105 protein-coding genes (1 of these 105 only partly in view) are annotated in these 114,623 nt (G+C 64.6%); 56 read left to right on the top strand and 49 right to left on the bottom strand.

Annotated features, from left to right (window positions below; genetic code table 11):
• Positions 1–9: 9 nt before the first annotated feature.
• The 6 genes from secG to L0U81_RS04915 all read right to left on the bottom strand — a co-directional run bounded on the left by secG (position 10) and on the right by L0U81_RS04915 (position 6,859).
• Complete coding sequence (secG, locus tag L0U81_RS04940; protein ID WP_233800457.1) at positions 10–396, bottom strand: preprotein translocase subunit SecG; 387 nt, start codon at positions 394–396, stop codon at positions 10–12.
• 82 nt (positions 397–478) lie between these two features.
• Positions 479–1,255, bottom strand: a complete 777-nt coding sequence (gene tpiA / locus L0U81_RS04935) for a triose-phosphate isomerase (protein ID WP_233800455.1) — start codon at positions 1,253–1,255, stop codon at positions 479–481.
• 168 nt (positions 1,256–1,423) lie between these two features.
• Positions 1,424–2,440 (bottom strand): NAD(P)H-quinone oxidoreductase, encoded by a 1,017-nt coding sequence (locus tag L0U81_RS04930; RefSeq protein WP_233800453.1) that lies wholly within the window; start codon positions 2,438–2,440, stop codon positions 1,424–1,426.
• A 149-nt stretch (positions 2,441–2,589) separates the two neighbouring features.
• Positions 2,590–4,725, bottom strand: coding sequence for a polyribonucleotide nucleotidyltransferase (gene pnp / locus L0U81_RS04925; RefSeq protein WP_233800451.1), 2,136 nt, complete (start codon positions 4,723–4,725; stop codon positions 2,590–2,592).
• A 346-nt stretch (positions 4,726–5,071) separates the two neighbouring features.
• Positions 5,072–5,344 (bottom strand): 30S ribosomal protein S15, encoded by a 273-nt coding sequence (gene rpsO, locus L0U81_RS04920; protein WP_008920609.1) that lies wholly within the window; start codon positions 5,342–5,344, stop codon positions 5,072–5,074.
• Between the two features lie 204 nt (positions 5,345–5,548).
• The gene (locus tag L0U81_RS04915; protein ID WP_233800449.1) at positions 5,549–6,859 is read right to left on the bottom strand and encodes a branched-chain amino acid ABC transporter substrate-binding protein; all 1,311 of its coding nucleotides are present in this window, start codon (positions 6,857–6,859) and stop codon (positions 5,549–5,551) included.
• Between the two features lie 187 nt (positions 6,860–7,046).
• On the opposite strand from L0U81_RS04915, the gene L0U81_RS04910 reads away from it, so the two are divergent.
• The 3 genes from L0U81_RS04910 to L0U81_RS04900 all read left to right on the top strand — a co-directional run bounded on the left by L0U81_RS04910 (position 7,047) and on the right by L0U81_RS04900 (position 10,070).
• Entirely contained in the window at positions 7,047–7,598 is a 552-nt protein-coding gene (locus tag L0U81_RS04910) for a hypothetical protein (protein WP_233800448.1), read from the top strand.
• A gap of 230 nt (positions 7,599–7,828) precedes the next feature.
• Positions 7,829–8,464, top strand: a complete 636-nt coding sequence (locus L0U81_RS04905) for a carbonic anhydrase (protein ID WP_233800447.1) — start codon at positions 7,829–7,831, stop codon at positions 8,462–8,464.
• A gap of 43 nt (positions 8,465–8,507) precedes the next feature.
• Entirely contained in the window at positions 8,508–10,070 is a 1,563-nt protein-coding gene (locus tag L0U81_RS04900) for a SulP family inorganic anion transporter (protein ID WP_233800446.1), read from the top strand.
• 126 nt (positions 10,071–10,196) lie between these two features.
• Here L0U81_RS04900 and L0U81_RS04895 read toward each other — a convergent pair whose 3' ends face one another.
• From L0U81_RS04895 to L0U81_RS04870, 6 genes are all read right to left on the bottom strand, one after another.
• The gene (locus L0U81_RS04895; protein ID WP_233800445.1) at positions 10,197–11,744 is read right to left on the bottom strand and encodes a 2-isopropylmalate synthase; all 1,548 of its coding nucleotides are present in this window, start codon (positions 11,742–11,744) and stop codon (positions 10,197–10,199) included.
• Between the two features lie 368 nt (positions 11,745–12,112).
• The gene (gene pssA / locus L0U81_RS04890; protein WP_233800444.1) at positions 12,113–12,982 is read right to left on the bottom strand and encodes a CDP-diacylglycerol--serine O-phosphatidyltransferase; all 870 of its coding nucleotides are present in this window, start codon (positions 12,980–12,982) and stop codon (positions 12,113–12,115) included.
• A 24-nt stretch (positions 12,983–13,006) separates the two neighbouring features.
• Positions 13,007–13,645 (bottom strand): phosphatidylserine decarboxylase, encoded by a 639-nt coding sequence (locus L0U81_RS04885; RefSeq protein WP_233800443.1) that lies wholly within the window; start codon positions 13,643–13,645, stop codon positions 13,007–13,009.
• Positions 13,646–13,777: 132 nt separating this feature from the next.
• Complete coding sequence (gene ilvC, locus L0U81_RS04880) at positions 13,778–14,794, bottom strand: ketol-acid reductoisomerase (RefSeq protein ID WP_008920617.1); 1,017 nt, start codon at positions 14,792–14,794, stop codon at positions 13,778–13,780.
• Positions 14,795–14,899: 105 nt separating this feature from the next.
• On the bottom strand, positions 14,900–15,391 hold the full coding sequence (gene ilvN / locus L0U81_RS04875) for an acetolactate synthase small subunit (protein ID WP_008920618.1): 492 nt from the start codon (positions 15,389–15,391) through the stop codon (positions 14,900–14,902).
• A gap of 124 nt (positions 15,392–15,515) precedes the next feature.
• Positions 15,516–17,279 carry an acetolactate synthase 3 catalytic subunit gene (locus L0U81_RS04870; RefSeq protein ID WP_233800442.1) on the bottom strand — a complete coding sequence of 588 codons (1,764 nt, stop codon included), beginning with the start codon at positions 17,277–17,279 and terminating at the stop codon, positions 15,516–15,518.
• Positions 17,280–17,636: 357 nt separating this feature from the next.
• Between L0U81_RS04870 and L0U81_RS04865 the strand changes: the two genes are divergently transcribed.
• The 11 genes from L0U81_RS04865 (at position 17,637) to L0U81_RS04815 (ending at position 27,980) form a co-directional block, all read left to right on the top strand.
• Positions 17,637–18,200 carry an RNA polymerase sigma factor gene (locus tag L0U81_RS04865; RefSeq protein WP_233800441.1) on the top strand — a complete coding sequence of 188 codons (564 nt, stop codon included), beginning with the start codon at positions 17,637–17,639 and terminating at the stop codon, positions 18,198–18,200.
• Positions 18,197–18,628, top strand: a complete 432-nt coding sequence (locus L0U81_RS04860; protein WP_233800440.1) for a DUF3619 family protein — start codon at positions 18,197–18,199, stop codon at positions 18,626–18,628. Before L0U81_RS04865 ends, L0U81_RS04860 begins: the two co-directional genes overlap by 4 nt.
• A 16-nt stretch (positions 18,629–18,644) precedes the next feature.
• Positions 18,645–19,418: a DUF3106 domain-containing protein gene (locus L0U81_RS04855; RefSeq protein WP_233800439.1), complete on the top strand. Its 774-nt coding sequence runs from the start codon at positions 18,645–18,647 to the stop codon at positions 19,416–19,418.
• 21 nt (positions 19,419–19,439) lie between these two features.
• The gene (locus L0U81_RS04850; RefSeq protein ID WP_233800438.1) at positions 19,440–19,961 is read left to right on the top strand and encodes an RDD family protein; all 522 of its coding nucleotides are present in this window, start codon (positions 19,440–19,442) and stop codon (positions 19,959–19,961) included.
• Positions 19,962–20,625: 664 nt separating this feature from the next.
• The gene (locus L0U81_RS04845) at positions 20,626–21,567 is read left to right on the top strand and encodes a UDP-2,3-diacylglucosamine diphosphatase (RefSeq protein WP_233800437.1); all 942 of its coding nucleotides are present in this window, start codon (positions 20,626–20,628) and stop codon (positions 21,565–21,567) included.
• A gap of 48 nt (positions 21,568–21,615) precedes the next feature.
• On the top strand, positions 21,616–22,647 hold the full coding sequence (locus tag L0U81_RS04840; RefSeq protein WP_233804216.1) for a glycosyltransferase family 4 protein: 1,032 nt from the start codon (positions 21,616–21,618) through the stop codon (positions 22,645–22,647).
• A 22-nt stretch (positions 22,648–22,669) separates the two neighbouring features.
• On the top strand, positions 22,670–23,341 hold the full coding sequence (locus L0U81_RS04835; protein ID WP_233800436.1) for a diacylglycerol kinase: 672 nt from the start codon (positions 22,670–22,672) through the stop codon (positions 23,339–23,341).
• A gap of 292 nt (positions 23,342–23,633) precedes the next feature.
• A complete protein-coding gene (locus L0U81_RS04830; protein WP_233800435.1) occupies positions 23,634–24,359 on the top strand; it encodes a TetR/AcrR family transcriptional regulator in 726 nt (241 codons plus the stop codon).
• 2 nt (positions 24,360–24,361) lie between these two features.
• Complete coding sequence (locus L0U81_RS04825) at positions 24,362–24,949, top strand: TIGR00730 family Rossman fold protein (RefSeq protein ID WP_233800434.1); 588 nt, start codon at positions 24,362–24,364, stop codon at positions 24,947–24,949.
• A 59-nt stretch (positions 24,950–25,008) separates the two neighbouring features.
• Positions 25,009–25,755 carry an SDR family oxidoreductase gene (locus tag L0U81_RS04820; RefSeq protein ID WP_233800433.1) on the top strand — a complete coding sequence of 249 codons (747 nt, stop codon included), beginning with the start codon at positions 25,009–25,011 and terminating at the stop codon, positions 25,753–25,755.
• A gap of 275 nt (positions 25,756–26,030) precedes the next feature.
• Positions 26,031–27,980, top strand: coding sequence for an ArnT family glycosyltransferase (locus L0U81_RS04815; protein ID WP_233800432.1), 1,950 nt, complete (start codon positions 26,031–26,033; stop codon positions 27,978–27,980).
• A gap of 54 nt (positions 27,981–28,034) precedes the next feature.
• On the opposite strand, the gene L0U81_RS04810 is transcribed toward L0U81_RS04815, so the two are convergent.
• The 15 genes from L0U81_RS04810 to L0U81_RS04740 form a co-directional block, all read right to left on the bottom strand.
• Positions 28,035–28,679, bottom strand: a complete 645-nt coding sequence (locus L0U81_RS04810) for a DUF924 family protein (protein ID WP_233800431.1) — start codon at positions 28,677–28,679, stop codon at positions 28,035–28,037.
• A complete protein-coding gene (locus L0U81_RS04805; protein ID WP_233800430.1) occupies positions 28,672–29,085 on the bottom strand; it encodes a group II truncated hemoglobin in 414 nt (137 codons plus the stop codon). Before L0U81_RS04805 ends, L0U81_RS04810 begins: the two co-directional genes overlap by 8 nt.
• 36 nt (positions 29,086–29,121) lie before the next feature.
• Complete coding sequence (locus tag L0U81_RS04800) at positions 29,122–31,611, bottom strand: ABC transporter permease (protein WP_233804215.1); 2,490 nt, start codon at positions 31,609–31,611, stop codon at positions 29,122–29,124.
• 101 nt (positions 31,612–31,712) lie between these two features.
• Complete coding sequence (locus L0U81_RS04795) at positions 31,713–32,324, bottom strand: DUF4126 domain-containing protein (protein WP_233800429.1); 612 nt, start codon at positions 32,322–32,324, stop codon at positions 31,713–31,715.
• Between the two features lie 231 nt (positions 32,325–32,555).
• Positions 32,556–32,876 (bottom strand): quaternary ammonium compound efflux SMR transporter SugE, encoded by a 321-nt coding sequence (gene sugE, locus L0U81_RS04790; RefSeq protein ID WP_233800428.1) that lies wholly within the window; start codon positions 32,874–32,876, stop codon positions 32,556–32,558.
• A gap of 102 nt (positions 32,877–32,978) precedes the next feature.
• Entirely contained in the window at positions 32,979–33,677 is a 699-nt protein-coding gene (gene kdpE / locus L0U81_RS04785) for a two-component system response regulator KdpE (protein WP_233800427.1), read from the bottom strand.
• Positions 33,670–36,537, bottom strand: coding sequence for a DUF4118 domain-containing protein (locus tag L0U81_RS04780; protein WP_233800426.1), 2,868 nt, complete (start codon positions 36,535–36,537; stop codon positions 33,670–33,672). Before L0U81_RS04780 ends, kdpE begins: the two co-directional genes overlap by 8 nt.
• Positions 36,538–36,709: 172 nt before the next feature.
• Entirely contained in the window at positions 36,710–37,288 is a 579-nt protein-coding gene (gene kdpC, locus L0U81_RS04775; protein ID WP_233800425.1) for a potassium-transporting ATPase subunit KdpC, read from the bottom strand.
• Positions 37,289–37,343: 55 nt separating this feature from the next.
• Positions 37,344–39,455 carry a potassium-transporting ATPase subunit KdpB gene (gene kdpB / locus L0U81_RS04770; RefSeq protein WP_233800424.1) on the bottom strand — a complete coding sequence of 704 codons (2,112 nt, stop codon included), beginning with the start codon at positions 39,453–39,455 and terminating at the stop codon, positions 37,344–37,346.
• A gap of 79 nt (positions 39,456–39,534) precedes the next feature.
• Complete coding sequence (gene kdpA, locus L0U81_RS04765) at positions 39,535–41,340, bottom strand: potassium-transporting ATPase subunit KdpA (RefSeq protein WP_233800423.1); 1,806 nt, start codon at positions 41,338–41,340, stop codon at positions 39,535–39,537.
• Positions 41,337–41,429: a K(+)-transporting ATPase subunit F gene (gene kdpF, locus L0U81_RS04760; protein WP_008919673.1), complete on the bottom strand. Its 93-nt coding sequence runs from the start codon at positions 41,427–41,429 to the stop codon at positions 41,337–41,339. Before kdpF ends, kdpA begins: the two co-directional genes overlap by 4 nt.
• Complete coding sequence (locus L0U81_RS04755) at positions 41,426–41,539, bottom strand: hypothetical protein (RefSeq protein WP_008919674.1); 114 nt, start codon at positions 41,537–41,539, stop codon at positions 41,426–41,428. The genes kdpF and L0U81_RS04755 overlap by 4 nt, the downstream gene beginning before the upstream one ends.
• A 178-nt stretch (positions 41,540–41,717) precedes the next feature.
• A complete protein-coding gene (locus L0U81_RS04750) occupies positions 41,718–42,692 on the bottom strand; it encodes a quinone oxidoreductase family protein (RefSeq protein WP_233804213.1) in 975 nt (324 codons plus the stop codon).
• Positions 42,693–42,762: 70 nt separating this feature from the next.
• A complete protein-coding gene (locus L0U81_RS04745; RefSeq protein ID WP_233800422.1) occupies positions 42,763–43,152 on the bottom strand; it encodes a methylglyoxal synthase in 390 nt (129 codons plus the stop codon).
• 70 nt (positions 43,153–43,222) lie between these two features.
• The gene (locus L0U81_RS04740) at positions 43,223–44,002 is read right to left on the bottom strand and encodes an SDR family oxidoreductase (RefSeq protein WP_233800421.1); all 780 of its coding nucleotides are present in this window, start codon (positions 44,000–44,002) and stop codon (positions 43,223–43,225) included.
• Positions 44,003–44,218: 216 nt separating this feature from the next.
• Between L0U81_RS04740 and upp the strand changes: the two genes are divergently transcribed.
• The 11 genes from upp to L0U81_RS04685 all read left to right on the top strand — a co-directional run bounded on the left by upp (position 44,219) and on the right by L0U81_RS04685 (position 54,894).
• Positions 44,219–44,869, top strand: a complete 651-nt coding sequence (gene upp, locus L0U81_RS04735; protein WP_233800420.1) for a uracil phosphoribosyltransferase — start codon at positions 44,219–44,221, stop codon at positions 44,867–44,869.
• Between the two features lie 565 nt (positions 44,870–45,434).
• The gene (locus tag L0U81_RS04730) at positions 45,435–46,163 is read left to right on the top strand and encodes a YebC/PmpR family DNA-binding transcriptional regulator (RefSeq protein WP_233800419.1); all 729 of its coding nucleotides are present in this window, start codon (positions 45,435–45,437) and stop codon (positions 46,161–46,163) included.
• A 98-nt stretch (positions 46,164–46,261) separates the two neighbouring features.
• The gene (purD, locus tag L0U81_RS04725) at positions 46,262–47,545 is read left to right on the top strand and encodes a phosphoribosylamine--glycine ligase (RefSeq protein ID WP_233800418.1); all 1,284 of its coding nucleotides are present in this window, start codon (positions 46,262–46,264) and stop codon (positions 47,543–47,545) included.
• A gap of 304 nt (positions 47,546–47,849) precedes the next feature.
• Positions 47,850–48,773: an oxygen-dependent coproporphyrinogen oxidase gene (gene hemF, locus L0U81_RS04720; RefSeq protein ID WP_233800417.1), complete on the top strand. Its 924-nt coding sequence runs from the start codon at positions 47,850–47,852 to the stop codon at positions 48,771–48,773.
• A 43-nt stretch (positions 48,774–48,816) separates the two neighbouring features.
• Positions 48,817–49,539 (top strand): nicotinate-nucleotide adenylyltransferase, encoded by a 723-nt coding sequence (locus tag L0U81_RS04715; protein WP_233804212.1) that lies wholly within the window; start codon positions 48,817–48,819, stop codon positions 49,537–49,539.
• Between the two features lie 4 nt (positions 49,540–49,543).
• Positions 49,544–49,993, top strand: coding sequence for a ribosome silencing factor (gene rsfS / locus L0U81_RS04710; protein ID WP_233800416.1), 450 nt, complete (start codon positions 49,544–49,546; stop codon positions 49,991–49,993).
• Between the two features lie 36 nt (positions 49,994–50,029).
• Positions 50,030–50,500, top strand: coding sequence for a 23S rRNA (pseudouridine(1915)-N(3))-methyltransferase RlmH (gene rlmH, locus L0U81_RS04705; protein ID WP_233800415.1), 471 nt, complete (start codon positions 50,030–50,032; stop codon positions 50,498–50,500).
• A 187-nt stretch (positions 50,501–50,687) separates the two neighbouring features.
• Positions 50,688–51,317 (top strand): Maf family protein, encoded by a 630-nt coding sequence (locus tag L0U81_RS04700; protein WP_233800414.1) that lies wholly within the window; start codon positions 50,688–50,690, stop codon positions 51,315–51,317.
• Positions 51,318–51,326: 9 nt separating this feature from the next.
• The gene (gene rng, locus L0U81_RS04695) at positions 51,327–52,796 is read left to right on the top strand and encodes a ribonuclease G (protein ID WP_233800413.1); all 1,470 of its coding nucleotides are present in this window, start codon (positions 51,327–51,329) and stop codon (positions 52,794–52,796) included.
• A gap of 464 nt (positions 52,797–53,260) precedes the next feature.
• Positions 53,261–54,262, top strand: coding sequence for a DUF2515 family protein (locus L0U81_RS04690; RefSeq protein ID WP_233800412.1), 1,002 nt, complete (start codon positions 53,261–53,263; stop codon positions 54,260–54,262).
• Between the two features lie 89 nt (positions 54,263–54,351).
• Positions 54,352–54,894 (top strand): flagellar biosynthesis sigma factor, encoded by a 543-nt coding sequence (locus tag L0U81_RS04685; protein ID WP_233804211.1) that lies wholly within the window; start codon positions 54,352–54,354, stop codon positions 54,892–54,894.
• Positions 54,895–55,255: 361 nt separating this feature from the next.
• On the opposite strand, the gene L0U81_RS04680 is transcribed toward L0U81_RS04685, so the two are convergent.
• Together L0U81_RS04680 and L0U81_RS04675 are read right to left on the bottom strand one after the other, a co-directional pair.
• Positions 55,256–55,756, bottom strand: a complete 501-nt coding sequence (locus L0U81_RS04680; protein WP_233800411.1) for a GAF domain-containing protein — start codon at positions 55,754–55,756, stop codon at positions 55,256–55,258.
• 103 nt (positions 55,757–55,859) lie between these two features.
• Positions 55,860–56,285 (bottom strand): TOBE domain-containing protein, encoded by a 426-nt coding sequence (locus L0U81_RS04675; RefSeq protein WP_233800410.1) that lies wholly within the window; start codon positions 56,283–56,285, stop codon positions 55,860–55,862.
• Between the two features lie 159 nt (positions 56,286–56,444).
• Between L0U81_RS04675 and L0U81_RS04670 the strand changes: the two genes are divergently transcribed.
• The 5 genes from L0U81_RS04670 (at position 56,445) to L0U81_RS04650 (ending at position 61,767) form a co-directional block, all read left to right on the top strand.
• Complete coding sequence (locus tag L0U81_RS04670) at positions 56,445–57,995, top strand: SH3 domain-containing C40 family peptidase (protein ID WP_233800409.1); 1,551 nt, start codon at positions 56,445–56,447, stop codon at positions 57,993–57,995.
• A 159-nt stretch (positions 57,996–58,154) separates the two neighbouring features.
• Complete coding sequence (locus L0U81_RS04665; RefSeq protein WP_233800408.1) at positions 58,155–58,640, top strand: VOC family protein; 486 nt, start codon at positions 58,155–58,157, stop codon at positions 58,638–58,640.
• 67 nt (positions 58,641–58,707) lie between these two features.
• Entirely contained in the window at positions 58,708–59,184 is a 477-nt protein-coding gene (locus L0U81_RS04660) for a VOC family protein (protein WP_233800407.1), read from the top strand.
• An 86-nt stretch (positions 59,185–59,270) separates the two neighbouring features.
• Entirely contained in the window at positions 59,271–60,479 is a 1,209-nt protein-coding gene (locus tag L0U81_RS04655; RefSeq protein ID WP_233800406.1) for an MFS transporter, read from the top strand.
• A 523-nt stretch (positions 60,480–61,002) separates the two neighbouring features.
• Positions 61,003–61,767 carry a FecR family protein gene (locus L0U81_RS04650; protein ID WP_233800405.1) on the top strand — a complete coding sequence of 255 codons (765 nt, stop codon included), beginning with the start codon at positions 61,003–61,005 and terminating at the stop codon, positions 61,765–61,767.
• Between the two features lie 3 nt (positions 61,768–61,770).
• On the opposite strand, the gene L0U81_RS04645 is transcribed toward L0U81_RS04650, so the two are convergent.
• Positions 61,771–62,703, bottom strand: coding sequence for a recombination-associated protein RdgC (locus L0U81_RS04645; protein ID WP_233800404.1), 933 nt, complete (start codon positions 62,701–62,703; stop codon positions 61,771–61,773).
• Between the two features lie 108 nt (positions 62,704–62,811).
• Between L0U81_RS04645 and L0U81_RS04640 the strand changes: the two genes are divergently transcribed.
• Positions 62,812–63,138 (top strand): hypothetical protein, encoded by a 327-nt coding sequence (locus L0U81_RS04640; protein WP_233800403.1) that lies wholly within the window; start codon positions 62,812–62,814, stop codon positions 63,136–63,138.
• Between the two features lie 28 nt (positions 63,139–63,166).
• Here L0U81_RS04640 and L0U81_RS04635 read toward each other — a convergent pair whose 3' ends face one another.
• Positions 63,167–64,012: a glycosyltransferase family 2 protein gene (locus L0U81_RS04635; protein ID WP_233800402.1), complete on the bottom strand. Its 846-nt coding sequence runs from the start codon at positions 64,010–64,012 to the stop codon at positions 63,167–63,169.
• Positions 64,013–64,298: 286 nt separating this feature from the next.
• Between L0U81_RS04635 and L0U81_RS04630 the strand changes: the two genes are divergently transcribed.
• Entirely contained in the window at positions 64,299–65,594 is a 1,296-nt protein-coding gene (locus tag L0U81_RS04630) for an O-antigen ligase family protein (RefSeq protein ID WP_233800401.1), read from the top strand.
• 42 nt (positions 65,595–65,636) lie between these two features.
• Here the strand turns inward: L0U81_RS04630 and L0U81_RS04625 are convergent, their stop codons facing one another.
• Positions 65,637–66,731 (bottom strand): glycosyltransferase family 4 protein, encoded by a 1,095-nt coding sequence (locus tag L0U81_RS04625; RefSeq protein ID WP_233800400.1) that lies wholly within the window; start codon positions 66,729–66,731, stop codon positions 65,637–65,639.
• A gap of 181 nt (positions 66,732–66,912) precedes the next feature.
• Here L0U81_RS04625 and L0U81_RS04620 point away from each other — a divergent pair, with 181 nt between their 5' ends.
• Entirely contained in the window at positions 66,913–67,938 is a 1,026-nt protein-coding gene (locus L0U81_RS04620; protein WP_233800399.1) for a glycosyltransferase family 2 protein, read from the top strand.
• 131 nt (positions 67,939–68,069) lie between these two features.
• Here the strand turns inward: L0U81_RS04620 and msbA are convergent, their stop codons facing one another.
• Positions 68,070–69,866 carry a lipid A export permease/ATP-binding protein MsbA gene (gene msbA, locus L0U81_RS04615; protein ID WP_233800398.1) on the bottom strand — a complete coding sequence of 599 codons (1,797 nt, stop codon included), beginning with the start codon at positions 69,864–69,866 and terminating at the stop codon, positions 68,070–68,072.
• A 222-nt stretch (positions 69,867–70,088) separates the two neighbouring features.
• On the opposite strand from msbA, the gene L0U81_RS04610 reads away from it, so the two are divergent.
• Positions 70,089–70,850 (top strand): glycosyltransferase family 2 protein, encoded by a 762-nt coding sequence (locus L0U81_RS04610; protein ID WP_233800397.1) that lies wholly within the window; start codon positions 70,089–70,091, stop codon positions 70,848–70,850.
• Positions 70,851–70,902: 52 nt separating this feature from the next.
• Here the strand turns inward: L0U81_RS04610 and dnaE are convergent, their stop codons facing one another.
• Positions 70,903–74,469, bottom strand: coding sequence for a DNA polymerase III subunit alpha (gene dnaE / locus L0U81_RS04605; RefSeq protein ID WP_233800396.1), 3,567 nt, complete (start codon positions 74,467–74,469; stop codon positions 70,903–70,905).
• Positions 74,470–74,710: 241 nt separating this feature from the next.
• Between dnaE and L0U81_RS04600 the strand changes: the two genes are divergently transcribed.
• Positions 74,711–75,574 carry a sulfurtransferase gene (locus L0U81_RS04600; protein ID WP_233800395.1) on the top strand — a complete coding sequence of 288 codons (864 nt, stop codon included), beginning with the start codon at positions 74,711–74,713 and terminating at the stop codon, positions 75,572–75,574.
• A gap of 52 nt (positions 75,575–75,626) precedes the next feature.
• On the top strand, positions 75,627–76,514 hold the full coding sequence (gluQRS, locus tag L0U81_RS04595) for a tRNA glutamyl-Q(34) synthetase GluQRS (RefSeq protein ID WP_233800394.1): 888 nt from the start codon (positions 75,627–75,629) through the stop codon (positions 76,512–76,514).
• Positions 76,515–76,563: 49 nt separating this feature from the next.
• Here gluQRS and L0U81_RS04590 read toward each other — a convergent pair whose 3' ends face one another.
• The 5 genes from L0U81_RS04590 to purT form a co-directional block, all read right to left on the bottom strand.
• The gene (locus L0U81_RS04590; protein WP_233800393.1) at positions 76,564–78,033 is read right to left on the bottom strand and encodes a DEAD/DEAH box helicase; all 1,470 of its coding nucleotides are present in this window, start codon (positions 78,031–78,033) and stop codon (positions 76,564–76,566) included.
• 257 nt (positions 78,034–78,290) lie between these two features.
• Positions 78,291–79,727: an aldehyde dehydrogenase family protein gene (locus L0U81_RS04585; protein ID WP_233800392.1), complete on the bottom strand. Its 1,437-nt coding sequence runs from the start codon at positions 79,725–79,727 to the stop codon at positions 78,291–78,293.
• Positions 79,728–79,759: 32 nt separating this feature from the next.
• Positions 79,760–81,412: an acetolactate synthase large subunit gene (locus L0U81_RS04580; protein ID WP_233800391.1), complete on the bottom strand. Its 1,653-nt coding sequence runs from the start codon at positions 81,410–81,412 to the stop codon at positions 79,760–79,762.
• 177 nt (positions 81,413–81,589) lie between these two features.
• Positions 81,590–81,973, bottom strand: coding sequence for an MliC family protein (locus L0U81_RS04575; RefSeq protein WP_233800390.1), 384 nt, complete (start codon positions 81,971–81,973; stop codon positions 81,590–81,592).
• A 146-nt stretch (positions 81,974–82,119) separates the two neighbouring features.
• A complete protein-coding gene (purT, locus tag L0U81_RS04570) occupies positions 82,120–83,334 on the bottom strand; it encodes a formate-dependent phosphoribosylglycinamide formyltransferase (RefSeq protein WP_233800389.1) in 1,215 nt (404 codons plus the stop codon).
• A 181-nt stretch (positions 83,335–83,515) separates the two neighbouring features.
• Here purT and L0U81_RS04565 point away from each other — a divergent pair, with 181 nt between their 5' ends.
• Both L0U81_RS04565 and L0U81_RS04560 read left to right on the top strand, forming a co-directional pair.
• On the top strand, positions 83,516–84,052 hold the full coding sequence (locus L0U81_RS04565) for an META domain-containing protein (RefSeq protein WP_233800388.1): 537 nt from the start codon (positions 83,516–83,518) through the stop codon (positions 84,050–84,052).
• Positions 84,053–84,165: 113 nt separating this feature from the next.
• On the top strand, positions 84,166–87,948 hold the full coding sequence (locus tag L0U81_RS04560; protein WP_233800387.1) for a DNA translocase FtsK: 3,783 nt from the start codon (positions 84,166–84,168) through the stop codon (positions 87,946–87,948).
• A gap of 86 nt (positions 87,949–88,034) precedes the next feature.
• Here L0U81_RS04560 and L0U81_RS04555 read toward each other — a convergent pair whose 3' ends face one another.
• Positions 88,035–89,276: a lactonase family protein gene (locus L0U81_RS04555; RefSeq protein ID WP_233800386.1), complete on the bottom strand. Its 1,242-nt coding sequence runs from the start codon at positions 89,274–89,276 to the stop codon at positions 88,035–88,037.
• A 256-nt stretch (positions 89,277–89,532) separates the two neighbouring features.
• On the opposite strand from L0U81_RS04555, the gene L0U81_RS04550 reads away from it, so the two are divergent.
• Positions 89,533–89,685: a DUF3096 domain-containing protein gene (locus L0U81_RS04550; RefSeq protein WP_233800385.1), complete on the top strand. Its 153-nt coding sequence runs from the start codon at positions 89,533–89,535 to the stop codon at positions 89,683–89,685.
• Between the two features lie 142 nt (positions 89,686–89,827).
• Here L0U81_RS04550 and L0U81_RS04545 read toward each other — a convergent pair whose 3' ends face one another.
• Positions 89,828–90,073: a hypothetical protein gene (locus L0U81_RS04545; RefSeq protein ID WP_233800384.1), complete on the bottom strand. Its 246-nt coding sequence runs from the start codon at positions 90,071–90,073 to the stop codon at positions 89,828–89,830.
• A gap of 35 nt (positions 90,074–90,108) precedes the next feature.
• On the opposite strand from L0U81_RS04545, the gene L0U81_RS04540 reads away from it, so the two are divergent.
• The 3 genes from L0U81_RS04540 to L0U81_RS04530 all read left to right on the top strand — a co-directional run bounded on the left by L0U81_RS04540 (position 90,109) and on the right by L0U81_RS04530 (position 93,665).
• The gene (locus L0U81_RS04540; protein ID WP_233800383.1) at positions 90,109–90,249 is read left to right on the top strand and encodes a hypothetical protein; all 141 of its coding nucleotides are present in this window, start codon (positions 90,109–90,111) and stop codon (positions 90,247–90,249) included.
• A gap of 69 nt (positions 90,250–90,318) precedes the next feature.
• Positions 90,319–92,208: a glycoside hydrolase family 15 protein gene (locus L0U81_RS04535; RefSeq protein WP_233800382.1), complete on the top strand. Its 1,890-nt coding sequence runs from the start codon at positions 90,319–90,321 to the stop codon at positions 92,206–92,208.
• A 179-nt stretch (positions 92,209–92,387) separates the two neighbouring features.
• Positions 92,388–93,665 (top strand): polyhydroxyalkanoate depolymerase, encoded by a 1,278-nt coding sequence (locus L0U81_RS04530; RefSeq protein WP_233800381.1) that lies wholly within the window; start codon positions 92,388–92,390, stop codon positions 93,663–93,665.
• Positions 93,666–93,789: 124 nt separating this feature from the next.
• On the opposite strand, the gene L0U81_RS04525 is transcribed toward L0U81_RS04530, so the two are convergent.
• Positions 93,790–94,422, bottom strand: coding sequence for a TetR/AcrR family transcriptional regulator (locus L0U81_RS04525; RefSeq protein ID WP_233800380.1), 633 nt, complete (start codon positions 94,420–94,422; stop codon positions 93,790–93,792).
• Between the two features lie 232 nt (positions 94,423–94,654).
• Here L0U81_RS04525 and rsxB point away from each other — a divergent pair, with 232 nt between their 5' ends.
• The 3 genes from rsxB (at position 94,655) to L0U81_RS04510 (ending at position 96,791) form a co-directional block, all read left to right on the top strand.
• Complete coding sequence (rsxB, locus tag L0U81_RS04520; RefSeq protein WP_233804209.1) at positions 94,655–95,551, top strand: electron transport complex subunit RsxB; 897 nt, start codon at positions 94,655–94,657, stop codon at positions 95,549–95,551.
• Between the two features lie 43 nt (positions 95,552–95,594).
• Positions 95,595–96,239, top strand: a complete 645-nt coding sequence (gene nth / locus L0U81_RS04515) for an endonuclease III (RefSeq protein ID WP_233800379.1) — start codon at positions 95,595–95,597, stop codon at positions 96,237–96,239.
• A gap of 117 nt (positions 96,240–96,356) precedes the next feature.
• Entirely contained in the window at positions 96,357–96,791 is a 435-nt protein-coding gene (locus tag L0U81_RS04510; protein WP_233800378.1) for a DUF1841 family protein, read from the top strand.
• Between the two features lie 127 nt (positions 96,792–96,918).
• Here L0U81_RS04510 and L0U81_RS04505 read toward each other — a convergent pair whose 3' ends face one another.
• Positions 96,919–97,299, bottom strand: a complete 381-nt coding sequence (locus tag L0U81_RS04505; RefSeq protein WP_233800377.1) for a c-type cytochrome — start codon at positions 97,297–97,299, stop codon at positions 96,919–96,921.
• Positions 97,300–97,345: 46 nt separating this feature from the next.
• Positions 97,346–97,714 (bottom strand): c-type cytochrome, encoded by a 369-nt coding sequence (locus L0U81_RS04500; protein ID WP_233800376.1) that lies wholly within the window; start codon positions 97,712–97,714, stop codon positions 97,346–97,348.
• A gap of 314 nt (positions 97,715–98,028) precedes the next feature.
• Between L0U81_RS04500 and L0U81_RS04495 the strand changes: the two genes are divergently transcribed.
• The 5 genes from L0U81_RS04495 to L0U81_RS04475 all read left to right on the top strand — a co-directional run bounded on the left by L0U81_RS04495 (position 98,029) and on the right by L0U81_RS04475 (position 103,028).
• A complete protein-coding gene (locus L0U81_RS04495; protein WP_233800375.1) occupies positions 98,029–98,871 on the top strand; it encodes an AAA family ATPase in 843 nt (280 codons plus the stop codon).
• 28 nt (positions 98,872–98,899) lie between these two features.
• Entirely contained in the window at positions 98,900–100,075 is a 1,176-nt protein-coding gene (locus tag L0U81_RS04490) for a vWA domain-containing protein (RefSeq protein ID WP_233800374.1), read from the top strand.
• A 60-nt stretch (positions 100,076–100,135) separates the two neighbouring features.
• The gene (locus L0U81_RS04485; protein WP_233800373.1) at positions 100,136–101,356 is read left to right on the top strand and encodes a benzoate/H(+) symporter BenE family transporter; all 1,221 of its coding nucleotides are present in this window, start codon (positions 100,136–100,138) and stop codon (positions 101,354–101,356) included.
• A gap of 223 nt (positions 101,357–101,579) precedes the next feature.
• Positions 101,580–102,533 carry a transaldolase gene (gene tal, locus L0U81_RS04480; RefSeq protein ID WP_233800372.1) on the top strand — a complete coding sequence of 318 codons (954 nt, stop codon included), beginning with the start codon at positions 101,580–101,582 and terminating at the stop codon, positions 102,531–102,533.
• 75 nt (positions 102,534–102,608) lie between these two features.
• The gene (locus L0U81_RS04475; protein WP_233800371.1) at positions 102,609–103,028 is read left to right on the top strand and encodes a VOC family protein; all 420 of its coding nucleotides are present in this window, start codon (positions 102,609–102,611) and stop codon (positions 103,026–103,028) included.
• Between the two features lie 13 nt (positions 103,029–103,041).
• On the opposite strand, the gene L0U81_RS04470 is transcribed toward L0U81_RS04475, so the two are convergent.
• The 4 genes from L0U81_RS04470 to L0U81_RS04455 all read right to left on the bottom strand — a co-directional run bounded on the left by L0U81_RS04470 (position 103,042) and on the right by L0U81_RS04455 (position 107,314).
• Positions 103,042–104,166 carry an FUSC family protein gene (locus tag L0U81_RS04470; protein ID WP_233800370.1) on the bottom strand — a complete coding sequence of 375 codons (1,125 nt, stop codon included), beginning with the start codon at positions 104,164–104,166 and terminating at the stop codon, positions 103,042–103,044.
• A gap of 127 nt (positions 104,167–104,293) precedes the next feature.
• Entirely contained in the window at positions 104,294–105,844 is a 1,551-nt protein-coding gene (mctP, locus tag L0U81_RS04465) for a monocarboxylate uptake permease MctP (protein WP_233800369.1), read from the bottom strand.
• Entirely contained in the window at positions 105,841–106,083 is a 243-nt protein-coding gene (locus L0U81_RS04460) for a DUF3311 domain-containing protein (protein WP_233800368.1), read from the bottom strand. Before L0U81_RS04460 ends, mctP begins: the two co-directional genes overlap by 4 nt.
• 295 nt (positions 106,084–106,378) lie before the next feature.
• Positions 106,379–107,314, bottom strand: coding sequence for a spermidine synthase (locus tag L0U81_RS04455; protein WP_233800367.1), 936 nt, complete (start codon positions 107,312–107,314; stop codon positions 106,379–106,381).
• Positions 107,315–107,716: 402 nt separating this feature from the next.
• Here L0U81_RS04455 and L0U81_RS04450 point away from each other — a divergent pair, with 402 nt between their 5' ends.
• From L0U81_RS04450 to L0U81_RS04440, 3 genes are read left to right on the top strand one after another with little or no spacing between them, the layout of a single operon-like run.
• Positions 107,717–108,931 (top strand): cyclic nucleotide-binding domain-containing protein, encoded by a 1,215-nt coding sequence (locus tag L0U81_RS04450; protein WP_233800366.1) that lies wholly within the window; start codon positions 107,717–107,719, stop codon positions 108,929–108,931.
• A gap of 24 nt (positions 108,932–108,955) precedes the next feature.
• Positions 108,956–109,720, top strand: a complete 765-nt coding sequence (locus tag L0U81_RS04445) for a flagellar motor protein (RefSeq protein WP_233800365.1) — start codon at positions 108,956–108,958, stop codon at positions 109,718–109,720.
• Between the two features lie 44 nt (positions 109,721–109,764).
• The gene (locus tag L0U81_RS04440; protein ID WP_233800364.1) at positions 109,765–110,451 is read left to right on the top strand and encodes an OmpA family protein; all 687 of its coding nucleotides are present in this window, start codon (positions 109,765–109,767) and stop codon (positions 110,449–110,451) included.
• An 85-nt stretch (positions 110,452–110,536) separates the two neighbouring features.
• Here the strand turns inward: L0U81_RS04440 and L0U81_RS04435 are convergent, their stop codons facing one another.
• Entirely contained in the window at positions 110,537–112,777 is a 2,241-nt protein-coding gene (locus L0U81_RS04435) for an NADP-dependent isocitrate dehydrogenase (protein ID WP_233800363.1), read from the bottom strand.
• Between the two features lie 325 nt (positions 112,778–113,102).
• On the opposite strand from L0U81_RS04435, the gene L0U81_RS04430 reads away from it, so the two are divergent.
• The 3 genes from L0U81_RS04430 to L0U81_RS04420 form a co-directional block, all read left to right on the top strand.
• Positions 113,103–113,930, top strand: a complete 828-nt coding sequence (locus L0U81_RS04430) for an AraC family transcriptional regulator (RefSeq protein WP_233800362.1) — start codon at positions 113,103–113,105, stop codon at positions 113,928–113,930.
• 81 nt (positions 113,931–114,011) lie between these two features.
• Positions 114,012–114,413: a cupin domain-containing protein gene (locus tag L0U81_RS04425; protein ID WP_233800361.1), complete on the top strand. Its 402-nt coding sequence runs from the start codon at positions 114,012–114,014 to the stop codon at positions 114,411–114,413.
• A protein-coding gene (locus L0U81_RS04420) for a GNAT family N-acetyltransferase (RefSeq protein WP_233800360.1) crosses the window boundary here: on the top strand, positions 114,404–114,623 show its start. 275 nt of this gene lie beyond the right edge of the window; 220 of the gene's 495 nt are visible here — the first part of the coding sequence; the start codon lies at positions 114,404–114,406; its stop codon lies off the right edge, out of view. Before L0U81_RS04425 ends, L0U81_RS04420 begins: the two co-directional genes overlap by 10 nt.

Raw genomic sequence — 114,623 nt, 5'->3', positions numbered from 1 at the left:
GCCGAAAATTTATTTCGGCACACCCGTCGCCGGAACCGACGCAGGCGAAGCCGGCGCTGCAGCCGATGGCGCCGCCGGAGCCGAGCCCGGAGCCGGAGCCGAAGCAGCGACCGGCGCGGTGACTGCCGCGCCCAGCACGCCTGCCGAAGGCTTCACGTGATACGCACCAAGGTAGGTGAGCGCCAGCGTCGTCACAAAAAACAGCGCCGCGAGCACCGCCGTCGTACGCGACAGGAAGTTCGCCGAACCCGTCGCGCCGAACAGGCTGCCCGACGCTCCGCTGCCGAAAGCCGCGCCCATGTCGGCGCCCTTGCCGTGCTGCAACAACACGAGTCCAATGACCCCGAGCGCCGACAACAACTGAACGACGATAATCAACGTTTTCAAATACAGCATCACACTCACCTGAGTCTTTATTTAACCGCGCCGCACACTGCGTGTTGCGCGAAATGGAGTCATCCTCGCCGAGACGCCCTGCTTAACCGGCCAAGCTAGTTGCAGCCGCCGCCTTGCAGATCGCCAGGAAATCCTGATCTTTCAACGACGCGCCGCCAATCAGGCCACCGTCGATATCGAGCTGACGAAACAGCTCTTCCGCGTTGTCCGGCTTCACGCTGCCGCCGTACAGCAACAGCACCTCCGCCGCACCTTTTGCCGCGAGACGCGCGCGCAGGAACGCGTGCACGGCCTGCGCCTGCTCCGCCGACGCACTCCTGCCGGTGCCAATTGCCCACACCGGCTCATAGGCAACGACGAGACGAGCCGCTTCTTGAGCCGACAGCTTCGCGAGCACTTCGTCGAGTTGCGCGCCGACTACCCGCTCGGTCGAACCGGCTTCGCGTTCCTCGAGCGTTTCGCCGACGCAGACGATAGGCGTCAAACCCGCTTCGAGCGCACGCTGCGTTTTGACCGCCACCAACTCGGCGCTTTCGCGGTGATACGCGCGACGCTCCGAGTGCCCGACGATTGCAAATGTCGCGCCGAAGTCCGTCACCATCGGCGCGGCCACTTCGCCGGTATAGGCGCCGTGCGTGAACGCGGACACGTCCTGCACACCCCACACGACCGGGCTGCCTTCGAGCAGCGACTGCGTCTGCGCGAGATAGAGGCTCGGTACGCACACACCGACGCGCACGTCGGCCGGCAATTCATCGGAGCCCTGCGCCACCGCCTGCAACAACGCGGTGTTCGCGGCGAGCCGCCCATGCATCTTCCAGTTACCGACTACCAGTTTGCCTCGTTGTTGTTTCGACATCGTCTCGTGTTGTCCTGTCTTGCCAGTCCTACCTGCTCTGCCGGCGGACTCCGCTAGCGCCTCGCTGCAGGTTGTTCCCTGCGCTCGCGGTCCGCCAGTTGGATTTATCCGGCGCGCGCAAAACGCGCAATTTTACTTCGTGGGGTGGATCGGGTCAAACCGATGCCGTCAAGCGTCCTGACCCCAAGCCAGCACGATCTTGCCAACGTGCGTGCTGCTTTCCATCAGCGCATGCGCGTCGGCAGCCTGGGCGGCCGGAAACACGCGATGCACAACCGGTTTGATGCGCCCGGCTTCGAGATGCGGCCACACGCGCTCCTTCAGTTGCGCGGCGATCTGCGCCTTGAATTCGATCGGCCGCGGCCGCAGCGTCGAACCGGTGACCGTTAGACGCCGGCGCAACACTTCGTTCAGGTTCAGCTCCGCCTTCGCGCCGCCGAGCAGTGCGATCAGGACGATGCGGCCGCCGTCGGCGAGCGCTGACAGCTCGCGCGGCACGTAGCCGCCCGCCACCATGTCGAGGATCACATCGACGCCGCGATCGTTGGTCAGCGACTTGATGACCTCGACGAAATCTTCAGTCTTGTAGTTGATCGCCCGTTCAGCGCCGAGCGCTTCGCACGCGCGACACTTCTCGTCCGAGCCTGCGGTGGCGAACACACGAAAGCCGAGCGCATGCGCAATCTGGATCGCCGTCACGCCGATGCCGCTCGACCCACCCTGCACGAGCAGCGTTTCGTTCGGACCGCCTTCGCCCTGGCCGAGCTGCGCGCGATTGAACACATTGCTCCACACCGTGAAGAATGTCTCGGGCAGTGAAGCCGCTTCGATATCCGACAACCCCGCGGGCACCGGCAGGCATTGCAGGAGCGGCGCGGCCGCATACTCCGCGTAGCCGCCGCCCGCGAGCAGCGCACACACGCGATCGCCGACTTTCAGGCCAAACGGGTTGTTCTTCTCGTCGATTGCGCCACCGACGATCTCGCCCGCCACCTCCAGCCCCGGCAGATCCGACGCCCCCGGTGGCGGCGCATAGCCACCCTTGCGCTGAAACACATCCGGGCGATTGATGCCGGATGCCGCCACCTTGATCAGCACCTCGCCCGCCTTGAGCTGCGGCGTCGGACGCTCCGCCAGCTTGAGGACGTCCGGCGCACCGAATTCGGTGATTTCGATCGCTTTCATCTGCGTCAACTCCAAGATTGGATTGCGTTGCCTACCCGTTGCTGCTGCCCGCCTTAGCGCCGCGTCGCCATCAAATCCGCAACGCAATCCATCCTGCATGAAAAACGGCCGGCGCGCATAGCGCAGCCGGCCGTTTTTTCGCTACCGCATTATTGCGGAGTCGGTTCGCCTTGCGGCGCGTCGTTCAGCAGCGCCTTCGCCGACAGACGCACACGACCCTTTTCGTCCGTCTGGATGACCTTGACCTTCACTTGCTGGCCGTCCTTCAGGTAGTCGTTGATGTCCTTGATACGCTCGTTGGCGATTTCGGAGATATGCAGCAGACCGTCCTTGCCCGGCAGGATGTTCACGATCGCACCGAAATCGAGCAGCTTGAGCACGGTGCCTTCGTACACCTGGCCCACTTCGACTTCCATCGTGATCGCTTCGATACGACGCTTCGCTTCGGCCATGCCTTCGCTGTTCGTGCTCGCGATCGTAACGACGCCGTCGTCCGAAATGTCGATCGTCGTGCCGGTTTCTTCGGTCAGCGCGCGGATCACCGAGCCGCCCTTGCCGATCACGTCGCGGATCTTTTCCGGGTTGATCTTGATCGTGATCATGCGCGGTGCGAACTCCGACAGCTGAGTGTTCGCACCTGCCACGGCAGAGGTCATCTTGCCGAGGATGTGCATGCGGCCTTCCTTCGCCTGCGCGAGCGCGACCTGCATGATTTCCTTCGTGATGCCCTGGATCTTGATGTCCATCTGCAGCGCGGTCACGCCTTGCTCGGTACCCGCGACCTTGAAGTCCATGTCGCCGAGGTGATCTTCGTCGCCAAGAATGTCGGTCAGCACGGCGAAGCGGTTGCCTTCGAGAATCAGGCCCATCGCGATACCAGCGACGTGCGCCTTCATCGGCACGCCGGCGTCCATCAGCGCGAGGCAGCCGCCGCACACCGAAGCCATCGACGACGAACCGTTGGACTCGGTGATTTCCGACACGACGCGGATCGAGTAGCCGAATTCGTCAGCGCTCGGCAGGCACGCGACGAGCGCGCGCTTCGCGAGACGGCCGTGACCGATTTCACGGCGCTTCGGCGAACCGACGCGGCCCGTTTCGCCGGTCGCGAACGGAGGCATGTTGTAGTGGAGCATGAAGCGTTCGCGGTACTCGCCTTCGAGCGCGTCGATGTTTTGCTCGTCGCCCTTCGTGCCGAGCGTCGCGACCACCAGCGCCTGCGTCTCGCCGCGCGTGAACAGCGCCGAGCCGTGGGTACGCGGCAGCACGCCGGTGCGGATTTCGATCGGGCGCACAGTGCGCGTGTCGCGGCCGTCGATACGCGGCTCGCCGTTCAGGATCTGCGTACGGACGATCTTCGCTTCGATGTCGAACAGCACGTTGCCGACCGACGCCTTGTCGGCCGCCACAGTGCCCGCAGCCGCCGCTTCTTCCTCGAGCTTCGCCGAGGTCGCCGCGTAGACTTCCTTCAGCTTGGTCGAGCGAGCCTGCTTGTCACGGATCTGGTAAGCGGCGAGCAGATCGGCTTGCGCGAGTTCGGTCACGCGCGTGATCAGCGCTTCGTTCTTCGCTGCCGGCTGCCAGTCCCACTCCGGCTTGCCGCCTTCGCGGACCAGTTCGTGGATCGCGTCGATCGCGGTCTGCATCTGGTCATGACCGAACACGACGGCGCCGAGCATGACTTCTTCGCTCAGCTGCTGCGCTTCCGATTCGACCATCAGGACCGCACGCTCCGTCCCGGCGACGACGAGGTCGAGCGCCGATTCCTTCATCTGCGCACGCGTCGGGTTCAGCACGTATTCGTTGTTGATGTAGGCCACGCGCGCCGCGCCGACCGGGCCATTGAACGGCAGACCGGACACGGCGAGCGCCGCCGAGGCGCCGATCAGCGCAGGGATGTCGGCGGGGATTTCCGGATTCAGCGACAGCACGTGAATCACGACCTGCACTTCGTTGTAGAAGCCTTCCGGGAAGAGCGGGCGCAGCGGGCGGTCGATCAGGCGCGAGATCAGCGTCTCGCCTTCCGACGGACGGCCTTCGCGGCGGAAGAAGCCACCCGGAATCTTGCCGGCAGCGTAGGTCTTTTCGAGGTAGTCGACGGTCAGGGGGAAGAAGTCCTGGCCCGGCTTTGCGGTCTTCGCGCCGACCACGGTGGCGAGCACCACGGTGTCTTCGACGTCGACGATCACCGCGCCGCTCGCCTGGCGAGCGATTTCACCGGTTTCGAGGCGAACGTTGTGCTGCCCCCACTTAAACTCTTTGACGATCTTGTTGAACATAGTCATTGCATTTCCTCATCGTAATGCCGCGCGGACCAGAAGCGGCGCGGCAACGCCGGGACCGGCGCCGCATGGGAAGAGTCGTGCTATGCCATTCCAGAGAGCCACGCGCTGCGAATGCGCGCGAACCGCTGGAATGACACAAAACTCCGCCCCTGAAGCCCGGCCATATTCCTGTTACTGCCCGTTTTACTGCTGTTTTGCCACCGCTACTGCGTTGGCCATCGACACCGCGCGAACCGGCATACGCCGCGGATCACAGGCCGGGCGCGCCACACAAAGCGCGCCGTGCAAAAACAAAATGCCTGTATCAGCGAAACTGACACAGGCATCTTGCTGAACGACTGGCCGATTACTTACGCAGACCCAGCTTCTCGATCAGGCTGCGGTAACGGTCCGCGTCCTTACCCTTCAGGTAGTCGAGCAGCTTGCGACGGCGGCTCACCATGCGCAGCAGACCGCGGCGGCTGTGGTGATCCTTCGTGTGCTCCTTGAAGTGGGAGGTCAGTTCGTTGATACGGGTCGTGAGCAGCGCGACCTGAACTTCGGGGGAGCCGGTGTCGTTGGCTGCTCGTGCGAATTGCGCGACGACTTCGGACTTCTTGCTTGCTTCAACTGCGGACATGTCAATTTCCTTGATAACTGGACAGGCGGTCACGGAAGAAAGGCCGTGCCGTGGGATACCCGTTTCACAATTTACTGAGTCCCGTTCGTGGCCGAATTGACTGAATCAGCACCCAGCCCAACAACGGGACGCGTATTGTAGCACAGCCCGTCCCGGCCGCGAACCCCGGACTGGCAAGGCGAATTCAGCACCGTTCGCGGTCGCTCAAGGCCGCCGCATCCGACAGACCGTCGGCAATGCCGTGCGCTCGGCCGGCAGCACCTGCACCGTGCGGAACCCATAGCCGGAGCCTTCGTTATCGAAACGCACGCCCGGCGTGCCGGCTTTGTCCATTTGCATCACGTAAAGGGGCTGGATCAACTGGTGGTCGTCGGCGCGCATCCACGATGCGTGAAAGCCGTTATCGAAGCGAATGCCTTCGAGCGCTTTCGCGACCGCCGTCGGATCGGCGCTGCCCGCGCGGTTCATCGCGGCGGCAAGCGTTTCGATCATCAGTGGCATGCGCAGGACCGGGTAGTCGTCCTGGGCGGCAGGAAAGCGCGCGCGGAACGCCGCGTACCAAGCGTCGGATGCCCTGCCGCCGACGTTCGGATGCCACTCCGCCACTGCGATGACGTGACCCACGCCCGCGTCGCCGAGCGCGGCCGGCGCGCCGAGGCTGTTGCCGTAGAACGTGTAGAACTTCGTGTCGAGGCCCTGCTCGCGCGCCGCCTTCACAAGCAGCGTCAGGTCGTTGCCCCAGTTGCCGGTGATCACCGCATCGGCGCCGCTCGCGCGGATCTTCGCGATATACGGCGCGAAGTCCTTCACGCGGCCGATCGGGTGAAATTCGTCGCCGACCACCGCGATATCGGGACGCTTGCCCGCAAGCGTCGAACGCGCGAGGCTGCTTACGTCGTGGCCGAAGCTGTAATCCTGGTTCAGCAAATAGACCTTCTTCACGGCCTTGTCGCGCTCGATCACATCGGCGAGCGCGGCCATGCGCATGCCCGCGTGCGCATCGAAGCGGAAGTGCCAGAAGCTGCAGTCCGCGTCGGTGAGCGCGGGGTCGTCGGCGGAGTAGTTGAGGAACAGTTCGCGGTTGTCCGGTTCGCGGCTGTTCTGCTTGTCGATCGCGCCGATCAGCGCAGCGGCGACCGCCGAGCTATTGCCCTGCAGGATGTAGCCGATATGGCGGTCCGCGGCCGCGCGCAATTGCGTCAGCGCTTCTTCGGTGCTGCCCTTGCTGTCCAGCACGACGAGTTCGAACGGATGCGCGCCGTCCGCGAGCTTCACGCCCCCGTGCGCGTTCACCTGTTCGACGCCGAAACGAAGATTGCGCTCGACCGCCGCGCCCGCGTTCGCGAACGGGCCGGACATGCCTTCGATCAGCGCGAGCTGGATTGGCGCGCCGGTGGGCTTGCCGGCCGCCGTCGGGTTTGCCGCCGTCGCTGCGTGCGTCACGCTCGCCGCTGCCATCGCCATCGAAATCGCTGTCAGCGCCAGCGCCGCCGTCCGTTGCCACATCGCCATCATTGCGTCCTGCCTGAATCTCTCGAAGCGCGGATCATAGGACGCCGCATATGAAACAGGCAAGCCGGGGCAACCGTTACCGTTGTAGCGCCGGGCACGGTCCCGCGGTGCGATTCTTTTACTGCGGCACATGTCAAAATGATGCGTCTCGATGCTAAAAATCCTTACTCGAACGCCATCGGAGGAACACATGTTCAACCGCCACCACCACACGGCGGCCTCTGTCGCGACGCCGGCCGGCGCCCGTCTACGCCGCGCCGCGTTCGTCTGCCTCAGCGCACTCGCGCTCGGCGGCTGCTTGCAGCCGTGGCAGCAATATCAGCAGGGCGCGGACGTCTCGACGGTCGTCGCTCGCCTCGGTCCGCCGCGCGAAACCTACGATCTTCCCGACGGCGGCAAGCGTCTGATGTGGCCGACCCAACCGATGGGCGAAACCACCACCGCCGCCGACATCGACGCGGCCGGCAAGATCGTCAACATGCGCCAGGTGCTGCAGCCCAACGAGTTCTATCGCGCCGAAATCGGCAAATGGACGCGCAGCGACGTGCTGGTGAACTTCGGCCGTCCCGTCGAAACGTCTTACTTCCCTATGATGAGGCGCGAAGTCTGGACCTATCGCTATCTCGAAGACAACGTCTGGTACATGCTGTACAACTTCTATTTCGACGACCAGGGCATCTTGCGCCTCACGCAAAAGACCCCCGACCCGCTCCACGAACCCGATCGCCGCAGCATGTTCTGATAGGACTGACCGCCGTCTTCGGACGCAGTACCAAAATCTCAAAAAGCCGCCTCCGATAGGCGGCTTTTTTATTTTTTAAGCATAAAGACAAATTTTATCCTGCCTGCGTCAACCTTTTCTTGACGGAAAGGTTATTGTAAACACCTTTCGGGCACCGGCTCGCGATCAACCGCGCGGCCGCTGTCACAGTCCGGTACCAGATCAACTGTCTCTCTTACGGAGCTGCCACGATGAACCGCCCCAAACATCTGCTGGTTGCCAATGTCGCATGGGCGCATGAAACCGCAACGCGCAATCCGGCATTTTTTCGCGATCTCATGCACGGACAGAATCCGCACGTTCTGTGGATCGGCTGCTCGGACAGCCGCGTGCCCGCCGAAACGATCACGCATTGCGAGCCCGGCGATCTGTTCGTCCATCGCAACATCGCCAACCTGTTTCATCCCGACGACGACAACGCCGCGAGCGTCCTCGAATACGCGGTGCGGGTGCTCAAGGTCGGCCATGTGATCGTCTGCGGCCACTACGGCTGCGGCGGCGTGCGCGCCGCACTACTACCACCAGACCCCGCGCTGCCCCACGTGAGCCGGCGTATCGCGCCGCTCTGCGCACTCGCGAACACGCATCGCGCGGAACTGGACGGCGCCGCGACCGAGTCCGGCCGCGTCAACCGCCTCGCCGAGCTGAACGTCCTCGAACAGGTGCGGCAGCTACGCGCGAGCCCGATCGTCCGCGAGGCTGACCCGGCGCCGCTCGTGCACGGCTGGATCTTTGCGCTCGACGACGGGCGCATCAAGGTGCTCACCTCCGGCTATGCCGCCGACGACGCGATGACCTGCGCGACCGCCGCGCATAGCGCTGCCTAGCGAAGCACTTCGCCCGTCGCCCTACCTCTCGCTCTTCGACACCATGAATATTCAAACCTCTTTCTCCACGCTCCAGCGCGACGTGCTCGCCGGAACGGCCGTTTTTCTGGTGGCCCTGCCGCTTTGCCTCGGCATTGCCCACGCATCGGGCGTCGAGCCGATCGCGGGGCTCCTGTCGGGCATCATCGGCGGGCTCGTGGTGGCCGCGCTGAGCGGCTCGCGTCTGAGCGTCAGCGGCCCGGCCGCGGGGCTCGTCGTGATCGTCGTCGACGGCATCGCGCGGCTTGGCGGCTTCTCCGCTTTTCTGCTGGCCGTACTGCTGTCGGGCGTCATCCAGTTCGGCTTCGGCATGCTCAAGGCCGGCCGGTTCGCCGCCTACGTGCCGTCGCCGGTTATCAAGGGGATGCTCGCGGCCATCGGTGTGCTGCTGATCCTCAAGCAGTTTCCCGTTGCGCTAGGTCTGGTTGGGGCGAATGCCGCCGTCAAGTCGGCAGCAGCAGTCCCAATGCCGCCCGGCGCGATCTCGCTGACTGCCGTTCTGATCACGCTGCTGTCGCTAGCGATCCTCGCCGGCTGGGAAACACGCGCACTGAGGCGCTTCGCTGTCGTGCGCATCATGCCCGCGCCGCTTGCGGTCGTGCTGCTCGGCATCGGCGCAACGCTTGCGCTAGATCTCGTCGCGCCATCGCTGGCACCGCCCGCCGAACGACGGGTCGCATTGCCGTCGCTCGAATCGTTCGCGGCACTGCAGGCCGCGCTCGAGTCGGCCGACTTTGGACCACAGTTCGCCCAGCTCATCAATCCCGACATATGGCGCGTCGCGATCACGATCGCAATCGTCGCGAGTCTCGAAACGCTGCTGAGCCTCGAAGCGGTCGAGCAGATCGATCCGGAACGTCGCCGCGCGCCGCCCGATCGCGAACTCAAGGCGCAAGGCGTGGGCAATCTGATCGCGGGTGCAATCGGCGGCCTGCCGATCACTTCGGTGATCGTGCGCAGCTCCGCGAACGTGCATGCCGGCGGAAAAAGCCGGCTCTCGGCGATCGTTCATGGCGTATTGCTTCTCGTCAGCGTGCTCGCGCTCACGAGCGTGATCAATCTGATCCCGCTCGCCTGCCTTGCCGCGATCCTGATCTTCACGGGGTTCAAACTCGCGAAGCCGTCGTTGTTTACCGGGCTCGCGCGGCAAGGATTCGCGCCATTCGCGCCGTTTGTCGTCACACTCGTCGGTGTGCTCGTCACCGATCTGCTGATCGGCATCGTGCTCGGCATACTGTGCAGCATGCTGTTTGCGCTGTACGCGAACCTGCGAGGCCCGATCGTGCTCGCGCAGCATGGCGATCACTACCTGCTGTCGTTTCGCAAGGACGTGTCGTTTCTCGGCAAGGTGCCGCTCAAGCACTATCTACAGCAGATTCCGGATGGTGCCACCGTCGTCGTCGATGCGACGCGCGCCGATTTCGTCGATCACGACGTGCGCGAGCTGCTGAACGCATTCGTCGCGGATGCGCCTCACCGCGGGATCACCGTCGACGTCAGATATCAGGTCCGCGAGCAGGCGCGCGCAACGCGCGGTTGGTCGCTGCGACGCACGGCGGCGGAGTAGTTCCGGAGAATCGCGTCGCCGGACCAGCGCGATGGCGGCGAAAAAAAGCCCCGTGTGCGGAACATCACGGGGCTTTTCCTTCGATCTGCATACGAGATTGCGCGCTACCGGCGCGGCATGCTGGCGTTACTCCGAACGCTGCGGATTCAACTTGTCCGCATTCGAATAGAGCTTGTTGAGCGCCGAGAAATACGCCTTCGCGGATGCCGCGACGATATCCGGATCGGTGCCCACGCCATTGACGATACGCCCGCTCTTCGACAGCCGCACGGTCACTTCGCCCTGCGCCTGGGTGCCGGTCGTGATCGCGTTGACCGAGTACAGCAGCAGCTCGGAGCCGCTGCCCACTTCCGTTTCGATCGCGTTGAGCGTCGCGTCGACCGGGCCGTTGCCGTTCGCTTCGCCGGTGATCTCCTTCCCCTCGACCGCGAACACGACCTTCGCATGCGGCTGCTCGCCGGTTTCCGAATGCTGCGACATCGACAGGAACTTGTAGTGCTCCTTCTCGTGCGCCTCCGCCGATTCCTCGTTGACGATCGCGATGATGTCTTCGTCGAAAATCTCCGCCTTGCGATCGGCAAGCTCCTTGAAACGCGCGAACGCGGTGTTCAATTCGGATTCGCTATCGAGCGCGATGCCGAGTTCCTGCAAACGCTGCTTGAACGCGTTGCGGCCCGAAAGCTTGCCGAGCACGATCTTGTTCGCGCTCCAACCCACGTCTTCGGCGCGCATGATTTCGTAGGTGTCGCGCGCCTTCAGCACGCCGTCCTGGTGGATGCCCGACGCGTGCGCAAACGCGTTCGCGCCGACCACCGCCTTGTTCGGCTGCACGACGAAGCCGGTGATCTGCGACACGAGCTTCGAGGCTGGCACGATCTGCGTCGTATCGAGGCCGACGTCGAGCCCGTAGTAGTCCTTGCGGGTCTTCACCGCCATCACGATTTCTTCGAGCGACGTATTGCCCGCGCGCTCGCCGAGACCGTTAATCGTGCATTCGACCTGACGCGCGCCGCCAAGCCGCACGCCGGCAAGTGAATTCGCGACCGCCATGCCGAGATCATTGTGGCAATGCACGGAGAACACCGCCTTGTGCGAGTTCGGAATGCGCTCGCGCAATGTCTTGACGAGCTGGCCGTAGAGTTCCGGTACGCCGTAGCCGACCGTGTCCGCGATGTTGATGGTGGTCGCGCCTTCGGCGATCACCGCTTCGAGCACACGGCACAGAAAGTCCATATCCGAGCGGCTGCCGTCTTCGGGCGAAAATTCGACGTCGTCGGTGAACTTGCGCGCGAAACGCACCGCGAGTTTCGCCTGCTCGAACACCTGCTCGGGCGTCATGCGCAGCTTCTTCTCCATGTGCAGCGGCGACGTCGCGATAAACGTGTGGATGCGGAAGTGATCGGCCGGCTTCAGCGCGTCGGCGGCACGCTGAATGTCCTTGTCGTTCGCGCGCGCAAGCGAGCAGATCGTGCTGTCCTTCACGAGGCCTGCAATCGTATGGATCGCGTCAAAGTCGCCGTTCGAGCTGGCCGCGAAGCCCGCTTCGATCACGTCTACTTTCATCCGCTCGAGCTGCTTCGCGATGCGGATCTTCTCGTCCTTCGTCATCGACGCACCGGGCGATTGTTCGCCGTCACGCAGCGTGGTGTCGAAAATGATCAGTTTGTCGGACATGTCGGGCCTCCTCGGGAGTCGTTCAGATGTGGGAATTCGTTTTGGAATGGGACGATGGGCGCCGCCGCTGGCGAGGTAGGGCGATCGCGATGATCGCGACCGGAGCTGACGGAACGCAAAAACGCATGAAGGCGTGAAAAAACGTGATGGCGCGGCGCAGCGAACAGTCTCGCCGACCAGCCATGATCGGCCACGCCAACGCAGTTATCCGACGACTATAGCGGCATTCCAGTTACCGCGCAATGCGCGCACGGGCGGCCTGCAGCATGATCCCAAGCGAAGTAGTAACGGGACAAACCAACGAAAAACGGCAGCCCGTGGGCTGCCGTTTTTTTGTATCTCACCGCGATATAGCGCGGCTTGACGCATCACCGGTCGTGCGACATCGAACGCGCCGGATTGGCCTTGCCGCGCACCGCCTGGTAAGCCCAGAACACGTAGCCGGACAGACCGTAGAGCACGAACAGACCGAACAGCATCAGCGGCGGATCGGACGACACGAGCACAAACGCGACCACCACCAGCAGGATCACGCCGAACGGCACGCGATGGCGCACGTCGAGCGCCTTGCCGCTATAGAACGGCGCGTTCGACACCATCGTCACGCCCGCATAGATGGTCAGCACGAATGCGACCCACGGCAGCCAGACGAGCTTCAGCGGCACGCGGTTGTCGGTGGCGAGCCACACGAAACCGGCGATCAGAGCCGCCGCGGCCGGGCTCGGCATGCCCTGGAAGAAACGCTTGTCGACCACGCCGATGTTGGTATTGAAGCGCGCGAGCCGCAGCGCCGCGCCCGAGCAATAGACGAACGCCGCGAGCCAGCCCCAACGGCCGAGATCCTTCAGGATCCACTCGTACATCACGAGCGCGGGCGCAACACCGAACGACACCATGTCCGACAAACTATCGAACTGCTCGCCGAACGCACTTTGCGTATGCGTCATGCGCGCGACGCGGCCGTCCATGCCATCGAGCACCATCGCGACGAAGATCGCGATCGCCGCGATCTCGAAGCGCACGTTCATCGCCTGCACGACGGCGAAGAAGCCGCAGAACAACGCGGCCGTGGTGAACGCATTCGGCAGCAGATAGATGCCGCGTTTTCTGAGGAACTGCTGACGTTGCGCACGCCGGCTGTCGGCGGCCGGCGACTCCGCGACCACCGGCTTGTTGCGGCGAAACGGACGCGGCAGCGGTCCGCTGGTGCGGGGTCGACGCGGTTTGAATGCGGCCATTCGGACAACCTCCTGTATGCCGCTTTACAGCTCGGCGAGGATCGTGGACGACGCCGATACCTTCTCGCCGATCGACACACGCGGACGGCTGCCCACCGGCAGATACACGTCGACGCGCGAACCGAAGCGGATGAATCCGTAACGCTGGCCGCGGCTCAGCGGCTCGCCTGCACGGACGTAGCAAAGGATGCGCCGCGCGATCAACCCCGCGATCTGCACCGACGTGACCGTCTGGCCACCGGCCATTTCGATCACGACCGCGTTGCGCTCGTTTTCGAGCGACGCTTTATCGACCGCCGCGTTCAGATACGCGCCGGGGAAATACTCGACCTTCGAGATCGCGCCATCGACCGGCGAGCGCTGCGAGTGCACGTTGAACACGTTCATGAAGACGCTGATCTTCAGCGCTTCGCGATTCGCATAAGGATCATGCGCGGTTTCGACCGCGACGATACGACCGTCCGCGGGACACAGCACCGCGTTGGCCTGCGTCGGAATCGGACGCGCCGGGTCGCGGAAAAACTGCACGACGAAGATCAGGATGAGCCAGAAGAGCCACGCAATGCCGAACCCCGCGAAGGCGTGAACCAGTAGTGCAACGACGGCCGCGATGGCGATGAACGGCCAGCCTTCTCGCGCGATGATCGGATGAGGGTAATTCATGGATGGCTTCTGTATTTTTGTAAAACCGTAGGATAGCAAAAGCCGCCCAGGGTTCAGCACCCTTGGACGGCTTTTTGACTGATCCGGCCGCCGCGCCGAAGCGCCGCGCCGGACCTCGTGGCGTCGGGACGTTTAGTTCTTCGACTGGTCGACGAGCTTGTTCTTCGCGATCCACGGCATCATCGCGCGCAGCTTCGAACCGACCTGCTCGATCTGGTGCTCGGCCGTCAGACGGCGACGCGACTGCAGCGTCGGTGCGCCCGCCTTGTTTTCGATGATGAAGCTCTTCGCGTACTCGCCGGTCTGGATGTCGGTCAGCACGGCCTTCATCGCCTTCTTCGTTTCAGCGGTCACGATGCGCGGACCCGTCACGTACTCGCCGTACTCGGCGTTGTTCGAGATCGAGTAGTTCATGTTCGCGATGCCGCCTTCGTAGATCAGGTCGACGATCAGCTTCAGTTCGTGCAGGCACTCGAAGTACGCCATTTCCGGCGCGTAACCCGCTTCGACCAGCGTTTCGAAGCCGGCCTTGATCAGGTCGACGGTACCGCCGCACAGCACAGCCTGCTCACCGAACAGGTCGGTTTCGGTTTCTTCGCGGAAGTTCGTTTCGATGATGCCGGCACGGCCGCCGCCGTTAGCCGCTGCGTACGACAGCGCGATGTCGCGCGCCGCGCCCGACTTGTCCTGCGCAACCGCGATCAGGTGCGGCACGCCGCCACCTTGCGAGTAGGTGCCGCGAACCGTGTGGCCCGGCGCCTTCGGCGCGATCATGATGACGTCGAGGTCGGCACGCGGGATGACCTGGCCGTAGTGAACGTTGAAGCCGTGCGCGAACGCGAGCGCTGCGCCCTGCTTGATGTTCGCGTGGACTTCCTTCGCGTACACGTCGGCGATCTGCTCGTCCGGCAGCAGCATCATGACGACGTCCGCGCCCTTCACCGCCTCCGCGACTTCCTTCACTTGCAGGCCGGCGTTTTCAGCCTTGCTCCACGAAGCGCCGCCCTTGCGCAGACCGACCGTGATGTTCACGCCGCTTTCCTTCAGGTTCAGCGCGTGCGCATGGCCTTGCGAGCCATAGCCGATGATGGTGACCTGCTTGCCCTTGATGAGGGAGAGATCGGCGTCCTTGTCGTAGAAAACTTTCATTTCGGTTCCTTGGCTAGATTCGATGATTCAGAGAAATTCAGGTACTGCAAATGTTGGTGTTGTCAGCCGGGCGAAACCCCGTTGCCCGGCCTTGCGATCGTGACGTCAGACCTTCAGAATGCGCTCGCCGCGACCGATGCCCGAGCTGCCCGTGCGGACCGTCTCGAGAATCGCCGTGGAATCGAGCCCCTCGATGAAGGCGTCGAGCTTGTCGCTCGCCCCCGTCAGTTCGATCGTGTAGGTCTTTTCGGTGACGTCGATGATGCGGCCGCGGAAAATGTCCGACATCCGCTTCATCTCCTCACGTTCCTTGCCGACCGCCCTCACCTTGATCAGCATCAGCTCGCGTTCGATGTGGGCGCCCTCGGTAAGGTCGACCACTTTCACCACCTCGATCAGGCGGTTCAGATGCTTCGTGATCTGTTCGATCACGTCGTCCGAGCCAACGGAGACGATGGTCATGCGCGACAGCGAACGGTCTTCGGTCGGAGCCACCGTCAAGGTTTCAATGTTGTAGCCGCGTGCGGAGAAAAGACCCACCACGCGCGACAGCGCGCCCGGTTCATTTTCCAGCAGGACGGAAATGATGTGTCTCATGTTTCGCTTCTTCCAGATGTTGTGTCGATGTCTGCGAGCGGAGCGGCGCCGCTTCGTTTGCCCTCGCCCTTTGTGAAGGCGCGCATCACGAAGCCGGCGCTGGATTTATCCAAACGCCCCGTCGTTAAAGATCTTCCGAACCCATGAGCATCTCGGTGATGCCCTTGCCGGCCTGAACCATCGGCCAGACGTTTTCGGTCGGGTCGGTCTGGAAGTCGAGAAACACCGTGCGATCCTTCAGGCGCAGCGCTTCCTTCAGCGCCGGTTCGACGTCGGCCGTGCGCTCGATGCGCATGCCCACGTGACCGTACGCTTCGGCGAGCTTCACGAAGTCCGGCAGCGCATCCATGTACGAATGCGAATAGCGCTTGCTGTATTCGATCTGCTGCCACTGGCGCACCATGCCCAGATAGCGGTTATTCAGCGAAATAATCTTGATCGGCAGGTCGTACTGCTTGCAGGTCGACAGCTCCTGGATGCACATCTGGATCGATCCTTCACCGGTGATGCACAACACATCGTCGTCCGGGTGGGCCATCTTCACGCCCATCGCGGCCGGCAAGCCGAAGCCCATCGTGCCGAGGCCGCCGGAGTTTATCCAGCGACGCGGCTTGTTGAACTTGTAGAACTGCGCGGCCCACATCTGGTGCTGGCCGACGTCGGAGCATACGAACGCGTTGCCGTCGGTCAACTCCCACGCCTTTTCGACCACGTACTGCGGCTTGATGATGTCGCTCTTGCGGTCGAACTTGAGGCAATCTTTCGCGCGCCAGCCTTCGATGTCCTTCCACCAGTCGGCGAGCGCCGCCGTATCCGGCCCATGCTCGGCCGTCTGCAGCTGCTCGATCAGCTCCTTCAGCACTTCCTTCACGTCGCCGACGATCGGAATGTCGACCTTGACGCGCTTGGAAATCGAAGAAGGATCGATGTCGATATGGATGATCTTGCGCGGCCGCGACGCGAAGTGGTTCGGATCGCCGATCACGCGGTCGTCGAAACGCGCGCCGATCGCGATCAGCACGTCGCAGTGCTGCATCGCCATGTTGGCTTCGTACGTGCCGTGCATGCCGAGCATGCCGAGGAATTTCTTGTCGCTCGAGCGGTAGCCGCCGAGACCCATCAGCGTATTGGTGACGGGGTAGCCGAGCAGATCGGCGAACTGGTTCAGCTCACGCGACGCATCTGCGAGGACGATGCCGCCGCCAGTGTAGATATACGGGCGCTTCGCCGACAGGAGCAGCGACACCGCCTTGCGGATCTGACCGGAGTGGCCCTTCGTGACCGGGTTGTACGAACGCAGCGACACGCTCTTGATCGGTTCGTACTGGCAGGGCGCCTTCGACACGTCCTTCGGAATGTCGATCAGCACCGGGCCGGGACGGCCGGTCCGGGCGATATAGAAGGCTTTCTTGACGGTGGCGGCGAGATCGCGCACGTCCTTCACGAGGAAGTTGTGCTTCACGCAGGGACGCGTGATGCCGACCGTGTCGCATTCCTGGAACGCATCCTGGCCGATCGCGGCAGTCGGCACCTGGCCGCTGATCACCACCATCGGGATGGAATCCATGTACGCGGTGGCGATGCCGGTCACCGCATTGGTGACGCCGGGGCCGGAAGTGACGAGGCACACACCGACCTTGCCGGTGGAACGCGCATACGCGTCGGCGGCGTGGACCGCGGCCTGTTCGTGGCGCACGAGGACGTGCTGGAATTTGTCCTGCTTGTACAGCTCGTCGTAAATGTAGAGTACCGAGCCGCCGGGATAGCCCCAGATGAACTCGACGTCTTCGTCGGCCAGTGCCTTCATGAGCACGGTGGCGCCGATAGAGTCAGCTTCGTGAGGGGGAGTCGTATCCGACGTGGAGAATTCCGCGCTGGGCATATTCATTGATTGACCTTTCGAATTTTCGGCAAAAAATTGATCGGGTGCTCTCTGCCGGGCTTGTGGCTCGGGTTCAAGCGGCGCGTCCAGTTGACCGGTGAGCTTCTTGGGCTGCACCTCAATTGAGACAAGTCACTTATGTTGCGAACCTGCGAAGATAGCGGGTACCGCGTTCGCGGTCAAGCAAATATTGCCATCGGATCGCGCGCCAGGACACGCGATCGGGCGGATCGTCGATTGTCATGCAAATGCAAGCTCGCGCAGGTTTCGCCCCTGGCGGAGCAAAAGTTTGTTAGCATCCGCGAGTTTTACGACATTTTTCGACCGATTACGCGCACGCTTGCTGCGCCGACCCCCACACGGATGGCATCAGACAAGGAACTCGCCGATTTTCTGGCGGGCGTCGAAAGACGCGCGTTCAAGCAGACGGTCTACGCCGTGCGGGACGACGATGCGTCCCTCGACATCGTGCAGGACGCGATGATCAAGCTCGCCGAGAAATACGGCGACCGTCCGGCGGCCGAACTGCCGCTGCTGTTTCAGCGTATTCTGCAGAATGCGACGCACGACTATTTTCGTCGTGCCAAAGTACGCAACACTTGGGTTAGTCTGTTCTCGTCGCTCGGCAATGCCGACGACGACGAATTCGACCCGCTGGAGACCTTTGAGGCCGAAGCGGGTTCGGTCGGCGCCGAGAGCAATGAACAGAAGCTCGAACGCGAGCAGGTCCTGCAGTTGATCGACGACGAGATCCAGAAATTGCCGGCACGTCAACGGGAGGCGTTTCTCATGCGTTATTGGGAGGATATGGATGTCGCCGAGACTGCCGCCGCAATGGGCTGCTCCGAAGGCAGCGTGAAAACGCACTGCTCCCGGGCCACGCACACGCTGGCGCAAGCGCTCAAGGCGAAAGGAATTACGCTATGAGCTCCCTCGAAAACACAGAACTCGAGTTTGCGCGTCAGTTGCGCCGCGCGCTCGACGAAAACACCGCCAGCCTCCCACCCGCCACTGTCGACCGGCTGGCCGCCGCTCGCCGCGCCGCGCTGGCACGCAAGAAACCCGAACCCGTCAGTGCGCCGGTGTTCGCGCCCGCGTTCGCCGGCATGCCGGCCGGGATGGCGGGCCTGCCGCAGCGAGGCCTCGAGCAGCGCCGCCGCTCGCCGCTGCGGCGCTTCGCCCTCGCGTGGCCGCTCGCCGCGCTGCTCGTGAGCCTGATCGGCATTGCTTACTGGGAAGACCACCAGCGCACCGCCGAGCTCGCCGATATCGATGCCGCAATGCTTAGCGACGACCTGCCGCTCAATGCGTATCTCGACCACGGCTTCAACGCGTATCTTTCACGCGCCCACTGAGCGGGAGATTCTTCGGGTGAGTTACAAACGCGGCCTGGCCGTTGTTTTCGGATGCACGATCGCGGCCCTGGTGTCGTTTGCCGCGACGTATCCGCGCTTTCACCCGAACCCGTCAGTCGCGAGCAATCCGTCGCCGGGCGCCAACGTCGTCGCGCATGCCCCCGCCCCTGCACTGTCCGTCGAATTGCCCAGCCTGCCGGGCAGCAACAGCCCGCTCGCGTGGTCGCGCCTGAGCGCCGCCGAGCATGTCGCGCTGGCGCCATTCGAATCGCAGTGGGACTCGTTTGGCGACGAACGCAAACGCAAATGGATCAAGATCGCGTCGAGATACGCGAAGATGTCGCCGGATGCACAAAAACGCCTACATGAGCGCATGAGTGAATGGGTGCGCATGACGCCAGACCAGCGCCGCGTTGCCCGTGAGAACTATCAGGTTTCGAAGGAGTTGCCGCGCGAAGCGCGTCAGAACGCGTGGAAGGCGTACCAGCAGTTGCCCGAAGAAACTAAGGAGCGGCTTGCTGCGAGCGAGCACAAGCGTCGTCCTAGCGTCGTCAGCGCACCGCCGTCGGCTCACAAAGAGATCAAGGGCATCGACCGGCTCGTGAACGCGCGCGAGCACACCGCCGGCGCCAGCGATGCCGCAGCGGCAAGCCCTGCGCCCGCCGCCTCCGGACCGGCCGCGGCCCCGCTGCCGTCGCCTCCCGCGGTTCCGGCGGCGGGCAGCTTCGTGCCGGCGACGCCGGTGCCGGTATCCCCGGCCGAAGCGCCGGCGATCTTCCGCGGATCCTGATTGCGCTCCCGAGCCCATTTCGTGTCCCGACCGCTCGCCACCTCGCCCTTACCCGTCGCCACACCAGGCGTCGCGGCGCCCACCGTCCGGCGGCGGCTCGCGGCACTGTTCTACGAAGCCGTCATTCTGTTTGGCATCGTGTTCCTCGCCGGTTACCTGTTCAGCACGCTGACGCAGCAGCGCAACGGACTCACGCATCACAACCTGCTCGCCGCGTGGATCGGCCTTGTGGTTGGCGTGTACTTCGTCTGGTTCTGGACGCATGGCGGCCAGACGCTGCCGATGAAAACCTGGCGGTTGCGGGTTGTTGGCGCTGATGGCGCGCCGGTTTCGGTTGGACGGGCGGTTGTCCGCTATGTGCTCGCCTGGCTGTGGTTTTTGCCGCCGCTGGCGGTGCATCCGGCGCTTGGGTTGCGGGTGCCGCAGACGCTTGTTATCGCGGGTGTCTGGTTTGTGCTGTGGGCCGCGAGTGGGCGGTTTGATTCGCAGCGGCGGTTTTTGCATGATCGGCTTGCGGGGACGCAGGTAGTGACGGTGCGCTGAGCGCGCATGGTCTCTGTTTTTGCGGTGTTGGCCTTTCCTTGCTTTGTTGTCGGTCTATTAGCGTAGCCCCTGTGCGGGGCGGCACCTACTTTCTTTGCTGCTGCAAAGAAAGTAGGCAAAGAAGACAGCTCAAACCGCAAGCTCTTAAGCGGGCTCCTCGGTCTGCATGAGGTAGTGGTGCATCTGGAATCCGTGCTCCCGCACATTCGGCGGCAGTGACAAGGCCGTCATACTTCCGGCGGCGCTACGCGCGCCGAATCCCCGCTCCAAAACCATCGCCGTTGGTTCTCCTGGCAGACCCGTCCGCGACGCACGTAGTGCGGAGTGGGAGCGGATGATGGCTTTGTCACCAGCGTGGAATGTGCGGGGGCACAGATTCCAGATGCACCACTGCCCCCTCCAAGCCAGGGGACCCACTTAAGAGTTAGCGGTTTGAGCTGTCTTCTTTGCCTACTTTCTTTGCAGCAGCAAAGAAAGTAGGTGCCGCCCCGCACAGGGGCTACGCCAATAGACCGACAAGAAAGCAAGGAAAGGCCAACAAAGCCAGAACAACGAAAAAAAAGCCCCCGCCAGCCCCCCTCCGTAATAAGAACTTCTCATGACTGTCACGCGCCAGTCACGCGCGCCCGGCCCAATACGGGCACCGCCACTCGACGCGTGAGCCATGGACCCCAATACGTCCGCGACTTCCCTGTTTCGTCAAACCGGCCCGAGCGTCGACCCCGTCACGTTCCGGCCCGCCCCGGGTTCTACTCATCACGGCCTGCCGCTACCGGCGACGCCGGCCCTCGATGCCCACGCCGACCACCCCGACGACGGCCACGCCGATCCGCACCGCTATCGCACGATCTGGCTCTCGGACATCCACCTCGGCTCGAGCGGCTGCCAGGCGGGCTATCTGCTCGACTTCCTGCGCCACAACGAATCGGAGTACCTGTACCTCGTCGGCGACATCATCGACGGCTGGCAACTGAAGAAGGGCTGGTACTGGCCCCAAGCGCACAACGACGTCGTGCAGAAAGTGCTGCGCAAGGCGCGCAAAGGCACCCAGGTCATCTACGTGCCCGGCAATCACGACGAAGCCGCGCGTCAGTTCTGCGACCTCGCGTTCGGCGACATCCACGTGCGCGGCGAAGCGTTCCACACGACGCTCGCCGGCAAGCGGCTGTGGATCGTGCACGGCGACCTGTTCGACGGCGTGATCCAGCACGCGAAATGGCTCGCCTATCTCGGCGACACGCTCTACACGATGATTCTCGTGCTGAACCGCTGGTTCAACCGGATCCGCAGCAAGCTCGGCTTCCCATACTGGTCGCTGTCGCAATACCTGAAGCATCAGGTCAAGAACGCGGTCAACTTCATCTCGTCGTTCGAACACGTGATGACCGACGAAGCACGTCGCCGCGGCTGCGACGGCGTCGTCTGCGGGCACATCCACAAGGCCGAGATGCGCGAGATCGACGGCGTGCTCTATTGCAACGACGGCGATTGGGTCGAGAGTCTGTCAGCGCTCGTCGAGACGTATGAAGGCGAACTCAAGGTGATCTTCTGGACCGCCCTGCGCGCGCCCCAGGCGGGCACGCAAAAAGCCCGCGCCACCGCCTGAACGCCTCCACCCTCCACTTCCACAGGGCCCGCAGCGATGAACAACGCGATGAAGATCATGATCGTCACCGACGCATGGGAGCCGCAGGTCAACGGCGTCGTGCGCACGCTGAAGAACACCCGGCGCGAACTGATTGCGCTCGGCCATCAGGTCGATCTGCTGACACCGCTCGAATTCCGCACCATACCGTGCCCGACTTATCCGGAGATACGCCTGTCGCTGCTGCCGCGCCGCAGGCTGCGCGAGCGCATCGACCGCTTTGCGCCCGACGCGTTGCACATCGCGACCGAAGGTCCTCTCGGCATGGCTGCGCGCGCGTATGCGCTGGAGCACAAGCTGCCGTTCACGACCGCGTACCACACGCGCTTTCCCGAGTACGTGCAGGCGCGCTTTCGCATCCCGCTCGCGGCAACCTACAAGTTTCTGCACTGGTTCCACAAGCCGTCGCTCGCGGTGATGGCGCCGACGCCCGTCGTCAAGCTGGACCTCGAAAAGTTCGGCTTCACGAACGTCGTGCTGTGGACGCGCGGCGTCGATCTCGAGATCTTCCATCCGATGAACTCGAAGGTGCTCAACACCGCGCGTCCGATCTTCCTCTACGTCGGACGCGTTGCGGTCGAGAAAAACGTCGAGGCATTCTTGCAGCTCGATTTGCCCGGCTCGAAGTGGGTCGCGGGCGAAGGCCCGGCGCTCGGCGAGCTGAAGTCGCGCTATCCGCAGGTCAACTATCTGGGTGTGCTGTCGCAGGCCGAGCTCGCAAAGGTCTATGCGGCCGCCGACGTCTTCGTGTTTCCGAGCCGCACCGACACGTTCGGGCTCGTGCTGCTCGAAGCGCTCGCGTGCGGCACGCCGGTGGCCGCGTATCCGGTCACCGGCCCGATCGACGTGCTCGGTGACGGCGGCGCCGGTGCGATGCACGAGGATCTGCGCGAAGCCTGTCTCGAGGCACTGAAGATCGATCGATCGCATGCGCGCGCGTGGGCTGAGCGCTTCTCGTGGGCGGCCGCGTCCGCGCAATTCGCCGCGCATCTGAAGCCGCTGCGCGGCGCGACGTATCGCGAGGAAAGCGCCGCCGCGTGATGCGGCGCGCCCGGAGCTATCCATGCGAAGCAGCCGATCCAGCGCGGAAGGCGCGTCGAACGGCGCGCTGCGCGCCGTCGAGTCGACCCGCGACTCCTCGAGCATCGAACCGTTCGATGACGTACGCGAGCCGGGCGTGACCGAGCATGCGGATGCCGTGCACCGGCTAAAAGGCGCCAAGGCGATGAACAGCGGCGCGAACGTCGCGGGGGGCGCGCAACATCACGCCAGCCACGACTCGACCCACGACGCACCCGCCGAACCTCTCAGCCCCGACGACCCGCTCGCCCCGCTGCCCTTCAACCCCTACAAGGGCAACCGCGGCCTCACGCGCGCGTGGCACGCGATGAAAAACTCGCTCGCCGGCTTTCGCGTCGCGATTCGCGAGGAAAGCGCGTTTCGTCAGGAGCTCACGCTCGCCGCGATCCTGATTCCGTGCGGCCTCGTCGTGCCCGTCGACCCCGTGTCGCGCGTGTTGCTGCTCGGCTCGGTCCTGCTCGTGCTGATCGTCGAGCTGCTCAATTCGAGCGTCGAAGCGGCGATCGACCGGATCTCGCTCGAACGTCACGAGTTGTCGCGCCGTGCAAAGGATCTTGGCAGTGCGGCCGTGATGGTCGCGCTCGGTATGTGTGTGATGACATGGGGTGTGATCGTCGGGCCGCTCGTCGTCGGCTGGGTGCGCGCGTGGCTTTGAGATTCGATGCGGGTTGAAGCGCCCGCATCAGCGCACGCTCCGCCTTGTCTTACAGAATGAAAATCCGCGCAGGCGGTTGGGTATTAGAACGCTCGGTTTATAATCGTTCGATGGTCTGACAGGAAAGCGTCGGCGTAGTCGCAACACCGCCTGACGTCGTCCTGCCCTTTCGGGGGGCCCGCCGCATGGCGGCGGGTTCGGGAGCGCTCAAAATACCAACCGCATCCGGGTGGAACACGCAGCAGCGGCACGCCGCCGCGCGCCCAGCCCGGCATAACCAGGGCCGGACGACATGGAAGCCAAACCTCCCCGCCGCACGCGCGAACGGATTCTCGAACTGTCGTTGAAGCTGTTCAACGAAATCGGCGAGCCGAACGTCACGACGACGACCATCGCCGAGGAAATGGAGATCAGTCCAGGCAACCTGTACTACCACTTCCGCAACAAAGACGACATCATCAACAGCATCTTCAGCCAGTTCGAGCAGGAGATCGAGAAGCGTCTGCGTTTCCCCGACGACCATCGCGCGACCATCGACGAAATGTGGTCGTACCTGCAGTACATGGTCGATTTCACATGGCGCTACCGCTTCCTGTACCGCGACCTGAACGACCTGCTCGCGCGCAACCGCACACTCGAGACGCACTTCAAGCAGATCATCAGCCACAAGGTGCGCTTTGCGAGCCAGTTTTGCGAGCAGCTCGTCGCCGACGGCGAAATGGTCGCGACGCCGCAGGAAATGCAGGTGATCGCGACCAACGTCGGCGTGATCGGCACGTACTGGCTGTCATATCAGTTCGTGATGAATCCGCGCAAATACAACGAGCAGGAAGCGATCCGCGAGGAGCTGCATCAGGTGAGCGTGCAGATCGTCTCGCTGATGGCGCCGTACCTGCGCGGTCGCTCGCGGCAACTGTTCGACGACCTTGTCACGGGCAAGCTACCCAAGCGCGAGTTCTACGACTACCTGCCGCCCCGTGAAGGCGCCGCCCCTCGCAACGAATCGAAGGACAGTTGAGCATGAAGTCGGTGTGTGTGTATTGCGGCTCCTCGATGGGAGCCCACCCGTTGTATGCGCAGGCCGCGCGCGCGTTCGGCCGCGCGCTGGTCGAAGCTGATCTCGCGCTCGTCTACGGCGGCGGCAAGGTGGGGCTGATGGGTGTGATCGCCGATACCGTGATGGCCGAAGGCGGTCGCGCGATCGGCGTGATTCCCGAGCTGCTCGTCAGCAAGGAAGTCGGACATAACGGCCTGACCGAGTTGCATGTGGTACCTGACATGCATCATCGCAAGAAGATGATGGCCGAGCTGTCCGACGCGTTCGTCGCGATGCCGGGCGGCGCGGGCACGCTCGAAGAGCTGTTCGAGGTCTTCACGTGGGCGCAGCTCGGCTACCACGGCAAACCGGTTGCACTCCTGAACACCGCCGACTTCTACGAACCGCTGATCCGCCTGCTTCAGCACACGGTCGACGAAGGCTTCATGAGCAAGACCTATCTCGACATGCTTCAGATCGACGCCGATCCGGCTGCATTGATCGGCAAGCTGCAACGCTACGCGCCGCCCGCACGCGACAAGTGGACGGCGGTTCAAAGCGACGCGATCTGAATCCCGGCTCAAACCTGAGCGAAGCGCGCGGCGCGCGTCACCCGAACGATGAGGTTGCGATGACGAAAGCTGTTCTGATCACCGGCGGCAGCCGCGGCATCGGCCGCGCCACCGCGCGTCTCTTGGGCGCGCGCGGCTGGTGCGTCGGCGTGAACTACGTGCGCGACCTCGCGGCCGCGCAGCAGACGGTCGCCGACGTCGAACACGCGGGCGGCCGCGCGGTACCGATCGCCGGCGATGTCGCGAACGAAGCCGACGTGACCGGAATGTTCGATACGCTGCAGCAGACCTTTGGCCGCATCGATGCGCTCGTCAATAACGCCGGCATCGTCGCGCCGTCGAGCCAGCTCGCCGACATGGACTTCGCGCGCCTGAAACGCATGTTCGACGTCAACGTGCTCGGCGCGTATCTGTGCGCGCGCGAAGCGGCGCGGCGCATGTCGACCCAGCGCGGCGGCGCGGGCGGCGCGATCGTCAATGTTTCATCGGCGGCGGCGCGGCTCGGTTCGCCGAACGAATACGTCGACTATGCGGGGTCGAAAGGCGCAATCGACACGATGACGCTCGGCCTCGCGAAAGAACTCGGCCCGCAGGGCGTGCGCGTGAATGCGGTGCGTCCGGGCCTGATCGACACCGAGATTCATGCGAGCGGCGGCAAGCCCGAGCGCGCCGCGCAACTGGGCGTGACCACGCCGCTCGGCCGCCCCGGCCGCGCGGACGAAGTCGCCGAGGCGATCGTGTGGCTGCTCAGCGACGCGGCCTCGTATGTGACGGGCGCGCTGTTCGACGTCGCCGGCGGCCGCTAAACGAAAGCCGCGTTCAATAGGACGCAAGCCTCAAACGCGAAGCGCGGTCCGCTGCGGCCGCGTTTTGACAGCGCCTTTTTCCACCTCCTCTCCTCCTACGAATTGCCATCGATCTGTCGGCAAACCGATACCGCCGCGAATCGAATGCGCACGTCTACCCTTGACTGTAATCCTCCGTAATAATGCGACGCTACAATCGCCCAGATCATATGCATTCGCAATGCAAAACATAAGTACGAGGCCAACGCCCCTGCGTACGCTGACCAGAGATTTCCATGCAAGACAAGCAGTCCACGCGATGGCGCGCGCGCAACGCGACCGCAACTGCCTCGACCTCGGCCGCACCCGCAGGCGGCGCGCCTGAGGCCGCGCTTTCCGCCGACACCGCTCAAGCATCCAGCTCCGCCGTCTCCGCCGAGCCCGCCACACGCGGCTTGCAGCGCTGGCGCACGCTCGCGGCGATCCGTCCGCTGCTGTGGCTCGTCGCGCTGGCGATCCTGTGCGCCTGGCTCATGCCCGGCATTCTCGGTCACGAGCCGTGGAAGCAGGACGAAACCTACACGTTCGGCATCATCCAGCACATGCTCGATACCGGCGACCTCGTCGTGCCGACCAATGCCGGCCAGCCCTTCGTCGAAAAGCCGCCGCTCTACGACTGGGTCGCCGCCTGCCTCGCGTGGATGTTTGGCCGCTATCTGCCGCTGCACGATGCGGCGCGGCTCGCGAGCGCGCTGTTCGCGGGCCTGACGGTCTACTACACCGGGCGCATCGCGCGTCGCGCGGTCGATGCGTCGAACTGGTTCGACCTGCGCGTGATCGGTACGCTCGCGCTGTTCGGCGGCACGCTCGTCGTCGTCAAGCACGTGCACGACATGATGACCGACGTCGCGCTGATGGCCGGCGCCGCGCTCGGCTTTTGCGGACTGTTCGAACTCGTGCTCGTGCATCTGCGCGACGACCCGCGCGCCGCGTCGTATTTCCCGCCGCCTGCCAACCCGCTCGATGCCCGCGAGCGGCGTCACGCGATCATCAGCGGCGCGACGATGTTCGGCGCCGGCGTCGGTGTATCGCTGCTCACGAAGGGGCTGTTCGTACCGCTCGTGTTCGGCGCGACCACCGGCGCCGCGCTGCTGCTCTATCCCGCGTGCCGCAGCCGCAGTTTCGCGGGCGCGCTCGGCCTCGCCGCGCTCGTCTTCGCGCCGTTCGCGCTGATCTGGCCGATCTGCTTCTACCTGCGCTCAGAGGCGCTCTTCAAGGTGTGGCTGTGGGACAACAACGTCGGGCGTTTCTTCGGTTTTTCGGTCGCCGAACTCGGCTCCGAAAACGAGAGCCGCCTGTTCGTGCTGCGCACCGTGCTGAGCGTCGGCTTTCCGGTCGTGCCGCTCGCACTGGCCGCCCTCGCCGGCGGTGCCTGGCGGCGCTGGCGCGATCCGCGCGTCGCGTTGCCGCTGCTGTTCGCGGGCATCGGTTTCGCGGTGCTGCAAAGCTCGGCGACGGTTCGCGAGCTGTACATCCTGCCGTTCATCGCGCCGCTCGCGCTGGTCGCGATGCAGGGCGTCGAGCGCTTGCCGGCGCGTTTGCATACCGGCTGGGACATGACGAGCCGCGTGCTATTCGGCAGCGCGGCCGCGCTCGTGTGGATCGTCTGGTCGATCATGACGAGTCCTGCAAGCACGCATGCGTCGCTGCATCTGCTCGGCCGCTGGCTGCCGCTCGACTGGGTGCTGCCGATCACATCCGCGCTGATCGGCAGCGCGCTGCTGCTGACGATCGGCTGGCTGTGGCTGCTGCCGTCGTTCAAGTACGCGGGCAAATGGCGCGGCGCGCTCAGCTGGTGCGCGGGCGCGATGCTCGTGTGGGGGCTGGTCAGCACGCTTCTGCTGCCTTGGCTCGACTACGCGAAGAGCTACCGCTCGGTGTTCCAGGACCTCGGCGCGAAGATGGATATCGAATGGAACGACGGCGACTGCATGGCCAGCACCGGACTCGGCGAATCCGAAGCCCCGATGCTCTACTACTACACGGGCATCGAGCATCGGCCGAGCGAAGATCCGCGCACTACCGCCTGCACCTGGCTGATCGTGGAAAGCCGCCACGACAACGCGCGGCAGCCGGCCGGCGAATGGCAGCTGTTCTGGACCGGCGCGCGGCCGGGCGATTCGGATGAACTGTTGCGGGTGTTCGTGCATACACCGGCGGTGGACAAGCCGCACGGCGACGAGTAGAACCGCAGACCGCGTCGCGCAGGCTGAGTGCCTCGCGCGCGGGTCCGCGTTGATTCAGAACGACGAACCGGGTTCGCGCAGAAACGCGGTCTCCTCGTCGCTCGATTGACGCCCGAGCGACACGTTGCGATGTGGAAAGCGCCCGAACCGCTCGATCACTTTCGCATGGCGCAGCGCGTGCTGGTAGTAGCCGTCACCGTCAGGCTCCGCCGCGAGCTGTTTGAACAGACGCAGCGACTCCTGCTGGCTCGCGAGCGTTTCATCGTGCTCGAACGGCAGATACGCGAACGCACGATGCTGCGTGCCCGGCAACAACCGGTCGGCGCCGCTCGCGATCATCCGTTGCGCGGTATCGAGCGCCTTGCGGTCGGCCGCGAAGGCACGGGGTGTATTGCGATGGCAGTTGCGCGAAAACTGATCGAGCACGATGACGAGCGCCAACGCGCCCAACGGTGAGGCCTGCCATGCGTCGAGTTCCCCCGCGTTCGCCTCGTCGATCAGGTCACCGAAACGTTCGCGCAGCCTCGTATCGACCGCGTCGTCGCGCTTGAACCAGAGCTTGCGCTCCTTGCCGTAGTCCGGCGAATCCGGCGCACCGAACCAGTAGTCGAGCACTTCGCGCGCCCGCGGCGCGAGCGCCGCGTAGTCGGCTTCGACCGAGTACGGGATCGGTGTGGAATGCCGCGGCGTGTCAGCCATTGCGGTTGCGCATCCAGTCCGCGGTTTCGAAGAACGAGCCGAGCAGACGCTCGCGCAGCGGCTCCGGCAAGCCGACATCCTCCATGGCCCACGCCATGCATCTCAACCACTGGTCGCGCTCGCCCGAGGCGATTGCGAACGGCAAATGCCGCGCGCGCAGACGCGGATGGCCGAAGCGGCTGATGTAATGATCGGGGCCCCCGAGCCAGCCGCACAGGAACCAGAACAGCTTGTCGCGCGAACCATCGAGCGACGCCGGATGCAGCGCGCGAATCCCTGCGAAATCCGCCTCGAGATCCATCAGGTCGTAAAACCGGTCGACCAGTTCGCGCACGCGCGCCTCGCCGCCCACCAGTTCGAAGGCCGTCGGCTTGTCCGAGGACACTTCGTCGTTCAAATCGCTCATACCCTGCTCAACCGCAAAAAAAACCAGAAAGAATACTCACGCGTCGCGCAGCGATTGCAGCGCGGGCCGCGCCAACACATGCCGCAGACTCAGCCACCCGCCGACGCCCGCACACGCGACTCCAGCGGCAACACCCGCCGGCAGCAGCCACGGATCGAAATCCAGATAGAACTCGAACACGTGCGTTGCCAACAGCGAGCCGACGATCTGCGCACCGAGCGCCGCCATCAGTCCGGCGAGCGCGCCGACCGCAACGAATTCGGCCACCTGCACCGCACGCACCTGACGATGCGATGCACCCAACGCGCGCAGCAGCGCGGATTCTCGCATACGCTCGTCGCGCGTGCCGGCGAGCGCCGCGTACAGGACCAGCACACCGGCCGCGAGCGTAAACGCGAACAGGAACTGCACCGCCCCTATCACCTGTTGCAGGACGCGCTGCACCTGCGCGAGGATCGGGCCGGTGTCGATCGCGGTGAGATTCGGATACGCGGCGATCAGGCCATCGATCGTCGACTGTTTGTGCGCCGGCAGATGGAAGCTCGTGATGAACGTCGCCGGGAAATCCTGCAACGAGACGGGCGGCATCAGCACGAAGAAGTTGACCTTGAACGACCCCCAGTCGAGCTTGCGCACGCTCGTGACCGGTGCGTCGACCGTGAGGCCCGTCACGTCGAAGCGCAGCACGTCGCCGGGCTTCACGTTGATCAGCTTGGCGAGACCCTGCTCGATCGAGATCTGCGGCTTCGTCGTATCGCCGAACCAGGTGCCCGCCGCGATCCGGTTGTCCTCAGGCAGCTGCGTCGTGTACGACAGGTTGAACTCGCGGTCCACGAGGCGCCGCGCGTCCGCGCCCTTGAACGAGTCCGGGTTGACCGCCTTGCCGTTGATCGCGACGAGCCGGCCGCGCACCATCGGCGAAAGCGCCGCGCCGGCGATGCCGTGCGCGTCCAGATACTGCGTGACCGCGTCGCGCTGATCGGGCTGGATGTCGATGATGAACTGGTTGGGCGCGTCGGGCGGCGTCGATTTGCGCCAGCCCTGCACGAGGTCGTTGCGCGTCATCGCGATCAGCAGCAGGCACATCAGGCCGATGCCGAGCGCGGTAATCTGCAGCGCGCTCGTGCTGCTGCGCCGCTCCAGCGACGCCAGCGCATAGCGCCAGCCGACGCCCGCATTGACGCGCTCACTGCGCACCACGTGTGCCGCGCCCCACAGGACCAGCCGGGCGATGCCCGCGAACACCAGCAGCCCGCCCGCGAAACCGCCCGCGACGATGCCGCCGAGCTTCAATTCCCCGGCGGCGAGAATCAGCAGCCCCGCGAACAGCACGATGCCAAATGCGTAGGCGGCCCACGCCGTGCGTCCCTCCTCACCCCATTCACGGCGCAGCACGCGCACCGGCGGCACGCGCGTGAGCGGCAACAGCGGCGGCAGCGCGAAGCCGAGCAGCAGCACGAGACCGGCGGCGATGCCTTCGAGCGCGGGCCACAGCGTCGGCTGCGGCAGCACCACGTCGATCAGGCCGCCGAGCCACGTCAGTAGCGCGAGATGTCCGAGATAACCGAGCGCCACGCCGAGCACGCCGCCCATCACGCCGAGCCCGACGAATTCGAGCGTAAACAGCGCGCGCAGCGCGGCCTGGCTCACGCCGAGACAGCGCATCGCCGCGCAGCTGTCGAGGTGCCGGCGCATATAGCGGTGCGCGGCCATCGCGATCGCGACCGCCGCGAGCAGCGCGGTCAACAACGACACGAGCGTCAGGAAATGGCTCGCGCGATCAAGCGTCTGGCGCACCTGCGGCTGGCCGTCCTGCAACGACTCGAGCGCGACGCCGCGCATCTTGCCGCTGTCGACGTGGTCATGCGCGAACTGCGCGAAGCGCGCGACCGCGTCGTCGGGGCCGGCGACCAGCAGCCGGTACGTGACGCGGCTGCCATATGTGATCAGGCCGGTCGACTGCACCTCGTCGGCGCGCAGCATCAGGCGCGGCGAAAAGTTGACGAACGAAAAGCCGCGGTCGAGCTCGCGCGTGATCAGTGCGCCGACCGTGAAATTGCGATTACCGACCTTCACCGCATCGCCGATCTTCAGCTTCAGTGCGTCGAGCAACTCCTCATCGACCCACACCGTGCCCGGCGCCGGAATCGACGTCGCCGGATGATCAGCCGCGCCTGCTGCCGGCGCGATCCGCAATGCGCCGCGCAGCGGGTAGTCCGGCGACACCGCCTTGACGGCGGCGAGCCGCGACGCCGGTTGCGCGCCGGTCGAATTGATCATGCTCGGGAAGATCGCCGTGGTGGCGGTGCGCAGGCCGAGTCTGTGCGCCTCGGCAGCGAATTGCGGATCGACCGGATGATCGGCGCGCACGATGAAGTCAGCCGCGATCATGCGCCGCGCGTCGCGCTCGAGCCCCTGATGCAGGCGATCGCCCAGAAACCCGACGCTCGACAACGCCGCGACCGCCAGCACGAGCGCGAGCAACAGCATCGTCAACTCGCCCGCGCGCCAGTCGCGCGCCGTCATCCGCATGGCCTGGCGCACCAGATCGATGCCGCCGAACCGGCGCGCGGCCCTCGCGTCAACGCGCGCCCTTGAACCCGCCTTAGATCCTGATAGTGCTTCGCTCAATCGTGCCTGCTCCTCGCAAATCGCGACACCATGTGCGTGGCCATGCCGCGAAAACTGCCCTGCACGCCACGCCACAACCGCGGCAATGCCCACGCCGCGAGCAGCAGGAAGCCTACCATCAAGACCAGAAACGCGAGCGGCGCGAACAACGCGAGCAGCACGCCGCCGAACGCGAGGCCGTCCTCGGCGGTCGACGTGACGACGTTCGACACCGGCTCAGGCGACAGATTGATCAACGCGCGGGTGCCCGCCTTCGCGAGATGCGCGGTGCCGGCGAGCGTACCGCCCGCGAGGGCGGCGACGGCCAGCAGCGCCGGATCGGCGTGGCCGAGCGCGCCGGCGGCCAGCACGGCGCCGGCCGGAATGCGGATGAAGGTGTGGATCGCGTCCCACAGCGAATCGAACGCGGGGATCTTGTCGGCGAGGAATTCGGCGAGCGTCAGCACGGCCGCCGTGCCGATCACCCACGGCGAAGACAGCGCGGACAAGGTGTTCGGCAAATGAATCAGGCCAAGACGTTCGAACACGCCGGCCAGCAGGACCGTCAGATAGAGGCGTAGACCGCTGCCCCATGAAAGGCCCGCTGCAAGCGAAAGTGATTCAAGCATGGCCGCCTCCACGCGTTTTGTGCGTGCCGGGCGCCGCGGCGGAAACAAGCGGGCGTTCCGCGCCGAAGCCGTCAGACTCGCCAGGCCGGCCGCGCCAGCCAGGCCGCGGACAATCTCAGGGTCGTTTCTGTCTCATTATAGCGACGATAATTCGCAGAACATCGAGCCGCGAATCCTCGCTGTGGTTTGCCAGCAATGGTCGCCGCGAGCCGAGCGGCCGCGGCCGTCGAGTCAGTGCCCCGACGACAGCTTCAGCCCGACGAGGCCGATCACGATCAGCGACGCACTGGCGACGCGCGCGACCGTCAGGGCCTCGCCCATCATCATGACGCCAAAAATGAACGCGCCTACCGCGCCGATCCCTGTCCATACGGCATAGGCCGTGCCGAGCGGCAGCTGGCGCATCGCGAGCGCGAGCAGCACGAAGCTGCCGAGCGCGGTCACGACCGTGAAGACGGACGGCCAGAAGCGGGTGAAACTTTCGGAAGTTTTGAGACCGGCCGCCCACGCGACTTCGAGCAAACCGGCAATCAATAGAAGAAACCAGGACATCGAAACAGCTCCATGAAAAATGGGGCCGTCCCCGATGATTGATGAAAGCGTAAGGTCGTCCTTACGTCAGGAGATTATAACGGAGCGCCATCCTGGCCGAACTCACGCCGCGCCCACCAGACGGTAGCCGACGCCCGTCTCCGTGACGATATGTTCCGGCTGCGCCGGGTCGCGCTCGAGCTTGCCGCGCAAATGCGCCATGTAGATGCGCAGATAGTGGTGGCTCTCGACATGCGACGGCCCCCACACGTCGCGCAGCAACTGCCGGTGCGTGAGCACGCGGCCGGCGTGCCGCACGAGTGTCGCGAGCAGCCGGTATTCAATCGGTGTCAGATGAATCGCGGCGCCGTCGCGCGTGACCTGGCGCAGCGCGAGGTCAACAGTGACCGCGCCGAAGCGCACCTGCGGCGATTCGCCCGCGCCGCCGTGATTGCGCCGGCGCAGATGCGCGCGGATCCGCGCGAGCAGTTCGGACACGCCGAACGGCTTGGTCAGATAGTCGTCGGCGCCGGCGTCGAGCGCGGCGACCTTCTCGCTTTCCTGAGTACGCGCCGACAGCACGATCACCGGCAGCTCGCTCCAGCCGCGCAGCTCCCGGATCACGTCGAGGCCGTCGGTATCCGGCAGGCCGAGATCGACGATCACGAGGTCGGGCTTGCGCGTCGCCGCTTCGACGAGCCCCTGCTTGCCGGTCTCGGCGTCGTACACGGTGATGCCCTCGCCTTCGAGCGCGGTACGCACGAAGCGACGAATCTGCTTTTCGTCTTCGATCAGGACGACGGTGATGCTCAGGTCACTCATGGGTGGGTCGGGTGAGCGGATTGAGGTCGGCGGCGGCGGCGGTGGTGACGCCTTCGTCTTCGAGCGTATCGGGTGCGGCGGGCGGCGTCTTCACCGGTAGCGTGAACCAGAAGCGCGCGCCTTCGACGTGGCCATCGGCGGCAATCCGGTTGAGCGCGCCGATTGTACCGCCGTGCGCCTCGACGATCGCGCGGCAGATTGCGAGCCCAAGGCCGATGCCCGGTTTCGCCGACTCCTTCTCGCCGCGCGTGAATTTCTCGAACACGCGCGCTTCCATGCCGGCGGGCAGGCCGGGGCCGTTGTCATCGATCGTGATGCGCACGAACGACGCGCCGTCAGCGTCGATCTGCTGCGCGCCGATCGCGAGCGGCGTGCCGGACGGAGTGTATTTGGCCGCGTTCTCGAACAGGTTCGAGAAGAGCCGCTCCATCAGCACCGCGTCGAGATGCAGCAGCGGCAGATCGGCCGGCAGCGTGACCTGCACCCGACGGTCCGCGAGCACGCGCTTGCAGGCGCGCAGCGCGGCGCCGACGGTCTCCTCGAGCAGCGTCCATTGCTGGTTCAGTTGCAGGCTACCGGCCTGCAAGCGTGCCATGTCGAGCAGGTTCGTGACGATGCCGGTCATGCGCAGCGCCTCTTCGTGGATCGCGTCGACGAGTTCGTCGCTGCGCCGCGCGACCGATGGCGCCTCGGTCGACGCGGCATCCAGCTCGTGAGCCCCTCGCCCCTGCCGCCCTTGCGCGAGCATCGACGAAAACCCCACGATCGTCGTCAGCGGCGTGCGCAGATCGTGCGAAATCGCCGACAGCAGCGAATTGCGCAACCGTTCCGATTCCATGTTCACGAGCGCATCGCGCGCGATATCGACGTAGTGCACGCGTTCGAGCGCGAGCGCGATCTGCGCGGCGAACGCATCGAGCATGCGCCGCTGCTCGGGCACGGTCAGCTCGCGCTCGTCGCGCACGACGACCGCGAGCACGCCGCGCGTGCGCATCGGCGCCTTCAGCGGCAAATACAGCGCCGCCGCGGCCGGCAAGGTGTCGGTGCCGTGACCGGCCGGCTTCTGCTGGTCGTAGACCCACTGGCCGACGTCGAGATCGAGCGCGTCGCCTTCGAGCGTGATCGCCGCGTCGGGGTCCTCGATCTTCTGTTTGACCGTATCGACACTGTCGGGCAGCAGAATCGCGACGCGCGCGCCGAACACCTCGCTCACGTGCCGGGTGCCGATGCCGACGATCTGCTCGGTGGTCAGCGCCGCGGCGAGTTCGCGCGTCATCTCGTACATCACGCCGGTGCGCTGCTCACGGCGTCGCGCGACGCTCGCCTCGCGGCGCAGGCTCGAAGTCAGATGGCTGATCACGAGCGAGGTCAGCAGCATGGTAAAGAACGTCAGCAGGTACTGCGTATCGGAGACCGACAGCGACATGCGTGGCGGCACGAAGAAGAAATCGAACGCGGCGACGCTCGCGAACGACAGCACGACACCCGGCCCGCGCCCAAGCTTCACCGCGGTAAAGATCACGCCGAGCAGATACAGCATCACGAGGTTGGTCAGATCGATGTGGTCGATCAGCTGGCTCGACAGCAGCGTGATCGCCGTGCCGATCGCAAGCGCGAGCGCGTACGCGCGCGGCGGCGAACGGCGCTCGCGGGCCGCGCTCAACGCCTCGCGCCACGCGTTCGCGGTCGTGCTCAGCAGACGCCGCTGCTCGCCGCCATCGCGCTCCGACGACACGCGAATCAGCGTGAGATCGAGATCGCCGCTTTTCTCAGCGATGCGCTCGCCGAGCGGCCGACGCAGCCAGCGGCTGATGCCCGTGCGCGACGATGCGCCCGCCACCAGTTTCGATACGTTGCGCGCCTGCGCGTAACCGATCAGCGCGTCGAGCGCATCGGTGGCGGCAAGCGTCGCGGTTTCGGCGCCCAGCTCGGCGGCGAGCTTCAGCGCGTTCAAGGTGCGTTCGCGGCGCGCGTCGGGCAGCCGCTGCAACGCGGGCGTTTCGACGTAAACCGCGAGCCAGTCGGCCTTCAGGCTCGCGGCGAGGCGCGCCGCCGAGCGCACCAGCGCCGGCGCCTCCGGACCGGGACCGACGCACACCAGCAGCCGCTCGCGCGCCTGCCAGATACGCTGGATCGACCGGTCTGCGCGGTACTCACGCATCTGCGCGTCGACGCGATCGGCCGTGCGGCGCAGCGCCAGTTCGCGCAGCGCGATCAGGTTGCCCTTGCGAAAGAAGTTGCGCACCGCGCGCTCGGCCTGCTGCGCCATGTACACCTTGCCGTCGCGCATGCGGTCGAGCAGTTCCTCGGCCGGCAGATCGACGAGCGTGACTTCGTCGGCATGGTCGAACACGCGATCGGGCACCGTCTCCCACACGCGGATACCCGTGATCTGGCCGACCACGTCGTTCAGGCTCTCCAGGTGCTGCACGTTGACGGTCGTATAAACGTCGATACCCGCGTCGAGCAGTTCGTAGACGTCCTGCCAGCGCTTCAGATGACGCGCGCCCTGCACGTTCGAATGCGCGAGCTCGTCGACGAGTATCAGTTGCGGCTTGCGCGCGAGCGCGGCGTCGAGATCGAACTCGCCGAGCTTGCGGCCGCGATACTCGATCTGCGCGAGCGGCAGCACGTCGAGCCCTGCGAGCAGCGCGGCAGTTTCGCTGCGCCCGTGCGTTTCGGCAATGCCGACCAGCACATCGACGCCTTCTTCCTGGCGGCGGCGCGCGGCCTGCAGCATCGCATAGGTCTTGCCGACGCCGGCCGACGCGCCGAAGAAAATTTTCAGCCTGCCGCGCTGACGTTTTTCTTCGTCGCGCTGCAGCTTGTCGAGCAGTTCGTCTGGATCGGGGCGGTTCATGCTCAGTGGTTCTGATAGTCGTGCGAGCGGCGGTGTCTGCATGGTGGCACGGCCCGCGCCGGCCCGCAAATGGCGGCGCGGCGCCACGCGGACGCCGCTGTTTTATCGATGGACCGCAAGCGCGGTCCTGCGCGGTCCTCTTGCCTCTGCGTCGACGCGTTGCGTCGGCGTGTCAGCCGCGCTTCATTTCATCGAGCGCGAGATTGAGCTTCAGCACGTTCACGCGCGGCTCGCCGAGCACACCGAACTGGCGCGCCGTCGTGTAGCGCTCGACGAGCGCCTGCACGTCGTTCGGCGCGAGGTGACGCGCCTGCGCGACACGCTCGATCTGATACGCGGCGGCGGCCGGACTGATCTCCGGATCGAGCCCGCTGCCCGACGACGTGACCAGATCGACCGGCACCGGCTTCGACATGTCAGTGCCCGCTGCCTTTAGTGCGGCGAGCCGGCCCTTGATCTCGTCGAGCAGCGCCGGATTGTTCGGCCCGAGGTTCGAGCCGCCCGAGTTCAGCGGGTTGTACGGCATTGGCGTCGTCGCCGACAGCCGGCCCCAGAAATACTGCGGCGCGTCGAACTGCTGGCCGATCAGCTGCGAGCCGACCACCTTGCCGTTCTGCTCGATCAGGCTGCCATTGGCCTGTTCGTGGAACGCCGCCTGGCCGAACGCGGTCATCACCGCGGGATAAGCGAGTCCGGTGATCACGGTCAGCACCGCGAAGATCACGATCAGCGGACGAAACAGATTTTTCATGATGGATCTCTTTCCCTTTTCATTTCCTGGTCACTGCGTGGCGGGCGCTGCGCGCTCACACCCAGCCGAACGCGGCGAGCACCATATCGATCAGCTTGATGCCGATGAACGGCACGATGATCCCGCCGAGGCCGTAGATCAGCAGATTGCGGCGCAACAGGATCGCCGCGCCGAGCGCGCGATAGCGCACGCCCTTCAGCGCCAGCGGAATCAGCAGCACGATGATCAGCGCGTTGAAGATCACCGCCGACATGATCGCGGAGGCCGGAGTCGCCAGATGCATCACGTTCAGCGCATTGAGCGCCGGATACGTCGACGCAAAGGCGGCCGGAATGATCGCGAAGTACTTGGCGACGTCGTTGGCGATCGAGAACGTGGTCAGCGAACCGCGCGTCATCAGCATCTGTTTGCCGATCTCGACGATCTCGATCAGCTTGGTCGGATTCGAATCGAGGTCGACCATGTTGCCAGCCTCTTTCGCCGCCTGCGTGCCGGTGTTCATCGCGACCGCGACGTCGGCCTGCGCGAGCGCGGGCGCGTCGTTGGTGCCGTCGCCGGTCATCGCGACCAGACGCCCTTCGGCCTGGTGCGCGCGAATCGTCGCGAGCTTCGTTTCAGGCGTCGCTTCGGCGAGGAAGTCGTCGACGCCGGCTTCGGCCGCGATCGCGGCGGCGGTCAGGCGGTTGTCGCCCGTCACCATCACGGTCTTGATGCCCATCTTGCGCAACTCGGCGAAGCGCTCCTTGATACCGCCCTTCACGACGTCCTTCAACTCGATCACGCCGAGCACGCGCGCGCCCTGCTCGCCCTTCTCGGCGACCACGAGCGGGGTGCTGCCGCGTCGCGCGACATCAGCGACCGCATTGCTGACTTCGTTCGGGAAACGGCCGCCGTTCACTTCGACGTAGTGCTTGACCGCATCGGCTGCGCCCTTGCGAATTTCGCGGCCGTGCGTCCCCGGGGGAGTCCCCGCGGGCGACAGATCGACGCCGCTCATGCGCGTTTGCGCGGTGAACGCGAGAAAAGTCGCGTGCAATGAGCTCATCTCGCGCTGGCGGATATTGAAGCGCTGCTTCGCGAGCACGACGATGCTGCGGCCTTCCGGCGTTTCGTCGGCAAGCGACGACAACTGTGCCGCATCGGCAAGCGCTTCTTCGCTCAGACCCGGTGCGGGAAGGAATTGCGACGCCTGGCGGTTGCCGAGCGTGATCGTGCCGGTCTTGTCGAGCAGCAACACGTCGACGTCGCCAGCCGCTTCGACGGCGCGGCCCGAGGTCGCGATCACGTTCGCCTGCATCATGCGGCTCATGCCGGCCACGCCGATCGCCGACAGCAGGCCGCCGATCGTCGTCGGAATCAGACACACGAGCAGCGCCACGAGCGCGGTGATCGTCACCACGTGGCCAGCCTTGGCGGCCTCGACGGAGAACATCGAGAACGGCAGCAGCGTCGCGGTGGCGAGCAGCATCACGATCGTCAGCGCGACGAGCAGGATGGTCAGCGCGATTTCGTTCGGCGTCTTCTGACGCTTCGCGCCTTCGACCATCGCGATCATGCGGTCGAGAAACGCCTCGCCCGGGTTCGCGGTGACGCGCACGACGATCCAGTCGGACAGCACGCGCGTGCCGCCCGTCACCGACGAAAAGTCGCCGCCCGACTCGCGGATCACCGGCGCCGATTCACCGGTAATCGCCGATTCGTCGACCGACGCAACGCCGTCGACCACTTCACCGTCGGCCGGAATCACGTCGCCGGTTTCGACCAGCACGACGTCGCCTTTACGCAGATCCGACGCGGTCATGACGCGGATCGGCGACTTCGGATGCGGCTCGTTGAGCTTCTTGGCCATCACGTCTTTCTTCGCGCTGCGCAGCGACGCGGCCTGCGCCTTCGATCGGCCTTCGGCGAGCGCCTCCGCGAAGTTCGCGAACAGCACCGTGAACCATAGCCACAGCGTGACCGCGAGAATGAAGCCCGCGGGCGCCTCGGCCTGGCCGCCGAGCGCGGCGATCCACAGAATCGTGGTCAGAATGCTGCCGACGTACACGCAGAACATCACCGGGTTGCGAAACTGCGTGCGCGGCGTGAGCTTTCTAAAGGAGTCCACGATCGCCGGGCGCACCAGCGCCGGGTCGAACATGGACCGCGTAGCGTTATGTTCAGTCATTGAATCCTCGAATTTCCGTGTGCGCTTGCAGGCTTCGTCCGTACAAGCGCCGGTTCGGTCATGGGTTCGCGGCCGCGCGTCACTGCACGCCCATCATCATCAGATGCTCGACGCCAGGGCCGAGCGCGAGCGCCGGGACGTAGGTCAGCGCGCCGACCAGCAGCACCGTGCCGAGCAGCAGCACGACGAACAGCGGTCCGTGCGTCGGCAGCGTGCCGCCGGTGACGCCGATGCGCTTCTTCGCGGCGAGCGAGCCGGCGATCGCGAGCACCGGCACGATCGTGCCGAAGCGGCCGAACCACATCGCGATCGCGGTGAGCCAGTTGTAGAACGGCGTATTCACCGTCAGACCCGCGAACGCGCTGCCGTTGTTGTTCGCGACCGAGCTGAACGCGTAGAGGATTTCGGAGAAACCATGCGCGCCGGGGTTCGAGATGCCGGCCTTGCCCGCATCGGTCAGCACCGCGATCGACGTACCGACCAGCACGAGCATCGGCGTGAGCAGCACGACGATCGACACCATCTTCATCTCGTACGCTTCGATCTTCTTGCCGACATACTCAGGAGTACGTCCGATCATCAGTCCCGCGACGAACACCGCGAGCAGCGCGAACACGAGCATCCCGTACATGCCGGAGCCGACGCCGCCGAAGATCACTTCGCCGAGCTGCATCAACAGCATCGGATACAGGCCGCCGATCGGCGTCAGCGAATCGTGCGTATTGACGACCGCGCCGCACGACGCCGCCGTCGTCGCCACCGTAAAGATGCCCGACTGCGCGATGCCGAAGCGCGTTTCCTTGCCTTCCGCATTGCCGCCCGCCTGCAGTGCGCTCGCAGACTGATCGACGTTGAGCACGGTGAACGCCGGATTACCGCTTTGCTCGGCGCTGATCTCGCCGAATACGCAGACACCGAACGCGATCGTCATCGCGGCGAGCACGGCCACGCCCTGCCGGCGGTCGCCGATCACACGGCCGAACACGAGCGTAAGCGCGGCCGGAATGATCAGGATCGAGAAGATCTGCACGAAGTTCGAGAACGGCGTCGGGTTTTCAAACGGATGCGCGGAGTTGGCGTTGAAGAAGCCGCCGCCGTTGGTGCCGAGCATCTTGATCGCTTCCTGCGACGCGACCGGACCCATCGCGATGGTCTGCGTCTTCGCCTGGGTGTCGACGGTCACCGGATTACCCTTCGCGTCCTTGACCGGATTGCCTTGCGCGTCGAGCTTCGGCGCGGCGTAGGTGGTGGTCTGCAGCGTCGGCACGTCCTGAAACGCCTTGAAGTTCTGGATCACGCCCTGGCTCATCAGCAGCGCCGCGACGAGCGCCGCCATCGGAATCAGCACGTACATCGTCACGCGAGTGATGTCGACCCAGAAGTTGCCGATCGTCTGCGCGGTATGACGCGCGAAGCCGCGAATCAGCGCCATCACGACGACGATGGCAGTCGCGGCCGACATGAAGTTCTGCACCGTCATGCCGAGCATCTGCGTCAGATAGCTGACGGTCTGTTCGGGCGTGTAGTCCTGCCAGTTCGTGTTGGTCACGAAGCTGACCGCGGTGTTGAACGCGCTGTCGACCGACATCGCGCCGAACTGCTGCGGATTGCCCGGCAGCCAGCCCTGCACGCGCAGCAGCACGTACAGGAATGCCACGCCGAGCACGTTGAACGCGACCGTAGCAATCGCGTAATGCTTCCAGCCCATTTCCTGCGATGGATCGACACCCGCGATGCGGTAAAGCAGCCGCTCGAGCGGCGCACCGAAGCGCACCACGCGCGAGCTGCCGTCCATCACGGCACCAAGATAGCTCGCCACCGGCACCGCGGCGGCCAATAGCACGACGATAAAAAGACTCGCCTGCAGGACATTGTTCGCGTTCATTCAATGTCCTCCGCGCGCAGCAGCGCATACACGAGATAAATGAAGAGCAGCGCGGTGGACGCGCCGGAAAGCCAAAGCATCCAGGTCATGAGCGGTCTCCCTGCCCACGACGGAACTGCATCAGCTTCTCGCAGCCGCCAATCAGCCCAAAGGTCAGCGCGGCGAATACCACGAGCCCCCCGACATACAGCACATCCATTTTTCTTCCCCATTGACGGATTTTGGATACATGCAACGATATGCCGCTCCGCCTAAAGGGCTGGTCAAAGATGGCCGGGTGCGCGTAAAAATCGCGTAAACGGCAAAGGCCGTTTCATCGCACGATGAAACGGCCTTTCAGATGACGCGGATCGCTGACTGAGTTAGCGGTTCTTCTTTTACGGCAGCAGGATCGTCGACCCGGTCGTGCGCCGTCCTTCGAGATCCGCATGCGCTTGCCCGACGTCAGGCAGCGCATAGCGCTGATTGATGCTCGTCCTGACCTTGCCGGAAGTCAGCACGTCGAACAGCTCGGCCGACATCGCCTCGTAATCGCTACGTTTCGCGATATAGGTGAAGAGTGTCGGGCGCGTAAAGAACAGCGAGCCGCGCCCCGCGAATTCCGACGAATCGATCGGCGGCAGCGGACCCGACGCGTTGCCGAAGCTCACGAACAGGCCGAGCGGCGCGAGGCAGTCGAGCGACTTTTCGAAGGTGTCCTTGCCGATCGAATCGTAGACGACCGGCACGCCCGCGCCGTTGGTGATCTCGCGTACACGCTTGGTGAAGTTCTCGCGCGTATAGACGATCGCGTGATCGCAGCCGTGCGCTTTCGCGATCTCGGCTTTTTCGTCGGAGCCGACCGTGCCGATCACCGTCGCTCCGAGCGCCTTCGCCCACTGGCACACCAGCAGACCGACGCCGCCCGCCGCGGCCTGAATCAGGATCGTGTCGCCGGCCTTCACCCTATACGTACGGCGCAGCAGATACTGCGCGGTCAAGCCTTGCAGCATCACCGACGCAGCCTGCTCGTCGCTGATCGCATCGGGCAGCTTGACGACCTGCGCGGCCTGCAGCACGCGCTCCTGCGCATAGGCGCCAGGCGGCCGCGCGACATACGCGACGCGATCGCCGACCTTCAGACCGCTCACGCCCGGGCCGACCGCGCTGACCTCGCCGGCCGCTTCCATGCCGAGCCCGCCCGGCATCGGCAGCGGATAGAGGCCCGTGCGGAAATACACGTCGATATAGTTGAGGCCGACCGCCGTCTGACGGATGCGGATCTCGCCCGCGCCGGGCTCGCCCACCTCGACGTCGACCCATTTCATTACGTCGGGGCCGCCGGTTTTGTCGAATCGGATTGCCTTGACCATCATGTCTCCTTGATCTGCCTGGAAAGTTTTCTGGATGTCGGTCTGGATCTCCGTGCAGCGACGCGCGGGCTTACGCCTCGCCGGCAAGACGCAGGGTCAGCACGTCGAGCACCATGCGCGCGGTGGAGATGTTCGTCGCGCACGGAATGTTGTGCACGTCGCACGCGCGCACGAGCGCGTTGATGTCCGGCTCATGCGGCTGCGGCGTCATCGGGTCGCGCAGGAAAATCACCATGTCGACGCGCCCTTCGGCGAGCTGCGCGCCGATCTGCAGGTCGCCGCCGTGCGGGCCCGACAGCATGCGCTCGACCGTGAGGCCATGCGCGTCGCTGATGCGTCCGCCGGTCGTGCCGGTCGCGACGATCTCACAGCGCGCGAGCGTGGCAGCGTATTCGCCGGCCAGTTTGACGATGTCGTCCTTCTTGTGATCGTGCGCGATCAGCGCAATGCGGGTGGTCATGACGTAAGACTCCTCAAGCCGTAGTAACTATCGTTGTTGTGGTGATGTGTGTCGTTCGCGCGAGGCGCGCTCAGAATGTACCGGGGTAAGCGCCGCCGTCGATCAGCCAGTTCTGCCCGGTGATATAGCCCGCATGCACGCTGCACAGGAACGCGCAGGCCCGGCCGAATTCATCGCGATTGCCGAACCGCCCGGCGGGGATCGTTTTCATGCGCTGCTTGCGCGCTTCGTCGACGGAAATGTTGTAGGTCTTCGCTTGCGCCTCGAACGTTACCCCGATGCGGTCAGTGTCGAACAGCCCCGGCAGCAGGCTGTTGATCGTCACGCCGGTCGGCGCGACCTTGCGCGCGAGGCCCGCGACGAAACCGGTCAGCCCCGAGCGCGCGCCGTTCGACAGACCGAGCACGTCGATCGGTGCCTTCACCGCCGAGCTCGTAATGTTGACGATGCGCCCGAAGCCGCGCGCGCTCATCGTGTCGATGGTCTGACGGATCAGCTCGATCGGCGTCAGCATGTTGGCTTCGAGCGCGCGAATCCAGTCTTCGTGCGTGAAGTTGCGGAAATCGCCCGGCGGCGGCCCGCCCGCGTTGTTGACGAGGATATCCGGCTGCGGGCATACGGCGAGCGCGGCCGCGCGGCCTTCGGGCGTGGTGATGTCGCACGCGACCGTCTTCACCTCGACGCCGCTCTGCTTGCGGATTGCCTCGGCGGTCGCTTCAAGCGTCTCGGTGGTGCGCGCGACGATCGTCAGGTTGACGCCCTCGGCGGCGAGCGCTTCAGCGCAGCCGCGCCCCAGACCCTTGCTCGCCGCGCAGACGAGCGCGGTACGTCCTGCGATTCCCATGTCCATGTGTCTATCCTCGTGGCGAAGTTTCCCCGATTCTAGAAGAATCAGTGCCGGACTGTGCCGCGCCGCTGCAATCTCAGGTATCGCCGGGCGCGACTCTTTCGGTAAACTTGCGCGGTGGCGCGCTTCTCCTGCCCTCCGCCCCGCTTCCTGGTGCTGACAGGACGACCGGGTGGGCGCGCCGAACCGATCCACCTTGCCGCCGCCCGCGAGCCCGCCATGACCCAGGACAGCCGTTTTCCCAATCTTTTCATCCTCGATCACCCGTTGATCCAGCACAAGCTGTCCCATATGCGCGACCGGGACACGTCGACGCGCACGTTCCGCGAACTGCTGCGCGAAATCACGCTGCTGATGGGCTACGAAATCACCCGCAACCTGCCGATCACCACGCGCCGCATCACCACGCCGCTCGTCGAAATCGACGCACCCGTGATCGCCGGCAAGAAGCTCGCGATCGTGCCGGTGCTGCGCGCTGGCGTCGGCATGTCGGATGGTCTGCTCGAACTGGTGCCGTCGGCGCGGGTCGGCCACATCGGCGTGTATCGCGCGGAGGACCATCGGCCGGTCGAATATCTGGTGCGCCTGCCCGATCTCGAAGACCGCGTGTTCATCCTCTGCGATCCGATGGTCGCGACCGGCTACTCGGCCGTGCACGCGGTCGATGTGCTCAAGCGCCGCAACGTGGCCGCCGAAAACATCATGTTCCTCGCGCTCATCGCCGCACCCGAAGGCGTGCAGGTGTTCCAGGACGCTCACCCGGACGTCAAGCTGTTCGTTGCGTCGCTCGACTCGCATCTGAACGAGCACGCGTACATCGTGCCGGGTCTCGGCGACGCGGGCGACCGGCTGTTCGGCACGAAGAACTGACGCAAGGGCTCTGCAGGGGCGGCATTGCGACGCCGCTGCCCGGCAACTGGCCCCGCTTTCGAGCGGATTCCGCCGCCCCGGGCACACCGCCGCGCCCCCCCTCTATTTCATTTTCGCTTCAAATTCATTGCGTCTGCGCCCTGTTTCGCGCCGCGGCCCCCTCTGCCGCACCCGCGCGGCGTGATAAAATTCGAATCCGCTTGACGAGCGGCTCGTCCCGCACGATCACTCGCACCACCGTCCGCCATTTCGACTGGCGCACCACGCCTTCGCATCAGGTCATGCGGCGCCTGGCCGCGCAAGCTGCCCCGCCCCCACCGCGCTGCGGCCCCGCCCGGCCGGTCACGCACGAAACGGCACGAACACCCAGCGGCGGGCAAGTGTGGAACGACGTGCGGGAACAGCCGGGCTCAGATCGGCGGCTGCGGGCAGGTTGGGGACGGAGCCCCGCCGGGAGCCTTTCACCAGACGGTTTGACATCGAGGCGCAACACGCGAGGCGCCCGACATCGCAACGACAATTGCACTATGCGTGCGCCCCGTTGGCGCGCGCGACGGAGAAAAGTATGGCGGGTCATTCGAAATGGGCCAACATCAAGCATAAGAAAGCAGCGGCCGATGCCAAGCGCGGCAAGGTCTGGACGCGGCTCATCAAGGAAATCCAGGTCGCGGCCCGTCTGGGCGGCGGCGAAATCGACTCGAACCCGCGTCTGCGGCTCGCGGTCGATAAGGCGTACGACGCCAACATGCCGAAGGACAACATCAACCGCGCGATCCAGCGCGGTGTCGGCGGCGCGGACGGCGCGAACTACGAGGAAATCCGCTACGAAGGCTACGGCATCGGCGGCGCAGCGGTGATCGTCGACACGATGACCGACAACCGCACCCGCACCGTCGCGGAAGTGCGTCACGCGTTCTCGAAGAACGGCGGCAACATGGGCACCGACGGTTCGGTGTCGTTCATGTTCGATCACGTCGGCCAGTTCCTGTTCGCACCCGGCACCGCCGAAGACGCGCTGATGGAAGCCGCGCTCGAAGCGGGTGCCGACGACGTCATGACGAACGAGGACGGCAGTATCGAAGTGCTGTGTCCGCCGCACGATTTTTCGAAGGTGAAGGCTGCGCTCGAAGCAGCGGGCTTCAAGGCCGAAGTGGGCGAAGTCACGATGAAGCCGCAGACCGAAGTCGAATTCACCGGCGACGATGCCGTGAAAATGCAGAAACTGCTCGACGCGCTGGAAAATCTGGACGACGTGCAGGAAGTCTATACAAACGCGTCGATCGCCAGCGAATGATGGGACGCGGGGCATCGTTTGCCCTTGCTGTTGATGGTTTATTGCACGGCTGAGCACACCGCTCGGCCGTTTATGGTTTTCAAGTCTCGGGGATTCACATGAAGTTACTCGTCGTCGGTTCCGGCGGTCGCGAACATGCGCTGGCATGGAAGCTCGCGCAATCGCCGCGGGTCCAGCTCGTCTACGTCGCGCCGGGCAACGGCGGCACCGCTCAGGATGAGCGTCTGCTCAACATCGACATCACCGAGCCGGCCGCGCTCGCGGATTTCGTCGAAAAAGAACAGATTGCATTCACGCTGGTCGGGCCGGAAGCGCCGCTGGCGGCAGGCATCGTCAACCTGTTCCGCTCGCGTGGCCTGAAGATCTTCGGGCCGACCAAAGAGGCCGCCCAGCTCGAAAGCTCGAAGGATTTCGCTAAAGCGTTCATGAAGCGCCACGGAATCCCGACCGCCGAATACGAAACCTTCGCTGACGTCGCCGCCGCGCACGCGTATCTGGACGCCAAGGGCGCGCCGATCGTGATCAAGGCCGACGGCCTCGCCGCCGGCAAGGGCGTCGTGGTCGCTCAGACGCTGGAAGAAGCGCACGCAGCGGTCGACATGATGCTGTCGGACAACAAGCTCGGCGACGCCGGCGCGCGCGTCGTGATCGAGGAGTTCCTCGGCGGCGAGGAAGCGAGCTTCATCGTGATGGTCGACGGCAAGCACGTGCTCGCGCTCGCGTCGAGCCAGGATCACAAGCGTCTGCTCGACGGTGACCAGGGCCCGAACACGGGCGGCATGGGCGCCTACTCGCCCGCGCCGATCGTCACGCCGCAACTGCATGCGCGCGTGATGCGCGAAATCATCCTGCCGACGGTGCGCGGCATGGAGAAGGAAGGCATCCGCTACACCGGCTTCCTGTACGCGGGCCTGATGATCGACGCGCAAGGCAACCCGAAGACGCTCGAATTCAACTGCCGGATGGGCGACCCCGAAACGCAGCCGATCATGGCGCGTCTGAAGGGCGACTATTCGAAGGTGGTCGAACACGCGATCGCCGGCACGCTCGACACCGTCGAGCTCGAATGGGACCGTCGCACCGCGCTCGGCGTCGTGCTCGCCGCGCACAATTATCCGGACACGCCGCGAAAGGGCGACCGCATCAACGGCATTCCCGCCGAAACCGCGGATTCGGTCACATTCCACGCCGGCACCACGCTGGCGGATGGCAAGCTGACCACCTCGGGTGGGCGCGTGCTGTGCGTCGTCGGTCTCGCGGATTCAGTGCGTACCGCGCAGACGGCCGCCTATCAAACGATCAACCAGATCGCGTTCGACGGCATGCAGTATCGCCGCGACATCGGCTATCGCGCGCTCAATCGCAGGCACGACGGCAAGTAAGCAGCGCTTGCGCTGGCTGCCGTACGCGCGACAGCACGCGCCGCGGTCAGCGCACGGTCGGCGCCTCAGGCGGCGCGGCGCGGGCACGCTACACTGCATCTTTCGCGCTCGTCGCGACACACGGGCACGGAGCCCACGGATCGACGGAAGCGGCAAGCCGCCACTCCACATCCGCCTCCGGCTCCCGCACAATCCGCATGAGCGGTCCGAGCGCACAGGCACCCAGCCCGGCGCGAAAGCGTCCGTCGCCCTCTTTCGAACAACCCGCGGCACGACGAGCGTGCCGCCCTCAGCACCTGCATTCATGAGCAATTCGAGCTACGACGCACAGGCCGTGCGCAGCTGGCTGCAAGGCCTGCAATCGCAAATCGCGGACACGCTGGGCGCCTTCGACGGCACCGCGTTCGCGACCGACGCATGGCAACGCGCGCCCGGCGAGAAGCTGCGCGGCGGCGGCGTCACACGAATTCTCGAAGGCGGGAAGTTCTTCGAGCGCGCGGGCATCGGCTTCTCGGACGTCGCGGGCGACGCGCTGCCGGGCTCGGCGAGCGCCGCGCGGCCGCAACTGGCCGGGCGAGGCTTCGAAGCGATGGGCGTGTCGCTCGTGCTGCATCCGCACAATCCGCACTGCCCGACCGTGCACATGAACGTGCGTCTGCTCGTTGCGACCAGGGAAGGCGAAGAGCCGGTGTTCTGGTTCGGCGGCGGCATGGACCTGACGCCGTACTACGGCTACGAGGAAGACGCGCGGCATTTCCACCAGATGTGCCGCGACACGCTCGCGCCGTACGGTGCGGACCTGTACCCGCGCTTCAAGCGCTGGTGCGACGAATACTTCTTCCTGAAGCACCGCAACGAGCCACGCGGCATCGGCGGGATTTTCTTCGACGATTTCTCGGCGCCGGGCTTCGACGAGTCGTTCGCGATGCTCAAAAGTGTCGGCGAAGGCTTTCTCAAGGCGTACCTGCCGATCATCGAGCGACGCCGCAACACGCCTTACGGCGAAGCCGAGCGGGCGTTCCAGGCCTATCGGCGCGGCCGCTACGTCGAGTTCAATCTGGTCTTCGACCGTGGCACACTGTTTGGGCTGCAGAGCGGCGGACGCACCGAATCGATCCTGATGTCGATGCCGCCCGTGGCGAACTGGCGCTACGACTGGCAGCCCGAGCCGGGCACGCCGGAAGCGCGTTTGTACAGCGATTTCCTCGTGCCGCGCGAGTGGGTGTGACGCGCCACAAGTCTCGCTTACAGTCACGACAAAGGATGCTCACCTGAAGCCGAACGCTCACCCCGTCGCCTTGCCTCGCCGGATCGGTCTGCTGGGCGGCACTTTCGATCCGATCCACGACGGCCACCTCGCGCTCGCGCAGCGGTTCGCCGAGGCGTTGCGGCTGACCGAACTGGTGCTGCTGCCAGCCGGCCAGCCGTGGCAGAAGACCGACGTGTCGCCGGCCGAACATCGACTCGCGATGACGCGCGCGGCGGCCGCTTCGCTCGCGCTGCCGGGCGTGACGGTGCGCGTCGCGACCGACGAAATCGAGCACGAAGGCCCAACTTACACGGTCGACACGCTAGAGCGCTGGCGCGAACGCGAAGGCGACGACGCGTCGATCACGCTGCTGATCGGTGCGGATCAACTGGTGCATCTCGACACGTGGCGCGACTGGCAGCGTCTCTTCGGGCTCGCGCATATCGGCGCGGCCACGCGGCCCGGCTTCGACCTCGCGTCGATCGGCCCCGCGGTGTCCAGGGAAATCGCCGCGCGCCGCGCGAGTGCCGACGTGCTGCAGGCCACGCCCTGCGGCCATCTGCTGATCGACACGACGCTTGCGTTCAACGTGTCGGCCACCGATATTCGCGCGCATCTGCGCGAGCAGGTCAACCAGCGGCTCGCCCACGCGGGTGCGGGCGGCGCAGCACAGGATCAGGCCGCGAGTCACGTCCCCGCCGCGGTGTGGGACTATATTCTTCAACATCATCTGTACCACCGGTAACCCCATGGATATTCGCAAACTGCAGCGCGTGATCGTCGACGCTCTCGAAGACGTCAAGGCGCAAGACATCAAGGTGTTCAACACCACCCACCTGACCTCGCTGTTCGATCGCGTGATCGTCGCGAGCGGTACGTCGAACCGGCAAACCAAGGCGCTCGCATCGAGCGTGCGCGAAGGCGTGAAGGAAGCCGGCGGCGAGATCATCAGCACCGAGGGCGAGGACATCGGCGAATGGGTGCTGGTCGATTGCGGCGACGCGATCGTCCACATCCTGCAGCCGGCGCTTCGCCAGTACTACAACCTCGAGGAAATCTGGGGTGACAAGCCGGTGCGCATCAAGCTGTCGACGCCGAATCCGTTCGGCGGCGCGCACGCAAGCGAGCCCGACGACGAGGAAGAAGAGGAAGCGCCGGCCGCGAAGCCCGCGCGCAAGGCCACGGCACGCCGCAAGTAAGCGGGACGTGCCAGCCACATTGCATCTTTCCTCGCGATGAAACTGCACATCCTCGCCGTCGGCCACAAGATGCCGGACTGGATCGCGACCGGCTTCGATGAATACGCGAAGCGCATGCCGCCCGAGCTGCGCATCGAGCTGCGCGAGATCAAACCCGAGCAGCGCTCGTCGGGACGTTCGGCCGAAAGCGTGATGGCCGCAGAGCGGCAGAAGATCGAAGCCGCGTTGCCAAAGAACGCACGCATCGTCGCGCTCGACGAACGCGGCAAGGACTGGACCACAATGCAGCTCGCGGGCGCGTTGCCGGGCTGGCAACAGGAAGGCCGCGACGTGGCCTTTCTGATCGGCGGCGCGGACGGGCTCGATCCCGAGCTGAAGGCGCGGGCCGATATGATGCTGCGCGTGTCGAGCCTCACACTGCCTCATGCGATGGTGCGCGTGCTGCTGGCCGAACAGCTTTACCGCGCGTGGACCATCACGCAAAATCATCCCTATCATCGCGCGTGAGCGCATGAGCGAGGCGCGGCGACGCGTTGCCCTCGTTCGTTGCCGATGGCGCGTCGCGGCTGCTGTGCCCGTCGCGCCTGAACCTGTCGCTGCCACATTGCGCCATGGGTCGGCTTGTGTCGATGCGTTCGCGCATCGATCGCCTCCCCCTCACGCCATCCGTTTCCCGCTCCATCGAGACCCGTTCATGCCCACGCCCTCCGCTTCGCTGCATCCGTTCGTCTACCTCGCCTCGCAAAGTCCGCGCCGCCAGGAGCTGCTGCAACAGCTCGGCGTGCGTTTCGAACTGCTGCTGCCGCGCCCCGATGAAGACGCCGAAGCGCTCGAAGCCGAACGGCCTGGCGAGCACGCGCGCGACTACGTGCAACGCGTGTGCATCGCGAAGGCACATGCGGCGCGCGCGCGGCTCGTCGACGGCGGCCACGTGGCGCGGCCAATCCTCGTCGCCGACACCACCGTCACGATCGACGATACCATTCTCGGCAAGCCCGTCGATGCCGACGACGCGGTCACAATGCTCACGCGCCTCGCAGGCCGCACGCACGAAGTGCTGACCGCGCTCGCCGTGATCGATGCCGACGGCGCATTGCTGCCCGCGGCGCTGTCGGTCTCGAAGGTGCGTTTTGCTGCAGTGCACGCAGATGCCCTGTGTCGCTATGCAGCGAGCGGCGAGCCGCTCGGCAAGGCGGGCGCTTATGGCGTGCAGGGACGCGCGGCGGAGTTTATTGAACATATCGACGGGTCCTATTCGGGTATCATGGGTTTGCCGCTTTTTGAAACCGCTGCCCTCCTGCGCGCAGCGCGCATCGACTTCTAGAACAAAACCATGAATGAAGAAATCCTGATCAATGTCACGCCGCAGGAAACGCGCGTCGCGCTCGTTCAACAGGGCGCCGTCCAGGAACTTCATGTCGAACGAACGCTGTCGCGCGGGCGCGTCGGCAATGTCTATCTCGGCAAGGTCGTGCGTGTGCTGCCGGGCATGCAATCGGCGTTCATCGACATCGGCCTCGAACGTGCCGCGTTCCTTCATGTCGCCGACATCTGGCATCCACGCATTGCCGGCGAAGCACAACATCAAACGCCGCATCAGCCGATCGAAAAGATTGTCTTCGAAGGTCAGACGCTGATGGTGCAGGTCGTCAAGGACCCGATCGGCACGAAGGGCGCGCGGCTGTCCACGCAAGTGAGCATCGCCGGGCGCACGCTCGTGTATCTGCCGCAGGAGCCGCACATCGGCATCTCGCAGAAGATCGAAAGCGAGGCCGAGCGCGAGGCCGTGCGCGCGCGTCTGACCGCAGTGCTGCCCGCCGATGAGAAAGGCGGCTACATCGTGCGCACGATCGCCGAAGACGCGACGAGCGAAGAACTCGCCGCCGACGTCGCGTATCTGCGCAAGACATGGGCGACGATTCTGTCGCAGGCGCAGCGCATGCCGCCCACCAGCCTGCTCTACCAGGATCTGAATCTCGCGCAGCGCGTGCTGCGCGATTTCGTCAACGATGAAACGTCGCGCATCCAGGTCGATTCACGCGAGACCCATCAGATGCTCGCCGATTTCGCGGCCGAGTTCACGCCGGCGGTACCGTCGAAACTGCACCACTACACCGGCGAGCGGCCGCTATTCGATCTGTACAACATCGAGGCAGAGATTCAACGCGCGCTGTCGCGTCGCGTGGACCTGAAGTCGGGCGGCTACCTCGTGATCGACCAGACCGAGGCGATGACGACGATCGACGTGAACACCGGCGGTTACGTCGGCGCACGCAACTTCGACGACACGATCTTCAAGACCAATCTCGAAGCCGCGCACACGATCGCGCGGCAATTGCGGCTGCGTAATCTGGGCGGCGTGATCATCATCGATTTCATCGATATGGAAAACGTCGAGCATCGCGACCAGGTGCTGGGCGAGCTGAAGAAGGCATTATCGCGAGATCGCACGCGTGTGACGGTCAACGGCTTCTCCCAGCTCGGGCTCGTGGAGATGACGCGCAAGCGTACGCGCGAGTCGCTCGCGCATGTGCTGTGCGAGCCGTGCCCGGTTTGTCAGGGCAAGGGGCAGGTGAAGACAGCGCGAACGGTTTGCTATGACGTGCTGCGCGAGATTCTGCGCGAGTCGCGGCAGTTCAATCCGCGCGAGTTTCGCGTGATCGCTTCGCAGCAGGTGATCGATCTGTTTCTCGAGGAAGAGTCGCAGCATCTGGCGATGCTGATCGATTTCATCGGCAAGCCGGTGTCGTTGCAGGTGGAATCGAATTTGAGTCAGGAGCAGTACGATATTGTTTTGATGTAGATTGATTGCAGATAAACCCCAAACCCCGCACGCGTTGCGGGGTTTTTCATTTTGGCTGTCGATCGACTTTCCCGAGGGGTAACGTCCCTCACACTCCGCGCCCCATCGCATACGCTGGCGCCCGCGTTAAGGTTCGCGGTGGCGCTTGCCGGCAGCCTGACCACGTCCTCACAACGCAACCTATATTCACAGGGCATTGAAACAATATCCCGAAAACATGACCCGTCAGTGATCTGTTAGGTTTACGCCGTTGCGCAGGCTTGATAAACACCGCGCAACGTTTGAACAGGTATAAGACTTCAGGGATTGACGCACGACCCGTCGCCGGAGCTGGTCGGTTACGAAGGCCCGCCGGTTCAGCAGGCGCACGGTCGACCGGGACAACGATCAGGTTGGCCGACCCACGGACTGCGCAAAGTATGCTTCGTTGTGCATAGGAATAACATCAACGCCGGTAACAACTCATGCCAAAGTGTGAAAATCGCCGCTGCCCCATCTGTTACCCGAACTGGCGAGAAGAAGAAGCTGCCGCGAAGAAAAAAGCCGAAGACGATCGACAGGACTGCGTCGACTGCTGGCGGTTTTATCAGAAACAGGCCGAAGCGATTGTTGCCACGGAGGATCCGATCACACGCAACCGCCGCATTAATGCAGCCTATGCAAACCTGTGGCTGGATGATCGCCGTTTTCAATGGGCAGGGCTCGCGGCCTTCGCGTCAAAGCAAGTAGGCTGCGGGCTACTCAACGCCGCTGAGATGATCGGCAAATCGGCTTCGGACAGTGCTGCCAATTTGCGCAAGGTAACGAGTGTTGGCCCTGCCGCATGGATGATGGCCTACGGGACGCAGTCTGCAGCGGGTGCTGCGACCGCTGAGGGCACTGCGAAGGTCTATCAGATGCTGGCAAAGGGCAACATGTCGCTGTTTCTGGACGTTTGGCCCCTGCACATGTTCTACAAGAAGTTTGGGCTAGAACGGCTCAAAAGATGCCTGCCAGAACGACAGGCATTGCGCGGGTCGGTCGTATGGCCGATCGCGGATCGTCTTCTCTTCGCTGAAAGCAAACCGGAGGTGCTACTTGCATTTCAAGCGATCGATGCGGGAAACATTGCAGAAGGCGTGGCATTGCTTGCCCGTCACGAGCAAATCAACATTCTGCAACCGGCGATGTACAACGATCCATCTTTCGCGCTGCTAATGCGCGCCAACCAGTTCGCATGGGCACTGCATATTCCGACCGGATCTTCGCGAGAAATCCAGCTTACCTTTGCGAATCAGTGTACGGTGACGGGGGCCAACGCCAAGAACGTACGTTTCAGTAATCAGCCGCTCGCAAATCTTGCGGACCCAGATCAGCGTATGTCATTCGTTATGCGAGCCGCACAGCGCTTCGACCAGTTGCTACACGATCCGCTTCAGAAATACGACGTTGAAAACTCCCTTTATCTCATCGCGCATCCAAGGTAAACATGCTGAGTCGAAAAAACAGGTGGCCTGGATATCTCGTTTGCGCTGTAGTTGGGTGCGCTGCCGTATGGGAACTACTTACATTGGCGGTGGAAAAGCCTGTTGATGAAGTCGCTCTTACACTTGGCGAGCCTTACGAACAAGTACGCAGGCAATCCCACTCAACGCTTCCATCGCTAACCGAAGAGAATTCCATCAACTTGTACGTGAGGCGTCCGGCAATCTTCCGCCTTACTGATCCGCGATACGGTTTCGCCACTCCGGCAGCGAAATTTCTAAGTCTCTATGCCAATCAGCAAGGCAACGTAACACTCGTCACCTTGTCGCCGCAGGTTGAAACATTACCGCTTGACGAATCAATGGCGATCCTCACGGACCTACAGAACCAATTCAGACGGGGTGGGTGGACACCGCTTCACTCTTCGACCAATCGCCCCATCGAAGACACTCCTGGGACGCGCAATGCTATTCGGGCGTGCAACGCACCAACAACACGATGGCAGGCCGACAACAAATATCAGGTTTCGCTCAATATCCGATGCTTTCGGACTGACGACCGGCCAAACGACGAGCGGTACTTGATTACCCTCGACCTTAATTTTCCTGTATTTAAAGACAACCCCGACGACTGATGTGGCATTCGAAACGCGCATCCAAGATAAGCATGCTGATTCGAATAATCAGGTGGCCCGGATATCTCGTTTGCGACGTAGTTGGCTGCGCAGTCGTATGGGGTATCTATGCGATGGCGAAGCCCGTCGATGAAGTTGTGCTCACGCTCAGAGAGCCCTATGAACAGATACGAGAGCACTCGCGATCGACGCTGCAGGTTGCAGCCGAAAACAACCCCTTCAATCTGTACAGAGGGCGCCCGACAATTTTCTGGTTCGGCGATCCGCAATTCGGCTTCGTCCACCTGCCAAGTTCCTGACGCGTAGCGCGCAGACGTTAAACCAGCGCATTCCGCGGTGCAATTGGTACCAACTGACGACGCTACACGCCACGCGGCAGCGCCGCCTCAATGAACACCGCGCACAGCGCTTCCATGCCCTTCGCATCCTCCTCGTCGAAGCGCGCGATGACCGGGCTATCGACATCCCACACGCCAATCAGCGTGCCATCGGGCGCGACAAGCGGCACGACGATCTCCGATTGCGACGCCGAATCGCACGCAATGTGGCCGGAAAATGCGTGCACGTCGCGCACGACCTGGGTCTGACGGGTTTGCGCGGCCGTCCCGCAGACGCCCTTGCCGAGCGCAATGCGCACACACGCGGGCTTGCCCTGGAACGGGCCGACCACCAGTTCGCGGCCGTCGTGAAAATAGAAGCCGGCCCAGTTCAGATCGCTCAACGAATGAAAGACGAACGACGAGAAATTCGCTGCATTGGCGATCCAGTCGGTTTCGCCGGCGAGCAGCGCGCGTGCCTGCGCGACCAGTTCTTCGTATTGCGTAGCTTTGGGCAGATGCGAGGTGGAGGAAACTTCGAACATGACGACGTCCGTGATTGGTGCGGGATAGAAGGCGGTGAGGCGTGAAGTGTAAAGCAGGCGCAATCCCCGCGCGCGCGTCGCGGGAAATGACGGAAGGCCCCCCCTACTGATCGACCCCAATAATCACGCTCGACGCCTTGAAAATCGCCGTCGCCGCCTTGCCGCTCGCGAGGCCAAGACGCTCGACGCTGTCGTTCGTAATGATCGCCGCGATCTGCGCGCCGCCCGCGCTGATGGTCACTTCCGAATTGACGGCGCCCTTTGTCACCGCCGCGACGGTTCCCTCAATGCAGTTGCGCGCCGACACCTGCTGCCTCGCGACATCGACCATCACGATGACCGACGATGCCTTCACGAGCGCAAACGCCTGCTTGCCGGTCGCAAGTCCCAGCGACTTCGCGCTGCCGTGCGTGATGATCGCGACGATCTCGAGACCGTCCGGCGTGCGCAGCGTGACTTCGTCGTTGACTGCGCCGTGTGTGACGTCGATGACTTCACCGCTGAACTGATTGCGTGCGCTGGTTTTCATGGCGTGCTCCCTGTCGATTCAAGCGCGTGGCGACGCGCGGGTTGGACGGATAAAGCGAGTTTCAAAGAAGCCGCAAGCCCCGCCGCTCAATATCGAAGGCGCCGCGGGCATCGCCGACATCGTATCATCGTGCCCTTGAACCCCATACGCCGAATCTTTATGCCCGTCGCCGTTCTTTCCCGCCGCGTCTGCCGCACCGTCGTGCTGTGCGCCGCCGTCGCGACGCTGGTCGCGTGCAGCACGCCGACGCCACCGCGCGACACCCACGCGTTCGTCGACAACGTCACGCTGTTTCCGCTCGCCCATTACGACCAGAACGTCGATCACTGGCTCGCCCCGGATAGCCCCGACTACGATCGGCCGTTTATCAGCGCCGCCGAGCAGCGCGCGCATTTCGACGCGCTGTTCGCGCGCTACTTCGGAACGGGCGCGAACGCGCCGTCGCCATGGAATCCCGCCTGGGTAACGACGCGCGTGTTTCGCGAGCAGGGCGAGGACATTGCCGCACTGCAACAGCGCCGTATCGACAAGTTCGACAACACCGGCAAGCATGGCAGCGTAATCGGTTACGGCGAAAACTTCCGGCCGCACGACAAGGCGTGGATCGACGCGATCGCGCGCAACATCAATGTCGCCCAGTTCACTCAAACGCCGGTCTATCAGCCCGAGCGGCGCGCAATCGCGACCGGCAACCTGATGGTGCGCGAGCTGCCGACCACCGATCCGTCGTTCTACGACCATCATCTGGCCGGCGAAGGCTATCCGTTCGACAACCTGCAGATCTCGGCGGTGCGACCGGGCACACCGCTCTATGTGCTCGGCAGCAGCGTCGACGGTGCGTGGCACTACGTGCAGACGCCTGACGTGCAGGGCTGGGTGCGCAGCGACGGCGTCGCGTTCGCCGATGATCGTTTCATCGATCAATGGCGCGCGGCGGCCGGGAAGTCGCTGGGCGCGGTGATCGTCGCGTCGGCGGCGGTGAACGACAGCCGCGGCGTGTTCCGCTTCGACGCGCCGGCCGGGACGATGCTGCCGTTGGTGGCGGAGGCTCCGTCAGCATCGACGACGACCGGCGACAATCTGGCCACGCGCCAGCTCCTCGTTCCCGCGCGCGACGTCGACGGCCGCGCGCTGATCCGCACCGCGTCGCTCGACGCCACACAGATCACGCCGATGCCGCTCGCCGCGACGCCGCGCCATCTCGCGATGCTATTGAAGGCGCTGATCGGCCGGCCGTATGGCTGGGGCAATAGCGGGCTCTACAACGACTGTTCGTCGGAACTGCAAAGCATCTTCGCCGCGTTCGGCATGTGGCTGCCGCGCCATTCGTCGACGCAGATGAGCGCTGGCCGCATAGTCGACCTGTCGGAGTCGACGCCCGCCGAGCGGCTCGACTATCTGGCGCGGCACGGCGTGCCCTTGCGCACGCTGATCTACATCGGCGGCCACGTGATGCTGTACCTCGGCAACACGACGCGCGACGGCGTCACGGTCCCCGTCGTCTATCAGGACGTGTGGGGCTTGCGCCCGGCCGACAACAGTCGCCGCGCGGTGATCGGCGGCTCCGTGATCCTGCCGCTCGACGAGCACATTCCCGAGGACGCGACGCTGCAGTCGCTCGCCGCGACGCACACGTTCCAGATCAGCATCCTCGGCGAGCCGGCGGGCAGCGCCGCGCCGCCGGCGGACGAGGACAATCCGGCCGGGTAAATGGGGGAGATGGCGAGGGCGCCCTCGCCCTTGCCCGCGCCGATAAATATTTTTTTCGGGGTGTCGATCCGACGGTCACGAACTCGTCGTAACGTTGAAGACCCAGCTCACGCAGCCGGTCTTTCCACTGAGGAACCGTTACTTCAAGGAGTCACCGTCATGTCCAGCGCTGCCGTCAAACCGATCCCGGACGGGATGCACTCGCTCACGCCGTACCTGATCTGCAAGAACGCCGCCGAAGCGATCGCGTTCTACACGAAAGCCTTCAACGCCGTCGAACAAATCCGTCTGCCGGGCCCGGATGGCAAGGTGATGCACGCGTGCCTGAAAATCGGCGACTCGATGCTGATGCTGACCGACGAATGGCCCGAGCATCAAACCTTCGGCCCCAACACGCTGAAGGGCACACCGGTCACGATTCACCACTACGTGCAGGACGTCGACGCGAGTTTCAAGCAAGCGGTCGAAGCCGGCGCGACAGTCACGATGCCCGTCACCGACATGTTCTGGGGCGACCGCTACGGCCAGGTCAAGGACCCGTTCGGCCACAGCTGGTCGCTCGCGACGCACAAGCGCGACCTGAGCGCAGAGGAGATCCAGCAGGCGATGGCCGGAATGAAATGTTCGCCCGAAGAGCACAAGTGAGTGGCCGGTGGACCTCGTGCGAACGCGCAACGAGGCCCACCGTCAGCAGTCCAGAAGGAGCAACGTCATGCAGAAAATCGCGCCGTGCTTATGGTTTGACGGCAACGCCGAAGAAGCCGCGGATTTCTACACGTCCGTGTTTCCGGCTTCGCGCATCGCTACCACGCTGCACTACACGGACGCCGGCCCGGGACCGGAAGGCAAGGTCGTGGCCATCGTCTTCGAACTGGAAGGTCAGGAGTTCATGGCCCTGAACGGTGGCCCGCAGTATCCATTCACGCCGGCCATCTCGCTGTTCGTGCATTGCGACTCGCAGGAGGAAGTCGACCGCTACTGGTCGAAGCTACTCGACGGCGGCGGCGAGCCGTGGGTCTGCGGCTGGCTGCGGGACCGCTTCGGCGTGTCGTGGCAGGTCGTGCCCAATGTGTTGACCGACATGCTGCGCGACCCGGATCGCAAGAAGGCCAGCCGCGTGATGGCGACGATGATGAAGATGGTCAAGCTCGATATCGCGCCGCTCGAGGCGGCATATCGCGGCGAGTAGGACGGCGCACGGCGCGTGCGCGCGCCTCGCACGCGCACCCTTTTTGATAGGATCGAACTCGCCCCAAACACGTCGAGACAACAACGGTGCGCGTCAACCATCAGGCCTTCTTCTGCTCGCTGTTCATCGCGCGTCTCGCCGATCAGATCCTGCTCTTTCTGGTGCCACTCGTCGTGTTTCAAACGACGCGCCAGGTCTCGTGGTCCGGTCTCGCGTTCTTCATCGAAACGTTGCCGCGCTACCTCGTGTTCCCGTTCTTCGGCGCACTATGCGACCGCTTCGCGCCGCTGCGTCTGATGCGACTGAGCCAGGCGGTGCGCGCGCTTGCATGCTTCGGCGGCATCGCCGCGTATGCGCTGTTCGGCGGCATCGGCTGGCTGATCGCGCTGTCGGCCGCGTGCGGTGTGCTGACGAGCCAGGGGCTCGTCGCGCGTGAGGTGATGCTGCCGCAGATCTTCAGCACGCAGCAGATCCAGAAGGTGCTTGCGTATTCGCAACTGGCCGACCAGCTTGGATTCGTGCTCGGACCGATGCTCGCCGCGCTGATGCTCGGTGTGTGGCACTGGGAATGGGTAGTCGCCGCGACCGGCGTGCTGTTTCTCTGCGCCGACGCCGCGCTGTTCGTCTGGCAGCGACTGAGCGGCTTTCGCACACCCTCGCAGTCGCCGGCGCCCGTCACGCACTGGACGAGGCCGCTGTGCATCGCGCTCAATCACGTGTGGACGCTGCCGGGGCTGAAGAAGGTCATCATGCTCGCGGCCGCGGAAAACCTCGTGATTGGCGTGACGCTCGCGACATCGGCGGCGATGGTGACGGGCTTGCATGCGCAATCGAACCGCTACTACGCGGGTCTGCAAACGGCTGGCGCGATCGCCACGGTGCTGGTGCTGCTGACGGTCGCGCGAGCCGGCTGGCCCGCGCGCGTGCTCGGTCTCGTCGCGTTCGTGACGATCTGCGCGGGCGGCGTGATCGCGGGCGCGAGCGCGTCGCCGTGGGGCTATGCGCTCGGCTTCCTGTTGATCGTCGGCTTCGACAAGATGTTCAACGTCTACATCCGCAGCGCGCGTTTGCAGATCATTCCACCCGAGGACTACGGCAAGACGATCGGCGTAGCGATCCTGCTCAACAATCTGACGCAGCCGCTCGCCGGCCTGCTCGTCGGTGTGTTTTCCGCGCGCACGCAAACCGGCCCGCTGATCGTCGCGCTGTCGCTGACGATGGGCGGCATCGGCGCGGCGGTATCGATCGGCTCGGCGCTGCTGCGCCGCAAGCGCGCGTGGGCGCTTGAAGAGTGACGGCGTTTCGCTACCTAACGAAGCGCGCAAAGTTACCCACAGTTTTTGTTGGCAAATCTGTGCATAACTTCCCGGAAAAATTCGCAAACCGTTGATACGGCTGTCGTTTTTTCGTCTGCATCGAAGGTGCGGCAGCGCACTGCAATTTCCGATTAAAAGACTGTGCACCCTTGCGGTGCAATTAGCCGTATTTCAGGTCGGATATTCGTTAAAAAGAAAAGGCATACGCGTAGCGTAATAATTTTGCATCGGTGACAATGCGTCTGACTGCTCTGAAGCGACTGAGCGGACGCACCAGACTGGTGAACTCGACCGTTCCCCTAACACGGAAATCGGCAAAAGGCGCCGCTTCGCTTCGCATAAGCGCATTGCATAAACTCGATATGAAATCAGATCCGGATTTTTATCCAAAATAATTAATTCAACAGACCAAGCTGGTTAAATTCATTTGTTAAATCAAAACTGTCAAATGCGATCGGAGTACCGCGCATTCAACCAGAATGCTTCGCCTGTCGAATACGGAATGTCGAAGGGACGGCGACGCGCGCTGAAGACGCTGTCGTGGCTCGCGATCGCCGCGCCCGCGGGCTGGGTCGCGAGCCGCCTGCCTTGGCAGACGTGGAGCGCCGACTTCCACACCGCGACCGGTGAGGTGCACGACGAGTTGCTCACTGACGGCTCCCAGATCACGCTGGGCAGCGCGAGCGCGATCAACGTCGCGTTCGAGGCGAATGCGCGGCGCATCCATCTGCTCAATGGCGAAATCATGGTGCGACCCGCTAACGACGCTCACGGCACACAAAGCACCCGGATGACTCATGCGCCTTTGCTCGTGCAGACCGTGGAAGGCGTCGTCGAAGCGCGTGGCGCGCAGTTCAGCGTGCGGCAACAGGATGGTTTCACACACGTGGCCGCGTTTCGCGGCGACGCGCTGGTGACGCCGGCATCGGGTGCGGCGCTGATGCTGACGCAGGGTCAATCGTGCACGTTCGCGCGCGAAGGCGTCGCGGCGCCGCAAGCGCTCGACCAACGCGAGGCGATGTGGACGCGTGGGCTGCTCTACACGAACGACACGCGTATCGCGGACCTCGTCGACGAACTTGCGCGCTATCACCACGGCGTGTTGCGCTATGCCGACGATATCGCCGATCTGCGCGTGTCGGGCATCTATCAGCTCACCGATACCCACGCGACGCTCGCGCTGCTGCAGCGGACCTACCCGATCCGCCTGCGCTCGATCACGCCTTACTGGACCGTCGTCGAAGCGCTCGACAGCGCGAGAATCTGACGCTCAAGCCGCCGCGGCCTGCGGCAATGCGAACCCTTGTTCCGCCTGCTCGCCGCCCAACGCATCGATCAGATCGCGCAGCATGCGATCGAGCTCGGCGGTCATCAGCGCGACGTCGGAATCGAAGCGCTCGTCGTCGTTCTGCGCGGTTGGGTCGCTCGCTTCCTTGAGCACGTCGAGCGCCGCGATGCGCTTGATCGTCAACGACGGCGTGAGCACGAACGACACGCGATCGTTCCACGTCATCGCGAGCCGCATGCATTGCTTGCCCGCCTCGATGTGCCGGCGCATATCCTCGGTATCCAGAGTGTGTCCGACATAGCGCACCGTCGCGTTGCCCTCGGCGGGCGAACGCAGCTCGGTGTCCTGATCGAGCGTGAAGCCGGCCGGCGCGTCGCCGTCGAGCAACCAGCCGGTCATCGCCGCGACCGGCGACTGCGCGACGCGCACCGTCATCAGCGGCAACTGGTCGATCGACTTGACGAGCAGTCCGCGCACATCGTCGGCGACCGCCTGCGACGCCGCGTCGATCACGAGCCAGCCATTGGTGCAATCGATCCACACGCGCGTGTCGCGGCGGATGCTGAACGCGCGCGGACGCAGCTCGTCAGTGACCTGCTCCTTCAGTTCGCGCATCTGCTTGCGGCCCGGCTTGAAGCCCTGCTGCTCCTCGAGCTCGGCCGCGCGCTCGCGCGTGACCTGGGTGACGACCGACGCCGGCAGCAGCTTCTTCTCGGCGCGAAACGTCAGCAGCATCTGGCCATTCATCGCGTAGACGAGCGAGTCGCCATCGCGCGGCGGCGCCCAGCCTTGGGCCTGCATCTCGACGCTCTGGCCGGGCGCGAACGCGTACGGCGCGAGCCACTTCTGCATCTGTTCAGGGGTGACGGACCACGGAGCGGGCAGACGGTGTAGCTGAAGGTTTTTGAACCACATGAGGGAAGTCGGATTGGGGCAAAGCGCAGCATTTTATCCGCCCACCCGCGCGTTTTGGCGGCAAATCACCTAGACTTTCTGACAGGACAGACCCAGACGGAGGCGGTCATGGCCGACGAAACCGCAGGCTGGCAGACGGTGCAATACGAAGGCTTCGAGATCCACGTGTCACCGGTCGAAAAGGACCCGCCCGACGCGGCGCATGCCGCCTATGCGGCCGCGCCAAACATCCGCTACACGTATCTCGGCTACGTCTGCCATCCGGGCGCCAATCCCCATCTTCCCGGCCATGCGGTGACGTTTCACGCCGACGGCGAGGAGAGCTTCGCGAGCCTCGACGACGCGGTATACGAAGCGGTGCACGTGGGACGCAGCATCATCGACGGCACGCATCCGGATCTGACCGTGCTGCCGCTCGTGACGGGCGGCGTTTGACACGCGCCGCGCGTCGACGCGAGCCCCGTCAGCCCAACGCGCGTTTGATGCGCGACTTCAGCAGCGCACGGCGCAGCCGGCCGGTGCGCTCCGGCTCGCTCACCGCGAGTGCACCGTCAACGGCGGTGCCGCGGCGCAGGTAATAGCGATCGAAGGTCGCCTGCGTCATTCCCCATTTGTTGAGGAACTGCCGGCGCCCGTCGTTCTTGACCACCTTGCCGGTGCTCTTCTGCTGGAAGTGGTAGACGAGACTGTCGCCGGCGCCGACGAACACGCGGCAGCCCGCGTCCCACAGCTTCATCGAGAAATCGTTGTCGCTGCTCATGCCGGGGCTCAGCTCGCTGCTGTAGCCACCCACCTTGAACCACCAGTCGCGATGCACGAGCGTCGGCGGCCAGGTCGCGCCGCGCCAGTCGGCGCGCACGAGCCCGGGCGCGGCGGAGACCAGCTCGTCGGCGCGAAACACCTGCGCGTCACGGCCGAAGTCGCGCACGACCACGCACGGATTGCCCGAATCGACCGGCTCGATCATCGTGCCCGACAGCATGAACAGGTTGTCGGCCGGCATCTGCGCAAGACGCTTGACGAGCGCGTCGTCCCAGCCGGGGCAGCAGTACATGTCATCGTTCATGTAGACGATGTAGTCCTGCGTCGCGCGCGCCGCCGCGATGTTGACCGCGTGGCAGATGCCGATATTGCCGGGCGACGCCGTGTGCTCGATGCCTTCGTCGCGCACCCACGCGAGCGTGCCGTCCGAGCCGTCGTTCACGTGCACGATGATCTGGTGCTGATGCGTCGAATGACGCCGCAGGCTTTTGATCACGAGGCGCAGATAAGGCAGGTTGTTCCAGGTCGGGATGATGATTGAGAACATCGGGTCGGTCCGTTGAGCTGGGCACGGGCGCGGTCTGCGCCGCGCACCGGCCATGAATGTCGCGCGATTGTACCGCCCCCGCCTGCTCGCACGACAGACGCCGCCCGTGCGCCCCAGCGCATGCCGGAGCCCCGTGGCACCCTGGCGCGTGCGGCAGCAAGCATTTCGCAAGGAAACACATGGTTATAATCCGGATCGCTCTACCGTCTTGGAAGGATTCAAATGGTCCGGCCCCCCTGCAATTTCACCACCGGAACGGTAGTGTGTTCATCGATAACGTAGACCTATGATTTTTGCATCCAGTCTGGTCTGGCTCACGACGGCTCTGCTGTTTCTCGCGCCCGCGGTCAATCTGATGTGGCGCGGCGGCACCGGCTACTGCTTTTTCGCACTCGTCGCGCTCGCGCTCGGCGCGGCCATCGCCAACCGGCGCATGCCGGGCTATTTCTCCGCCCTGCGCACCTACCGCTGGTTCACGATCGGCATGCTCGCCTTCGTCGTCGGGATCGGCGCGCAGCAACTGGTGCTCGGCTACTGGCTGCCACGCGAGTTCGACTCGGTGTCGCGCTTCGTGCTCGCGCTGCTGGTGTTCCTGCTGCTGCGGCAATTGCCGTCACGCAATCTGCGCATGATCGGCTGGGGCTGTGCGGCCGGTGCGCTTGCGGTCGCCGCGTGGGCGATCATCAATCAGCCGCCCGGCGGCTGGACCGACGCGAACCGCCTGAACAACTCGTACACGAACGCGATTCCGTTCGGCGATACCTCGCTGCTGCTCGGGTTCCTGGCGGTGTTCACGCTTGGCTGGGACAATCCGCGCGACTGGCGCGTGCTGGTGCCGCGCGTCCTCGCGCTGGTGGCGGGCGGCTATGGATCGTTTCTGTCGGGCTCGCGCGGCGGCTGGCTCGCAGTCCCGGTGTTCGTCGTGCTGCTCGGCATGCAGTACCACTGGTTCACACACAAGAAGCGCCTCTTGATCGCGACGTTCGCGATCGTGATCGCGGCGGGCGGGTTGCTGTCGACCGGACGGGTGCAGAAGCGCCTTGCCGAGGTGCCGAACGACGTGTCGATGATGCACAGGGGCGAGGACTTCACGGCCACCGGCCTGCGCCTGGAACTGTGGGACGCGTCGCGGATGATGTTCGAGCGGCATCCGGTATGGGGCATAGGCAAGGGCCATCTGGTCGACGAGCTCGGCGCGATGGCGAAGCGCGGCGAAGTGAAGGCCGAGATCGTCAACGAGCGCGCGCATAGCGACTTTTTCTCGACGCTCGCCGAGATGGGCGCAGTCGGCGTGATCTGCCTGTTGCTGTTCTACTACGGGATCACGGTGTATTTCTGGCGAGACCGGCATGCCACCGATCCGGCGATTCGCGCCGCGTCGTACTCGGGTCTCGCGGTCGCGACGAGCACGGTGATCTTCGGGCTCACGATCGACGTGCTGGTGCCGAACATGGTGACGGTGTTGCTCGCCTCGCTGGTGACGACGCTGCTGGCGGTCATCGATGCGCGCAAACGCGAGTTGCAAAGCGAAGCGCGAGCCATGCCGGCGGCACTAGTGCGCGAGACGCAGTCGCGCGATTGATCGTGCAGGAAGAAGCGGCAACCCGAACACGGGCCGCCGCCCTCATGCTCGCGTGAACACCTCGTAGAGCGCCGCGACGTGCGCGTCGACGCCCGGGTCGTACACGAGGCTAGCGCGCGGCGCAGCTATCCGCGCAGCGCCGATCTTCGCGCGCTCGACCGCCTGCTCGATCGCGCGCTCGAAACTGCCCTCCGACTGCCGCGAGAATCCGATCTTCGCCGCACCTGTCACGGTCTCCGCCGAGCCGACGTTGTCGGCGATCACGAGCGGCGTGCCGCACATCACCGACTCGACGCCGACGAGCCCGAACGGCTCGTACGCCGACGCGACGACCGTGAAATCGGCGGCCGCGAACAGCTTCTCGATCTCCTTGCTGTAGCCCGCGTAACGGATCGTATCGCCGGTCTTCGGCACCGGGCGGCCCGCCACGACGAGGCAGACCGGCAGCGTCGTGCGCGAAAAAAACGCTTCGAGCAACGGATAGCCCTTGCGCTCGTGACTCGTCGACGAGAACACGAACATCACGCGATCGTCGGGCACGCCAAGCTGGCGGCGCACGGCCGCGCGCGCGGCGTCGTCGAGCGGCTTGAAGCGTTCGGTGTCGACCGGTGGATAGAGCACGTCGATGCGTGCGGCCGGCACGTCATAGAAACGCTGCAACTCGCGGCTCATCAACTGCGAATGCGCGACGATCCCGTGCGCCCGCGTGTACACGCGCCGCTCGAGTTCGATCTGCCACTCGTCGCTTCGCCGCGGCGCGCGGCCCGCGGCTTCGAGCGAGCCCGGATGCGTGCCGCCGCACAAAGCGACGTCGGCATGCGTCGAGTGATTGATCGAGAACACGCACGCCGGGCGATGCCGCTTCAAACGCTGCTTCAGACGCCAATCGAACGCGAGGTTGCGCAGCTTGCGCGGCGCCCAGCGCACGTTGAGCGGCTGCGCGTCGATCCACGCGGCCTCCGGCAGCGCGCGGTCGATCTCGCGCGCGAACAAGGTCGGGCGCACACCCATGCGATGCAGGCCGGCGATCACGTCGCGCGTATAGCGCTCGGCGCCGCCGCTGTTCTTCAGCGCCTGGGCGGTCAGCGCGATGTCGATGAGGGGACGGCGGTTCGGGTCGCGGGTCGGCTCTGACAAGGGTCGGTCTCGGTGAGGCGCACGCGCGGGTGAGGCCGCGGGTGCGCAGTTTCGGGGCAGCGGCAATTGTAAAGGATGGGTTTCGCAGAGCTCAGGTCGGGGCGCCCTCGTTTGTCGCGTGCGTCGCGCGGCGCGGCTGTCAGCGGCTAGAATCTAGGCCAATCGCCTTCGTCCCGACTCCATGACCGATAGCCTGCCGCCCGCCCCAACCGCCCCAACCGACGACAGCGCCCGCCCGCTCGTCTCGATGCTCGTGATCGCCTACAACCAGGCCCAGCAGATCGGCGACGCCGTGCGCAGCGCGCTCGCGCAAACCTACGAGCCGCTCGAAATCATCATCTCCGACGACGCGTCCAGCGACGCCACCTCCGCCGCAATCGACGCGGCGCTCGCCGGCTACAGCGGGCCGCATCGCGTGATCGCGCGACGCAACACCGAGAACCAGGGCATCAGCGCGCACCTGTCGCAACTCGCGCAGCTCGCGCACGGCGAACTGCTGTTCGTCGCCGCCGGCGACGACATGTCGGCGCCCGAGCGCTGCGCGCGCGTTGTCGACTGCTGGCTCGCGCACGGGCGGCGCCCCGACCTGATCGCGAGCGATCTCGCCGACATGGACGAAGCGGGTCACGTGCACGAGCGTGTGAGCCCGACCGAGCTCGATCGCTACCGCAGCTTCGACGACTGGCTTGCCGAGCGTCCCTGGCTGATCGGCGCGGCGCACACGTGGTCGCGACGCCTGATCGAGCGCTTCGGGCCGATGCTGCCCGGTGCCGCGGCCGAGGATCAGATCATGGTGCTGCGCGCGATCCTGTCGGGCGGCGCGATCAGTCTGCGCGAGCCGCTGGTGCGCTACCGGCGCGGCGGGCTATCGCGCAAGCGCCGCTACCAGTCGGTCGATGAGCTGATCGCGCGGATGCGGCAGAGCAATCGCTACGGACTCGCGGAGCTCGCGCAGCTCCAGCGCGACGCGGAGACCGCCGGCATCGGCGAACGCATGCGCGCGGCCATGGCGCCGAAGCTTGCGCGCGAGCAGTTCATCCACGCGATGTTCGAAGCGGGCAGCCTCGGCGAACGCATCGGGCTGGTGACGCGCAGCGCCGACGTGAAGCTTGGGTTGCGGATTCGGATGTTGATGTATTCGAGCTGTCCGGCGGTCTATGCGCCGGGCCTCTGGATCAAGCGGGTCGTGCGCGGCAGAAAGTCCTGAAGACAGCGCGCCTGGCCGTGTTCAGTGACGCGTCGCAGTTCGTGCATCTGATCGGTGACTGCTAGGCACGGCGAATCCAGTCGCGGGGGCGGCGGCAAACGCGCTAGTGCCCCCTTTCGCCGTGCGCCCGATCAAGCCTCGCTTTGCTGGAACTGGATTCGATGCAGATGCGCGTACAAGCCGCCGTGCTCGAGCAGCTCGCGATGGCTGCCGCGCTCGACGATCCGCCCCGCCTCCATCACGAGGATGCGGTCGGCGCGCTCGATCGTCGAGAGCCGGTGCGCGATCACGAGCGTCGTGCGGCCCTTCATCAGCGTTTCGAGCGCCGACTGCACATGGCGCTCGGACTCGGAATCGAGCGCCGACGTCGCTTCGTCGAGAATCAGGATCGGCGCGTCCTTGTAGATCGCGCGCGCGATCGCGAGACGCTGGCGCTGGCCGCCCGAGAGCATCATGCCGTTGTCGCCGACGAGCGTCTCGATGCCCTGCGGCATCGCCTGCACGGTGTCCCACAGGTTCGCCGCGCGCAGTGCGGCCTTGACCTTCTCCGCATTGACCTCCTGCCCGTACGCGACGTTGTGCGCGATCGTGTCGTTGAACAGCACGACGTCCTGGCTCACCATCGCGATCTGGCTGCGCAGCGCGTGCAGGTCGTATTCGGGCAGCGCGACGCCGTCGACCAGAATCGCGCCGCCGGTCGGATCGAAGAAGCGCGGCAGCAGGTTCACGAGCGTGGTCTTGCCGCTGCCCGACGGACCCGCGAGCGCGACCATCTCGCCCGGCGCGACCTTGAACGACACCTGGTCGAGCGTGTGACGGTTGTGCGTGGAATTCGTGCTGTAGTTGAAGGACACGTCGCGGAACTCGACCTCGCCGCGCGCGCGAGCGAGCGGCTTGCCGCCACCCTTCGGCTCGGCCGGCTCGTCGATCAGGCCGAAGATCAGCTCGGCGGCTGTCATGCCGCGCTGCAACGGCTGGTTCACGTCCATCAAATGCTTGAGCGGCGAGATGATCAGCAGCATCGACGTGACGAACGCGACGAAGCCGCCGACCGTCGTCTGATCCGACGACGACTGCACCACCGCGATCGTGATCACGACCGCGAGCGCGATCGACGCGAGGAACTGCGTCAACGGCTGTGCGAGGCCGCCGGACACCGTCATGCGCATCGCGTAGCCGCGCAGACGCCGGCTCATCGCGCCGAAGCGGTCCATCTCGTACTGCTCGCCGTTATGCACCTTGACGACCTTGTAGCCGCCCACCGTCTCCTCGACGATGTACGAGAGCTCGTTGGTCAGCAGCTGGTGCTCGCGGTTCAGGCGCCGCAGGCGGCGGTTGATCTTCCCGACCAGCCAGCCGATGCCCGGCAGCAGCACCGCGACGATCAGCGTCAGGCGCCAGTTCAGATAGAACAGATAGCCAAGCAGGAAGATCACCGTCAACGAATCGCGCACAAGGGTGACCATCACGCTCAGCAGCACGTTGAGGATCTGGTTGACCTCGAAGACGATCGCGTTGATCACCGTGCTCGCGGTTTCGCGCTGGAAGAACGCGACGCTCGTGTGGATCATGCGGTCGAACATCTTCAGGCGCAGCTCGAGCAGGATCTTGTTCGACACGTACGCGAGCAGATAGCCGGACGCGTATTGCGCAATGCCGCGAATCAGCGCGAGGCCGATCACCGCAATCGGTACGAGCCACTTGGTCTTGTCGACCGCATGCGAGCCGAAGCCCTTGTCGAGCAGCGGCTTGAGCAGCGCGGGAATGGCGGCGTCGGTGCCGGCGCTCACCGCCATCGCGACGATCGCGCCCACCACAACCCAGAGCAACGGCTTGATGAAAGGCCACAGGCGCCGCAGGACGACGGACGGCGACGACGCATCGCCGCCTGTACCCATGGGTTTGCTTAACGTTTGCTTCGCGCTCAAGGAATCCTCTGGAAATGCGGAACAGCGAGCACGCGGCGCACGATTGGGCCGCCGCGTGGAATATCAAAAAAGAGCATTGTAATCGGTTGAAGATGACGGCCGGCGCTCGGAACACCTGGCGGATCGGCGCTGTGGTGTGGGGCCGGATGGGGTGTGTATACTCGCTGCTCGATGGCCGGGTCGCGGCCCGCTCCGTCACTTCGTCCTCCACGCAACTCAGGTATGCAAGAAATCTCTCTTGGCGTTGCCATCATCACCCGGAACGCCGCGGCGCGGCTAGCCGAATGCCTGCAGGCCGTGGCCTTTGCCGATCAGATCGTCGTGATCGACGGCGGCAGCACCGACGGCACCGCCGACATCGCCCGCGCGCACGGCGCTCGCGTCATCGAACAGACCGACTGGCCGGGCTTCGGCCCGCAAAAGAACCGCGCGGTCGATGCGCTGACAACAAGCTGGATCCTGTCGCTCGACGCCGACGAAATAGTCACGCCGGAGCTGGCCGCATCGATTCGCGCGACGCTCGTCGCACCCGCCGCCGACGTCTACGCGGTGGACCGTCTGTCGAGTTTCTGCGGCCACTGGATTCATCACAGCGGCTGGTATCCGGACTGGATTCCGCGCCTGTTCAAACGCGGCACCGCGCGCTTCTCCGACGACCTCGTGCACGAGCGACTCGTGTTCGACACGCCCGCGCAACGCCTGACCGGCAAGCTGATGCACTACTCGTACGAGGACTACGAGAGCGTGCTGCGCAAGCTCGATGCGTATTCGACAGCCGGTGCGCGGCAGCGCTACGAGGCCGGACAGAAAGGCAGTATTCGCCTCGCGCTCGGGCGCGGCTTGTGGGCATTCGTGCGGACTTATCTGCTGCGACGCGGATTTCTGGACGGCCGCGCCGGGCTGATGATCGCGCTGTTCAACGCGGAGACGGTCTACTACCGGTTTCTGAAGCTGGCACATCTGGAAAAAACGGGCGGGCGGTAAGCCAAGGTTAGCCGGTACACGCGGCACCGGCCCACCACGCCATCGGCATCGCTCAATACACGATCTCGATCGAGCTTCCCGCCAACTCGCCGCGCAGCGCGGCGAGCAGTTCGTCGGTCGGCTTCACGCGCCATGCATCGCCGAGACGCATTTCGCCTTGTGCGTTCTCGCTGCGATAAACGACCTGCACCGCAAGCCCGTTCGGAATCTGCACCGCCTGACGCTGACGGCCGCCCTCGCCGCCGAAGCCGCCCCGTGCGCCGCTATTGCCGCGCGACGCGGCCGCCGGTGCGGCCGCCGCGGCCGGCTCGTCCTTGCCCGCGGTGTGCGCTTCGAGCACACGGCGTAACGCCTGCGCGTCCGCCTTGCCGTTCATCTGCACCTTGACCGAGTCCGCGTAACGGCAGCGCGCGCGGCCGAGATCCATCACCGTTTCGACGGTGAAGCGGATGCCGCCCGTGAATGCGTCGTTACGTGCCTGGCCCTGCACGACCAGCAGTTCGTCTTCCTTGAACAGTTGCTTGTGCTCCTCGAAGACCTCGTTGAAGACCGTCACTTCGCACTGGCCGGTGCCGTCGTCCAGCAGCGCGATCAGCATCTTGCCGCGCTGGGTCATCTGCGTGCGCAGCGACACGATCACGCCCGCGACCAGCTTGTCGCGCCCTTCCTTCAGTTCACCGATCTTCTGCCGCACGAAGCGGCGCACTTCGTCCTTGTATGCATCGAACAGGTGGCCCGACAGGTAGAAGCCGAGCGCGGCCTTCTCTTCCTGCAGCTTGCGCTTTTCCGGCCACTCGGGTTCGTCGACGAGTTCGTGGCCCTGGGACGGCGCGTCTCCCATGTCGAACAGACCCGCCTGCAGCGCATTGGCCGCCGCCTGCTCGGCCGCTTCCATCGCAAGCGAGACGGACGCGATCAGTTGCGCGCGGTTCGGATGCAGCGTGTCGAACGCGCCGGCGCGAATCAGCGCCTCGATCGTGCGTCGATTGACGATGCGACGATCGACGCGGTTGCAGAAATCGAAGATGTCGATGAAGCGACCCTCTTCGCGCGCGCGCAGGATTTCTTCGATCGCGTTCTGGCCGCTGCCCTTGATCGCGCCGAGACCATAGCGGATCGTGCGCGAGCGCTTGCCGTCGGCTTCGGCGACCGGCTCGAATCGATACGCGGACAGGTTCACGTCCGGCGGCAGCACGGCCATCCTGTTTGCGAGGCAGTCTTCGAACAGGATCTTGACCTTGTCCGTGTCGTCCATCGCAAGCGACATATTGGCCGCCATGAATTCGGCCGGATGATGCGCCTTCAGCCACGCGGTGTAGTACGCGAGCAGCGCATAGGCGGCCGCATGCGACTTGTTGAAGCCGTAGCCCGCGAACTTCTCCATCAGGTCGAAGATTTCGTCGGACTTCTCGCGCGTGAGACCGTTCTTCGCCGCACCTTCAGCGAAGATCTCGCGATGCTCGGCCATTTCCTCGGCCTTCTTCTTACCCATCGCGCGACGCAGCAGGTCGGCGCCACCGAGCGAGTAGCCGCCGATGATCTGCGCCATCTGCATCACCTGCTCCTGGTAGACCATGATGCCGTAGGTCTCTTTCAGAACAGGCTCCACACGCGGGTCGGGATACTCCACCACTTCGCGGCCGTGCTTACGCGCGCAGAAGCTCGGGATCAGGTCCATCGGACCCGGACGGTACAACGCGACGAGCGCGATGATGTCCTCGAAGCGGTCGGGCTGCGCGTCCTTCAGCATGCCCTGCATGCCGCGGCTTTCCAGCTGGAACACGGCGACCGTGTTCGCTTTCTTCAGGATCGAGAACGACGCCGGGTCGTCGAGCGGCACCTGGCCCAACGACCAGTCCTGCTTCGACGGATCGAGGCGGCGGATGTAGCGCTCGGCCCAATCCAGAATGGTCAGCGTGGTCAGGCCCAGAAAGTCGAACTTCACGAGGCCGACGGCTTCGACGTCGTCCTTGTCGTACTGGCTGACGACGCCGCTTTCGTCGCCCTGCGTATAGAGCGGGCAGAAATCGGTCAGCTTGCCGGGCGCGATCAGCACGCCGCCGGCGTGCATGCCGACGTTACGCGTCAAGCCCTCCACGCGCTGCGCGAGTTCGAGCAGCTGGTGCACTTCGTCTTCGTTGTCGAAGCGCTCCTGCAGGAGCGGCTCTTCCTTCATCGCGTCGGCGATCGTCACGTGCTTGCCCGGCTTGAACGGGATCAGCTTCGCGATACCGTCCGTGAACATGTAGCCGAGATCGAGCACGCGGCCGATGTCGCGCACCGCCGCCTTCGCGGCCATCGTGCCGAACGTCGCGATCTGTGACACCGCGTTCGCACCGTACTTTTCCTTCACGTACTGGATCACGCGATCGCGGCCGTGCTGGCAGAAGTCGATATCGAAGTCGGGCATCGATACCCGCTCCGGATTCAGGAAACGCTCGAACAGCAGGTTGTAGCGCAGCGGATCGAGATCGGTCACGCCGAGCGCATAGGCGACCAGCGAACCCGCGCCCGACCCCCGGCCCGGACCGACCGGTACGCCGTTGTTCTTCGCCCAGTTGATGAAGTCCGCAACGATCAGGAAGTAGCCCGGAAAGCCCATCTTGATGATCGTGCCGCACTCGAATTCGAGGCGCTGGTAGTACGTCGCGCGCTGTGCGTCGCGCTCGGCCTCGTCCGGATACAGCTGTTCGAGCCGCTTTTCGAGGCCCTCTTTCGACAGCTGCACGAGGTAGTCGTCGAGCGACATGCCGTCGGGCGTCGGAAAGAGCGGCAGCTTCGGCTTGCCGAGTTCGAGCGTCAGATTGCAGCGCTTGGCGATCTGCACCGTGTTCGCGAGCGCCGACGGGATGTCCGCGAACAGTTCGGCCATCTCCTGTTGCGAACGGAAATACTGCTCGGCCGTAAAGCGTTTCTGACGACGCGGATTCGCGAGAATGTCGCCTTCGGAAATACACACGCGCGCTTCGTGCGCGGTGAAGTCGTCCGGCGTCATGAACTGCATGGGGTGCGTGGCGACGACCGGCAGTTTCAGCGATGCCGCGAGCGCGACAGCCTGCTGCACGTATTGCTCGCCGCCCGGCTGGCCGCAGCGCTGCAGCTCGATATAGAAGCCGCCCGGAAACACCTTCGCCCAATGCCGCGCGTTGCGCTTTGCGGCCTCTTCGTTACCGGCCGCCAGCGCGAGACCGATATCGCCTTGCTGCGCGCCCGAGATCGCGAGCAGCCCTTCGCCCAGCCCGGATTCGAGCCAGCCGGCTTCGACTTCGGCCCGGCCGCGATATTGGTTCGTTAGCGACGCCTTGCTGAGCAATTCGCAGAGGTTCAGGTAACCGCGCCGGTCCTTGACCAGCAACAGCAGACGGGAAGGCTTGTCGCGGTCGTCCGGATTGGTGATCCAGACGTCGCAGCCGGCAATGGGTTTCACCCCTTTGCCACGCGCTTCCTTGTAGAAACGGACGAGGCCGAACGCATTGCCGAGATCGGTGAGCGCGAGCGCACCCTGACCGTCTTTGGCCGCCGCCGCGACGATGTCGTCGAGACGCACGATGCCGTCGGCAATCGAGAATTCGGAGTGAACGCGGAGATGAACGAAGCGGGGATCTGACATGGGCGACATTGTAACCCCACCCTTCCGCAGATTTCAGGTCAATACGGGGCGTTGGCCATCCGGCCAGGGCGCGTTCGGCAAGAGCACTGTTTGCGCTAGCGCAACCCTTTGGCCACTCGGCCAGCTCGGGGAAAATGCCGGGTTGAGGGATAATAGTAGTTTCGCCGGTCGTCTTATACGGGGACGCACCAGCGACGGCACCGGTGACGCCTCCCCTCGCCACGCCGGCCATCTTTACCGCTGAACACACATGAGTATCGTCAATCTCTCCGCGTATCAATTCGCGACCATCGAAGACACCGCCGCGTGGCGCCCGCTCGTCACCGAGCGCTGCCTTGCGCTCGGCCTGCGCGGCACCATCCTGCTCGCCCCGGAAGGCATCAACCTGTTTACCGCCGGCACGCGCGAGAACACGGACGCGTTCATCGACTACATCCGCCACGATCCGCTTTTCGAAGGCAAGTTCGCCAATCTGCAGTTCAAGGAAAGCCTGTCGGACTCGCAGCCGTTCACGCGCATGCTGGTCAAGCTCAAGCGCGAAATCATCACGATGAAAAAGCCGGCGATTCGCCCTGAGCTCGGCCGCGCACCGTTCGTCGACGCGCCCACGCTGAAGAGCTGGCTCGACCGCGGTCACGATGACGAAGGCCGCCCCGTCGTCATGCTCGACACGCGCAACGCGTTCGAAGTCGATGTCGGCACGTTCGACAAGGCGCTCGACTATCGCATCACGAAGTTCAGCGAATTCCCCGAGGTGATCGAGAACAACCGCGCCGATCTCGAAGGCAAGACGGTCGTGTCGTTCTGCACGGGCGGCATCCGCTGCGAGAAGGCCGCGATCCACATGAAGGACGTCGGCATCGAGAACGTGTACCAGCTCGAAGGCGGCATCCTCAAATACTTCGAGGAAGTGGGCGGCGCGCATTATCACGGCGACTGCTTCGTGTTCGACTATCGCACGGCGCTGAACCCGCAACTCGAACCGACCGCGACGAGGCAATGCTTCGGCTGCCGCGCGGTGGTCACGCCCGAGCAACAGCAATCGCCGATGTACGTCGCGGGCAAGACCTGTCCGGCGTGCCATCCGGACAGCAAGGCCGCGTGCGCCGCTTAATGGCGGCCGACGCTGCAACCGACGCGGGCGCCTCGCCTCTCGTCTCCAAACCATGACCTATCGCGGACGTTTCGCGCCGTCGCCGACTGGCCCGCTGCATTTCGGCTCGCTGGTCAGCGCGCTGGCAAGCTGGCTCGACGCGCGCGCGCACCGCGGCGCGTGGCTCGTGCGCATCGAAGATATCGACGCACCGCGCACGGTGCCCGGCGCCGCCGAAGACATCCTCGCGACCCTCGAACGCTTCGGCATGCACGCCGACGAAACGCCGGTCTGGCAAAGCCAGCGCATGGCGCGCTATCAACAGGCGCTGGAGCAGTTGCAAGCGACCGGTCTCGTCTATCCGTGCGGCTGCACGCGCAAGGAAATCGCTGATTCGCTGTTGCACGCGCATGCGCGCAACACGACGCTCGCCTACCCCGGCACCTGTCGCACCGGCTTGCACGGCAAGCCCGCGCGCGCGTGGCGCCTGCGCGTGCCCGACGGCGACGCCGCCGCGATCACGTTCGACGATCGGTGGCAGGGCCCACAGACGCAAAATCTCGCGACCGAGGTCGGCGATTTCGTGCTGCGCCGCGCGGACGACCAGTGGGCGTATCAGCTTGCGGTGGTGGTGGACGATGCGGAGGCGCGCATCACACACATCGTGCGTGGTGCGGATCTGATGGATTCGACGGCGCGGCAGATCTATCTGCAGCGTTGTCTGGGCGTGGCGACGCCCGAGTATCTGCATGTGCCGGTCGTCACGAACGAGCACGGCGAGAAGCTGAGCAAGCAGAACGGCGCCACCGCGCTCGATAGCGATAAACCACTGGACGCGCTAGGCGCGGCGGCACGGCATCTGGGACTGGATCTGGGAAGCGAGCCGCCTGCGACGCTGGAAAACTTCTACAGCGCCGCGACCACGGCCTGGGCGAAACAGATGAAGATTCGCGCATCCTGATGATGCGCACGCCCGGCATTGCGCCCGGGCGTCAAGCCTGCAACCCGCCTTACGACGAGGACGGCGTCTTCCTCGGCATCCCGAACCCACCGAGCAACGCGGCCAATTGCCGCTTCGGCGCCGCCTTCTGCGGCGTGCCGTTCGACGCGGCCGTCTCCTCGACCTTGCGCACCGATGCCGGCGACGGCTCGTACGGCTTCAGGAAGAAATCGTCGATCGGCTGCGCGCGATGATGATGATGCGCACGGTCATACGAACCCGACGCGCCGCCCGTACGACGGCGGCTGTGCTCGTCGCGCGATTCGCTGCGTTCGCGGCGCAGCGAGCGGTCCTCGCGATGATGGCGCACCGGTGCATCGACGCTCAGGCGTTGCAAATCGAGCGGGCGCTTGATCAGCTTCTCGATGTCGGCCAGCTGCTTGCGCTCGTTCGGGCTGCACAGCGACAGCGCGTCGCCCGATGCGCCCGCGCGACCCGTACGGCCGATCCGGTGCACATAGTCTTCGGCGTTGAACGGCAGGTCGAAGTTGATCACCGCGGGCAGCTCGACGATATCGAGACCGCGCGCGGCGACATCCGTCGCGACCAGCGCCTCGACTTCGCCGCGCTTGAACGCGTCGAGCGCCTGCATGCGCTCGCTTTGCGAGCGGTCGCCGTGAATCGCGGTCGCGACCACGCCGTCGCGTTCGAGGCTGCGCGCGAGCCGGCTCGCGCCGATCTTGCTATTGCAGAACACGATCACCTGCTTCAGGCCGCGCTCGCGAATCAGCTTTACGACCGCGCCGGTCTTGTCGCCCTCGGCGACTTCGTAGACGACTTGCGTGACGTTGGTCGCGGTCGAGTTGCTGCGCGCGACTTCGATGGTCTGCGGGTCGCGCAGATACGTCGCGGCGAGCTTCTTGATTTCGCCCGAGAACGTCGCGGAGAACAGCAGCGTCTGGCGCTCTTTCGGCAGCAGGTTCAGGATGCGCTGCAGGTCCGGCAGGAAGCCCATGTCGAGCATGCGGTCGGCTTCGTCGAGCACGAGCATCTGCACCTGGCCCAGGTTCGCGGTCTTCTGCTGCACGTGATCGAGCAGACGACCCGGCGTCGCGATCAGGATTTCAACGCCGCGGCGCAATTGCTCCGACTGCGGATTCATGTCGACGCCACCGAACACGACCGCGCTGCGCAGCGCCGTGTGCTTCGCGTACGCCTGCACGTTCGCGGCGACCTGGTCGGCGAGTTCGCGGGTCGGCGTGAGGATCAGCGCGCGCACCGGGTGACGCGCCGGCGATGCGCTCGTACTGGCCTGCGGCAGCAGACGCTGGATGATCGGTAGCGAGAAGCTCGCGGTCTTGCCCGTGCCGGTCTGCGCGGCGCCCATCACGTCACGGCCCGCCAGCACGACCGGGATCGCCTTCGCCTGGATCGGCGTGGGCGACGTGTAGCCCGAATCCTTGATGGCCTTCAGGATGTCGGGCGCGAGGCCGAATTGATCAAAAGTCTCGGTGCTGGGCGTGACGGCTGTGTCGGACATGGTGGCTTTCGCTAAAAATGCGCGTGGCGCGATGCGCGCAGCAGCGGTCGGGACCGCGGAGGGCATCAGGATGAAGGCGGAGCCACGTCGTTCCGCGCGGGACCCGTCTGAGTTCGGATAATGCGGCCGGCTCCGGCTGGCGGAAACACCCGCCGAAAGCGCAGTATTGTAGCACTTCAGCAAAAACCCTCATGGTGGCCGGCTGGCGGGCGGCGTTCGTCATCCAGCCCGCCCCCGCTCACGTCAGATCGAACCCCTCACCAGGTCTCGCGCATCACCATCAGCCGCATCTCGGTCATGTCTTCGATGGCATAGCGCACACCCTCGCGCCCGAGCCCCGAATCCTTGACGCCGCCATAGGGCATGTTGTCGACGCGGAACGACGGCACGTCGTTGATCACGACGCCGCCCACTTCGAGCGCATCCCACGCGCGATGCGCATGCGCGAGCGAATCGGTGAACACGCCGGCCTGCAGACCGAAGTCACTGTCGTTGACCTGGGCGAGCGCAGCCTCGAAATCGTCGAAACGCTCGAGTATCGCGACCGGCCCGAACGCCTCCTTGCGATACAGATCGGTGTCACGCTTCACGCCTTCGAGCAGCGTCGCCTCGAACATCGCGCCGTCCACCTTGCCGCCCGCGATGATCCGCGCGCCCGCCTGCACCGCCCCCTCCATCCAGCCCGCAAGCCGTTTCGCCTCCGATTCGGAGATCATCGGCCCGACGAAGGTCTTCTCGTTCTTCGGATCGCCCATCACGAGCGACTTCGTCTTCGCGATCAGCTTCTCGCGCAGCGCGTCGTAGACGCTCGCATGCGCGAGAATCCGCTGCACGCCGATGCAACTCTGCCCCGACTGATAGAACGCGCCGAACGCGAGCCGGTCGACCACGTAGTCGAGCTTGCCGGCCTGATCGCCGTCGACGATCGCGGCCGCGTTGCCGCCCAGCTCCAGAATCACCTTCTTCTTGCCGGCTTTCCTCTTCAGCTCCCAGCCGACCGCGGGCGATCCGGTGAACGACAGCAGCTTGAAGCGCTCGTCGGTCGTGAACAGGTCGGCGCCGTCGCGATGCGCGGGCAGGATCGAGAACGCGCCCTTCGGCAGATCCGTTTCCGCGAGAATTTCGCCCATGATCAGCGCGCCGACCGGCGTGCGGCTCGCCGGCTTCAGCACGAACGGCACACCGGCCGCGATCGCCGGCGCGACCTTGTGCGCGGTCAGGTTCAGCGGGAAATTGAACGGCGAGATGAACGAGCACGGCCCGATCGGCACGCGCTTCACGTAGCCGTGGTAACCGTTCGCGCGCGGTGAAATCTGCAGATTGATGATCTCGCCGTCGATTCGCACGCTCTCCTCCGCGGCGACCTTGAACGTATCGATCAGGCGCGTGACTTCGCCCTTCGAATCGTTGATCGGCTTGCCCGCCTCGATACACAGCGCGAGCGCGAGTTCGTCGTAGCGCTCACGAAAGCGCTTCACGCAGTGTTCCAGCACCGCCTGGCGCTTGAACGGCGGGTACGCACGCATGGCGGGCATCGCGTCGACTGCGTGGCCGATCGCCTTGTCGATCGCGGCCGCGTCGGCCATCGCGACGCGCGTGGCGACTTCGCCGCTGAATTTGTCGGTGACTTCGAGATCGGTGTTGGCAGCCACCGGCTCATTGGCGAGGTAGTACGGATAGGTTTTCTGCAACATGTCGCGTTCTCCTTGATTCGATGCGCAGAGACTCAAAGCCGCGCGGACAGCCGCTTGATCTCGCGATTGAGCACACGCTCGTTGTCCGAGTAGTCGATCGGCACGTCGATCACGTGCACGCCGGGCGTCGCGAAGCACTCGCGCAAGAGCGGCGCGAACTGCCCGGCCGCCTCAATTCGATGCCCCAGCGCGCCATAGCTTTGCGCATAGGCGACGAAATCGGGATTCGCAAGCGTCATGCCGTAGTCCGGGAAGTTCATGTTTTCCTGCTTCCAGCGGATCATGCCGAACGCGTCGTCGCGCAGAATCAGGATCACCAGATCGAGCTTCAGGCGCACCGCCGTTTCGAGCTCCTGCGAATTCATCATGAAGCCGCCGTCGCCGCACACGGCGATCACCTTGCGCTCCGGATGCACGATCTTGCTCGCGATCGCCGACGGCAGCCCCGCGCCCATCGACGCCAGCGCGTTGTCGAGCAGCAGCGAATTCGGCTCGTGCGCACGGTAGTAGCGCGCGAACCAGATCTTGTACATGCCGTTATCCAGACACACGATGCCGTCGACCGGCGTGGTCTCGTAGACGTCGTTGACGATCCGCACCGGATACATCGGAAAGCGGTCGTCGTGCTGCCCCTTCACCAGGTGTGCCTCGAAGTGCTCCTTGATCTCCTTGAAGCGCGCGAAGTCCCAATGCTCCTGACGCTGCTTCAGGCTTTCCTTCAGTTGCCACACCGCGTTCGCGATATCGCCGACCACTTCGATCTGCGGGAAATAGACCGGATCGACTTCGGCGCCGAGGAAGTTCACGTGGATCACGGTCTTCTCGCCCGCCTCGCCGCTGCGCATGAAGAACGGCGGCTTTTCGATCACGTCGTGACCGACGTTGATGATGCAGTCCGCGTGCTCGATCGCGCGATGCACGAAGTCGCCGTCGGAGAGCGTCGCGTTGCCGAGCCACATCGGATGCGATTCGTCGATCACGCCCTTGCCCATCTGCGTCGTGAAGAACGGAATGCCGATCTGGTCGACGAACTCGCGCAGCATCTTGGTCGTGGTCTTGCGGTTGCCGCCCGCGCCGATCATCAGGAGCGGATGCTTCGCGGCGGTGATGGCCTCGACCGCGCGCGCGACCGCCTTCTCCTCGGCGACCGGACGGCGGCTGTAACTCTTCGGAATCGGCTTGCCGTCGCCCTCCTCGTGCGCGACGTCCTCGGGCAATTCGAGGTGCGTGGCGCCGGGACGCTCCTCCTCCGCACGCCGCACGGCCTCGCGCACCGCCGCCGGAATATTGCCGATCGACACGATCTGCCGCGTGTACTTGGTGAGCGGCTCCATCATCCGCACCACGTCGACGATCTGGAAGTGGCCCTGCTTGCTCGATTTGATCGGCTTCTGGCCCGTGACCATCAGCATCGGCATGCCGCCCAACTGCGCGTAGGCGGCCGCGGTCACGAAGTTGGTCGCGCCGGGGCCGAGCGTCGCCAGACATACGCCGGTGCGGCCGGTGAGCCGCCCATAGGTGGCGGCCATGAAGCCGGCCGCCTGCTCGTGGCGCGTGAGAATCAGACGGATTTTCGAGCGACGCAGCGATTCGAGCAGATCGAGATTTTCTTCACCGGGGATGCCAAACACATACTCGACACCTTCGGCTTCCAGCGATTTGACGAACAGGTCCGATGCTTTCATTGAGGGTCTCGCTTGATGACTCGGGGACGGTCGGGTCCGGAACCGGACGATCGAAGACGACAACGACGGCCGCGCGCGCGGCATGGCAGACGGAATGGCGAACGCCATGCCGGACAGCTTACTACTCGAACGGAAACGATGTGCGCGAGCGGACAAGGCCGCGCGGGGGATGGAGAGTCAGCGGACCACGGTCACGCAGTCGGACAGAATCGGCGGCGCGTTCTCGCCGCTAGTCAAGTCATACAGGTTGGCGCGCGGACCCTTGGTCCACCAGGTATAGCTGCCGGCCTGGTACTTCGCGCCCGACGCCGAGATCGTGTTGACGAACAGCATCTGCGTGCCTTTCACCGGCAGCACGGCGAAGCTCTGTCCGTTCTGCGCGTTCCAGTAGGTGACCTGCAGGATCTTGCCGGTCGCGCACGTGTATTTGCGCGTCTGGTGGTTCTTGCCCTCGATGTGCCTGAACTGCAGCGGCGCGGCCGATGCGCTGCCGGAAGATGCCGCCGCCAAGGCCACTGCCGATGCTGCCGCCGAGAGGATTGCAACACGCCATGTCTTCATCGAACACCTCGATCGTTGCGGGGAGCAGGCACGGAAGGCGCACCGGCCGCGAGGCCGGGTCATAGACGAGTCACAGGCAGTTCAACGACAACTCAAGGATCGATCACATCGGCGCACGCATCGGTCGGCGGCGCGCCGCTTACCCCTTACTTCGCCGACACCGGCCGCACCGCGGCCGCGGCCTGCTTCGCGCGCGAGCGCGCTTCGTCGATGTTCGCGCCGGTCGCGAGCGCGACGCCCATGCGGCGTTTGACGAAGCTCTCCGGCTTGCCGAACAGGCGCAGGTCCGCATTGGGCACCGCCAACGCCGCCGCGACGCCTTCGAACGCGATGCCGGCCTCGTCGCGACCACCGTAGATCACTGCCGACGCACCCGGTGCACGCAGCGACGTGTCGACCGGCAGGCCGAGGATCGCGCGCGCATGCAGCTCGAACTCCGAGAAGCGCTGCGAGCACAACGTGACGAGCCCCGTGTCGTGCGGACGCGGGCTGACTTCCGAAAACCATACCTCGTCGCCGCGCACGAAAAGTTCCACGCCGAAGAGGCCGCGGCCGCCGAGCGCCGCCGTCACCTTGTGCGCGATCTCGCGCGAGCGCTCGAGCGCGAGCGGGCTCATTGGCTGCGGCTGCCACGATTCGACATAGTCTCCCGCGACCTGCACATGGCCGATCGGATCGCAGAAGTAGGTGCTGACCTGGCCGCTCGCCGGGTCGATCGCGCGTACGGTCAGCTGCGTGATTTCGTATTCGAAGTCGATGAAACCCTCGACGATCACACGCCCGAAATTCACGCGGCCGCCCGCCATCGCGTACTGCCATGCGGGCTCGACGTCCGCGTCGCTGCGCAATACCGATTGCCCCTTGCCCGACGACGACATCACCGGCTTCACGACGCACGGATAGCCGACCTTCGCGATGCCCGCACGCAGCTCGTCGAGCGAATCGGCGAACGCGTACGGCGAGGTCGCGAGGCCGAGCTCTTCGGCGGCGAGGCGGCGGATGCCTTCGCGGTTCATCGTCAGTTGCGTGGCGCGCGCGGTCGGGATCACCTCGGCGAGCGCCTCGGTTTCGATCGCGGCGAGCTCGTCGGTGGCAATCGCCTCGATTTCGGGGACGATCAGGTGCGGGCGTTCCTGCTCGACCAGCGCGCGCAGCGCGGCGCGGTCGGTCATGTCGATCACGTGCGCGCGATGCGCGACCTGATGGCCCGGCGCATTCGGGTAACGGTCGACGGCGATCACTTCGACGCCCAGCCGTTGCAGCGCGATGATCACTTCCTTGCCGAGTTCGCCGGCGCCGAGCAGCATGACGCGCGTCGCGGATTCAGAAAGGGGCGTGCCGATCCGTTGGCCGATCTGCATGGGGTCTCCAGATAAAAGTCAGGATGAGGGTGGGATTGGATAGACCGCGATGTTAACATGCGGGCCCCTTGCCGCGCGGCGCCCGCAGGGCGTCGCCGGTCGATCCGCGCGCCTTCGCTCGCGCACGACAAGCTTAGTACGTTACCCTTACGCCTTCGCCAGTTTGAACAGGAACGACGCCATGCTCATCCGCTCCCGCCCGCGACGTCTTGCGCGCATCACTCCGTGCCTGCGCACGGCCGTCGCCGCGTTGAGCGTCGCCGCGCTGCTCGGTGCCTGCGCGATGCCGAAGCATTCGGATTCGTCGGCGCCGCCGCCCGATCCGTTCAATCCCGCCGCCGCGCAGCTGCTCGACGACACCAGCTGGGTGCTGAGTTCGTGGAAGAACGCCGACGGCACGGCGCGCGCGGTGCCGTCGAAGGATCAGGGACCGCTCACACTCACGTTGTCGACCGAAGGCGGCCAGCGTCACGCCAGCGGCTTTTCCGGCTGTAACCGCTTCATGGGTTCGTACATGCTGAAGGACGGCAAGCTGAGCTTCGGAACCCTCGCCGGCACGCGCATGGCGTGCGCCTCGCCGGGCGGCGACATCGAAAAGCCGTTCCTCGCTGCGCTCGAGCGCATCGATCGCACCGGCGTGCAGATGCGAGCACCGCAGCAGATGCAGCTGATCCTCGACAACGGCGACGCGCTCATGTTCGATCGCAGCGACAAGTGATGCGTGTCTGCGCCGCGTTCGGGACTCGCGCCGGCCTTCGAAGCCGCGCGCTGCGCCGGTTTAAACTCGACGGATTGCGCTTGCGCGCGCTCCGTCATTCGTAGATGTCTGGTATGCACACGGTAGTTTTCGGCTGGTTCGGCGGGTCGGCCGTCTGGTTCATTCCTCTTTTGTGGCGCCTCGTGAAGTCGGTGCTGCCGGGCGGCGCGGGTCTGCGCGGCCCCGGCACGATCCGGCTGTGGCTCGGCTTTGTCTGCGTGCTGATCGCCAGTTGCACGCTCGAGGGCTCGCTGATCGGCATCGCGGGCGTCAATGGTTTCGGTCATGCGCTCGCCGGCGGGCTCGGTCATCTGCTCGGCCATATCGGCACCCCGCTCGCGGCGCTCGCGCTGCTCGCGATCAGCCTGCCCTGGCTCATCGAGTTCCGCTGGAGCGAGCTCGCCGCGTGGGCCGACGGCGCGTTCGGCCTCGGTCTGTCGCGCGGACTCGCGAAGCGCGACGAGGATGCGCGCCGCCACCGCACCATCGACGACGGCGCGCCATCGCATGCAACACCCGCCACCAACACGATGGCACCGCGCAACAGCAAGGGACGTTACGCACGCCCGACGGTGTGGCGTCCGCCTGCGAGCGTGCGCGGCGCGGGTTCCGCCGCTGCTGCCAGCGCCGCGGCGGCCGGCATCGCGGGTAGCAAGGAGGCTTTCGCCCGTGACGCCGGCGCGGCGCGCGGGCCGGTCAAGCAGATCGAGCCAGTGCTCCGTACGGGGCCGATCGCGTCGCCGCGTCCGACAGCGGTGCTGTCAACGCAGGCGTTACATGCCGACAAGGCTGTGGACAGTTCTGCCTCGCCGTTCGTGCCGACCGAGCCGGTCGCGCCGGCCGGCTGGTTGCGCACGGCGGAGCCCCGTCCGGCGACGTCCGCAGCGGCAGGCTCCGGTTCGGGTACGCCGGCTCGAGATGGCGCGCTGCAGGTCGGTCGGCGCTCCGTCGGCGAACAGCGCTCGGCCACACCGTTCGGCTCCAGCGCCGCGCTGGCGGCGACGGCCGCCGCCGCATCGGGCGTATCGGCGAGAGCGGCACAAGCGATGGCGGGCCGCGCAACCGTGTCGGGCGCCGGTATCGGCATGACGGCGGGATCGACGAATGCCGCGGGCCGCGGCAGCCGTCCGTCGCCGCTGCCACGCCCGGCCGATGGCACCGCGCCGCTCAATCGCAGCGTCACGCCACGTCACGCGTTCCCGGCCGCTACGCGCGCCAACGGCGCGACATCGCCGTCGACCGCACGCGGTCCCGCGCCGGGCTTGACACGGCCGGTGGCGAACGCATCGACCGTGGCACCACCCGCGAGCGTCGAGGAAACGCTGCGCAGCATCGCGGAAAACGCCGCGCGCTGGACCGATATGGCCGGTGTGAGCCTCGCGCGCAGCCGTGGCGCCGACAGCGCGAAGATTGGCAATGCGGCGAATAGGTCGAGGGCGTTTGATGTGCAGTCTGCGCAACAGGATGCGCTGCCTGTCCAGGCCGGCGAGGCAGTCGCGGCGCCGCAGGAGCAGAGCGCGGAGAGTTCGGTGGAGACGGTGTCGCGGTCGCAGCGCGAAGACGCACCGGTCGAGTTGCCGCGTGAGGACGCGCCGGTTGAGTCCGATACGCCTGTCGAAGACGGTAACGCGCCGGTTACGCAATGGCCGACCGAACCGCCGGCCATCCACGCACCGCTTATCTCTGCGCCGCAGACGATGACTGCGATGGAGCCGGTGGCCGACGTGGCAGCCGCGGCCGAGCCCGCCACCGCGGCGCCTGCCGCAAGCGAGCCGGAACCTGAGATGCCGGTCGCGACGCCGACTCCGACTTCGTTCGAGCGCTTTGCAGCCAGCTTGCAGGACGACGGAGCGCAAGAAGACCTGCCGCCGTTCGAAAGCGATTCGACGCAGAACAACGCCCCCATTGAGCAACCGGTCAGCGAACCCGTCGCCCCCTCCCCCGCCACACAAACGCGGGTGCAAGCGCTCGCGCCTGTCGCCGAAATCGTCATCGAAAAAACTCTCGTGCCTTGGGAGAGCAAGCTTGGCCACGCCGCGGCCGAGCCCGCGAACGCCTCGCATTCGTCGACTTCGACGAATGCAGAGAACCTCGCTACGCCGGCAGCCGCGCCAGCCGTCGTTTCGAACGTAGTCCGTTTCCCGGGCTTCGTCGCATCGGCGGGCAGCAGCGAGTCTTCGGTCGTGGCAAACGCGGCGCCCGTCGTGCACACGCCGGCCGCCGAAGAGTCGCCCATTCCAGCGGCTGCGCCCGAGCTAACACCGCAACCGCAGGCCCAGCTCGCCGATCAACCCGCCGCCGATCCTGCCGCCCGCTCGCCGCTGCGCGGCCACGCGCCGGTCAACGGCTTCGAGTTCCACGCGCCGGCCGCATCGATGGTCGAACTGCCGACACTCGATCTGCTCGCCCCCGCGGACGCCGACATCGAACCCATTCCGGACGAAAAGCTCCGCGAAACCGGCCTGCTGATCGAGCAGCGCCTGCAGGAATTCAAGGTGCCGGTGACCGTGGTCGGCGCATCGGCGGGTCCGGTCATCACGCGCTTCGAAGTCGAGCCGGCGCTCGGCGTGCGCGGCAGCCAGATCGTCGGCCTGATGAAGGACCTGTCGCGCGGTCTCGGTCTCACCTCGATCCGCGTCGTCGAAACGATTCCGGGCAAGACCTGCATGGGCCTCGAACTGCCGAATGCGAAGCGGCAGACGATCCGACTCTCCGAAATCCTCGAAGCGAGCGTCTACCAGAACTCGCACTCGCAACTGACGCTCGCGATGGGCAAGGACATCACCGGCCATCCGGTCGTCGCCGATCTCGCGAAGGCCCCGCACATGCTGGTGGCCGGCACGACCGGCTCGGGCAAGTCAGTCGCGATCAACGCGATGATCTGCTCGCTGCTGTTCAAGGCGACGCCCGAGGAAGTGCGCCTGATCATGATCGACCCGAAGATGCTCGAACTTTCGGTGTACGAAGGCATTCCGCATCTGCTCGCGCCGGTCGTCACCGACATGAAGCTCGCGGCCAACGCGCTGAACTGGTGCGTCGGAGAAATGGAGAAGCGCTACCGGCTGATGTCGGCGGTCGGCGTGCGCAATCTCGCCGGCTTCAACCAGAAGATCCGCGACACCGAGGCGAAGGGCAAGAAGCTCGGCAACCCGTTCTCGCTGACACCCGATGCGCCCGAGCCGCTCGCACCGCTGCCGCTGATCGTCGTCGTGATCGACGAACTCGCCGACCTGATGATGGTCGCCGGCAAGAAGATCGAGGAGCTGATCGCGCGGCTCGCGCAGAAAGCGCGCGCGGCCGGCATCCACCTGATCCTCGCGACCCAGCGGCCGTCGGTCGACGTGATCACCGGCCTCATCAAGGCGAACATTCCGACACGCGTCGCGTTTCAGGTGTCGTCGAAGATCGACTCGCGCACGATTCTCGACCAGATGGGCGCCGAGTCGCTGCTCGGCCAGGGTGACATGCTGTTCCTGCCACCGGGCACCGGCTACCCGCAGCGCGTGCACGGCGCATTCGTCGCCGACGAGGAAGTGCATGCGATCGTCGAGTATCTGAAGCAGTTCGGCGAGCCGCAGTACGAGGAAGGCATTCTCGACGGCCCGGCCACCGATGGCGGCGCGGCCCAGGACCTGTTCGGCGAAGCGCCGGATGCGGAAGCCGATCCGCTGTACGACGAAGCGGTCGCGTTCGTCGTGCGCACGCGGCGCGCGTCGATCTCATCGGTGCAGCGCCAATTGCGCATCGGCTATAACCGCGCGGCGCGCCTCGTCGAGCAGATGGAGACGGCCGGCCTCGTGTCGGCGATGAGCATCAACGGCAGCCGCGAAGTGCTCGCGCCGGGGCCGGCGGAATGACCGGCCACTGAATCGGCGAAGACGAAAAAACGGACAGCCTCACAACGTGAGCTGTCCGTTTTTTATTGACCCGCGCGTGCCGTGCGTCACGACGGCGACACCAGCTTGAAATCGACCGGCGAGCCGAGTTCGAAATGCTGCTTCGGATTCGGATCGAGCAGCCCCGTCTGCGGATCGCGCTTGAACACATAGACCGTGTCGCTCAACTGATTGCCGACGATCAGCCAGTTGCCGGTCGGATCGATAGCGAACTCGCGCGGCGATTTGCCGAGGCTCGACTGCCGGCCGATCTGCTTCAGATGCCCATTGGCCGGATCGACCGCGAAGATCACGATCTCGTTCGCGTCGCCGCGATTGGATGCATACACGAAGCGTCCGTCCGGCGACATATGGATCGCCGCCGCGCCCACCTGCCCCTTGAAGCCCGGCTCGGTCAGCGGCAGCGTCTGCACGAGCTTCAGCTTGCCGTCGTGGTAGTCGAACGTGCTGACGCTCGCCGCGAGTTCGCTCGTCAGATACGCGTGCCTGCCGTCAGCGCTGAAAATCAGATGGCGCGGACCCGTGCCGGCCTTCTGCTGCGTGTAGCCCCAGTCGGTCGCGACGAACGGGCCGGCACCCGAGCTGTTCTGCGGCGCGTAGTGGTAGGCGTACAGCTTGTCGGCGCCGAGGTCCTGCGTGAAGAGATAGTGGCCGTCCGGCGAGAACACGGTCGAATGCACGTGCGAGTTGTCCTGCCGCCCTTTCACCGGACCACCGCCCTCGTGGTGCACGGTCTGCACCGACGTGCCTACCTGGCCGTTGGCCTGCAGCGGAAACACCGCGAAGCTGCCGCCCGGATCGGGCGCGACCGAATAGTTCGCGGTGAGCAGATACCGGCCGTCCGGCGAGATGCTCAGATAGCACGGATCATTGCCATCCGACGATACCTTGTTCAGAAACGTCAGCTGCCCGCGTGCGGCATCGAAGCCGAACGCGCTGACGCCGCCGCGCTGCGTGGCCGGGCCGTTGTCGCCGGGCAGTTCGTTGACCGAATAGACGAAGCGGCGGTCGCGGCTCACCACGAGAAAGGACGGATTCACCGTCTGCGCAACCGACACCTGGGTCGCCGCACCCGTCTTCGTATCGAAGCGGAAGACGTAGATACCCTCGCTCTTGCCGCTGGTGTAAGTACCGACCAGCATCGTATAGACGCCGTCCGCGGGGACCGGGCCAGAATCTTGCGCATAGGCGTGCGAAGCAACAATCGAAACCATGAGCACGAAACCTTTTATTATCGAACGAGCGGCCCTCAAGGGCGCGGGCCGCCTCGCGCGGCGACTGCGAAGCATGAGACCTCCTCGACATCGGTTGTCTCGTACTGGCTCGCGTACGAGCTGCAGTACAAGCGGTAGTAACGGTGTCTGGTCTGCCGCGCCGCGAATCGAGCGTCGTTCCGCGTTGTTGTCGTCGAAGTCAGTATAAGAGCGTCAGGTCGGATCATGCAGTGAATCCGCCGCCGGCGCGCGGTCTGCGCCGGCGGCTTTTGTCCCGCGTGGCGGGACGTTTTTTCAATCGCGCGTCACGCGCCTCAACCACGGAGTCTCCATGAACGTCACTCTCAGCCTGGGCCCGGTCGTTTCGCTGATCGCCGGCATTCTGATCCTGATCATGCCGCGACTCCTGAACTATATCGTCGCGCTTTATCTGATCATCATCGGCATCATCGGGATCTTCGGCATGGGCTCGTCACATCTGTGAGCGACATGCGACACGACACCGCGCGCTGGATTTGCGCCCGGTGTCGGTGTGTTTTCGCAAGCAGGGAAGGTTCGCGGCGGCGGCAAATGTCATGCCGTGACATACGCGAGGAACGAGCGCGACGAACGTTCAGCGCTACCGCTCAACCGTTCGCCAGCTGATCGAGCCGCAAGCGCCCCTGCAACGACAGCGCGCCGACCGCATAATGACCGGCATCCTGCTGATAGCGCCGGAAGCAGGCCCGCTCGGCCAGGAAGGACACGGCAGCCAGCATGCCATTGCGGCTCAGGCCGAGCCGGCTATGATCGAGTGGCAACATGGAATCGCCGGCAAGTTGGCTGGCGGCCGAGAGAATCGTGATGCAATCGGATTTCGAAGGGTTCAGCATGGCTTTCGTCCTCGGAAACGGCGTCTGCATACGCCATGAGCAAGGCCGATTCGCAGTCCGGCATGTCGCCGGGCATCGGCATGAATTTTGATTGTATGCATGGATTTGACCATTTTCCAACCCGCGTTTTGCCGCACTGTGCGGTGAACCAAACGAAGCTCATGGTGGTCCGGTAATAACACCCCCTTCAAAACGCGGCTGCTATCGCCGTCCGTCTTAACGACTCGTAACCTGACACGTTTTCCATGCCTGCACTCATCGAAGACTACGCACTGATCGGGGACGGCCATACCGCCGCGCTCATCTCCCGCGAAGGTTCCGTCGACTGGCTTTGCTGGCCGCGCTTCGACTCGGGCGCCTGCTTCGCCGCGCTGCTCGGCACACCCGAGAACGGCCGCTGGCTGATCACCCCCGCCGCGCCAGCCGGGGGCGCCGCGCCGACCATCACGCGCCGTTATCGCGGCGAAACGCTCATCCTCGAAACCGACTTCGAAACGCCCGACGGTGCCGTCACGCTGATCGACTTCATGCCGCCTGGTAACGGCTGGTCGGAGATGATCCGCATCGTCGTCGGCAAGCGCGGTACCGTGCGCATGAAGATGGAACTGGTGCTGCGCTTCGACTACGGTTTCTCGATTCCGTGGGTCGACAAGCTCAAGAACGACAGCGGCATCAAGGCGATCGTCGGCCCGGACAACGCGGTGCTGCGCACGCCGGTCGAGCTGCACGGCGAGGACATGAAGACCGTCGCCGAGTTCACGGTGACGGCCGGCGAGCGCGTGCCGTTCTCGCTCGCCTACGCGCCGTCGCACCTGCGCATTCCGCCCGCGCGCGATCCGCACACGGCGCTCGCCCGCACCGAGAACCACTGGCTCGAATGGGCGGCGCGCGGCACCGTCGAAGGACGCTGGGCCGGACCGATTCGCCGCTCGCTGATCACGTTGCGCGCGCTCGCCTACGAGCCGACCGGCGGCATCGTGGCGGCGCCCACCACGTCGCTGCCCGAGCAGCTCGGCGGCACGCGCAACTGGGACTACCGCTACTGCTGGCTGCGCGACGCGACCATCACGCTGCTCGCGATGATGCGCGGCGGCTACTACGACGAAGCGCGCGCGTGGCGCAGCTGGCTCGGCCGCGTGATGGCGGGTGCACCGAACCAGTTGCAGATCATGTACGGCATCGCCGGCGAGCGGCGTCTGCCGGAATCCGAAATCGACTGGCTGCCCGGCTATCAGGGCGCGAAACCGGTGCGCATCGGCAACAACGCGGTCGGGCAGAGTCAGCTCGACGTCTACGGCGAGGTGATGAACGCGCTCCATCTTGCGCGCGTCGGCGGCCTGCAGGCGGACGTCACCGCGTGGAACGTGCAGCGCGCGATGCTCGAGCACCTGACGACGATCTGGCGCGAACCCGACGAAGGCATCTGGGAAACGCGCGGCGGCCGCCGGCACTTCACGTTCTCGAAGGTGATGGCGTGGGTCGCGTTCGACCGCGCGATCCGCTCGGCCGAAATGTTCAAGCTCGACGGCCCGCTCGACGAATGGCGCGCGACGCGCGACACGATCCACGCCGAGGTCTGCGAAAAGGCATGGAATCCGCAGTTGAACGCGTTCTCGCAGTTCTACGGCAGCGACCAGCTCGACGCGAGCGTGCTGCTGATGCCGCTGGTTGGCTTCCTCAAGCCGCACGATCCGCGCATCAAGGGCACCGTCGCGGCGATCGAGCGGGACCTGATGCACGGCGGCTTCGTGATGCGCTACCGCACCACCGAATACGACGATGGCCTGCCGCCCGGGGAAGGCACCTTTCTTGCCTGTTCGTTCTGGATGGTGGACAACCTCGCGCTGCAGGGACGCGTGCAGGAAGCGGTGGAGATGTACGAGCGGCTGCTCGCGCTGTGCAACGACGTCGGCCTGCTGTCCGAGGAGTACGACCCGGTCGAAAAACGTCTGGTCGGCAATTTCCCGCAAGCGTTTTCGCACGTGGCGCTCGTCCACACCGGACTGAACCTGATGAAGCACGAGCAGGAGATGGCCCAGGCGACCGGTCATCCGCCGCATAACGGCATCCGCTCGCTGGAGCTTGAGGCTCAGGCAAGCCCTGATAGCGGCGCAGCAGCATCGCCGCTAGCATGAGCCCGTGACAGTTTGCGTACACTGAACGCGAACATTGTTGCGTTGCACAAATTTGCTTTGTTCGATATTATCGATCCGACTGTCGGCCAACAAGAATGTGCCAACAACCAGAATGGCCCGCCGCAACGCCTCACGCGTGTTTGCGAAGCCCAATGCGAACCGCTTAAAACGGAGCAAACATGCTCTATCAACTGCACGAATTCCAGCGGGCGATGTTGAACCCTCTGACCGCCTGGGCTCAGGCCGCATCGAAGTCATTTGCGAATCCGGCCAGTCCGTTAGCCTACTGGCCGGGCGCCACGCGCTTGTCCGCCGGCTACGAACTGCTTTACCGGCTCGGCAAGGATTACGAAAAGCCCGAGTTCAACATTCACCAGATTGTCAAAGACGGTCATAACATTCCGATCGTCGAGCAGACCTTCATCGAAAAGCCTTTCTGCCGCCTGACGCGCTTCAAGCGTTTCGCGGACGACAGCGATGCTGTCAACCAATTGAAAGACGAGCCGGTCGTGCTCGTCTGCGCACCGTTGTCAGGACACCACGCCACGCTGCTGCGCGACACCGTGCGCACGTTGCTGCAAGACCACAAGGTCTACATCACCGACTGGATCGACGCGCGCATGGTGCCGCTCGAAGCCGGCTGGTTCGGTCTGAACGACTACATCGCGTATATCCAGGAATTCATTCGCCATATTGGTGCGAAGAACCTGCACGTCATCTCGGTGTGCCAGCCGACCGTGCCGGTGCTCGCCGCCATATCGCTAATGGCGAGCCGCGGCGAGGACACGCCGCGCACCATGACGATGATGGGCGGCCCGATCGACGCGCGCAAGAGCCCGACCTCGGTCAACTCGCTCGCCACGCAGCACTCGTACGAGTGGTTTGAAAACAACGTGATCTTCACGGTGCCGCCGAACTATCCGGGTGTGGGCCGCAAGGTCTATCCGGGCTTCCTGCAGCACACCGGTTTCGTCGCGATGAATCCCGAGCGTCACGCGGCGTCGCATTGGGATTTCTACCAGAGCCTGCTGCGCGGCGACGAAGACGACGCCGAAGCGCATCGCCGCTTCTACGACGAGTACAACGCAGTGCTCGACATGGACGCCGACTATTACCTCGACACGATCCGCGTCGTGTTCCAGGAATTCCGTCTTGCCGAGGGCACCTGGGTCGTCGACGGCGAACCGGTGCGGCCGCAGGACATCAAGACGACCGCACTGTTTACGATCGAAGGCGAACTCGACGACATTTCCGGCGACGGCCAGACCTACGCGGCGCATGACCTGTGCGGCGGCATTCCGGCGAAGAACAAGCGTCACTTCACTGCGGAAAAATGCGGCCACTACGGCATTTTCTCGGGCCGCCGCTGGCGCACCATCATTTATCCGCAATTGCGCGACTTCATTCTCGAGCACAATAAAACGGCGAGGCCGACGCAGGAAAAAGTCGAAGCCTGAGCATTAAACTTGCAATAGCATTTAAAAAGCCAACGGCCTCTTCTCGAGGCCGTTGGCTTTTCTATTACGCTTTGTTGGTGATACTGATTTTTTGTCGCGGCGATGATCACCGCGCCAGCGTCCGTTATTTTCTCAACAGATATGCGAGCAGCAGCTCGGTATTCATCTGGATTACTTCGCCGCGTTCGGCGGCGCTGCTGAAATCGCGGCCGAGCGTCGCCTCGAGCGTGAATCGGTTCGACACGATGTAGTAGCCCATGCCCGAGAGCGTCACGTAAAAACGCAGCGGGTCGACGTTCGTGCGAAACAGCCCCGCGCGTTGCCCACGTTCGAGAATTCCGCCGAGCGTCGCGACGATCGGCGAGATCATTTCGCGGATGCGCGTCGACTTCTGCATATAACGTGCTTCATGCAGATTCTCATTGTTGATGAGCCGGAGCAACTCGGGATGATCGCGGTAGTAGTCCCAAACGAAATGCGCGAGCCGCGTAACGGCCTCGACGGGCGCGATTCCATTGAGTTCGAGCGTGCGTTCCGCTTCATTGAGTGCGCTGAACGCGTGTTCGAGTACCGCGGTAAAAAGCTGCTCCTTGCTACCAAAGTAGTAATAGAGCATGCGTTCATTGGTTTCCGCGCGGCGGGCGATCTGATCGACGCGCGCGCCGAACAGCCCTCCACTTGCGAACTCTTCGGCCGCCGCAAGCAGAATGCGGCGCCTCGTGCCTTCAGGATCTCTTTTGATTTTCGGCTGATTCATGGTGGCATCGTCTTCGTGAGCCGCGTTATCCGGATCGCGCCGCCGGCCTCTCCTAGCCTTATAGTGGCGGCGTTGAGCGGGCGCGTCGTGGTTGGGAAACACACCCTTTTCTGCGGTCTTTCGAATGAAGCGCTTCGATTATGGCACATGGACTGCGAATGGCAATCGGGGAAATCGGCGATAATGTGCTATTTAGTTCAGGTCGTGCGATCGCACGGCAAGCCCCCACGTCATAACCGTGACAGACGTCAATACACTCGCAGATCGCATCGAGGATCTGCTGCCCCAAACGCAATGCACGAAATGCGGATATCCCGCATGCCGTCCGTATGCCGAAGCCGTCGCCAGCGGCGAGGCCAACTATAACCAGTGCCCGCCCGGCGGTGCCGAGGGTATCGCGCGCCTCGCGGCGCTGCTCGGCAAACCAGTGATTCCGCTCAATTCCGCCAACGGCGTCGAACGCCCGCGTCCGTTGGCGGTTATCGACGAACAGGTGTGCATCGGCTGCACGCTGTGCATGCAGGCGTGCCCCGTCGACGCGATAGTTGGCGCTCCGAAACAGATGCACACCGTGATCGCCGAGCGATGCACCGGCTGCGACCTGTGCGTGCCACCCTGCCCGGTCGACTGCATCGCGATGCTGCCCGTGACCGGCGAGGCGACCGGATGGGATGCCTGGAGTCAGAGCCAGGCTGACGCGGCGCGTACGCGTCACGACCGCCACGAGACACGTCTCGCGCGCGAGCGCGACGCCGCCGAAGCGCGTGCTGCAGCGCGGCGAGCCGCGAGCGCGAGTGTCCCGGCGGCTGCGCCGGCCACGGTGCCAGCTGCCGGCGCGACAGCAGCACCGGCCCGCGCCACCCCGGTTGCGGACGACGCCGAAGCGAAGAAACGCGCGATCATCCAGGCCGCGCTAGAACGCGCGCGCAAGAAAAAGGACGAAATGGCCGCGAAAGGCCAGGGACCGCTGAACACCGAGAACGTCAGCGCCGACGTGCAGGCGCAGATCGACGCCGCCGAAGCGCGCCGCCACCGTCTCGGTCTGGCCGGGGGCGACGACACGCGCAGCCCGGAGCAGCCGTCCAACGAATCGGACCCGCCGTCCAACTCGCCGCCGACCACCCGCTGAGCACATCGGCGCCGTCCGTCCCACTCACCTCGACCCGCTCCGCATGAACGCGAACAAACGCCGCGCGATCTACGAAACCCTTCAGAGCCTGAACCCGCATCCGACCACCGAGCTCGAGTACACGACGCCGTTCGAACTGCTGATCGCGGTGCTGTTGTCGGCACAGGCGACGGACGTGTCGGTCAACAAGGCGATGCGCAGGATGTTCCCGGTCGCTAACACGCCGCAGAAGGTGTTCGACCTCGGCGAGGAAGGTGTCGCGAGCTATATCAAGACGATCGGTCTGTATCGGACGAAGGCGAAGAACGTGATCGCGACCTGTCGCATCCTGCTTGACCAGTACGGCGGCGAGGTACCTGAGGATCGCGAAGCGCTTGAAGGGCTGCCGGGCGTCGGCCGCAAAACGGCCAACGTGATCCTGAACACGGCGTTCGGCCATCCGACCATCGCGGTCGACACGCACATTTTCCGCGTCGCCAACCGCACCGGGCTCGCGCCCGGCAAGGACGTACGCGCGGTCGAAGCGGCACTCGAAAAATTCACACCCGCAGAATTCAGGCAGGATGCGCACCACTGGCTGATCCTGCATGGGCGCTATGTGTGCAAGGCGCGCCGCCCCGAATGCTGGCATTGCGCGATCGAGCCGCTGTGCGAGTTCCGGCCGAAGACGCCGCCGCCCGATCTTTAGGCGCGGGCCAATTCGAATCCCGAGGCCGAGCCCCGCGCCTGCACCCAGCGTGGCTGCCGCGTAAAATAATATGTTCCGCGCACTGCGCACGCCCCACTCCCACGCACCGGTTCCACGATGTTCAATCCCAGCCGCGACGAAGTTCGCCTCTTTTTCACCGACACCTGGCGCAAACAGCGCCAGGGCGAGATTCTGACGCCGCTCGAGGCGATCGCCGCCGACTGGATCGTCGAGCATCCGGAATACCACGCCGACCTCGCCGACGGCCCGGCCGCCCAGGCGCAGGACTATTCGCCGGAGCGCGGCCAGACCAATCCTTTCCTGCATCTGTCGATGCATCTGGCGATCTCCGAGCAGCTGTCGATCGATCAGCCGCCCGGCATTCGCGCCGCGCACGACCGTCTCGCCGCGCGGCTCGGCTCGACGCACGAGGCGCAGCACGCGATCATGGACTGCCTCGGCGAAACCATCTGGGAAGCCCAGCGTACCGGCACCCCGCCGGATACGGACGCGTATCTTCAGCGCATCGAACGGCGCGCGACACGCGACTGAAGCGACTGAAAACTCCGGCGTCGCACCACGCGAGGCACGCCGAGGTGCGACGCCAGCAAAGCAAAACACCCCGCCAAGGCGGGGTGTTTTGCTTTTAAAGCTTCGGCGCGAATCCCGCGCCCGACGCTTACTTCTTCTGCACGAGGTCGCCGTCCAGCGATTCGATGTAAGCGGCAATGTCCTTCATGTCGCCGAGCGACAGGGTCTGCACCTGTGCCTGCATGATCGCGTTGTTGCGGCCCAAGTGCGGATTGCCGGTGCCCATCTGGTACTGACGCAGCGCCCAGTAAACGTAGTCGGAGTGCTGACCGGCCAGCTTCGGATACTCGGGGCTCACCGGCTTGTTCAGGTTGACACCGTGGCAGGCCGCGCAGTTGTGGCTGTCGGCAAGTACCTTGCCGTTGCCGGCGTCGGCCGCGTGCGCGACGTTCGCTGCGGCCAGACCGATCACCGACGCCGCGGCTGCAGCCTTGAATACCGTGTGGAGTGCCTGTCCGGGCTTGATCATGAAATCTCCTGTCCCACGAATTTGATGAGCTGGTGACCGACGCCGATCACTTGTTGGGATTGTTTTGCGAAGCGGCATTTTGTGCTGCGTAGTACGCGGCGACGTCGGCAATGTCCTGATCCGACAGCGTCACCGCGACTGCGTGCATCGTGTCGAAATGGCGGTCGCCCTTCTTGTAGGCGTGCAGCGCGTTTTCGAGGTAAGCCTGATTTTGCCCGCCGAGCTTCGGCACGCGGAAAACCTCTGGATAAGCCGTGCGGTATTCAGGGATGCCGTGGCAGCCGATACACATCGCGACCTTGTCCTGGCCCGCCTTGGCGTTGCCTACGATATCCGCTGCCTGCGCACTGGCCGCATAGCCCGCGAGCACCGACAGCGCTGCGATCACGACGTGTTTGCCGACGAATTTATTCATAGATGTAACCTGGCTTGAGGGGAAACGGGTGCCCAGAAAGGCAGCGGTCCGGCCGTTCTTCTTATAAGGTGGCCACGCAGGCCAAAAAAATCGGGCTAATTGTACCGCGCCGCCGCGCCGAACGTCCACCGGACGCGGGAGCCGCGCAACGCCCGCCGGGACGGGCCCCGCGCCATGCCCGCGGCGGCTTCGCAACGGCACCACAGCAGCGCCACCGCCGCACGACAGCGCGGCTGACACCCAACGTGAGCCGGTTTCAGGCCGACAGTCCTTCTGACTTATACTGGTTTTTTTCCGCACAAGAGCATCTCGCCATGCGTTTCGAAGGCTCATCGCAGTACGTCGCCACCGACGACCTCAAGCTCGCGGTCAACGCCGCGATGACGCTCAGGCGTCCGCTGCTGATCAAGGGCGAACCCGGCACCGGCAAGACCATGCTCGCCGAGGAAGTCGCCGCGGCACTCGGCATGCCGCTGCTGCAATGGCACATCAAGTCGACCACCAAGGCGCAGCAAGGGCTGTACGAATACGATGCGGTCTCGCGTCTGCGCGATTCGCAGCTCGGCGACGAGCGCGTGAAGGACATCCGCAACTACATCGTCAAGGGCGTGCTGTGGCAGGCGTTCGAATCGGACGAACAGAGCGTGCTGCTGATTGACGAGATCGACAAGGCCGACATCGAATTCCCGAACGACCTGCTGCGCGAGCTCGACCGCATGGAGTTCTACGTGTACGAGACGCGCGAACTGGTGCGCGCGAAGCATCGTCCGCTCGTGATCATCACGTCGAACAACGAGAAGGAACTGCCCGACGCGTTTCTGCGCCGCTGCTTCTTCCACTACATCAAGTTTCCGGACGCGACGACGATGCAGCAGATCGTCGACGTGCACTACCCCGGCATCAAAAAGGATCTGCTCGCCGCGGCGCTGCAGAGCTTCTTCGAGTTGCGCAACGTCGCGGGCCTGAAGAAAAAGCCGTCCACGTCCGAGCTGCTCGACTGGCTCAAGCTGCTGCTCGCCGAAGAGATTCCTCCCGAAGCACTGCGCTCGGCCGATCAGAAGCAGATCGTGCCGCCGCTGCACGGTGCGCTGCTGAAGAACGAACAGGACGTGAACCTGTTTGAGCGGCTGCTGTTCATGAACCGCAACAACCGTTGAACGGGCGCCGCGCCGCAGGACATCCAGCATGCTGATCGACTTTTTCTACTCGCTGCGCGCCGCCAAACTGCCGGTGTCGGTGAAGGAATACCTGACGCTGCTCGAAGCGCTGAAGGCCAATGTGATCGCGCCGTCGCTCGACGAGTTCTACTACCTCGCCCGCATCACGCTCGTCAAGGACGAGCAGTACTTCGACAAGTTCGACCAAGCGTTCGGCGCGTATTTCAACGGCGTCGCGCAAACGTCCGAGCTCGCGTTCGACATTCCGCTCGACTGGCTCAAGAAGAAGCTGCAACGCGATCTGTCGGCCGAGGAAAAAGCGCAGATCGAGGCGATGGGCGGCATCGACAAGCTCATGGAGCGCCTGAAGGAGCTGTTCGACGAGCAGAAGGAGCGCCACGAGGGCGGCAACAAATGGATCGGCACGGGCGGCACGTCGCCGTTCGGCAACGGCGGCTATAACCCCGAGGGCGTGCGCATCGGCGGCGACGCGGCCGGCAATCGCACGGCCGTCAAGGTGTGGGAAGCGCGCGCGTATCGCGACTACGACGACCAGGTCGAGATCGGCACGCGCAACATCAAGGTCGCGCTGCGGCGCTTGCGCCGTTTCGCCCGCGAAGGCGCCGCGGAAGAACTCGATCTGCCCGACACGATCCGCAGCACCGCCGCGAACGCCGGCTGGCTCGATCTGAAGATGGTGCCCGAGCGGCACAACAACGTGAAGGTGCTGATGCTGCTCGACGTCGGCGGCTCGATGGACGATCACGTGAAGCGCACCGAGGAGCTGTTTTCCGCCGCGAAGGCCGAGTTCAAGCACCTGGAGTTCTACTACTTCCACAACTGCGTGTACGACTTCCTGTGGAAAAACAACCGCCGCCGCCACGCCGAACGCACGCCGACGTGGGACGTGCTGCACAAGTTCACGCCCGACTACAAGCTGATCTTCGTCGGCGACGCGACGATGAGCCCGTATGAAGTCTTGCAGCCGGGCGGCTCGGTCGAGTACAACAACGCCGAGGCCGGCGCGGTCTGGTTGCGCCGGCTCGCCGATCATTTCCCGCACTTCGCGTGGCTGAATCCGGAACCGGAAGCGCTGTGGCCATACCGGCAGTCCGTCAGCGCAATTCGCGAAGTGCTGGGCCACCGCATGTATCCGCTGACGCTCGCGGGCCTCGAGACGGCCATGCGGGTGCTGAGCAAGTAACGCCGACCTTCAGATATCCACGTCTTGACGCTGTAACTTCCCCAACAAGAAAGCCTTCGCATGAGTTCGTCCCCGTCTCCCCAGTTGTCCCCCGCCGCCACGGCGCCCCGGCGTTTCAATCCGCTTGCCGATACGTCGCTATCGACGATCGTCGCGGGTTTCGTCGCGGCGATGACCGGCTACACGAGCTCGCTCGTGCTGATGTTCCAGGCGGGCCAGGCCGCGCATCTGAGCGACGCGCAGATTTCGTCCTGGATCTGGGCCCTGTCGATCGGCATGGGCCTCTGCACGATCGGCCTGTCGCTGCGCTTTCGCGCGCCGATCGTGATCGCGTGGTCGACGCCTGGCGCGGCGCTGCTGGTGGCGTCGCTGCCCCATGTCGAGTACGCGCAGGCGATCGGCGCGTTCATCTTCTGCGCGGCGCTGCTGACGCTGGTCGGCGTGACCGGCTGGTTCGACGCGCTGATGAAGCGGATTCCGTCGGGCCTCGCCTCAGCGCTGCTCGCGGGCATCCTGTTCGAGATCGGCATCGAGATTTTCCGCGCCGCGCAGTTCCAGACCGCGCTCGTGCTGACGATGTTTTTCACCTACCTGATCGTCAAGCGGTTCGTGCCGCGTTACGCGATTCCGACGACGCTCGTGGCCGGCACGGCCGCCGCCGGCGGCCTCGGGCTGCTCGACTTCAGCCATTTTCACGTCGCGCTCGCGCATCCGGTGCTGACGATGCCGTCGTTTTCGGTGGCCGCGTGCGTGAGCATCGGCATTCCGCTGTTCGTGGTCGCGATGGCCTCGCAGAACGTGCCCGGCATCGCGGTGCTGCGCGCGGACGGCTACACGACACCGTCCGCGCCGCTGATCGCGACGACCGGCGTCGCGTCGTTGCTGCTCGCGCCGTTCGGTTCGCACGGCATCAATCTTGCGGCGATCACGGCGGCGATCTGCACGGGCCCCGAAGCGCACGAAAACCCCGCCAGGCGGTACACGGCCGCCGTATGGGGCGGCATTTTCTATCTGGTCGCAGGGGTGTTTGGCGCGACGATCGCCGCGCTGTTCGCGGCGTTCCCGAAGGAGTTGGTCGTGTCGGTCGCGGCGCTCGCGCTGTTCGGCTCGATCATGAGCGGGCTCGCCAATGCGATGCAGGACACGAGGCAGCGCGAGGCGGCGCTCGTGACGTTCATGGTGACCGCCTCGGGGCTCACGCTGCTGTCGATCGGCTCGGCGTTCTGGGGGTTGGTCGCCGGCGTGGTAACGCAAGCCGTGTTGAACCCACGGCGTGTGTGAACCGAGCGCACCGCCTGCTGTCGATACCCGGTGTTCATACTGTCCCCGGCGATCCGCCATAGAATAGATGTATCCGGCAGCGTTTCCCCGCGCCATCGCGGGACGCGCTGCGGCTTGACCCGCGGCCGCCGGCGCCGGCTGGCTCCTCTGCTTTGTCCAGCCGGCGCGGCGGCGTCCTCATTTCCCCTGAACCACGGCGCGCACGCGCCCTGAAGGCCCGAACATGACAACCGCACTCGATCAACTCAAGCAGTACACCACCGTGGTGGCCGACACCGGCGACTTCCAGCAGCTCGCCCAGTACAAGCCGCGGGATGCGACCACCAATCCGTCGCTGATTCTGAAAGCCGTGCAGAAAGACGATTACCGGCCGCTGCTCGAAAAGACCGTGAAGGCGCATGCGTCGAAGCCGGTCGGCGCGATCATCGACCAGTTGCTGATCGCGTTCGGCAGCGAGATCCTCAAGATCATCCCGGGGCGGGTGTCGACCGAAGTCGACGCGCGCCTGTCTTTCGACGTCCAAGGCTCGATCGCGAAAGCCCACGAACTGATTGCGCTTTACAAGGAGCACGGCGTCGAGCGCGACCGCGTACTGATCAAGCTCGCCTCCACGTGGGAAGGCGTGCGCGCGGCCGAGGTGCTGCAGAAGGAAGGCATCCACTGCAACATGACGCTGCTGTTCTCGCTCGCGCAGGCGGCGGCCTGTGCCGAAGCGGGCGCGCAGCTGATCTCGCCGTTCGTCGGCCGCATCTACGACTGGTACAAGAAGAGCGCCGGCAGCGCGTGGGACGAAGCGAAAGACGGCGGCGCCAACGATCCGGGCGTCAAGTCGGTGCGCCGCATCTACGCGTACTACAAGAAGTTCGGCTACAAGACTGAGGTGATGGGCGCGAGCTTCCGCACCACCTCGCAAATTCTGGAACTAGCCGGCTGCGATCTGCTGACGATCAGCCCCGATCTGCTGCAGAAGCTCCAGGAGAGCACCGACAAGGTCGAGCGTAAGCTGTCAGCGGAGGCATCGGGCGACGCGGACATCGGGCGCGTGCCGGTCGACGAGAAATCGTTCCGCTTCCTCGTCAACGACGACGCGATGGCGACCGAGAAGCTCGCCGAAGGCATCCGTACGTTCGCCGCGGACGCGGTAAAGCTGGAAAAACTGATCGAAACGCTGCGCTGAGATGCAGGGCGCCACTCCCCGCTGCCGCATTCGGGGAACGATGGCGCCCGCCAACGCCTGATCATGGAGACGATCATGTACGTTCAGCCCTATGTGTTCTTCAACGGCCGTTGCCAGGAAGCGCTCGACTACTACACCGACAAACTCGGCGCCCAGGTGACCTTCAAGATGCTGTTCAAGGAGGCGCCGCCGGACGCGAACAACCCGCCGCGCCCCGAGCTCGCCGACAAGATCATGCACGCCAACGTGCAGATGGGCTCGAGCACGTGGATGGCTTCCGACGGCAACTGCGACCCGGCAGCCGGCCCGTTCAACCGCTTCAGCCTGTCGCTGACAGTCGAAGACAGCGCGTCGGCGGAGAAATACTGCAACGCGCTCGCCGACGGCGGCAAGGTCGTGATGCCGTTCCAGCAAACCTTCTGGAGCAAGGGCTTCGGGATGGTGGTGGACCGCTTCGGCCTGATGTGGATGGTCACGCTGCCGCCGCAAGTTTGAGGATCAGCTCCGTCTAGGCGATCCGCGCCGCCCGCGCGTGACGCTCGATATTCCAGTTCGGCTCGGTCTCCAGCAACAGCGCGCGTAACCGGTCCACCTGCTCCGCGAGCCGCTGACCGAGCCAGTATGGCCCTTGCCAGTCGGGCGGCAACGCGGCGGCCGCAGCGCTATTGCCCTTCGCGAGCGGCGCGGCCGCCGGAATCCCGAAGCGCGTCGGGCGGCCAAAGCGCAGCCCGCGCGCGGTCGACAGCAGGATCGAGCGCACCGCGCGCACCTCGGCACCGCAATGTTTCGCAAAGGCCGTGCGCGCGGCGGCGTCGGCGTTCATCAGCGGCCCCGTCGCCAGCAGTTCGAGTGAGCTGAGCACCGAGCGATGCAGCCGCTGGATCTCCTCGAGCTTCGTCTGCGGCACGTCGATTTCCTTCGCGACCGACGGCATCAGCGAGCGCAGTTGCACGAGCCGCTTGTTGATCTGCAGGAAGTGCTTGACCTGCTCTTCCTCGGTGATCGTCTCGCCTTCAAGGAGCCGCGCGTAGATGCTCGCGCATTCGCGCAGATTAGCGGCGAGCCCATAGCGCCACGAATACGTCGCGTGCAGCGGAAACGCGAACGAAAACGCCAGCGCAATCACGATGCCGATCAGCACGTTCAGCGTGCGCCACAGGCCGACGTCGATCAGATTGTCGCCGTGGCCCGCGACGATGCACATCGTGATCGCGGTCAGGAGCCCGATATAGCCGGACGAGCCGATCGCGAACCACGCGCAGATCGCCGCGACGATCGCCATCAGCACGTAAGTGAGCGGCAGCGAGCCGATGTAGTTCTGCTGCACGATCAGCAGGAGCCCGATCGATGCGCCGAGCAGCGTGCCGGCCGCGCGTTCGGCCGCTTTCTTGCGGATATTGCCGTGATGCTGCAAGCCGCCGATCACGACCAGCAGCGTCACCGACGACCAGATGCCGTGCGGAATATCGATGCCGGTCGTCGCAAGAATCGACACCAGCATCGCGAGGCCGACGCGCAGGCTGTGCAGCACTCTCGCGTGCCGGTAGCGGTAGTACGGCGACGTGACCGCGCGCACCATCCGGCTGAGCGCCGCGCGGCGGGGGATCACGGTGGGAGTATCGGCAGCAGCCATGGCGGCGCGCGGCGAACGCGTGAAAGGACGGTTCCGCTATCCTGCCCTGAAGTGCCCCGCAAACACAAACGCCCGCGAACTTTCGTCGGCGGGCGTTGCGTTTTTCAGAGCGTGATCTGGAGCCGGATCAGCCTTCGACGACGTCCAGGTAGTCTTCCGGACGCGTGCGGTCCTCGGCGCGCTGCATGCCCACCACGCGCACGAACAGGCTCACGACGACCGACACCACGAGGTTCACGATCAGCGACCACACCGCCGCATAGCCCGGAATCGCCATGCCGAACAGGTGGATCGTGAAGATCGAGCTCGCGAGCTTCAGCGAAATCGCCATCCACGTGCCGGTCGCGATACCAGCCGCCCAGCCGAGCAACAGACCCCGGTAGTCGAGCATGCGCGTGAAGAGACCCAGCACGATCGCCGGCAGCGTCTGGATGATCCAGATGCCACCGAGCAGCTGCAGCTGGATCGCGTACGTGAGCGGCAGACCGAGAATGAACGCGACCGCGCCGACCTTGACGATCAGCGACACGAGCTTCGCGACGTTGGTCTCCTGGTCGTGCGTCATGTTGCGGTTGATGAACTCCTTGTGCACGTTACGCGTGTACAGGTTCGCCGCCGCGATCGACATGATCGCCGCCGGTACCAGCGCGCCGATACCGATCGCCGCGAACGCGACGCCGACGAACCACGACGGGAAGAAGTGCAGGAACAGCGCCGGCACCGCGAAGTTCGGGCCGAAGGCCTTGAAGTACGGCGCGAATTCCGGCATGTCCTTCACGCCGGCCGCGAGTGCCATGAAGCCGAGCAGCGCGAGCAGGCCGAGCACGAGCGAATAGGCCGGCAGCAGCGCCATGTTGCGGCGGATCGTGTTGCTCGATTTCGACGACAGCACCGCGGTGATCGAGTGCGGATAGAGGAACAGGGCGAGCGCCGAGCCCACCGCGAGGGTCGCGTACGCGCTATAGCCGTTCAGGCTCGACACGTCCGGCGACTTCAGCAGCAGCTTGGCCGGCGGCACCGCGCCGAAGATATGGCCGAAGCCGCCGAGTTGCGGCGGAATTACGATGATCGCGGCGAAGATCGTCACGTAGATCAGGATGTCCTTGACGACCGCGATCATGGCGGGCGCGCGCAGGCCCGACGTGTACGTGTAGGCCGCGAGGATCGCGAACGCGATGATCAGCGGCAGATCGCCGACGAAGCCCGTCGTGTCGAAACCGAGCGCGCCGATCACCACTTCGATACCGACCAGCTGCAGCGCGATGTACGGCATCGTTGCGACGATGCCGGTCCCCGCGACCGCGAGCGCGAGCATGCGGCTGCCGTAGCGGGCCGACACGAAGTCCGCCGACGTCACGTAGCCATGCCGCTTCGCGATGCTCCACAGCTTCGGGAACACGACGAACGCGAACGGATAGATCAGGATCGTGTACGGCAGCGCGAAGAAGCCCGTCGCGCCCGCGCCGAACACGAGCGCCGGCACCGCGATGAACGTGTAGGCGGTGTACAGGTCGCCGCCCAGCAGGAACCACGTGACGATCGTGCCGAAGCGCCGGCCGCCAAGACCCCACTCTTCAATATGCGCGAGATTGCCGCGCCGCCAGTGGGCCGCGACGAAGCCGAGAATCGTGACGCCGATGAAAAATAGAACGAAGACGAAGGTTGCAATGGGGTTCATTGTTGCGCGCCCCCGTTCGTGCGACCCGTGTAGCGGGATTTGGTCTTCGAGTAGACGAACCAGGTGATGACCGCGCTGATCAGCACCCACAATAGCTGATACCAGTAGAAGAACGGAAAACCGAACAGTTGCGGTTCGATCCGGTTGTAGGACGGCACCCAGACCATCGCGATCCAGGGGAGCAGCAATAGCCAGAGCCAGTGCTTGCTGGCTTTCTTCACGTCGGCGTCGCGAGCCATGACGTCTCCTGTTTCCTATTTAGAATTTATCTGCCCGTGGTCGGCGGGAGATGGAACACACAGCGGGCGAATGGCCACGGGCGCCCCGAAAGCTTCGAAAGAGTATAGGAGTCGCGAACACCCGGTCAAGCAGGGACGACCCGAGGCGCATTGGCGTGGGACAAGGCTGCGGCAGGCCAACGAAGCACGCTGGATGAGGTTGCAGAGCAGACGTGAAAAGTACTGAAAGCAAAGCGGCCGTGCCGACTGATACGCCGGCACGGCCGCTTTGCTTTACCGAAATGGATGGCGCCGCTCAGATCGCAAACGATGCGCCCGTCTGCCCCGTCGATTCGCGCAAACCCTTGATCCACTTGCGCGCCGGCAAGCCGAGCTCGGCTTCGATCAGCTTCGCGCGCGCCTCGAGCGCGCCGTACGGCACGTCGAGCGCGGGGCCCGAGAACGCGATCGCGATGCGGTTGCCGTCGTGTACTTCGGGCAGCGCGACGACGCGGCCGTCGAAGGCTTCGTTCAGACGCTTCATGTTGCGCACGAAGCTCGGATGATCGCCGAACAGGTTCACCGTGGCGATGCCCGCCTCGGTCAGGCACGCGCGCGCCGCGCGGTAAAACCCGACGCTATCGAGCACCGGGCCGCGCGCGGTCGCATCGTAGATGTCGATCTGCAGCGCACCGATCGTGCCGTGGTTCGCGCGCTCGTTGACGAAGTCCCACGCATCGGTTTCGTGCACGGTCAGACGCGCATCGTCGGGCGGCAGCTCGAACATCGTGTGCGCGGCCACCACGACCGCCGGATTCAATTCGACGGCCTCGACCTTGGCGCCCTTCAGGAAGCGGTGCGCGAACTTGGTCAGCGACGCCGCGCCGAGCCCGAGCTGCACGATGCGCTTCGGCGTTTCGAGGAACAGCAGCCAGGCCATCATCTGCTGCGCGTATTCGAGTTCGATGTGATCGGGCTTGCGCAGACGCATCGCGCCTTGCACCCATTCCGTGCCGAAATGCAGGAAGCGCACGCCGCCCTCTTCGGAGAACGTCACCGGCGCGAAACGCGGCTTGCGCGGTGCTTCGATTTGCGGTGCGTCGTGAACGTCGTGGTCGACGGTGCCGCTCGCATTGTGCGTGGGTTTTGGCGCCTTTTTGTGCGCCATTTTCTGCTTACCGCCGATAGCTTCGGCGTCCCGGTTGCGGAAAGCGCGCGCTTCGGCCGAAGCGCGCCTGATCAGTTTCGTCATGTGCGGATGTCGCGCCATAGGCGCAATATTTTTGGTCGAACGAGAGCATAGCATTCGCTGCGGCCCGCTCATTCAAATCGACCGTTCATCAACTGCTTCCAACGGACTCCCAGGCAAATGCTTTCGAACCGTGGTCATAAAAAAATTTGCCGGCCGCCGGGTCGCGGCATACATGCGCCATTACGCCACGCGCAAACGATTCACCTGGCGTTTTATCGCGGTTCTCCGCTTCCAAACGCGACTTGCAGCGCGTTTTCCTCCCGATCCGACCCTCTCCCGCCCGTTAAAGAGTCCCTGCCCAATGTCGTAAACGTGCGTAAGGGGAATGGCTGTCGCCCCATGCGATGCAATGCGCCGCGTCGCACAGCCGCAACGACAAAACAGCGCTGCAGGGGAAATACTTTGAATCGGCAACAGTCGTGGACGCGCACAGCGGCGCCCGGCGAGATCATCTATTCCGAGGGCTACTCGGGTGAGTCCGTCGTTTTTCTGATCACGGAAGGCAAGGTCGAACTTTCCACTCGCTGCGACGACAAGAAGGTCGTCGTCGCGACGCTGGGCCGTGGCGAATTCTTCGGGGAAGCCGCGTTGCTCGCTGCCGAGCCGCGCAGCCACACGGCGAAGGCATTGAGCTTCTGTCAACTGACCGTCGTACCGACCGGCATGCTCGACGAAGAGATCGAGCGAGTGTCGCCGTTGCTGCGTCATATCACACGCACGTTGATTCGTCGCGTGAAGCGCAAGGACGATCTGCTCGCGACCTATACGCACGCCGATTTTCTGCCGGGCGTGCTGTCGTATGCCCACGTGCTGACACTGATGTCGAACGGCGAACGGCGCGATGCGAACGACAGCTGGGGACGCCGGCCGCAGCAATCGCAGGGCGAGGAAATCTCGGTGCCGCTCGTCGAAGTGATCAAGAAGTGTCGCGCGATTGCCGGCCATTCGCGTCCGCACGTGATGGCGATGCTCAAGCGCATGGAGAAGCTCAACCTCGTCACGATCGAGGCCGCGCAGCCCGGACAACTAAATAACGTGTCGACCGAATACTCGGCGTATGACGGCGCGGCCGCACGCCAGGTCGTCACGTTCGACGCCGCGCGCATCGTCGATCGCGCGCAGCAGGTCGCGGAAGGCGAGCTCGATATCGCGGTGAGCAGCGAGCTCGAGCTGATCGAGCTGACCGATCTGGAGGCGTTGATCGGCGTCGACAAGACGTTGATCCTGAACAAGCTGTCGCACGGCGAAATCGCCGACGAACTCTTCGCGTTCCGCAAGTCGAAGGTGCTGACCTATGTCGAGCAGCAAGGCGTCGCCTATTTCTCGCGACGCAGTACGCGCCAGAGCGGCGCGCTCAATTCGCTCGACGATCTCGCCTTCGTCGACCAGCGCACGCTGTTCGAAGTCGTCAGCGGCTTCGATACGTACGATCTCGCGAAGCTGCTCGTCAGCATCGACGGGCAGCCGGTGGCCGAGCGCCTGCTGTCGGTGATGACCGAAGTGCGCCGCAACGAAGTGTCGTGGGTGATGCGGCGCGACATCAAGATCGATCCGGTCGAAGTCGGTGACATCGAGCAACGGCTGCTCGACGCGGTGAAGACGCTGAAGGCAGCGTGAACGCGGCGCGGTTCGGGGACAAGCATGGATCTGTTGACGTTATTCGGTGTGCTGTTCGGCGGAGCGGCGATCGTGTTTGGCTTCGCGCTCGAAGGCGGGCATTTTCTGACGCTGTTCCAGTACGAAGCGTTCGTCATCGTGCTCGGCGGTACGCTCGGCGCGGTGATGATCCAGAACACATGGGCGCGCTTCTTCGATGCGGTGAAGCTGCTCGGTCTCGCGTTCACGCGCGCGCGGCGGGTCGACCAGAAGAGTCTTGCGGATCTGCTCGAATGGGGTGACCAGGCAAAGCTCAACGGCCTGCTCGCGTTCGAATCGATGGACGTCAGCGGCATTCATCCATTCGCCAGACGCGGGCTCGAACTGCTCGCGAACGGCGTGTCCACCGCCGTGCTCGAAGACGCGCTGCAGCGCGAACTCGATGCGTACGCGCGCAATCACATGGCGGCCGCGCGCGTGTGGCAGCAGGCGGGCGGCTATGCGCCGACGTTCGGCATCCTCGGCTCGGTGCTCGGGCTGATCCAGGTCACCAATCACATTCTCGACCCGGCGCAACTCGGCTCGGGCATCGCGACGGCGTTCGTCGCGACGCTGTACGGTCTCGCGCTCGCGAATCTGGTGTTTCTGCCGCTGTACGGCAAGTTGCAGGCGCAGGTCGACAGCGAGGCGCGGTTTCGCCGCCTCTACCTCGACGGGCTCCTCGCGATTTCACGCAAGGAGTCCCCGCATACGATCGAGACGCGCCTGACGGGCGAGGTGCGCGGGCGCGCGGCGGAGTCGCTCGCCTGAGCCCGCCATGAAGCGCGCTGCCATTCGAAACGGATTAATCACCCATGCAAACGACGTCTGACGGCAAACGCCCGCCAAGCGGCGCCGACGAGCGCGACGGGCACGGCGGCGAAGGCACCGAGGGCGGCCGCTGGCTGATCTCGTACGCGGACCTCATCACGACGATGATGGTGTTGTTCCTCGCGCTGTATGTGTTGCAGTTGGCGAAATCGAAGCAACTCGAGCTCAGGTATCAGATGCTCGAAACGAAAACGGCGCAGCAGAGCACGCCCGCGCCGGCGGGCGCCACGCAACAGGAAGCGCGCAAGCGGCTGAGCGCATTGCTCGATGCGCTGCGCGAGAAGGGGCTGATCACGGTGACGGACCTGCCGCACGGCGTCGAAATCGGCGTCAACGCGAAGATCCTGTTCAACGCCGGCGATGCGCGGCTTCTGCCGGATTCGTTCGAGGTACTGAATCAGATCGCGCAGGTACTGCAAAAGGATGCGACCGGGAATGTGCTCGTCGAAGGGCATACCGACAGTGTGCCGATTTCGACCGCGAAGTATGTGTCCAACTGGGAGCTGTCCTCGGCTCGCGCGGGGGCGGTGGTCAGGTATCTGGTCGAGCGCGGAATCGAGCCGCATCGGCTGGCCGCGATCGGGCGGGCGGACAATTTCCCGCTGGTCGCAGGCGATGACGCGGCGGCAAGAGCGGCGAACCGGCGAGTCGCGATCATCGTGCAGTACTGAACGCGCTCACCGGTGGCACTCGCCGCCCTTCCCTGCGACGAGCCGCCCACTGGCGGCTCGCCATCACCTCACTTCACGCGTCACGTCACTCGACGCGAACCGACTTGAGCGCCTCGTTCAACGTGCGGCTCGGCCGCATCACCTCGGCGAGCTTGTCGAAGTCCGGCTTGTAATAGCCGCCGATGTCCGCCGGCTTGCCCTGCACCGAGGCGAGCTCCGCGAGAATCACCTGCTCGTTGGCGCTCAGCTGCGTCGCGAGCGGCGCGAACTGCGCGGCGAGCTCGGCGTCGTCCGTTTGCGCGGCCAGCTCCTGCGCCCAGAACATTGCCAGATAGAACTGGCTGCCGCGATTGTCTAGCTCGCCGGTCTTCGGGCTCGGGCTGCGATTGTTCTCGAGCAGCTTGCCGGTCGCGGTGTCGAGCGTCTTCGCGAGGATCTTCGCCTTGTTGTTGCCGGTCTTGATGCCCAGTTCTTCAAGCGACACCGCCAGCGCGAGGAATTCGCCAAGCGAGTCCCAGCGCAGATGGTTCTCTTCGACGAGCTGCTTCACGTGCTTCGGCGCCGAACCGCCGGCGCCGGTCTCGTACATGCCGCCGCCCGCCATCAGCGGCACGATCGACAGCATCTTCGCGCTCGTGCCCAGCTCCATGATCGGGAACAGGTCGGTCAGATAATCGCGCAGGATGTTGCCGGTGACCGAAATCGTATCGAGCCCGCGCACGACGCGCTCGAGCGTGTAACGCATCGCGCGCACCTGCGACATGATCTGGATGTCGAGGCCCGTGGTGTCGTAATCCTTCAGGTAGGTCTCGACCTTCTTGATCAGTTCCGCTTCGTGCGGGCGATACGGGTCGAGCCAGAACACCGCGGGCGTGCCCGAATTGCGCACGCGCGTGACCGCGAGCTTGACCCAATCGCGGATCGCCGCGTCCTTCACCTGGCACATGCGCCAGATGTCGCCCTGCTCGACGTTCTGCGTGAGCAGCACCTCGCCGGTCGCAAGATCCACGATGCGCGCCTCGCCGTCCTCCGGCACTTCGAAGGTCTTGTCGTGCGAGCCGTATTCCTCGGCCTTCTGCGCCATCAGGCCGACGTTCGGCACGGTGCCCATCGTGACCGGATCGAATGCGCCGTTGGTCTTGCAGAAGTTGATCATCTCCTGATAGATACGCGCGAACGTGCTCTCCGGAATCACCGCCTTGGTGTCTTTCGGACGGCCGTCGGCGCCCCACATCTTGCCGCCGAGGCGGATCATCGCCGGCATCGACGCGTCGACGATCACGTCGTTCGGCGCGTGCAGGTTCGAGATGCCCTTTGCCGAATCGACCATCGCCAGTTCCGGACGATGCTCGTGACACGCGTGCATGTCGCGGATCACTTCTTCGCGCTGCGATTCCGGCAACGTCTCCAGTTTCTCGTACAGATTGACGAGGCCGTTGTTGACGTTCACGCCGAGCTCGTCGAAGAGCTTGCCGTGCTTGGCGAACGCATCCTTGTAGAACACCTTCACCGCGTGGCCGAAGACGATCGGGTGCGAAATCTTCATCATCGTCGCCTTCACGTGCAGCGACAGCATCACGCCGGTCTTGCGCGCGTCTTCCATCTGCTCTTCATAGAACGCGAGCAGCGCCTTCCGGCTCATGAACATGCTGTCGATAATCTCGCCGTCCAGCAGCGCGACCTTCGGTTTCAGCACGAGCGTCTTGCCGCTCTTCGTGACGAGTTCCATCTTCACGTCGCGCGCGTGATCGAGCGTCATCGATTTTTCGCCGTGATAGAAGTCGCCGTGCCGCATGTGCGCGACGTGCGTGCGCGACGCCATGCTCCATTCGGCCATGCTGTGCGGATGCTTGCGCGCGTAGTTCTTCACCGCGGCCGGTGCGCGACGGTCCGAATTGCCCTCGCGCAGCACCGGGTTCACCGCGCTGCCGAGACACTTGGAGTAGCGCTGACGGATCGCCTTCTCTTCGTCGGTCTTCGGATCTTCCGGATAGTCGGGCACCTTGTAGCCCTTAGCCTGCAGTTCCCTGATCGCGCTCGTCAGTTGCGGCACCGATGCGCTGATGTTGGGAAGCTTGATGATGTTGGTGTCGGGCAACGAGGTCAGGCGACCCAGTTCCGCGAGATTGTCGGGCACGCGCTGCGCTTCGGTCAGAAACTCTGGGAACTCGCCGAGGATGCGGCCCGCGACCGAAATGTCGCTGGTCTCGACCTCGATGCCGGCCGGCGCGGTGAAGGTCCGGATGATCGGCAGGAACGCCGCGGTCGCGAGCAGCGGGGCCTCGTCGGTGAGGGTGTAGATGATGGTCGGTTGCTGGGTCGTCATTGCTGGGCTCTGGGCGGGCGGTTGAAAGGCATCTCGCGCGTGATACGGGGCAGGATGCGCAAATTTCGATCAGGAAAACGACAACACGAGGACCCTGGCACATGGCGATGCGGGGCCCCGGAACGCCTGAGCGGAACGCTTAAGCGAACACGGCGGACGGCTTCGCGCAGCGGGTCGCTCGTTTGGATTCTGCCTCATTTTTGTGCTACGGGGAGAATTCGGTCAGTCGCACTATCACGCATGCCAGGCGTGCGAGCATTCGCGCCGCTACAATGATCTGATCTCGATGTTCCCGCAGATCTGCCAAACCAAGCCGGAGCGTGTGATGGACGACGACATCAACCAACTCCAATCCGACTGGATTTCCCGTTCGGAACCCACTGACGGAATCGAACGCATCGAAGCGTTTTTCCATGGCAACGCGTACTCGATGCATCGGCACGACACGTATGCGATTGGCCTGACCCTCTCAGGCGTCCAATGCTTCCATTACCGGCGCGGTTTGCGCACCAGCCTGCCCGGACAGACGATGGTTCTCCATCCCGACGAAGTGCACGACGGTCAGGCCGGCACGAAGGAGGGATTTCGTTACCAGATGATTTACGTACAGCCCGCTGCGATCCAGGAAGTCCTCGGCGGCCGCCCCCTGCCGTTCGTCGAAGGCGGGGTCACGAACGATCCGCGCCTGTTCGAAGCGACGAAAGCAGCGCTGCGCCAGATGCGCGGCGACGCGGAGCCACTCGAACGCGACGACGCTCTCGCCGGCCTCGCGCTCGCGCTGGATAACGCGTCGGGCGCACGACCGACGCGCAAATCCGCAAATTTCGCGGCAGCGCAGCGGGCGCGGGAATATCTGCATGCATCGTGCACCCGCGCCGTCACGCTCGATGAACTCGCCGCCGTCAGCGGAGAGGACCGCTGGAGCCTGTCGCGCGATTTCAGAACCTTTTACGGTACCAGTCCCCATCACTATCTGGTCATGCGCCGGCTCGAAGCGGCGCGCGCGATGATGCTGCGCGGCGTTTGCCTCGTGGACACCGCGGCCGCCGCCGGCTTCGCCGACCAGAGCCACATGACCCGACATTTTCGCCACGCGTACGGAATCCCTCCCGCACGTTGGCTCGCGATAATGAGCGATCGGCGCGCCGGCTAGCGCAAGCCTGCACGATCGTTCAAGACACCCGCCGGCGGCCGGACTAAGCTCTGTTCCACGTATCACCGCAATGGAGCCACCATGCACAGCGATTCCCAGCCAACACCGGAGCAACGCGGCCAATACAAGACGATCAACCTGCTCGACAAGATCAGTCAGATCGACGGCCACTGGCAGCCGCGCGTCGTTGCTGAAATGAATGACTATCAGTTCAAGGTCGTAAAGCTAGTCGGCGATTTCGTCTGGCATCGGCATGCCGATACCGACGAAACGTTCATCGTCCTCGAAGGCCGGTTGCGCATCGACTTCCGCGACCGTTCGATCGAACTGTTGCCCGGAGAAATGGCGGTGGTTCCAAAGGGAGTCGAGCACAAGCCGTATGCCGGGTCCGAAGTGAAGCTGCTGCTGATCGAACCGCGCGGCGTCGTCAACACCGGCGATACGACCAACGAAAGAACGGCCGAAAACGACGTATGGATCTGAGAGCCGCCATGCAAACGCCGCGGCCGATCGTTCGCGAAGCCGTTTTCCCCGCCGATACGCACAGCCTCGTCGCCTTGATCCGCGAGTATGTCCGCTGGCTGGATATGGATCTGTCGTACCGGGGATTCGACGCTGAAATGGACGCGTTCGAACCCGTTTATACCTTGCCATCCGGCATGTTCTTCGTCGCAGACGCCGGCGGCGAACTCG

It is taken from the genome of Paraburkholderia sp. HP33-1, from assembly GCF_021390595.1.
Classification (GTDB): domain Bacteria; phylum Pseudomonadota; class Gammaproteobacteria; order Burkholderiales; family Burkholderiaceae; genus Paraburkholderia.
This window is presented reverse-complemented; position numbering and strand designations above follow the sequence as displayed.

Excerpts from the sequence above, each read along its gene's own strand:
- secG (WP_233800457.1), bottom strand. The coding sequence starts at position 396 with ATGCTGTATTTGAAAACGTTGATTATCGTCGTTCAGTTGTTGTCGGCG.
- tpiA (WP_233800455.1), bottom strand. The coding sequence starts at position 1,255 with ATGTCGAAACAACAACGAGGCAAACTGGTAGTCGGTAACTGGAAGATG.
- L0U81_RS04930 (WP_233800453.1), bottom strand. The coding sequence starts at position 2,440 with ATGAAAGCGATCGAAATCACCGAATTCGGTGCGCCGGACGTCCTCAAG.
- pnp (WP_233800451.1), bottom strand. The coding sequence starts at position 4,725 with ATGACTATGTTCAACAAGATCGTCAAAGAGTTTAAGTGGGGGCAGCAC.
- rpsO (WP_008920609.1), bottom strand. The coding sequence starts at position 5,344 with ATGTCCGCAGTTGAAGCAAGCAAGAAGTCCGAAGTCGTCGCGCAATTC.
- L0U81_RS04915 (WP_233800449.1), bottom strand. The coding sequence starts at position 6,859 with ATGATGGCGATGTGGCAACGGACGGCGGCGCTGGCGCTGACAGCGATT.
- L0U81_RS04910 (WP_233800448.1), top strand. The coding sequence starts at position 7,047 with ATGTTCAACCGCCACCACCACACGGCGGCCTCTGTCGCGACGCCGGCC.
- L0U81_RS04905 (WP_233800447.1), top strand. The coding sequence starts at position 7,829 with ATGAACCGCCCCAAACATCTGCTGGTTGCCAATGTCGCATGGGCGCAT.
- L0U81_RS04900 (WP_233800446.1), top strand. The coding sequence starts at position 8,508 with ATGAATATTCAAACCTCTTTCTCCACGCTCCAGCGCGACGTGCTCGCC.
- L0U81_RS04895 (WP_233800445.1), bottom strand. The coding sequence starts at position 11,744 with ATGTCCGACAAACTGATCATTTTCGACACCACGCTGCGTGACGGCGAA.
- pssA (WP_233800444.1), bottom strand. The coding sequence starts at position 12,982 with ATGGCCGCATTCAAACCGCGTCGACCCCGCACCAGCGGACCGCTGCCG.
- L0U81_RS04885 (WP_233800443.1), bottom strand. The coding sequence starts at position 13,645 with ATGAATTACCCTCATCCGATCATCGCGCGAGAAGGCTGGCCGTTCATC.
- ilvC (WP_008920617.1), bottom strand. The coding sequence starts at position 14,794 with ATGAAAGTTTTCTACGACAAGGACGCCGATCTCTCCCTCATCAAGGGC.
- ilvN (WP_008920618.1), bottom strand. The coding sequence starts at position 15,391 with ATGAGACACATCATTTCCGTCCTGCTGGAAAATGAACCGGGCGCGCTG.
- L0U81_RS04870 (WP_233800442.1), bottom strand. The coding sequence starts at position 17,279 with ATGAATATGCCCAGCGCGGAATTCTCCACGTCGGATACGACTCCCCCT.
- L0U81_RS04865 (WP_233800441.1), top strand. The coding sequence starts at position 17,637 with ATGGCATCAGACAAGGAACTCGCCGATTTTCTGGCGGGCGTCGAAAGA.
- L0U81_RS04860 (WP_233800440.1), top strand. The coding sequence starts at position 18,197 with ATGAGCTCCCTCGAAAACACAGAACTCGAGTTTGCGCGTCAGTTGCGC.
- L0U81_RS04845 (WP_233800437.1), top strand. The coding sequence starts at position 20,626 with ATGGACCCCAATACGTCCGCGACTTCCCTGTTTCGTCAAACCGGCCCG.
- L0U81_RS04840 (WP_233804216.1), top strand. The coding sequence starts at position 21,616 with ATGAAGATCATGATCGTCACCGACGCATGGGAGCCGCAGGTCAACGGC.
- L0U81_RS04835 (WP_233800436.1), top strand. The coding sequence starts at position 22,670 with ATGCGAAGCAGCCGATCCAGCGCGGAAGGCGCGTCGAACGGCGCGCTG.
- L0U81_RS04830 (WP_233800435.1), top strand. The coding sequence starts at position 23,634 with ATGGAAGCCAAACCTCCCCGCCGCACGCGCGAACGGATTCTCGAACTG.
- L0U81_RS04825 (WP_233800434.1), top strand. The coding sequence starts at position 24,362 with ATGAAGTCGGTGTGTGTGTATTGCGGCTCCTCGATGGGAGCCCACCCG.
- L0U81_RS04820 (WP_233800433.1), top strand. The coding sequence starts at position 25,009 with ATGACGAAAGCTGTTCTGATCACCGGCGGCAGCCGCGGCATCGGCCGC.
- L0U81_RS04815 (WP_233800432.1), top strand. The coding sequence starts at position 26,031 with ATGCAAGACAAGCAGTCCACGCGATGGCGCGCGCGCAACGCGACCGCA.
- L0U81_RS04810 (WP_233800431.1), bottom strand. The coding sequence starts at position 28,679 with ATGGCTGACACGCCGCGGCATTCCACACCGATCCCGTACTCGGTCGAA.
- L0U81_RS04805 (WP_233800430.1), bottom strand. The coding sequence starts at position 29,085 with ATGAGCGATTTGAACGACGAAGTGTCCTCGGACAAGCCGACGGCCTTC.
- L0U81_RS04800 (WP_233804215.1), bottom strand. The coding sequence starts at position 31,611 with ATGACGGCGCGCGACTGGCGCGCGGGCGAGTTGACGATGCTGTTGCTC.
- L0U81_RS04795 (WP_233800429.1), bottom strand. The coding sequence starts at position 32,324 with ATGCTTGAATCACTTTCGCTTGCAGCGGGCCTTTCATGGGGCAGCGGT.
- sugE (WP_233800428.1), bottom strand. The coding sequence starts at position 32,876 with ATGTCCTGGTTTCTTCTATTGATTGCCGGTTTGCTCGAAGTCGCGTGG.
- kdpE (WP_233800427.1), bottom strand. The coding sequence starts at position 33,677 with ATGAGTGACCTGAGCATCACCGTCGTCCTGATCGAAGACGAAAAGCAG.
- L0U81_RS04780 (WP_233800426.1), bottom strand. The coding sequence starts at position 36,537 with ATGAACCGCCCCGATCCAGACGAACTGCTCGACAAGCTGCAGCGCGAC.
- kdpC (WP_233800425.1), bottom strand. The coding sequence starts at position 37,288 with ATGAAAAATCTGTTTCGTCCGCTGATCGTGATCTTCGCGGTGCTGACC.
- kdpB (WP_233800424.1), bottom strand. The coding sequence starts at position 39,455 with ATGACTGAACATAACGCTACGCGGTCCATGTTCGACCCGGCGCTGGTG.
- kdpA (WP_233800423.1), bottom strand. The coding sequence starts at position 41,340 with ATGAACGCGAACAATGTCCTGCAGGCGAGTCTTTTTATCGTCGTGCTA.
- kdpF (WP_008919673.1), bottom strand. The coding sequence starts at position 41,429 with ATGACCTGGATGCTTTGGCTTTCCGGCGCGTCCACCGCGCTGCTCTTC.
- L0U81_RS04755 (WP_008919674.1), bottom strand. The coding sequence starts at position 41,539 with ATGGATGTGCTGTATGTCGGGGGGCTCGTGGTATTCGCCGCGCTGACC.
- L0U81_RS04750 (WP_233804213.1), bottom strand. The coding sequence starts at position 42,692 with ATGGTCAAGGCAATCCGATTCGACAAAACCGGCGGCCCCGACGTAATG.
- L0U81_RS04745 (WP_233800422.1), bottom strand. The coding sequence starts at position 43,152 with ATGACCACCCGCATTGCGCTGATCGCGCACGATCACAAGAAGGACGAC.
- L0U81_RS04740 (WP_233800421.1), bottom strand. The coding sequence starts at position 44,002 with ATGGACATGGGAATCGCAGGACGTACCGCGCTCGTCTGCGCGGCGAGC.
- upp (WP_233800420.1), top strand. The coding sequence starts at position 44,219 with ATGACCCAGGACAGCCGTTTTCCCAATCTTTTCATCCTCGATCACCCG.
- L0U81_RS04730 (WP_233800419.1), top strand. The coding sequence starts at position 45,435 with ATGGCGGGTCATTCGAAATGGGCCAACATCAAGCATAAGAAAGCAGCG.
- purD (WP_233800418.1), top strand. The coding sequence starts at position 46,262 with ATGAAGTTACTCGTCGTCGGTTCCGGCGGTCGCGAACATGCGCTGGCA.
- hemF (WP_233800417.1), top strand. The coding sequence starts at position 47,850 with ATGAGCAATTCGAGCTACGACGCACAGGCCGTGCGCAGCTGGCTGCAA.
- rsfS (WP_233800416.1), top strand. The coding sequence starts at position 49,544 with ATGGATATTCGCAAACTGCAGCGCGTGATCGTCGACGCTCTCGAAGAC.
- rlmH (WP_233800415.1), top strand. The coding sequence starts at position 50,030 with ATGAAACTGCACATCCTCGCCGTCGGCCACAAGATGCCGGACTGGATC.
- L0U81_RS04700 (WP_233800414.1), top strand. The coding sequence starts at position 50,688 with ATGCCCACGCCCTCCGCTTCGCTGCATCCGTTCGTCTACCTCGCCTCG.
- rng (WP_233800413.1), top strand. The coding sequence starts at position 51,327 with ATGAATGAAGAAATCCTGATCAATGTCACGCCGCAGGAAACGCGCGTC.
- L0U81_RS04690 (WP_233800412.1), top strand. The coding sequence starts at position 53,261 with ATGCCAAAGTGTGAAAATCGCCGCTGCCCCATCTGTTACCCGAACTGG.
- L0U81_RS04680 (WP_233800411.1), bottom strand. The coding sequence starts at position 55,756 with ATGTTCGAAGTTTCCTCCACCTCGCATCTGCCCAAAGCTACGCAATAC.
- L0U81_RS04675 (WP_233800410.1), bottom strand. The coding sequence starts at position 56,285 with ATGAAAACCAGCGCACGCAATCAGTTCAGCGGTGAAGTCATCGACGTC.
- L0U81_RS04670 (WP_233800409.1), top strand. The coding sequence starts at position 56,445 with ATGCCCGTCGCCGTTCTTTCCCGCCGCGTCTGCCGCACCGTCGTGCTG.
- L0U81_RS04665 (WP_233800408.1), top strand. The coding sequence starts at position 58,155 with ATGTCCAGCGCTGCCGTCAAACCGATCCCGGACGGGATGCACTCGCTC.
- L0U81_RS04660 (WP_233800407.1), top strand. The coding sequence starts at position 58,708 with ATGCAGAAAATCGCGCCGTGCTTATGGTTTGACGGCAACGCCGAAGAA.
- L0U81_RS04650 (WP_233800405.1), top strand. The coding sequence starts at position 61,003 with ATGTCGAAGGGACGGCGACGCGCGCTGAAGACGCTGTCGTGGCTCGCG.
- L0U81_RS04645 (WP_233800404.1), bottom strand. The coding sequence starts at position 62,703 with ATGTGGTTCAAAAACCTTCAGCTACACCGTCTGCCCGCTCCGTGGTCC.
- L0U81_RS04640 (WP_233800403.1), top strand. The coding sequence starts at position 62,812 with ATGGCCGACGAAACCGCAGGCTGGCAGACGGTGCAATACGAAGGCTTC.
- L0U81_RS04635 (WP_233800402.1), bottom strand. The coding sequence starts at position 64,012 with ATGTTCTCAATCATCATCCCGACCTGGAACAACCTGCCTTATCTGCGC.
- L0U81_RS04630 (WP_233800401.1), top strand. The coding sequence starts at position 64,299 with ATGATTTTTGCATCCAGTCTGGTCTGGCTCACGACGGCTCTGCTGTTT.
- L0U81_RS04620 (WP_233800399.1), top strand. The coding sequence starts at position 66,913 with ATGACCGATAGCCTGCCGCCCGCCCCAACCGCCCCAACCGACGACAGC.
- L0U81_RS04610 (WP_233800397.1), top strand. The coding sequence starts at position 70,089 with ATGCAAGAAATCTCTCTTGGCGTTGCCATCATCACCCGGAACGCCGCG.
- dnaE (WP_233800396.1), bottom strand. The coding sequence starts at position 74,469 with ATGTCGCCCATGTCAGATCCCCGCTTCGTTCATCTCCGCGTTCACTCC.
- L0U81_RS04600 (WP_233800395.1), top strand. The coding sequence starts at position 74,711 with ATGAGTATCGTCAATCTCTCCGCGTATCAATTCGCGACCATCGAAGAC.
- gluQRS (WP_233800394.1), top strand. The coding sequence starts at position 75,627 with ATGACCTATCGCGGACGTTTCGCGCCGTCGCCGACTGGCCCGCTGCAT.
- L0U81_RS04590 (WP_233800393.1), bottom strand. The coding sequence starts at position 78,033 with ATGTCCGACACAGCCGTCACGCCCAGCACCGAGACTTTTGATCAATTC.
- L0U81_RS04585 (WP_233800392.1), bottom strand. The coding sequence starts at position 79,727 with ATGTTGCAGAAAACCTATCCGTACTACCTCGCCAATGAGCCGGTGGCT.
- L0U81_RS04580 (WP_233800391.1), bottom strand. The coding sequence starts at position 81,412 with ATGAAAGCATCGGACCTGTTCGTCAAATCGCTGGAAGCCGAAGGTGTC.
- L0U81_RS04575 (WP_233800390.1), bottom strand. The coding sequence starts at position 81,973 with ATGAAGACATGGCGTGTTGCAATCCTCTCGGCGGCAGCATCGGCAGTG.
- purT (WP_233800389.1), bottom strand. The coding sequence starts at position 83,334 with ATGCAGATCGGCCAACGGATCGGCACGCCCCTTTCTGAATCCGCGACG.
- L0U81_RS04565 (WP_233800388.1), top strand. The coding sequence starts at position 83,516 with ATGCTCATCCGCTCCCGCCCGCGACGTCTTGCGCGCATCACTCCGTGC.
- L0U81_RS04560 (WP_233800387.1), top strand. The coding sequence starts at position 84,166 with ATGCACACGGTAGTTTTCGGCTGGTTCGGCGGGTCGGCCGTCTGGTTC.
- L0U81_RS04555 (WP_233800386.1), bottom strand. The coding sequence starts at position 89,276 with ATGCTTCGCAGTCGCCGCGCGAGGCGGCCCGCGCCCTTGAGGGCCGCT.
- L0U81_RS04550 (WP_233800385.1), top strand. The coding sequence starts at position 89,533 with ATGAACGTCACTCTCAGCCTGGGCCCGGTCGTTTCGCTGATCGCCGGC.
- L0U81_RS04545 (WP_233800384.1), bottom strand. The coding sequence starts at position 90,073 with ATGCTGAACCCTTCGAAATCCGATTGCATCACGATTCTCTCGGCCGCC.
- L0U81_RS04540 (WP_233800383.1), top strand. The coding sequence starts at position 90,109 with ATGAGCAAGGCCGATTCGCAGTCCGGCATGTCGCCGGGCATCGGCATG.
- L0U81_RS04535 (WP_233800382.1), top strand. The coding sequence starts at position 90,319 with ATGCCTGCACTCATCGAAGACTACGCACTGATCGGGGACGGCCATACC.
- L0U81_RS04530 (WP_233800381.1), top strand. The coding sequence starts at position 92,388 with ATGCTCTATCAACTGCACGAATTCCAGCGGGCGATGTTGAACCCTCTG.
- L0U81_RS04525 (WP_233800380.1), bottom strand. The coding sequence starts at position 94,422 with ATGAATCAGCCGAAAATCAAAAGAGATCCTGAAGGCACGAGGCGCCGC.
- nth (WP_233800379.1), top strand. The coding sequence starts at position 95,595 with ATGAACGCGAACAAACGCCGCGCGATCTACGAAACCCTTCAGAGCCTG.
- L0U81_RS04510 (WP_233800378.1), top strand. The coding sequence starts at position 96,357 with ATGTTCAATCCCAGCCGCGACGAAGTTCGCCTCTTTTTCACCGACACC.
- L0U81_RS04505 (WP_233800377.1), bottom strand. The coding sequence starts at position 97,299 with ATGATCAAGCCCGGACAGGCACTCCACACGGTATTCAAGGCTGCAGCC.
- L0U81_RS04500 (WP_233800376.1), bottom strand. The coding sequence starts at position 97,714 with ATGAATAAATTCGTCGGCAAACACGTCGTGATCGCAGCGCTGTCGGTG.
- L0U81_RS04495 (WP_233800375.1), top strand. The coding sequence starts at position 98,029 with ATGCGTTTCGAAGGCTCATCGCAGTACGTCGCCACCGACGACCTCAAG.
- L0U81_RS04490 (WP_233800374.1), top strand. The coding sequence starts at position 98,900 with ATGCTGATCGACTTTTTCTACTCGCTGCGCGCCGCCAAACTGCCGGTG.
- L0U81_RS04485 (WP_233800373.1), top strand. The coding sequence starts at position 100,136 with ATGAGTTCGTCCCCGTCTCCCCAGTTGTCCCCCGCCGCCACGGCGCCC.
- tal (WP_233800372.1), top strand. The coding sequence starts at position 101,580 with ATGACAACCGCACTCGATCAACTCAAGCAGTACACCACCGTGGTGGCC.
- L0U81_RS04475 (WP_233800371.1), top strand. The coding sequence starts at position 102,609 with ATGTACGTTCAGCCCTATGTGTTCTTCAACGGCCGTTGCCAGGAAGCG.
- L0U81_RS04470 (WP_233800370.1), bottom strand. The coding sequence starts at position 104,166 with ATGGCTGCTGCCGATACTCCCACCGTGATCCCCCGCCGCGCGGCGCTC.
- mctP (WP_233800369.1), bottom strand. The coding sequence starts at position 105,844 with ATGAACCCCATTGCAACCTTCGTCTTCGTTCTATTTTTCATCGGCGTC.
- L0U81_RS04460 (WP_233800368.1), bottom strand. The coding sequence starts at position 106,083 with ATGGCTCGCGACGCCGACGTGAAGAAAGCCAGCAAGCACTGGCTCTGG.
- L0U81_RS04455 (WP_233800367.1), bottom strand. The coding sequence starts at position 107,314 with ATGACGAAACTGATCAGGCGCGCTTCGGCCGAAGCGCGCGCTTTCCGC.
- L0U81_RS04445 (WP_233800365.1), top strand. The coding sequence starts at position 108,956 with ATGGATCTGTTGACGTTATTCGGTGTGCTGTTCGGCGGAGCGGCGATC.
- L0U81_RS04440 (WP_233800364.1), top strand. The coding sequence starts at position 109,765 with ATGCAAACGACGTCTGACGGCAAACGCCCGCCAAGCGGCGCCGACGAG.
- L0U81_RS04435 (WP_233800363.1), bottom strand. The coding sequence starts at position 112,777 with ATGACGACCCAGCAACCGACCATCATCTACACCCTCACCGACGAGGCC.
- L0U81_RS04430 (WP_233800362.1), top strand. The coding sequence starts at position 113,103 with ATGGACGACGACATCAACCAACTCCAATCCGACTGGATTTCCCGTTCG.
- L0U81_RS04425 (WP_233800361.1), top strand. The coding sequence starts at position 114,012 with ATGCACAGCGATTCCCAGCCAACACCGGAGCAACGCGGCCAATACAAG.